The sequence below is a fragment of the Marinomonas profundimaris genome (genome assembly GCF_000508165.1).
GTDB classification, from domain to species: Bacteria; Pseudomonadota; Gammaproteobacteria; order Pseudomonadales; family Marinomonadaceae; genus Marinomonas; species Marinomonas profundimaris.
This window is the reverse complement of the sequence record NZ_AYOZ01000006.1, coordinates 1-111,075: the sequence shown is the minus strand read 5'-3', so window position 1 is coordinate 111,075 and position 111,075 is coordinate 1. Positions and strand designations below refer to the sequence as shown.

Genomic DNA, 111,075 nt, shown 5'->3' with positions numbered 1-111,075 from the left:
GCGGTGGCCAGTTTTACTTGACCACTACAAACCAACCTACCGAATGAGCAGCATCAATCTCCCCTTGATAAAGAGGATTAAGTACAGAGTGACAAAACATTTGCCCCGATAGATCTGACGCTTCGTAAACACCATCAGAAAACACCATCAACCTGTCTCCAGGGACAAAAGACATAGGGTCTATTTGACACTCAAATACATCAGGAGGTAATACTCCCAAAGGGAGATTCTTAGAAGAGAATCGTATCGGTTTATCCTCTGCTTGCGAGAAAAACAATAAATCCGGCAGACCACCATTCCAAACTTCAATACTTTTATTGTTCACTTTAATATCAATAAAAGCGGCACTGCAAAACATATTTGGCGGTAAAATCCCCTTAAGGCGCGCATTTATCTCTGGGATAATCTGTCGCATTAAAAAGCCTTTTTTCGTCCAATCAAAAAAGATATCCGCTAGAGGCAATGCACCAATAGCAGCAGAAAGCCCATGCCCCGTAAAATCACCTAATAATATATGCATTCCACCATTCGGCTTATAGGCGGCCAAGATAACATCGCCATTAAATGTGTGAGTACCATAATGCATGGTGGACAACGCAGGATCTTTTAAACAATTGGAATGGGTTATATTTTCATAAACGATTTTAGCAACATCCTGCTCATGCAAGAGTTTTTCATTGTATAAGGCCATTGCATCACGCTGTTCTTCAAGCGTTTTTTGCATAACCAACAACCTAACAATGGCGTTTAACTTCGTTGTAATAAGCGCAGGACTATAAGGCTTAGATATAAAATCAGTGCCTCCGATGCGAAGACAGTTAGATAGCGCAATAGGGTCCGTAATGCCAGAAAGAAAAATAATAGGAACAAATAATTCACCCGCTCGCTGCTGAATTTCTAATGCGGCTTCCCAGCCGTCTTTGCGTGGCATTTTAATGTCCAAGCAAACTAATTGAATAAGCTGAGGGTCAAACTTATCAATTGCATCTTGCCCATCAACCGCAGATATGACCTTGTGCCCAAATTGGCTAAGAATGGCTTTTAATAAAATACGGTCAGAGGGGTTATCGTCCGCAATCAATATGGTTAAAACTTGTTCCATTAGTGACTACTCAGTAATATAAAAAAGCCGGTGGAAGTTAGCAATCTTGAGAATATCAACAACGGCGCCATTTACATTGACCAAACGAATCGCAGCATTTTCTCCACCAGCATGATCTCTAAGCAGTAACAGCATGCCAAGCGCCGAACTGTCTAAATACGTCACATCCGCCAGATCAACCTCATAAGACTTTACCGAACCAATCTTAGTAAAAGCGTCTTTGAACGTTTTATGGCAGCTGTAATCAAAACGGCCCTTAACTTTAATTGTCAGGCACTCTGTTTTTTTATCAAAAAGGCTTTCAACCACTGCCTACTCCTTGAGTTAAAGCGGCAAGTTTTACAACTCATCCCACTCATCTTTAGATTTTTTCATAGCGCCGTCATCAGACGAAATTTCCGCAACACTCGATGCCGTTTTTGCCTTCAAGCCATGAATTCGCTCAACCATTTCATTAATAGACTCTCTGGCTCTGTCTAAACGAGCCACACCAACACTTCGGTCTGATTCAAGTAAGGACAAAGTTGAAGCGGCCATAGACTTCATTTCATCAATCTGACTTTGAACCTTGCTAATGTCATGCTCCACATCAATAGCAAAACGGTGACGAATCTTTTCACTTTCACCTTCGGTTGCCGCAAGACTAGTCAATACACCAGCCCTCACTTCATTAAGGCAACGATCCACGTCACCTAGTAAAAACACATCCGAAGACAAATCCTTTTCAACCAAGGCCAAGCGCTGCAAAACCAGTTCAAACCCTAAAATCAAAGAGTCTCTAACCTGCTCAGAAAGCCAAACCATATCATTCAGCTCCACTTGGAAACTTTCAAATGGAGGCTCAATCAGAGCAACGACGTCATTTGAATATGATTCATTGTGGTCTGTTTTTTCGTGAATTAGGGATGCTATTTGTTGTAGTTTAGTAATCTTTTCAAGGCTATTTGTTTGCTCAGATGCAGTATTAAGCGAATCAAAAAGACGCACAACTTTTCGACGTACCAACTCCAATGAGTTAGCAAAACCTGCATAGGGCGAGTCCTGCCTTGTGACTCTAATTTGAGTATTCCAGACGTCCTTCTCCAGCAATTTTAAACTGTGATGCAAGACATTAAATTCAGCCATTTCAGACTTAGATTGAATAGCAACAATACACTGAAAACTCTCAGACTCTGATTCAGACGCAAGACGAGTAACATTTAACCAATAAACACCATCAGACAAACTTAACTTCAAAGACTCATCTGACAATAAAATTGAGTCATCAATTCGCTCACCAATTGGATCATCCAAGCCAGAATCAATGCTAAACAAAGATTCAAATAACGCAGTATTTCTAAACCAAAGTCGTTCAGCACCAGCGCTTAACCAAGCAATATCACCCTCGTGATTTGTCACAAAGAAAGGTTCGTCGACTTGAGACAAGGCCATTTCAATCAAACTAAGGTCCACTTTTTGATGCTCAAGATCAAAATCCCTCGACGCTAGTTCATTATCGATCAAATGACTCAAATCGGTAAATTCATCCACCACATTTCGAGGCGCCAACATAGAGGCATGACCATGTTTCCGATGATCAAGGACATAATGCAAACTAGAAATTCCAGACCGTAATCGCCGACTAAAACGAACCGACATCATGATGGCAATAATAGTTATAAGTAAGAAAATCCCGACTGGAACCAAAACCAGCCTTTCAGCAAAAACTTGTCGCTCATAGTCAAGGTTGACACTAATTTGCAAAAGCTCATCATCGAGCGCCTCTAGACCTTCAAATGACGAATAAGCCGCCGTTCGCTCCCCTTCAGTCAGTGACGTAGAATTCAATTCTCTTTGTGACAGGGTATTTAATAAAGCGAGCGAACTTGAAACATCAACAACAGTCATCAACTTAAAGTCATCAATATGACTCTCAATTAAATGGTATTCACTATACAAAAGCTGCTGTAAATGGCTCGCCGAAGCGGGTGAGTCATGTTTACTATAAATCTCTCGGTCACCAATCAATAACCATTCCAGCCAATGCTCTTCAGCACTGTGAACCAGGTCAACAAATTCGCTTAATTTTTCTTGCTGAACATTCTGCCGTTCCAAGTTAATTGTCATTAACATGTACATACCAGAGAAGGCCAGCAGCAGCAAAAACAACAAGGCAACAACACCTTTTTGCAAACTATTGATCAGCTCTTTTCTTGGGGCACCAAAAGGTGAATGCAGTGTATTCATAGTAAATAATCACTTTCAAGCTAATGATGAAGATGGCCAAAAGCCAGCCACAAAGGATAAATAATTTTTTTGATCGACAACAACGTTATTTTGCAAAGAAGCGTAATGCGGCTTATCGTCGCTTTCCTTAGTATTAGGAAGCCAACTAACCACCTCTTCACTCTCTTCTCCCGGAAATGAATCGCACCATTCAAATGAAGCAAAAGGCAAAACGGTTGACTCCCCCATAACATCAAGAATAACAGAGTACACATTCTTGTTATGAGAAACACCAACCTCCTCATCGGACACAGCAGCTACAACCTTATCAAAACATCGCCCATCATAAATAATAAAAGACTCGAAACTCAATTCATCACCATTAATACCAGTAAATGAATAAGGTGAGCGATAAGGTAATATTGCCAACACCAATTCTGCTTGCACCCAAATCATCCTGCCACAGACCTTTCCAAAATAATAACCATTCCGAACAGGGTGTGTCGGTTTATTTCTTCCTGCCCGTTGAAAAGGCAAAGGCAATTCACTGACCGCCAACAGCCAAGGCTCTAACAACGGTTCATTCTGCTGATTCAACCAGATATTTTTAACCCAAGAACGAGGCGCCTGCATATGAGAGCAAACACCTTCCACCTCACGAAGTGAAGAATACGGTAACGCAACACACACACCAGCTTGCTTAATCACCAACACTTGCGTAATAAAATCAGGCAAAACACAATAAACAGAATCACTCAACGAAAACAAAGGCATACTTAACATAACCTTAGCGTTAATACTCTCGCCAGCGCTAAACCATAGATCACCGTCTAGTTCAAACAGGCTTTCATCCGTAATCGTATACGCACCAAGCACTTCCGCTTGATCAAATGCAAAGCGCCCAAACCCTGTATTAACTTCGTACAAAAAATACGATAAAGAATCTTGCCCCAAACAACCCAAATAGGACAAATTCAGCGCTTTTTCAGGCGCAGGCTTAGTACCAACATACATGTCACCGCCGTGCCGTACCGGAAAAGCAACACTTCCATCATCACATTCAAATAACGCGGCATTTTTTGACAACGGAACAAGACGCTCTGGTTCGTAAATACCCGACAAGGTCGCAGGAAAAAGCGTTGAAAAAGATTGATAAAATGATGATTTGAAACATTCTTCATACCGTTCAAGAAGACGATATCGCGAGCTTTTTTCTATTGATGTATTTTGAAAAAGAGGCAAAAAACTCTGCTGACATAATGCCTCTAATGCGGTATTTTTATTTTTAGCGAGAGTTCGCCACTGAAGCTGAGGAAAGCGGGCTTTAAACCAAGAAAGAGACTGCACACTTTCTAATAAAAAGCGCCCTTCTAAAAAGCCATCTTTCTTCGCATCCACCTGAAATGACACCCTTCCCGAGGATGAAAGCACCTCTAAATAAGCATCCACAGTAATCCGGTGGGGGGAAGGCGGCGATGACACAAACAGCGCTTCATAATTAACATAAGTCGGTAAGCGCGCTTTTTCATTAGAAAATGATGCAATGTAAGCCCAACAAGGACGCTCAGAAGACAAAAGAAGGTCTAATTGCTGTCGTCGGTCAATGCCAAACTGACCACCAACCGCCACTTGAAAAAGAGCATCCGATGCGGACAAAAAAGCAGTATGGTATCGCTCTGAATAGGGCGAACCAGATGCTAAAAGCCCATCAAGCGCAAACAGAAAGGAAGTCAGTCTTTGGCTATAATTATCATGAAGAGTATAAGTGTGGGTGATTTTTTGTAACGAAAGCAAAGCAAAACGGAGAGACTCCAAACCACTCTGCGGAGAATAATGGTAATCACGCAGCGCCATTTCAGCCTGAGAAATAGGCAGCGATAAATTCATCCATCCATTATCTAGTTGCGCCATATTTCACCCTAACAATAAGCTAACTTGCTATACAAAATAGCCTCTAAACGCTATCGCATATTGTCCAAAAATCGGCGCATCGCGAACTCATCACTCTGACGTTGCTCTTGCTTTGCCTCAACCATCAATTCTGCTTTATGGTTTTTTTCTTTTAACCAATCCATACTTTTTGTTTTTGATCTCGCTTGCAGCCAACGACGCATACTCATATCCGCTTGCTGTTCGGAACGGCCAACCGCCGCCTCTTGCTGAATAATAGCTTGCTGAACTCGATCAACAAAGTGCTGGTAGTTCGTTGTTAGATACGCACTTAAACCGAGAAGGTTACGCTCTGACTCATATTGCCCAGCGTATTCTCGTAACTCACTCAACTTCTGCAGGTCGTGCTGCACTTTCGATTTATCACGCGCCAATTGTTGAGCAGCCGAGTCCTCTTTACCTTTAGCAAGATCAACTAATATCTGCATTCGACGTGATTTTTTCATGCGTAACCCATTCAGAAGTTAGGTAAATAATAGGCTTTTTTACACACTACCGTCTACTGCCCTGTCGTCATTGCCGTTACCAAGGCCTCTAAACTCTTATCGATAGTAAAACTCTCGGAAAGAGACTGCTGCAGGAATTTTCGAATTTCAGGCATTTGAACAATCGCCTGATCTAAGTCTGGGTCGCTGCCTCTCGCATACGCACCAACCGAAATGAGATCTTGGTTTTGCTGAAATTTAGAATACAGTTGCTTCACTCTCATTGCGCCATACAAATGGTCTTCACTGACAATATGAGGCATGGCTCGAGAAATAGAAGCTTCAATATCGATGGCCGGATAATGACCTTCCTCTGCCAATCGTCGTGACAGCACGATGTGACCATCGAGAATCGCCCTAGACGCATCGGCGATCGGGTCCTGCTGATCATCCCCCTCTGTCAAAACGGTATAAAACGCCGTCACAGAACCACTGCCTTCGCAGCCGTTGCCCGCACGCTCTACTAATTGTGGAAGTTTTGAAAACACAGAAGGCGGATACCCTTTTGTCGCTGGCGGCTCACCTACCGACAAAGCAATCTCTCGTTGCGCTTGAGCATAACGAGTGAGTGAATCCATCAGTAACAAAACGTTTTTACCTTGATCTCGATAATACTCTGCGATACGAGTTGCCAACATCGCAGCCCGCAAACGCATCAATGCAGAATCATCTGCGGGGGAAGCAACTACGACAGAACGAGCAAGGCCTTCTTCTCCCAGTATTTGATCGATAAATTCTTTCACTTCTCGGCCACGTTCGCCAATTAGGCCAACCACCGTAATGTCAGCCTCGGTGAATTTGGTCATCATTCCGAGCAACATACTCTTACCAACACCACTGCCCGCAAAAAGCCCCAAACGCTGGCCTTTGCCAACCGTCAATAGACTATTAATCGCCTTAATCCCAACATCCAGTGGCTCGCTGATTGGCTTACGCTGTAGCGGATTAATAACCTCACCATGAAGCGTGACTGAGTCTTTCGTTTTAATCGGACCTTTGCCATCTAAGGGCTTGCCAAGACCATTCACCACTCGACCAAGCAGCTCAACGCCGACCGGCATTTTACTGTCACCAAGTAATGGACGAACTCGCGCCCCAGGAGAAATACCTTCTATGGCTTCGGTGGGCATCAGATAAGTTAAATCACCAGTAAAGCCAACCACCTCAGACTCAACCCAACGGTCTTTTCGAACTTGAACAGAGCAACGGTCGCCCAACGCAACAACACACCCAACCGCTTCCATGGTTAGACCAACCATACGAGTAACTTTCCCCTCAAGCTGGGGTGGCAATGGTATGGCAGACACGCCAATCAATTTGGCTAAGCGCTCTTCAAGCGTTGGCAAGGCGACTAATCCTGATCTGAGAGAGAAAGGTGGCGAAGTTCAGTGCATACAGCATCAAGTCGCTGCTCAACACGCCCATCGATGTGAAAGGATTTTGAATCGATGACAAAACCACCGCTAATGAGCGTATCGTCCGTTTCGAGCTGTAACGTTAACCGCTCTTTAACACCAAGTTCATCAATAATAGAAACATCGTCAGGGTGAAGGCGCAACTTCACACGCCCTGCATATTCACCCAACTCATCCAGCACCCTAGAAAGCTGATCTTTTAATACCTGATGCCCATCTTGTTCCATTTTCGAAAGACACACATTTTCGATGATTCTCACCATGGATTGGTACAAAATATTTTCCGCTGCTAAGCGACTGCTTTCTAAAGGTTGTGTCATTTCTTGAACAACATTTGTCAACAAAGATTCAAGTGCTTCAAGCTGAGCTTTAGCGCCCGCTCGGGCTTGCGTTTTCCCTTCCTCAACACCTTGCAAACTACCTTCTTCATGTCCTTTTTCAAAGCCATCCACTTCGCCTTTCGCGAAGCCATCCGAATGACCTTTTTTATGACCTTCCTCTTCACCCTGAATGAATCCCTCATCATAAGCTGCAGAGCGTATTTCTTCTAACTGAGCCGCTGTCAAAGGCTCATACACCAATGTATCTTGATCCACCTCTTCCGTGGTAACAACCGTCTCTTTTTGGACGAGAATAGCAGGACCAGAGTTTTCTTTCGGTTTACTACCCTCTAAATGCGGCAGTTCCCAGCGCTCATAAGCGGTTAGCTTACGATCGTCTTTATCTTGTTCTTGATCTGACATACGTTAATTAGACCATCTGCTCGCCACCGCCACCGAGAACGATTTCTCCGTTATCAGCAAGACGTCTAGCAACAGCCAGAATTTCCTTTTGAGCAACTTCAACTTCACTAACACGAACAGGGCCTTTCGCCTCAAGATCATCTTTAAGCATATCAGCGGCTCGTGAAGACATATTTTTGAAGATTTTTTCCTGCATATCTGGATCAGCACCTTTCAATGCAAGAATAAGCGTCTCGGATTCCACCTCACGAAGAATGACCTGAATACCACGATCATCCACCTCAGATAGGTTGTCAAAGACAAACATCAAGTCTTGAATAGTATTCGCCAAATCTTCATCAACATCACGAATAGATTCCATCAACTCAGATTCAACCGAACTGTCAATAAAGTTCATGATATTCGCTGCAGTACGAATACCACCTATGGTGGTTGATTGCGTTGACTGATTACCCGAGAACTGACGCTCTAATATATTATTCAACTCGAGCAATGCCGCGGGCTGAACTGTTTCAAGCGCCGCAACACGCAATACAATATCCAAACGAACTCGTTCATCGAAGTTGGCCAGAATATCCGCTGCCTGATCAGGGTCTAAATAGGAAATAACAATGGCCTGAATCTGAGGATGCTCATATCGAATAACATCGGCCACCGCGCGCGATTCCATCCATTTAAGCGTATCCAACCCTGTGGTATTGCCACCCAGTAAAATCCGATCAATCAAACTGCCGGCTTTTTCTTCGCCAAGTGCTTCTCGAAGCATATTACGAATATACCCATCCGCCCCCAAACCTAACCCAGTTTGATCACCAACCAGCACAAGAAAATCATCAAGCACTTTCTCAACCTGATGGCGCTGTACGTTCGCCAACTGAGCCATTGTAGAGCCGATCCGCTGAACTTCTTTTGGCCCCATATGTTTAAGTATTTGGGCTGCGTCGGATTCACCGAGCGACATAAGAAGCACCGCGGCTTTTTCAACTGAGCTTAATTCTGCACTTTGGCCTAAATCACTCATCTATTTTTCCATCACCCATTGTTTAACCACTTGAGCAACACGCTCTGGCTCTTCTGCAATCAATCCACGAATTGCATTTAACTGTCGATCTATTTTCTCAGGAGAACCAGGCACCAATATATCTTCAGCACTAACAAGCGACACTTGATCATCCGAAATTTCATCCGTTTCATCTGAGAAAATTGCGGCTTCAGTATCATCGGCCACTGCAATTTTATTCTGATCACTAAGCGCTTTCAAAATTGGACGAACGACAACCAATAATAATATTAGTACAAAAATGCCCACTAACGTTGGCTGTAACAAGCTTAAGAACCAAGCCTGTTGATAAAACGGAATTTCTTCGACAGGCTCCGCTGGATCAGGTATCGCAAACGGTGAATTAATAACACTAACACTGTCACCACGTGACGGATCATAACCAACCGCATCACGCACCAATAACGTTAAACGCCCCAACTCATCGTCATTCCACGGCGTACGTACGATCGCTGACGTTTCAGGGTTAAGGCTAACCAAATCATCTACAACCACGGCAACCGACAAGCGTCTTACGGTGCCCTGTTGACGTTTCGTATAACTAATACTTCGATCCAATTCAAAGTTACGTGTGGTTTCTTCACGCGACTGACCATTGGCCGAGTTTGAACTTCCGCCAATTGCGGCGCCATTTTCATCGACCGCTTCAGGAATAGTAACAGCACCTGGCGGCTGATTCGTCAAGGCGCCCGGAATGCCTCCAGCACCTGCACCGGCGCCTTTATTTTCTTTTAGGGTTTGCTCGCTACGTAAAGCCAATAAGTCTGGATTGTATTGCTCAGCGGTTTTTTCAATGGCAGTAAAATCCACATCAGCAGACACTTCCGCTTTGAAACGCCCTTCTCCAATCACCGGCCCAAGAATATTATTTACACGCTGAAGTAACACTTCCTCTACTTTACGAGCGTAATCAAACTGTTTTCCCGCCACAGATAACTCAGAATCCGAGTCTTTCTCCGTCAATAAAGTGCCGCGCTGATCAACAACGGTGACATCTTTATCGCTTAACTGAGAAATACTAGAGGCAACAAGATTAACAATCGCCTCTACTTGGCTCTTATCTAAACGTCGCCCAGGATACAACTCTAAAAATACAGACGCGGAAGGTTTTCGTGTATCACGCACAAAAACAGATTCTTTCGGTATCGCTAAATGAACTCGAGCGCTTTTGATACTCTGTAAGCTGGTGATCGTTCGACTGAGCTCACCTTCGAGCCCACGACGGTAACGTGTCGTTTCGACAAATTGAGAAGTACCAAGCCCTTGCTCTTGATCCATTATTTCCATACCAACAATGTTGTCGGAAACAATGCCAGAGCCAGCCAGCTTAAGGCGAGCTTGATGATAAAAGTCAGACTCAACAAGCAAGGCGCCTGTATTTTGATCTAGCTTAAAAGGAATGTTATTAACACTAAGAATTTCGACTATTTGATCCGCATTATAGTCTGTAATACTACTTAATACTGGTTTGTAGTCAGGACCGTTACTCCACAATACAGCCGCTAAACCTATTGCAATAGATGCGGCCAAACCGACCATTAATGCAAGCTGACGTATCACCGTCAACTTATTAAAGCCGGTAACTAACTCTAGATAGAGCTTTTGCTCCGATTGTTCTGCAGGGACATTATCCATTAAAAAGCGCCAAGCGGTTTATTATGCCTAAATCGGCATATTCATGATTTTTTCATACGCGTCTACAAGTTTATTACGCACCTGAGTCATTGCTTCAAATGACACACTCGATTTTTGCAAACCAATCATAACTTGAGGTAAATCCACCCCTTCGTCACCGCGTTCATAAGATTGAGCTAGCTGCGTAGCATCCTTTTGTAAGGTGTTTACGTTATTGACCGCATTCTTTAACATTTCCGCGAAATCTGCACGTTCAACAGTTTGACTCCCTTCGCTTTCACCGCCAATTTTGGCGACATTAGGCATAGGAGAACTGGGCGCTCGAACCTGCGACTGCATATCCCTCATTTGGGACAACACTTGATTAATGTCTGGTCGACCAGAAATCATGCTACTCACCTAAAAAAACACATATATACAGCTTAGCATAAAGCTAATTAAAACAAGATACAAAAATCAATCGACGTCGATACCGCTTTCGCGCATTTTGGCGATTTTATAACGTAATGTTCTCGGACTTATTCCTAATTTGTCCGCTACCGCTTTGCGCTTTCCGTTTGAGTCAACCAATGCCTGAGCAATAATTCGAAACTCATGCTGTTGAACACCTTTACCAAGAATGGAAGCCGCACTGTCTTCCGCTTCTGCTGGCTCAGCTATTGACGGTGATAAGCTCATCATATCGAATGCAATGTGGTCTTCATTGATTTGCGCATTTGGGCTCAGAATCAACGCACGCTGAATCACGTTATCAAGCTCTCGAACATTCCCAGGCCAAGGGTGAGATTCCAACTTACTCTGAGCGGATGGCTTTAATATCGCTCCAGATATACGCATTTTTGCAGCGTGTTTTGCAAGTAAGTGCTGAGCAATAGGGAGAATATCCCCTTTACGCTCTCGAATTGGGGCCCATCGCAATGGAAACACATTCAAGCGGTAATACAAATCTTCTCTAAAGCCGCCTTCACGAACATATTCTGCAAGATCTCGGTTTGTGGTGGCAATTACTCGAACATCCAATGGAATGGACTTTTTACCCCCCAGACGCTCAACCTCTTGCTCTTGCAGTACTCGCAACAGTTTGGCCTGCAACCCCACATCCATTTCGGTAATTTCGTCCAATAATAAGGTACCGCCATTGGCTTGCTCAAATTTACCCGCTTGAGAAGAAACCGCCCCAGTATAAGCGCCTTTTTCATACCCAAAAAGAATGGCTTCTAACATGTTTTCAGGAATGGCTGCACAGTTAATGGCAACGAACGGAGCATTAGGTCGACTGGAGTTCTGGTGTATATAGTGAGCAAGCACCTCTTTACCCGTACCACTTTCACCACAAACCAACACAGTTGAATCCGTTACCGCAACACGCTTTGCCAAATCCAACAACGCAATACTGGCTGGGTCTTTTGCGATAGGCTGAGCATTTGCAGAAGGCGTAACTTTAACCGTGTATTTGGCAATCGCGCTCAACAACTCTTCTTCTTGGAAAGGCTTCAGCAAATAATCCACCGCGCCATCACGCATGGCTTCTACGGCATGCGCAATATCACCATATGCCGTCATTAACATAATCGGCAACTCTGGATAAGTATCGATAACATGGTGTAACAACCCATAACCATCCATGCCCGGCAGGTTCACATCTGACACTACCATATCAAATTGGTTATGCTTCAAAGCAATGACCGCTTCTTCAGCACTGTAAACCATTTTGCATTGGTAACTTGCTAGCATCAGCGTATCTTCTAGCGCCTCAGCAAGCCCTTTATCGTCTTCTACAATTAATAACTTAACATCAGACATGTCATACCCTTACAAGAGGAAGTGATAAACTGGCGGTCGTACCTGCTCCCTCTATACTGTCTATTTCAAATTGCCCATGATGCGCTCTTGCGATGGCTTTCACCACCATCAAGCCCAAACCGGTTCCATTCTGTTTCGTTGTTACAAAGCCTTCTTGAACGTGCTCTAAATGCTCTTTAGACATCCCGACACCGCGATCTTTAAAGGTCAGTGTCACATACCCATCTTTACTGCGCCAATCAAGCCGAACCAAGCCGCCTTCTGATTGAGCATCCACCGCATTATTTAAGAGATTGAGTAATGCACCTAATAATGTTTCTTTATTACATTGAATACAATCTGAGTCCGAAAAATCAACACCAGAAGCCTCAAACTGCATGCTTTTTTGTTCGCAAATTTCTTCGCAATGCGCCGTCAATTCATCGATAAAAACACCGGCACCGACTATTTCATCAAGCTTTATTTCACTGCGAGAGAAAATCAGCATATCGCGAATTTGTTTTTCAATATTCGCTAACCTTATAACCAACTTATTCGCAAAATTTTGTCGCATCACAGGCGCTAGATCTTGCTTTTGCAGATGCCCAGCATACAGTGTCGCGGAGGAAAGAGGCGTTCTGATTTGATGAGCCAATGCCGCGACCATTTTCCCCATATTAGACAATCGCTCATGATGAGACAGTTTTGTCTGTAAATGGTATGCCTCCGTCAAATCAACCAAAATAACCAGTTGGCCCGGCACATTACCTAATGATGCTGTTTCAACTCGCACTCTGCGGCCAGACACCATACTGACATCATGACCATCGTCTTTTTGAGGTCGGAAGCTTAATGGCACAATAGCACCCCAAGACTGACCAACAAGCGGCAAATTAAATAAACGATCCGCTACGGGATTGGCCATGACGACCAAGCCTTCATCATTCAATAACAGCACCCCAACAGGCATAGACTCAAAAAGCTGTTGGAACTGCAGCACCAAAACACGGTTCTTATCCTGCTCTTGACGCTTATCTTGCTCTGATTTTTCCAATTGCTCGTACAGCCGAACCACTTCTTGCTGGAGGTCTAAATACGATTTTGCCAATATGTCTGACGATTCGGAGAAAGCTTTAAACGCGGTTTTCAGCTCCGCTATTTCTTCATCTTTTGTCACTAAAACTCCGATTTATCAATATTGTAACGGCGCATTTTTTCAATGAGCGTCGTACGCTGTATCTGTAGACTCAGTGCTGCTTTGGAGACCACTCCTTGAGTTGACACTAAAGCCTGACGAATGAGGAGCGCTTCAAGGTGGCGGACATGTAAATTTAAATTCACGCCAGATGCTTGGGGAAAAGTATGTAACCGTTGGATTTCTTTCAATACAGAAGAAAGAGGTTGAGAACGCCAAGGCAAAGGGCAAAACCAGACATTGCCATCCGCCAGAACATCCATGGAATCGCTAAGTGAAATAACAGGAATTATTTCATCCAATTCAAAAGTCTGCACCGCACTGCCTAACACAACAAATTCGGGCAAATGAAACGCCGTCAGTGATGTTCCATGCTCTATCCCAATAAAGGTCAAGATACTGGAAACACTCGAAATTTCTTCGTCATCTAAACCACACAACCAAGCTTTCACACCACCACCCCAACCTCAAAAATAAGCAACTCTTACAACACCCTATTATAATGCGTTGTTAGCGCTTACTTTCAAGTATTAACACAGAATTTTACAACGCCGACAGTATAGCGTCGAACGCCTGCTGTGACTCCTGTTCATTTTCACACCAGGGTAGGGTACCCAATAAAGGGGCGGACAACATAGACACCAGCGTCGCAAGATTCTCATCGTAACAAGGCATTTTTTCTGGCGTACCATTATTCGCCACCCAACCTGCTACCGCTAAACCATCTCGAGCTATCGCTTCGGCGGTTAAGATTGCATGATTCAAACAGCCTAACTTCATATTCACAACCAGAATAACCGGAAAACCAAGAGACTTTGCCACATCAGACAATAGCTCCCGATCATTTAACGGAACCCGCCAGCCACCAGCACCTTCAACTAACGCAAACTCATTAGGAGTAAGCAACGCCCCTTTAATAAAACCTTCTAAGCGGGAGGCCGTAATAAGTCGCCCTTCCTTCATAGCCGCAATATGAGGTGCAATTGCCTCTTCTAACACAACAGGATTCACCTGCTCATAGGGCAATTGAACACTGCTCGCATTTTGAATAAGTAAGGCATCATCATTACGTAAACCACCTTCCATTTGGATAGAACCCGCCGCAATCGGTTTAAGGCCAAGCGACTTTAGACCAGCTCTTTTAGCCGCGGCTAACAAACCAACCGTGACATAGGTTTTACCCGCATCGGTATCAATACCCGTCACAAAAAAACGTTTTCTCACCCATCACTCCTGAACATACATTGGTTTTTGAGCCACAACAAAAGCAACCTGATAGCTCAATGGAATACCCTGTTCACTACGCTGCTTTTCATACTCACGCAGAAAATGTTTCCACGCACTCGGAGGTAGAGTTTTACTCTCATCGGATGAGATTAAACTCGCCCCCACTTTTTTCAGAGAGTGAATCGCCTTTTCTGGCGAGTCAAACCACATAGGCACATTCGCGCATTCAGAAGATAAAAGACGTAGTCGCCCATTTTCAACACAATCAAACAAGGATTTCGCCTTCATATACTGATGCACGTGCGCTTTATCGTCTATGGAAGACCACGCCTGACTAATTTCTGGCATCGACCCTTCCAACAACGTAGAAAAAACCACACAACCACCAGGCTTGAGCACATGATAAAGCTGATCAAATAAGCGCTCTGGAGACAAACACCACTGAATGGCGAGACTTGAGAAAATCAAATCAAAAGACGCCACCTGAAAAGGCAACTGCTCTGCATCCGCACACACGTAATGGGTATTTTGCAAAGACGAGAAACGGTCGCTCGCTACCGCCAACATCTGCTGAGACAAATCGAGTGCGACGCAATTTTTCGGCGTCAGCCTTCCAGACAAATAGCCCAACGCCTGCCCTGTCCCCGTTCCAAGATCCAACACGGTATCTGCAGTCTCTACAGGCAATTTAGCCAAAAGGCGCTCTAGCACAATCTTCTGAAAACCGGCATAAGCATCATAAGAATGGGAAGCTCGATCAAAACGTTTAGCTAGCTGTCGTTTATAACCAAGCGAAGGCGTGTCATGTGTTATTAGCATCGATAAAATTTTCTATATGACGGACACAAACCTCTTCGTCTTCAAGAAAAGGTTGATGTGCACAGTTTGACAATACAACACATTGTTGCAAAGGGTTTACATCTGTCTGTTGCTCTAAAGCATTACTAGAAACCAATGCATCCTTGCCACCTAAAAGGTGTAAATTCGGAACATCTAAAAGAGACCACTCACGACGAATATCAAGCGACCTTAATAATCGCAACCCACCAATTAATGCCGCGCGATTTAACGTTTTAATAGGTAAAAATGACTGCAGTTGCTTAACAAGAGCACGTTCATTATTCGCCCCCTTTGCTTGCAACATAACAAATCGCTGCAACCCTTGCTCTGGGTTACTTTCGACCAAATTGGCAAACGTATCAAAGTCATCCGTCGCCATCGCACTCTCCCAACCTTCTCTTTTCACAAAGCTCGGAGAAGCCGATAAGGTAATCAACCCCAATACACAACTAGAACGACGTGCAGCAACATACGCAGACACCATGCCACCTAACGACCAACCAATCCACCAAGCCTCTTTGGGCGCGGCATCGATCAACTGCTCTGACAAGGCATCAATATCATAATTAGGGCCGATACGGGATCGTGAAATCCAATGTTCATCAAGCGAAATACTAGGCAAGTTGGCTAAAACAACATAAAAACGTTTACTCAGACACAAGGCAAAAGAATGCATTACCTCTTTTGGCATTGCCCAACCAGACACCATAAAAATGGCTTGATTAGTTGAGTCCCCAAAGGCTTCTGTTTCAATACGTGCTCGCATGCTGTCCCTCTATTACTTTGGATTTAAACGTTTTGCGTTTAAAAATTCGCTGTTAAAACGTGTTCAAGTGAATCGCATAGTAACACTAAATCTGCCTTAGAGTGGGACGCGCTTAGGGTGATTCTTAAACGCGAACTGCCGATTGGCACTGTCGGCGGACGAATCGCCGTACACCAAACACCCAATAATTTGAGCTGCTCACTAATCCTCAGCGCTGCCTTGCTGTCACCAACAATAATTGGCTGAATAGCGGTATCTGATTCCATTAAAGTGACCGGTAAAGATTGTATCCGCTGTCGAAAGTACACAATATGCTGCGCCAATCGCTCACGCCTTTCTTGACCTTCAGCGGACTGAATCATTCGCAGCGACGCCAAGGTTGCTCCCGCCATCGCGGGAGACATTGCGGTAGTGTAAATATACGGTCGAGCAAATTGCGTTAAATAATCGGCATAATCATGGGACGTTGCCACAAAAGCGCCCGCCGTACCAAAGGCCTTCCCAAAAGTACCGACTAATATAGGTAATGTTGCCGCATCCAAACCAGCCAAAGACAAGCAGCCTTTTCCCTCTTCACCGAGACAACCTAAGCCATGAGCGTCATCGACCATAAACATCCAATCGTGCTCAATAGCCAGTTTAGAGAGTTCAGCCAATGGCGCAACATCGCCATCCATACTAAAAACGCCATCGGTGATGAGCAACCCTGGAATAGTGGATCGAACGAGTAATTTTTCGGCACTTTGCACATTGCCATGCAAATAGCGACGCAGTGGCGCCTGGGCTAATAATGCACCATCAATCAAAGAAGCGTGATTCAGCTTATCTTGCACCACAGGACGATGCTTTCCTGCTAATGCAGAAATCACCCCAAGATTTGCCATATAACCCGTACTGAACAACATAACTCGTTCGTAGCCGAGCCAGTCCGCAAGGGCTTCTTCTAATTGTTGATGAGGAGAAAGATGACCACAAACCAAATGCGAAGAACCACCACCAACACCATACTGCTGAGCAGTATCGTGCATCGCTTTAATCAACTTAGGGTGATTGGCCAAACCGAGGTAATCGTTAGAACAAAAAGCGGTATAGCCCTGAGCATTAATGTTAGTGTGCGGAATTTGAGGACTATCTAAAGTCACCGTTTGGCGCATCAAATCTTGCTGTTTACGCTCTTCGAGCGCAGACAGCATCCAATTCGGCGATTTAGGCACTGGCTTCATAAAACAGTTTTGCTTCTTCTTGCTTAACCGCTTGTGCTGCAATAGCTTCGGCAACCGCTTCATCAGAATGTTCTTCACGTTTCTCAGGGTTAATACCCAAATTAGCGAACAACGCCATGTCTTTATCGGCTTCAGGGTTACCCGTTGTAAGCAGTTTTTCACCGTAGAAAATAGAGTTCGCGCCCGCCATAAAACACAAGGCTTGAGTCTGTTCATTCATGCCATGACGACCCGCCGATAAACGAACATGAGACGTTGGCATAATAATTCTAGCAACCGCGATGGTGCGAATAAATTCAAACGTATCAAGATCGTCAACATTTTCCAGCGGCGTTCCTTCAACTTTGACCAACATATTAATTGGCACACTTTCTGGGTGAGGTTCCATCAAAGAAAGCTGACGCAATAAACCTACTCGGTCTTTTTGTTCTTCGCCCATCCCCATAATGCCACCGCAACAAAGCTTAATCCCAGAGTCGCGCACGCGAGACAAGGTATCCAAACGGTCTTGGTAGGTGCGAGTTGTAATAATGCTGTCGTAATATTCGGCAGAGGTATCCAAGTTATGATTGTAATAATCAAGACCAGCATCGGACAAGCGCGCCGCTTGATCATCATTTAATGTCCCCAAGGTAACACAGGACTCTAAACCCAAAGACTTAACACCTTTGATCATCTCTAGTACATAAGGGAAATCTTTCTCTGAAGGGTGCTTCCAAGCCGCCCCCATACAAAAACGGCTGGCGCCTTTTTCTTTGGCCAACGCCGCTTCTTCCAACACTTTTTTTACTTCCATCAATTTTTCTTTTTCAAGCTCAGTATTGTAATGGCCACTTTGCGGACAATACTTGCAATCTTCAGGGCAAGCCCCAGTTTTGATCGATAAAAGCGTACTTACCTGAACTTCATTTGGCGTAAAATTGTCTCTATGAACCGTCTGTGCGCGAAACATCAAATCCATAAATGGAAGGTCAAAAAGTGCCTTCACTTCAGCGTGAGTCCAGTCAAAACGTGGCTCATTCGTTAGTGCGGAAGGCGTGTTTACAAGCGTGCTAAAAGACATGGTATCCTCGATCAAAGAAATTCAATGGAGCAATACTAATGGACTGGAAAAAACTGTCAACCACAAAAATAACCGAGGTTTACAACAGGTTATTTTTAAGTCGATGCTATTTATGCCGTGCCAAAAGCAGAAACGCACTTTGCTCCTACTGCCAAGAAGGCCTACCAACCAATACAAATAGCTGCCATCACTGTAAACTTCCACTACTAACAACCAGTATTCTTTGCGGACAATGCCAAACATCCCCACCAGCCTATCAAACTTGCATCGCACCCTATCGATTCGAAGGCATCATAAAAACCCTTATCCATAGCATTAAATTCAATCAGGGCAATCACTACATTCGCCCACTCACACACCTACTAAGTGAGAAACTCATTCACGCCTATGAACAGGACAGCTGGCCAGAACAATTACTTTATGTTCCCAGCCACCCTAGCCGAATCAAAGAGCGCGGATTTTGCCAAACAAAAACACTGTCTTCGCATTTGATCCGTCATTTACAACAAAAAATTGGTAAGAAGTGCCCGATCTACACAAAAAACAACCCCATAAAGAAAGTCAAAAACGCCCAAACGCAGCATTCATTAAGCCGAAAGGAACGCCTTAAAAACCCTAAAAATAACTACACAGTAGACAACTCAACAGCCAAGCACGTCGCCCTGCTCGATGATGTAATGACCACGGGAAGCACGATCGAAACCTGCACCAAGCTTTTATTAAACGCGGGAGCTGAACGTGTCGACATATGGGTTATCGCCAGAACACCAGAGAAGGACAACCCCCATCTAGCCATCACACAGACCTTTCGTTAGTATGCTCGCAACAAAACAATGGTCAACGTCATGAAAACTTCACAAGAATACCTAGAATTAGACAAACAACTGCTTTGGCACCCTTACACCTCCATGAGCAACCCCAGCCCACATTTTCTTGTCGAGAAAGCTTCGGGCTGCGAAATAACCTTAAGCGACGGACGCACACTGATTGATGGAATGTCTTCATGGTGGAGTGTGATTCATGGCTACAATCATCCACGAATAAACGCCGCTATTCAGCAACAACTGTCTCAATTTTCCCACGTCATGTTTGGTGGTCTAACTCACAAACCCGCCATTGAGCTCGCAGAAAAATTAATCGCTATTACACCGGCTGAACTGCAACGTGTTTTCTTCTCCGACTCTGGTTCTGTTTCCGTTGAAGTGGCATTGAAAATGGCCATTCAATATTGGAACACTCAAGGCAAACCTAATAAGCAGTTTTTTGTCACACCAAAAAGCGGCTATCACGGCGACACATTCGCAGCCATGTCTGTGTGCGATCCTGAAAATGGTATGCACAATTTATTCAACGCCACATTGACCCAGCAGTTTTTTGTCTCGCCGCCACCCACTGGTATTCACCAACCGGTGAAGACAGAATATTTAGACGAAATACGAAAAACCTTCAAAGCAAACCACCAACAGATTGCCGGCTTTATCATAGAACCCGTTGTACAAAACGCCGGAGGCATGCGCTTCTATAATCCTGAATACCTCAACCAAATCAGAGCGCTTTGCGATGAATTCGATATACTTTTAATTTTCGATGAAATCGCCACAGGCTTTGGGCGAACCGGAAAAATGTTCGCGACAAATCACACCAATATCTGTCCAGACATTATGTGTGTCGGCAAAGCGTTAACAGGGGGTTATATGACGCTGGCCGCAACATTAACAACCGATAAAGTCGCACTTGGAATCAGCGCCAACGACGGCGTCTTTATGCACGGCCCTACGTTCATGGGAAACCCTCTTGCCTGCGCCGCCGCAAACGCCAGCCTATCACTACTTGGTGAGTACGACATTCCTGAAAAAATCACTCAACTAGAACGTTGGATGAAAGACGCTCTTATACCGTGCACCCAACTTGAGCAAGTAAAAGAAATACGCTGCCTTGGCGGCATAGGCGTTGTCGAATTAAAAAATGCCGTTAATCTACACGATATTCAACCTAAATTCGTTGAACTTGGTGTCTGGGTTCGCCCATTCGGAAAACTCATTTATCTAATGCCTCCATATATAATTAGCCAAGCGCAAATCCAAACGCTTGCCAATGCCATTTACCACATCATCAGCGAAGAGCGCCATTAAGCCTAAACAAAAAAAAACCTTTGAGAGCACTCTCAAAGGTTTTTAAAAACACACCAAAACAAGCCTAATTTACTGCTTCATACGCTCAGCAAGATTACCCTGTTCATACGCCTCTTCTTCGATATGACTGATGTTGATCACGATATTTTCAGCACGCTCGATACTATTAATGCTAAGTGCATCCACTTCTCGCATCTTCTCATTAAGATCACGCGCAACGCTCGCCTGTTCTTCTGAAGACACATTAATTTGCGCGGTCATTTCGACGATTTGCTTGATAGCCGCTTCGATATCACCCATTTTTTGAGCGACTTTATTCACGCTATCAACACCTTCTTGCGCCACAGCCGTTCCTTTATCGATCGTATTCGACACATCTGCAGTATTTTTCTTTAACTCTTCTGTCATGTCATTAATGCTTTGCGTCGCATTCTGTGTACGTATTGCTAGCGCTCGCACCTCATCCGCAACCACCGCAAAACCTCTCCCTGCCTCACCAGCACGGGCAGATTCAATCGCGGCATTTAAGGCAAGTAAATTCGTCTGCTCAGCAATGTCACTGATGGAATTAACCACACTATTAATGCTGTCACTGCGCTCAGCCAAAATATCGACCACTTTTTTTGCATCCGATATATCCTGATAAACTTGACGCATCGTTTCGCCAGTTTGTTGAGACAATACGCGACTTTCACGAGACAGAGCACCAACCGATTCCGTTGCCTCAACGGCCACATGAACATTGTCCGCCACGAGCGTCACACTAGAAAGTAACTGAGAGCTCGCCGCAACAACTTCCTGGAATGTATTTCGTTGTTTATTAAAGTTTGCAAGGTTCGTTGATACACTTGCTTTTGCTTCGGAGGCTCTATGCTGAAGCTGCTGCGCACCTTCTTTTAGACGGTACCGGAATGTATTACCTGCGGCTTCTTGATGAATCTTAGCAAATTTAATGGCGGCCTTAGAACCTATTGTCTTGCAATACAGATACTGTCCAATCGGATTTTTAGCTTCAGGCGATAAACCTGAAACGACTGACTTCAACGATCGGCATTGGCGATAATTCAACCAAGCACCTAACACAGCCAAAACAGGTCCAGCAATTTGCAACGCCATCACGTCTGACAACAACCCAACCAAGGCCAATAAGACAAAACACGCCATCAAAGGCCAAGCCGCGTTATCTAAATACGCTGACGTTTTAGTTAATGATGGCACCAACGCCTTACCTGAATTAATACGATCATAAACGGACTGAGCATGTTGAATCTCGTCACGGGTAGCCTTGCGTCGAACCGACTCATAACCAACCACCTGACGCCCATCCAACAATGGACTAACATGCGCACTCACCCAATAATGATCACCATTTTCACAACGGTTTTTCACTAACCCCATCCAGCTATTACCCTGCTTAAGGTTTGCCCACATATCAGCAAACACAGCAGAAGGCACATCGGGATGGCGAATAAGATTATGCGGAGCGCCAATCAGCACGTCTCGCCCATAACCCGCCACATCACAAAAAGCATCATTAACAAACGTAATACGCCCTTTTACATCCGTGCTAGAAACCAAAGTAGAACTTTCGGGAAAGTCATTTTCTTTATTTGTTACTGGCATTTTGCGCATAGATAAATCTCAATTCCATATTAGTTATTTTTATAACGGTTTTCGCTATTTGTCATTATTTGTAAGTAATACAAAATACAACATATAGACCTTATTCGTCATCAAAATCTCGATAAGCATCCGGTGCTAAGTCTTCAAAACGCGTATATTTACCCACAAAGGCCAATCGACACGTCCCTATTGGACCGTTACGCTGCTTACCGATAATAATTTCAGCAATCCCTTTATGAGGCGTGTCTTCGTGATAAACCTCATCACGATAAACAAAAGAGATCACATCCGCGTCTTGCTCGATTGCACCAGACTCACGCAAATCCGAGTTTACTGGACGTTTATTCGGACGGTTCTCCAAACTACGGTTAAGCTGAGATAAGGCAACAACCGGACACTCCATCTCTTTAGCAATGGCCTTGAGTGAGCGAGAGATCTCAGAAATTTCATTGGTACGGCCTTCGGTATAGCCAGGAATTTGCATGAGCTGAAGGTAATCGATCATGATCATTGCCACACCACCATCGCCATGCTCACGTGCGATACGACGCACACGAGAGCGCATTTCTGTAGGACTAATACCTGCCGTATCATCAATAAACAGTTTTCGATCTTTTAGCATTTTCACGGCAGACATTAACTTATCCCAGTCCTCCTGCACCAATTGACCGGAACGCATTCGAGTTTGGTCAATTCGACCAAGTGATGAAAGCATACGCATCATTAACTGCTCAGAAGGCATCTCCAAACTGAATACAATGACAGGCTTATCGGTGATCATGGTGGCATTTTCAACCAAGTTCATTGCAAACGTCGTTTTACCCATAGAGGGACGACCTGCAACAATAATGAGATCCGACTTTTGCATGCCTGCCGTCATCTCATCCAAATCCGTAAACCCTGTACTCAAGCCTGTAATGGCACCCTCTTGATGATAAAGCTCATCAATTTTATCCACTGTGGCGCTCAGGATATCAGCCACAATTCTTGGGCCGCCTTTCTTCTCACCACCTTCGGCAATCTGAAAAATTTTCCTTTCGGCTTCATCCAGCACTTCTGCCGCTGTCATACCTTCTGGATGAAAAGCGCGCGCAGAAATATCGTTGGTGGTGGAAATCAATCGACGCAGAATGGATCGCTCGCGCACGATATCAGCATAAGAGGCAATGTTAGACGAGCTTGGCGTGGCCTCCGCGACCTCGATTAGATACGCCATACCACCAATGGATTCTAAATCACCACGCTTATCTAGACGCTCACCAATAGTAACCACATCGATAGGTTCAGACTCATCCGCAAGACGCGCAATGACTGTGAAAATAAGCTTATGCTCTGGGCGATAAAAATCGTCCGCTATAACCAACTCCGACACTTTTTCCCAGGCATCTGGATCAAGCATCAAGCCACCAACAACAGACCGCTCAGCCTCAATAGAATAAGGGGGTAATTTAATAGAAGCGACTTCAGAATCATTTAGTTGCACGCAAAACACCTACACAAAAACGGAAAAAATAGAGAAAGATCAGCTTATCACGCCCATAAAAAAAGGGCATCTTGCAATAAACAAGATGCCCTTTTTTAAACAAGTAATTTGTAAAACAAATTACTCTGCGATTACCGCCAAAGTAACAGTAACAATCACTTCAGAATGAAGTTGAATGTCTACTTCGAAAGAACCAGTGTGACGAATCGCGCCTTCAGGAAGACGGACTTCAGCTTTTTCTACCGCTACTTGCGTAGAGATAGCTTCAGCGATATCACGAGTACCGATTGAACCGAAAAGCTTACCTTCATCACCAGCATTTGCAGCGATAGTGAAAGTTTTGCCTTCTAGTGTTTGAGCACGAGTTTCTGCTTCTGCTTTACGCTCAGCTGCTTTCGCTTCAAGTTCAACACGACGCTCTTCAAAGCTAGCCAAGTTAGCTTTAGTAGCCATTACAGCTTTTTTGTTCGGAATCAAAAAGTTACGAGCATAACCAGGTTTAACGACTGCAACGTCACCAATACCGCCTAGCTTGTTTACTTTGTCGAGTAGAATAACTTCCATCTCGATCACCTCTAATTAATCATTAGCTATCACTTGAGTTGGACGCTTTACCCTGGATTCTAGAACGAATATTCACAAAACTATCAATCACACAAAGTGCGACCAAAACGTTTGCAAAATAGACATTTAGAACAAAAAATCCCACAAGATAAAATGCGATCAGTCCAACAACCCCAATTTCTTTTTTTGCTAAAACACCATGTACTAGGGCAAGCCCCGGCAACACTAAAGCAGGTATAGCCGCTTGAGATAAAACAATAAAGGATCCGCCTAAGCTCTCACCTATTAAAATCATTCCACCTAATGCTAAGCTGATTGCCACAGGCAATCTCAACTGATGAAACTCAGTACGCAAACCGCCTGGATTATAGAGCCCTGCCTGCCATTTTCTTGCCAAAAACAATGAAACAACAGCGATTACCACTTGGAAGATGGACACAGCCACCACCGCCTGGCTAAAAATTAAATTTTTATCAGGAGCTTCAACACCCTCAGAAACCAACACTTTCTGAACCAAAGCAACAGCCAAGTTCAAAACATCGGTCATTAAAAGCGGTTGAAGCAGCGTACTAATAACAGCCAGAATACTGCCAGCTAATAGCACCCAACTCCATGACATGGTTGATCTAAGTAAATAGCCCAACAACATCACATCAACAAACACCATAAGTGCCGTTGCATCACCTTGAAGTACCCATAGCACAAGTGCTGGCAGGCAACCCCAAACTAATACAGATATTCCTTCTTTTACACCTTTTCGAAGAACCACCAATCCTAAGATAGCGGCCGCCAGCCAAAACATCATCGGTATCAAACCAAACGCCATCACGCCGATAATGGCATTCAAACGTTTTTTCATTACCCATTTAGCTAAACCACTCATAAAAGCGCTTCTTTAAGCCTATTAATTAAAATGGCTATCAGTGTAAGGAAGCAAAGCAATATAGCGAGCGCGTTTGATAGCAGTCGCTAATTGACGCTGGTAACGTGCCTTTGTGCCAGTAATACGGCTAGGTACGATTTTACCAGTTTCAGTAACATAACCTTTCAGTGTGTCTAGATCTTTGTAATCGATCTCTTTAACGCCTTCTGCAGTGAAACGGCAGAACTTACGACGACGGAAAAAACGAGCCATGAGTGTCTCCTAATAAAAAATATTGATTAATCTTCAGATTCTTCAGCTACTTCGTCAGTATTATCGTTGCTACGCTCTTCACGTTGAGGAGCAGAACGACGATCTTCACGACCTTCAGAAGCTTTAATAGGAGAAACGTCAGTTACCGCGCCTTTACGACGAATCACCAAGTTACGGATGATGGCATCGTTGTAGCGGAAAGTGTCGTTCAATTCAGACAAAACACCTTCAGAACACTCAACGTTCATAAGAACGTAATGTGCTTTGTGAATTTTGTTGATTGGGTAAGCTAGTTGACGACGGCCCCAATCTTCTAGACGGTGTACTTGGCCACCATCTTCAGTGATTAAGTTAGTGTAACGCTCAACCATTGCTGGTACTTGTTCACTTTGATCTGGGTGAACCAGAAAAACGATTTCATAATGACGCATTTAAGCTCTCCTTATGGGTTCTAGTCTCCACGCTTCCCCTGTTATAAAGCCTTGAGACAAGGAGTATTGATTTACAGGGACGCGCATTATATAGCACTTATGGACAATAAGTAAACGAATTCAAACGCCGATAGGAAAAGCTTTCATTGTGAGAAGGCTTAATGCGCTACATCGATATAACCGAAGCTCGCTATTCGTACAAAACATTCATATTTAATATGAATGTTTTACAGGCAAGGTTGAAGACAATAGAATCATGTGAATTCTACTATATTTATGAGTATTGGCATCATGAAGAAAGCTTTTCTGGCACTGCTTTTGTTTACCTCTTTTTCTGCTCAGGCTGGCGGCAGCCTAGGCGTCATAGGCGTTCTATCCGAATCCATCTACAAAGACACTGATGCTCGTTCACTCGCTCTGCCAAATATTTCTTATACTGGAGAACGCTTCTATTTTCGCCTACCTGAAATAGGCTATCAATTATTACCTAAAACCCCGCTACAAAGCTTTGCTGTTGGGCTCTCTTATGAAGGATCGAAATTTGATCCAGATAACTCTGATGACGCTAACGTGAGACTACTCGACGACAGAGATGCCAGCGTCATGGCCTTCGCAAGCTATCGATTGGGCCCAATTACAACCAAATTGGCGCAAGACATTAGTGGCCAGCATGATGGCTTTTACGCTCAAATTTCAGCAGGATACCCAATTCAACTGGCGGCCTGGAGGATTATTCCATCCATTAGTTATCGATATATAGACAGTAAAATGAGCAATCATCTGTTTGGTGTCTCCCAAAGTGAGTCGACCAAAACAAGCGGGGGCATTACGGCCTATGATTCCCCGTCCGTTTCTCATACTAGCTATGGCATTAGAGGCATTTATCCATTAACGCAAAGCGTCAAAGTCATGCTAGGAATCAATCACACAAAATACGACAGCGCGGTTTTAAAAAGCCCTATTGTTGAAGATGATTCAATCACATCAGTATTAGCAGGTGTTATTTTTTCTTTTTGATGCGATCCACAAAACACACATCCGCTAAGCGGACTTTGACGCCACGGAATAGGATGCCATGAACAACTTTTCAAAGGACAATCAAGCGATCATCTTCGGTCTGGGTGCCGTATTACTTTGGTCCACGGTTGCGACCGCATTTTCAATTTCTCTGAAGTACTTATCTCCGACCCAGCTTCTTCTTATCGCAAATATAGTATCTTTGATTTTTCTCATCGCCCTTCTTACCATGAAAGGAGAGCTTAAACTCTTCTTTTCATACGCAAAGCAGTCTTGGAAAGCGTCTCTTTTTTTTGGCACAATCAATCCTTTTTTATATTACTTAATACTGCTGCAAGCCTATAAATTGCTGCCCGCACAAGAGGCTCAGGCCATAAACTACACATGGGCGATCATGCTGAGTTTCATGGCGGTGCCTCTTCTAAAACAACGCCTAAAGATGGCAGATTATATTGCTGCTGGCGCGTGCTACTTTGGCGTACTCTACATTTCTACTCGAGGGCAAATTGACACGCTGGCGTTTACAAACATAACAGGTGTCGCGTTCGCATTGTTCAGTACCATTATCTGGGCCTTCTATTGGCTTATGAACACGAAAGACACACGCCCCAGTTTGATAGGGCTCACACTCAATTTTGCATTTTCCTTGCCGCTTATTTTTTTGTTTGCTGGCATAACAGGCGAATTGAGTCATTGGAATACGGGGGGGTTATGGGGCGCCGTTTACATCGGCTTGTTTGAAATGGGCCTTAGCTTCGTCTTATGGAATAAAGCTCTAAAGCTAACATCACACGCAAGCCGCATTGCTAATTTAATATTTCTTGCGCCGCTATTATCCATTGTGTGGCTATCTCAGTTTGCAGGCGAGCCTATTTTAACGTCTACATTGGTTGGCTTAGGCTGTATTCTTGTCGGCCTATTTATCCAAAACTGGGCAAAAAGAAATAAACAATAATTATAATAAGGACTAAAAATGCCAGCGTTTATCTATCTACTGCTTCCCATTTTATTTTGGTCAGGCAATTACACCCTAGGGCGCCTAACAGTTACCGAGGGCATCGACCCATTCTCCATTTCTTTCTTACGCTGGAGCCTTGCCTGCCTCATTATTTTACCTTTCGCGTATAAAAAACTGTGGCGAGAACGAAAAATTATCGCTAAAAATTGGCCGTTACTCGTTCTTTTTGGCTGGCTAGGTATTTGTAACTACAACCTCTTTTTGTACATAGGACTCACATCGACCACGGTAACCAACGCCGTATTACTCAATTCAATCATGCCTGTGATGATCCTGATCACCGCACGATTATTGCTTGGTAATAAAACATCTTGGCTACAGAATACAGGCATACTCATTTCGACGGTGGGCGCGATCGCCATCGTGAGTCGTGGCAGTCTGGACACACTATTGCACCTCAGCATTTCACAAGGGGATCTATGGATTATCGCGGCGGCAGTGAGCTGGGCTATTTATTCTGTCATGATAGCCAGACGCCCAAAAGAAATGTCATTAATCGGGTTCTTTGCCTGCACTGCTTTAATTGGCACCTTGTTTCAAGCCCCGCTATTTTTCCTTTTTGGACACAGCCAACTCAGTAGTTTTACAGTAGGAAATTGGGGAACCATTCTTTACATGGGCGTCTTTGCATCGGTCGGTGCTTTCTTATGCTGGAATATAGGCATTCAAAAACTCGGCGCGGCGACAGCGGGGCATTTCATTCACCTTCTTCCCGTATTCAGTATCGGATTGTCCGTGCTCTTTTTAGGGGAAACTTTGTTCAGTTTCCACTATGTTGGTATCGCGTTGATTTTTTCAGGAATTTTTGTCGCTACTTTATTAAACAAGAAACTTAACCCTAGTAATTAGCCGAGTTTTTTCGCCATTCGAGTGCTGATCAAGATGCTTGAAAAGATAAACAACATCCCTAGGATGGCGAAAATATCTGGCACATGACCCCAAACCACCAGCCCCCAGAAACCACTGAATACAACCCCTACATAACTGACTGGCGACACAATACTCGCCGGCGCGTAGGTATACGCCTTGTTATAAAGATACATACCAACGTAAAGCGTAATCGACACCACAGCAACAAGCGGCCAAACCTCAGTCGGCAACAATAAGGAATCCCCTTGGATGAACACCAGAGGAAGCGACAACAGGGTCGACACCAAAAAATACACGAATAAGGTCTCTTGCCCCGACACCTGATGAGACAACATTCGCGTCGTCACCATAGAAAGCGCCAAGCCGATAGCGGATACAAAACCGACCAAATGCCAAGGATTCAAATGACTTGGCGTTGGCTGAATAATGAAAGCGACACCAATAAAGCCAACAACCAAAGGCAGCCAGCGCGCTCTCGGAATCCGAATGCCATGCAATACTAGAACAACAAAAGGCACACAAAGCGGCGCGCAAGTACGCAACAAAGACGCTTCCACTAAAGGAATGTGATTCAGCGCCCAGTAATAAAACAAAAAGCCAACAAAACCACCAAAACTGCGTAAAAAATGAATTTTCCAAACTGAAAAAGGCCGTTTTTGCCAACGGCCGCGCATTTGCGGTAACAAGACCAAAACGCAAAATAGACTTTGCCAGAAAACCAACGTCGACACCGCAATCATGGTCTGAGCTTGTTTCGCCGCCAATGCGGTAACCGACATAACGAATGCATAAGCAATCGTCATCACAATGCCTTTCTTTATCAGTACCTTATCATCCATCATATCGAATTTTTTCTGGCCTTAACTGTCCATATTGATGCTGATATTTAACCTAATAAAACGCCGATGTCGAGCCCTTAGACACTTCGACTCGACATACCAAGATAATTCGAAAACAGCGGATGGGGCTTCTCTTGCGCCAAAACAGAAGCTGGCTCATGTGCCACCACTCGCCCACCTTCCACCAAGATGACACGCCCACCAACAAGGCTCGCTTCATGAGGCAAATGGGATACCAACAAAGTCGTCAAACCAAACTCTTGAGTAACGTCATTAACCAAATACAACATTTCCTCCCGTAAAGCGGGATCCAATGCACTAAACGGTTCATCCAATAACAAAATCGGTTTTTTACGCACCAGCGCTCGAGCAATCGCCACTCGCTGAGCCTGACCACCAGACAAAGCCTGTGGAAAACGCGTTTTTTTATCACCAAGCTGCGTTTTTTCTAATGCCCAATCAACTTTTTCTCGTTGCTCAACACTTAAAGACAACGAAGGAGACAAACCAATCGCGACATTTTGCCAAACCGTCAACTGAGGAAAGAGGTTATCACTCTGAAACAAGGTTGAAATCGGTCGCTCATAAGCAGGCAAAGCGAGCAGCGAACCATCATTAAAAAACAGCTCACCTCGCCCTTCTAAAAAACCACCCAAGAGATGCAATAAAGTACTTTTACCCTCACCGCTTCCCCCAAGTAAGGTTGTCATTCCAGGTGAGATACTTACCTGATAATCGGCATAAAAGGCTTCCCAATTGTATTGAAGATTAATGTTTAGCACGCGGCTTGCCTCCTGCCATTTTTCTAGTCACTATTTTTCCGCCAATCAATTTCCCACCAACCGCCTTTCCACCAATGAAACGAGAAGCGCCATAAAACAAAATCAAACAAAGGGAAATCAGCACCACAGCCACACTCGCCCCTTCTTCTAAACGATACGAGCCAATCAATTGAAAAAGATATAAAGGCAAAGACACCAATCCCTGACTGCCAAACAACGCAATCACCCCCATATCACCAAGCGAAAGCAAAAGCGCATATCCAAAGGCTTGCGCGACACTGGCACGGATCAAAGGCCATTCTAAACGCCACCGCGACCAAGATCGAACCCCCAAACTGACATACAAATTACGATAACGTCGCTCTTGTTGATATAAAATAGGCATCAGAGCGCGTAGCACAAAAGGAAGCGCCATCACGGCATTTACCCACACCACAATCCAATAGCTGGATTGAAAGCCCCAACCTAGGTCACGCAACCATAAAAACAACCCTGTCGCGATAACCAACCCCGGCACCAGTAAAATCATATTTCCGAGATGCTCAAGCTTATTGGGCAAAAAAGACAAATATTGTCGCGCCATACAAAAACGCGCAAGCACGCCAAAACAGACACCTAGCAACAAACTGATCACGGCGGCAGGAAAGGCAATTTTCAACGAAGTAAAGACCGCCAACCAAAGACCCGATGACAATAACGTCGTTAAGAACGTGGCGGAAAAAATCGGATCAAAAATAGCCAAGAAAGGCGGCACAATCAAAATAAACACACTCAGCAACGCAGCCCCGTCCGCGGCTCTCGACCAAATAGAATCCCTAACGGGATAGCTTTGTATCGATAACAAACTCGCATCCTGTCGGTTCACTGGCGTAATACGATAGACAATCACCGCAAACAGCGTACAAATACTCACTTGCAACAAAGACAAAAAGCTCGCCTTGTTAAGGTCAAAGTCAAAACGAAGCGCCTGATAAATGGCCACTTCCAACGTACTGGATTTTGGCCCACCCCCTAAACTAAGCACCACCGCAAAGCTCGAAAAACACAACATGAAAATCAGCACAAACGCGCCCGGCAGCACCTTTTTCATATAATGCCATTCAATCAAACGAAAGGCAGTCCAACGGGAAAAACCCAACTGGGACGCTTGACGCCATTGACCAGAAGGAATCAGCCCATAACCCTGCAATAGAAGTCGCACCGCCAACGGCATATTAAAAAACACATGTGCCAATAAGATTCCGACCAAACCATACAAAGGAATTTGTACGCCAAAAATTTGACTCAACCAGCCACTACGACCATACACTACGACCAAGCCCAAAATCGCCACAATGGTGGGCACCACCATGGACACTGCAAAAAACTGTAACAAAATAGCTCGACCACGGAACTGGCGATGAATAAGGCAAGAGGCAACAGGAATGGCAATCAACAAGCTAATGACACTGCTTAGCAACGCTTGCCATAATGAGAAGCGCACCACTCGCCAAAGATACGGCTCGTAGAAATAGTCGACCCAACCACTGATGTCGCTATAACGCAAAAGAGCCGCCAAACTGGCCGCTCCCATTAATAAGAAAAAGCCCACACCCAGCAGCGCTGGGAGTAAGCTTTTTACAGTACGAAAAAAAAACAAATACACCCTACTTATCGTGTCGTGGCCTCTAGCCACTCGTTCACCCAAGCTTTGCGATTTTTAGCCACATCCGCCGCTGGTAAGGTCAACACCTTAGTCGGTTGTAATGCACTATCAAACGCCGCAGGCAATGCGTCTTTCAATGGAATAACCGGTAACATCCAATTGCCCGTCGCGACTGTCGATTGAAAACCAGGTTCTAAAATAAAGTGCATAAAGCGTTTAGCCAATGCCGGATTAGGCGCATCTTTCATCATGGCTGCCACTTCAATTTGAGGGTAAAGACCTTCACTGGCTTGAGCCGCTTTATATTTATTCACTCCTTCTGCCACAATATGGTACGCCGGAGAGGTGGTGTAACTTAATACCACATCCGCTTCGCCTTTTAAGAACAAACCGTAGGCGTCTGACCAGCTTTTTGTGACCGTTACTGTATGGCTTGCCAATCGGCTCCACGCGTCTGCGGCGTCATTACCGTACACAGATTTCACCCACAACAACATCCCCAAACCTGGTGTACTGGTTCTTGGGTCTTGATAAATCACTCGTAAGTTATGATTGTCGATAACGTCTTTCAAAGACGTTGGCGGTGTTTTAAGCGTGTCCGCATTATAAATAAACGCGAAGTTACCCTGATCGAATGGCACAAACGTGCGATCTTTCCAGCCGCCGGCAATCGTTACTGCTGACGTATTAACGTCATGTTCAGCCAGCAAGCCACTTTTTCTTGCTGCTTCCATTAGATTCAAGTCAAGTCCTAAAAGCACATCAGCCTGAGATGACTTACCTTCTAATTGCGCGCGCGACAAGATGCCAACAGAAGAGTCCAAGGCAACAAAATTTAGCTCGCAGTCGCACTCTTTTTCAAAGTTTTCTTTTATTTTTGGCCCCGGCCCCCAATCAGAAGCAAACGCATCATAGGTATAAACATTTAGCGTGTCTTTCGCGCTTGCCACAGGAGACAAGGTCATAATTAAGCTCGCACTCAAGGTAAATAGAGAGGCTTTAAATAGAGAGGCTTTAAATAGAGTGAAAGTCGAAGGTTTTTTCAAGGTGTCGCTCCTAACAATAAGTGAGCGGCGTACAGGGGAAATGGCAAGGTACTGTCTTAAAGTACGGTTTCAAGCTACCGTTTTGTGGTAATGAAACTTGCTATCTCGATTCCTACGCCAGCATAATCTGGATCAGGTTCGGTGGGTTAGCGATCAATTCGCTTCTCAGCTCCAGTCTTTTAAAAAAAGGCCAAAGCACCCCATGAGATAATGAGCGCTTATTGTAAAGAGTCCCTCAACGGAAGTCTATTTCCGAGAGCACTCGCGTTACCGCGCCTTGGTTCTTCTCAGCAAAACGCAATGCCGTTTGCCCCAGTCGATAACGTTGTGAGGATTGCCCAGCCAGCGTCATGACAACGTCTTCTAATTGAGCTTCATCCTGACACCGAACCGCACCATTCACTTGCAGCAACTGATCTGTGATGTCTAAAAAATTAAACGTATAAGGCCCGACTAGAATAGCCTTACCAAGTAAGGCTGGCTCAATAGGATTGTGGCCACCACGTTTGATCAAACTGCCACCAACAAAAGCAACATCAGACGCTTGATAATAATTCATCATTTCACCCATCGAGTCGCCAATCACCACATCAAAGCTTGACCACTCATCTAATGGGGTGTTGCTACGCAAGGCCACTCTATCGAACGATTGTTTTGCCAAAGCACACACTGCGTCAAATCGTTCAGGATGACGAGGCACCAGAATCAACAAGGCGTCTGGGTATTTTTTCAACAATGTTTGATGTGTACGCAATAGCATCTCATCTTCGCCTTGATGCGTGCTGCCACCCACCCAGACGAAACGCGAACCTAACTGCTTGCGCCAATTGTTTTGGAAAACCTCTTGCGGCACAGCAAGATCAAATTTAATACTTCCGGTGACCAGCACTTTTTTCGCACCCAACGCTTCGAATCGCTCGGCATCCGCTTGCGCATGCGCTAGAAATCGATCAGGAAGCAGAAACAATGGGCGAGAAAGAATGGAAAGTTTTTGGTAACGTTGAAAAGAACGAGCACTCAGGCGCGCATTAACCACATCGATTCGTAAACCTTGGCGCTTCGCCAACTGCAATAGATTAGGCCAAAGCTCGGTTTCAACCACCAGCAAGTGTTTACAGGTCAGCTTACCTAACGCCCTTTTGACACCGCAACGCCAATCCATTGGTAAATATCGGTGTTCTGCAAAAGGAAAAGCTTTCTCTACTTGCTCCGCACCTGTTGGCGTCATAGTCGTCATCAAAAGGCGACGTGTTGGAAATTTTTCTCGCCACTGTAGCACCAACGGCCGAACCGCAAGCACTTCACCGACAGACGCACAGTGAATCCACAAATCCGCCTCGACATTTGGCCAAAAACCAAGCGCCTCTTTTGCACGATAGTGTTTATAGCTTTTACTGAATCGACGGATTTTTAATAAAATCACGGGGGACAATAAGACCAACAGAGTTCGGTACAACCACATAATTACACCGGCATCTCACTGAACTGTTGATTATGAAGCTGCGCATACGCGCCATTCATCGCCAACAACTCGCTATGAGAACCTTGCTCAATGATCTCTCCATGATCAACAACCGCAATGATGTCGGCGTTTTCAATCGTTGATAATCTATGAGCGATGGCAATGGTGGTTCGGTTTTCCATCAAACTATCTAAGGCAAGCTGAATGGCTCTTTCGGACTCAGTATCCAGCGCGGAGGTTGCTTCATCCAAAATCAAAATCGGCGCATTTTTCAAAATGGCTCTCGCGATGGCGATACGCTGTCGCTGCCCACCAGATAAAAGCACACCATTTTCACCCACCATGGTATCTAAACCCTGATCAAGCTCTTGAATAAAGTCCCATGCGTTTGCCGCTTTTGCGGCTTCGACCACCTCAGCATCATCGGTCTCACGTAAATAACCATAAGCAATGTTGTCACGAATCGTGCCGTTAAAAAGCACAACCTGTTGGTTTACTAAAGCAATATTGGAGCGTAAGTCTGTCAATTTATAGTCATTGATCGACACACCATCAATATTAATCTCCCCTTCGTCAAAATCATAAAATCGGGGAATCAAGTTCGCCATGGTTGACTTGCCACTACCAGACCGTCCCACCAAAGCCAGTGTTTTTCCAGCGGGCAAAGACAAGTTAACGCTATTCAAAGCGGATTTATCTGCGCCGGGATACTTAAATGACATAGCACGCCATTCGATCTCGCCTTTTAATCGATCAACAGAAACGGCACCTTTATCAACTTCTTCTTCCATATCAAGAAATTCGAAAATGCTATGAGACGCGGCAATCCCTTTTTGCAATACACTGTTCACATCAGTCAGTTGTCGAATTGGTTTTCCCAACATGCCAGCTGCGGTAATGAAAGCAATAAAATCGCCAGGAGTCATGTTTGAACTGATCGATGGACTTAAAGCAAACCAAATCAAAATAGCCATCGCAGACGCAAGAATAAACTGCACAATTGGGACGTTTAACGATTTCGTTTTTTCCATTTTTAATTGTGAACGTTTATTTTCACTGGCCGCTTGTCGAAAACGCTCTATTTCATATTCGCTACCACCAAATATTTTGACCACCTCGTGACCTTTGATGGCTTCTGACGCAACATCGGTCACACCGCCCATCGCATTTTGAATTCGAGTACTTAACTTACGAAAACGTTTAGACGCATAAGACACGACCAAACCAATAAGAGGGACAACCAGTAAAAAAAGTAACGTTAAACGCCAGTTCATGTAGATCATATACCCAAATAAGCCAACAACCGTCAGGCCTTCTCGTAATACAACTCGTATAGCTTGAGTAATGGAACCAATGACTTGCTCCGTATCATAAGTCAGCTTAGCCAATAAGCGCCCAGTGGGAATGGAGTGGTAATAGCTAGATGGCAAAAGGACTAATTTATTAAACATGTTAGTGCGCAAATCAAACACAACACTATTTGCTACTTGGGCCATAAAGTAACCACCAAGAAACGTCCCTATCCCCCGTACTATAAATATTCCTAATATTGCACCCGGTATAAGCAAACGACTTTCTGTGATTTTTCCTTCAGAAACCACATCTACCATATGCTTCAGCAATGCCGCTAAAGCGGGCTCCATTGCAGCATAAAGAACATAGCCAAATACGCTTAGTATCAAATACCCCCACGACGATCGAACATAGCTGAGTAAGCGCAAGTATGTTTTCATACCTGAAACGGGAATCTTTTTAGTATCCACTTCCATCTCTGACCTTTCTTTATCTGACATTTACAAATTCGCTTTTTCGATAATAGAAGTTGTCGAATAACCATCGACAAAAGACAGCACTTTCACTTCGCCACCATGAGCAAGCACATGATCCGCTCCCACAATAGTATCAATGGTGTAATCACCTCCTTTAACCAAAACATCTGGTGATAACCATTCTATTATTTCTTTTGGCGTATCTTCATCAAACCACGTCACCCAATCAATTGCGCCGACCCCCTCTAATACAGCCATACGATGTACAAGATTATTAATCGGGCGCTTATCCCCTTTGAGGCGTTTTACAGATGCATCTGTATTCACCGCTACAATGAGTCGATCTCCTAGTCCTTTAGCCTGTTTCATATAAGCAATATGACCAGGATGAAGAATATCAAAACAGCCATTAGTAAAGACGACTTTTTCGCCATTCACTTGAGCAAGTTTAATTTGCTCCAATAAATCTGAAGGAGATAACACACCAAAATTTGTAGAATGAGAACGCTGATACATAATGGCCGCCAACTGATCAGCGGTAATTGAAGCGGTTCCTAGCTTTCCAACCACAAAACCGGCCGCCTGATTTGCATATTCAACTGCATCAGTGAATCGCTTACTGGTAATAAAAACAGCGGTAAGCACAGCGATAACCGTATCTCCAGCACCAGTGACGTCGTACACTTCTTTGGCTGATGTTGCTAATGCGAAAGGTGTCTTATGATTTTCGAAAAGAACCAAACCATCTTCACCGCGAGTAACAAGTAAAGCATCCCAACCAAATTTTTCTCTAAGCTGCTCACCTTTAGTTTGGATTTCAGTATCAGAAGCACATTTACCAACAATAGTCTCAAACTCAACGAAATTAGGCTTTACCAGTGTCGCCCCTTGATAAATAGAAAAGTCATCGCCTTTAGGATCAACGAAACTAGGAACATTCGCCTCGTTCGAGAGTTTTATTAAAGACTGAACATCAGCAAGGCAGCCTTTTCGATAATCGGAAAATATAACGGCATTTGAATGAGGAAGAGATTCCTTCACCATGTCAGCAACCGCTTCATTTTGAGTTAAGCTGTACTCTTGCTCTTCAAAATCCAAGCGAATGAGCTGTTGATGACGACTCATTACGCGCAACTTAGTAATAGTGGGTAGCGACTCAGAACGAACAAAACGACAAGCCACACCAGAACCTTCAAGACTACGCTCTAACGCAGTGGCATTATCATCATCACCGACCACGCCAATGAGCGTCACAGGCACACCTAGCTTTGCTAATCCCAAAGCCACATTGGCAGCACCACCTGGACGATCTTCTATATTAGACACTTTCACTACTTGAACAGGCGCTTCTGGAGAAATACGAGAAGTGCCGCCATGCCAATAGCGATCCAGCATCACATCCCCTACAACGAGAATATGTTTATCATTAAAATTCAAATATGAAGAGTTCATAGCCACATAATAATCGATTTTTGAAAGCCGCCATCTTATCATACTCCCCTATCAAGTTGGACATACCCAATATCACATGAAATAAGGCTATTTACCTCATGTTGAAGTCAATACTTTCTACCTGCCAATCTTTTGTCTATGAGCAACTTCTTAAGAATTGGGCACTTCATGGCATCAATAAAGAGTACGGCTACAGTTATGAAAGCATGACACATGAATGGGTGGAGAATCCTGTTGGACGACTTCGACTGTTAACTCAATGCCGTCAGCTCTATACTTTTAGTCATGCCGACCAGGTGCAAAATTCAGACGAATGGCATGCTCTGTTAAGGCCGCTCTTCGACTTTATTACGACAAACTATTATTTTGAAGATCGCTGGTTTTTTTCCCTGAACGACGATCTGACCATAAAAGACACTCAATCGGATGCATATACACTTGCTTTTGTCTTACTTGCTTTTAGCCATTACTACAGAGCAACAAAAGACGACCGTGCATTGCATTATATGAAAAAAACCCACCTATTTTTACTAGATAAAATGCAAGCAAAATCCGGTGGCTTCTACGAATCCTACCCTATTGATACCCACCAGACTCGGCGACAAAATCCTCACATGCACTTGCTCGAAGGCTACATTGCCGCCTTTGAAGCCACTCAGGATGAAGACTATAAAAAAATCATTGCGTCGCTCTTGTCTCTTTCTCTTGAATATTTTTACGACAAAAAAACCAAAACATTAAGAGAGTTTTTCACACAAGATTGGCACCTAGATCCAGCAACAGGTCATCAAATAGAACCTGGGCACCATTTTGAATGGGTGTGGTTACTCTATCAAGCCAATAAAATACAACCTAACCCAGACTACACAGATTTGGCTCAGCAATTATGGCGCACAGCAACCCGCTACGGTTTTTCAGAAAAGGGTGGTATTTACAATCAAATAGACGGCGATACATATCGACCTATAGATAAAGAAAAGCGCATTTGGCCGATAACAGAATACCTGAAAGCCATCACTGTGATGCCAATTGGAAGAGAAGAAAAAATAGACCGCTTAGAAAAAGCACTTCGTTTCATGCAGGAACATTACCTTTTAGATGAAGGTTGCTGGAATGAATACTTGAATGAAGATAACTCGGCAAAAAACTACCCCCTTCCAGGCACAAGTAGTTATCATATTTTTCTCGGTCTTACAGAGGTGTTAAGATGGTCAAAAAATATAGACAAATATCGCGATTAAAAATCATTATCAACACTGCAGTTTGCAGTGCATAACCGTAAGACCAAAACACAAGATTAGGCAAACCGATGAAAACAAGCATTGTCTTTACAACCTATAATTCGCCCGCTTGGTTAGAAAAAGTCCTATGGGGATTTTTTGAACAAACCGCCAAGGATTTTGAAATAATCATAGCTGATGATGGTTCACGAGAAGAAACTCGCGAATTGATCGAAAAGATGAAAGGGGAAACCAACATCCCTATCAAGCACGTTTGGCAAGAAGATGACGGTTTTCAGAAATGCCGCATTTTAAACAAGGCAATTCTTGCATCCGAAGGTGAATACCTTATTTTTACGGACGGTGACTGCATTCCAAGAAAAGATTTTGTGGCGCAACATTTAAAGCACTCCGAGCCAAATACTTATTTATCTGGCGGTTACTTCAAGTTACCTATGAATATTAGCCAAGACATCACACGAGATGATGTTATCAACCAAAATGCATTTGATGTGGACTGGCTAATAAGTAAAGGATTAAAAAAGACCCACAAGACAATGAAGCTCACGGCCTCTGGATCTTGGGCCGCGTTTTTAAACAAAATTAGTCCTGCTCGACCAACCTGGAACGGCCACAGCGCCTCTTGCTATAAAGAACATATCTTAGCGGTCAATGGCTTTGAAGAAACTATGCAATATGGCGGTCAAGACTGTGAATTTGGTGATCGTCTTGTGAATTATGGCCTAAAAGCTAAGCGAATCAGGTACTCAGCAGTCTGCGTGCATTTAGATCACAAACGCGGTTACATCACGCCAGAAATGCTTGAAAACAGCAGATCTATAAGAAAAGACACGAAGCAAAACAAGGTGATAAAGGCAAGAGTTGGGATAGCACAAACCAATACTAAGAGAGAGTCCTTGTGAAATTAAAAGAATACATCCCGGCACTCAAAACGGCCTACAAGTTGAAACAACTTCCACTTGATGGGTTAAACGCGAAAGGCGAGAATCAAATACCTCTCATAGTCACACTAACTTCTATTCCCTCTCGACTTGAAAAAATAGATTTGACTATCAGAAGTATTTTAAATCAATCTCACAAGCCAGAAAAAATAATCCTTTGGCTTAACAGAGCGTTAGAGAATCACATCCCTAAAAAATTAAGTGACCTTCAAGGTGAGATTTTTAAAATCGAATATGAAGAACTCACCTGCTCACATCGAAAGCTTATCTATTCACTGACAAGTTTCCCTGAAAAACCCCTAGTGACATGCGATGATGACCTAATCTACCCATCCAACTGGCTAAAATCTTTATATGATGATCACCTCCGCTTCCCAAAAAGCATCATTGCAAATGAATGCAGAATGATATCTTACAATGAAGACGGGGAGCTTCAGCCTTATAAAATGTGGAAAACAGTAAAAGACAAGGGGATTTCTAACCCAAAATTACTCCCCATTGGCTATGGCGGCGTATTATACCCTGAGAAAACACTGCATTCAGATACAATCAATAAAGAGATATTTCTAAAACTCACACCGAAAGCAGATGACCTTTGGTTCAAAATGATGTCATTTCTCAATGGAACAGAAGTAAGAAGGTCAACTAATCCTCCTTTAAAACCCACCCCCATTATAGGCTCCCAAAAAATATCATTAAAGAAAACCAATGTGAGGGAAGATGGTAACAGAGCACAGTGGGCAGCCTTGTGTGAACACTATTTAATCACGGCAAATTCGTTCAAATAAAAATAGGCTCTTCATAAATAAGAGCCTATTTTATAATCTGACATGTAAACGTCAGATTTTTTCTAAGATTTCTCTCAATTTAGTACTTGAAGTGTGCGCGGTATATGAAAAATAGTGAATCTCAACATTGAGTTTTTTAAAGTCTTCCTCAATTTTGTTCCACTTATCCGTCCCTTTCCAGTCATCACCAACAAACATCTTGTCAAATTTTAGGTTATTCCAAGCCTCTTCTTTGTCATAATTTACTTGTGGCACAACCTCATCAACAAACTTAATAGCCTCAACAATCTCCATACGTTCCTGAAAAGGAATTATTGGTTTTTTGTTCTTAGCTTCCATACAGAGTTCATCAGTAGAGACGCCAACAATCAAATAATCACACTCGAGTTTTGCCCGTTTTAGAACATTCAAATGTCCGATATGAAATAAGTCAAAAACGCCTGTGGTATAGCCTATTTTCTTCATAAAAAAACCTAAAATTTGTTATACATTTTCCATCAAGTAATCAACAATTCGCTTGCTAGAAAAGCCATCTAGCTTTCCTGCTAGCTTTTCAGAGAGTTCAAGTCTAATCGCTTCTAGGTCATCAGGCCTTTGAAGCTGATCTTTCACCAACCCTATAAGCTCTTTGTATTTTGTTGCATGAACTGCGATATTGGCATAATCACCATAATCCTGATCCATACGTCGCTTAAATTTATACGAAAATATTCCACGATAATTCCATCGTAACTTAAGAAAGTCACACCAAATAACCGGCTTATTCAATAAAGCAAACTCAAAAAGAGCCGAAGACGCATCGCTGATAAGTACATCTGCAACTTCCAAAAAAGGCAAAAGAGAATAATCTTCTGTTGTGGCTAAATAGACATTATCAAACTGAGCCCAGTGATTAAGAAGCGCCAACTGCTTCCGATATAACTTCTTACTAATTGAAAAATAATGGGGTTTAATAATGACATTATAACCACCAAAGTCAGCGGGCCAGTCTTTAGGAAAGCGCTCAATACTACTGGGGTAGAAGGTCGGTGCATATAGAATTGTAGGGGTATTTTTTTCTAATCCATATTGTTCAAGCAATGCCTCTTTGCACAGTTCACCGTTTAGAATAGGATCCATTTTACAAAAACCAACATCAACAAACACATCGCTGGGGAACATTCCCTCTAAGCGCTTAGTGCGATAATCACCCTCAACAAAACGAACACTCATAGAGTGACGAGATTTACTATAGTAGCTTGCCTTAGGCCCGATTCCATGACCTAACTGAGCGGATTTAGACACTTGATGAACACGGTCTAAGTAAGGAAAAGAATTAGCAAAAAAAACCCAGTCTGCTCGCTCCTTTTCATAAAAAACAGTCGCAGCTTCTTCATCTGCAACCCAAATAGAAGCCAGATTTTCATCACTCGCTATTTTCTTAATTATGTCATCATGAATACCTTCATAGAACACAAAAGTACTTTTAATACCTAATTTAGCCAACTCATTATGAACAGGTAAATATTGAGGTAAATAATATAAACTCTTAGTATCAAATATTACTTTCATAAAATTCTCGTAAAAACATAATCACATAGTTTATTTCGTCTTAAACCGACTAAGATGCTCCAAAACATCTTTTAAATGACGAAAATCAGGCTCTTCAGATTTAACCATTTGGTTTTTTAAGTCTAAATATTGATACTGTCCACTTGCACCAACCTCCAGAATTCTGCTTCTTGTAATCATTGCGTAAGCAGAGTAACTAGAGCTGATTAACCAATCTCGCTCTTTATTATGTAAACTGAGTAAATCGGCTCCTGTTGAAAAGTCATTTGATGACGTCTTGAGCCCTAAATACTTTCTCATTAGCGTCGGAACTACATCTTCATGACTAGATAAGTTTTGCGAAGAGGTAGAATTATTAGGTAAAAATCCTGGCCCGATAATGACAAACGGAACTTTAGTTTGAGTGGGAGTAAAATTACCATTATGGCCCCAGAAATTCTGCTTATTGTCATTAAACTCCTGTCCATGGTCACCTGTAATAACCACGACAGTATTTTCTGTTTCTCCTGTTTCATCTAAGGCATCAAACACTTTTTTGGAAAGATCATCTACAAAACGGACACTGGTTCTATAACGATTAAAGAATGGGACAGGGTCCATTTCATTATTAAGCGCCAGATAATTAATATCATCTAACATAGGCTCATATGTATTTTGATAGTTTATTGGGAAGTCATAGCCATGGGGTGCATCATAAAAGAGAAAGGAGAAAGTGGGCCGAGAAGTGTCTCGAGACTTATACCATTTTAACCAATCATTCGTTAAATTTTCATCCCTTTGAGAGGGGGAGCCGCCCTTAGACTTAAGCCTTAAGTCTGGAATATTAGAAAATACTGTACGATTAAATTCTGGGTCCATCAATGATGCAGAAGCAAATGCTCCAATTTGATAATTTAACCCTTGCAGGCGATCTATGAATACAGGAGATCGCTGATTCGTCAGCATATTCTGCCAATACGTCCCGGGCATGCCATAAAACAAACCAAATATCCCTGTTCTCGTTGAGTTGCCAGTAGAGAAGTGGTGATTGAAAGTCACACCTTTCTGAGCAGCCTCCCATAGGTTAGGTGTATTTTCTGCATTAAAAGTATCAAATCGCCAAGAGTCGATAACTAAAAACATAATATTTATTGGCTTATCAACACTGGAATAGCCGATTTCAGACAAAGGATAATTTAGGTCGCTATTTACCTTTATAGACATTGCCCTTTGCTTAGCTAGCGCCTCCTCATCTATCCAGCCATTTCTTTGCATTAAACCATTCGCTGTAGCAGGCTGAAATAAGGGCAAATAATTTTTAACAATCATTACTGGCTGATAGGCATTCGCAGCAGCCCAAATATGAATAGAGTTACAAATTAAAAATGAAAAAACAAAAAAAGATACAATACCCTTTTTATTAATTATTTTATTTTTATTTGCCAGCCTTCCTAGGTAAATGACGATTAAAAGTTCAAAGAGAAACAGCCCAAAAAAAGTTATAATCGCCGTCAACCAAGTAACAACGGAAAAATCAACCACATCGCCTGACAAAATTAGCTTAAGAACAACTTCATTAATATGGAAACGATACTGGGCAAAAACAAATGTATCTATCACTAAAACAGATAATGTTATCGCCGCTAAAATGCTCACAAAAAAATAAAAAGAACGCTTAGGTAATAGCGTTACAATCAATCCAAAAATACCTGCAACCCCTCCCAACAGAGCCATTTGACCTATAAGGCTAGAAACAATAAAACTAGGCCCTAACAGACCACTTGGAATTTCTGGCATAAAAAAGAAGTAGCGACTTGCAATAACGATTGAAAATAAGATATTAACAACCAAAAAACCCGCATATATAGACAGTTTGTTTTTATATTTCATCTAATAACCTTATCAGCGCTTAATATAGAGATCAGGAATCCACACCAAATAAATCACGCGTATAAACCTTACCCTTCACATCCTCCATATCGTCCGTCATTCTATTTGCGACGATAACATCCGACATGGCTTTAAATTCTTCCAAATTTTTAATTACTTTCGAATTGAAGAAATTATCGTCTGAAAGCGCGGGTTCATAGACAACCACCTCAACCCCTTTGGCTTTAATACGCTTCATCACGCCTTGAATCGCGGATGCTCGGAAGTTATCTGAACCCACTTTCATTACCAGGCGGTAAATCCCCACAACTTTAGGGTTGTTTTTCAATATAGACGTGGCAACAAAGTCCTTCCGAGTCACATTGGCATCAACAATTGCCCGCACTAAGTTGTTCGGTACTTTGTCATAGTTAGCAAGTAGTTGCTTGGTGTCTTTCGGCAAACAGTAACCGCCATAACCAAAAGAAGGATTGTTATAATGACTTCCGATACGAGGGTCCAAGCCCACACCCTGAATAATTTGACGACTATCTAAATGATGAGATTCTGCATAGCTGTCAAGTTCATTAAAAAATGCCACGCGCATGGCTAAATATGTATTAGCGAACAGTTTGATGGCTTCCGCCTCAGTAGAACCCGTTAGCAATACATCGATGTCGTTTTTTTCCGCCCCCTGAACAAGAAGATCAGCGAACACTTGAGCACGCTTGGATTCTTCGCCCACAATAATACGAGACGGGTACAAGTTATCATGTAATGCTTTGCCCTCACGCAAAAACTCAGGCGAAAACAATAGATTATTTGTCGAAAAACGCTGACTGGCAGATTTTGTAAAGCCCACAGGAACCGTGGACTTCACCACCATTATGGCGTTTGGATTGATGCGTATTACGTCTTGAATGACGGACTCAACATGACTGGTATTGAAATAGTTGGTTTCAGGGTCGTAATCTGTTGGTGTCGCAATGATCACATAATCTGCACCAACATAAGCCTCTTCTTTATCCAGTGTGGCAACAAAGTTAAGGTCTTCTTCTGTCAGATAGCGCTCTATATCATGATCCTCAATCGGAGATTGCTTCTTATTGAGCATCTCCACTTTAGCCGCAATAATATCTAATGCGACCACTTGATTGTGCTTTGCTAATAACAGAGCATTAGAAATCCCAACATAGCCTGTACCTGCCACTGCTATTTTCATTCACTTTTACCCTTTGCTTAAAAGATAGAATTCGTATTCAAGAGGCGCTATTTTACAGCTTGCATCATAATTAAAAATGCCAAATTACACTTTTTTGAAATTTTACAGTAAGAAACACAGCAAATCGTGAACACCTCAACTAATCTTAATTAAAAACAAGGAGTTCCATATGAAGTTTGAACTGGTAGATCGTCAAGGCTATATCCCTGATCTTAACTATGGCGCCTCAGGGCATGAGCTTTCCTGCTTTATTCCGGGTGATTACCCCTTCCAACAAGTAAGCTACAATAATGGTGAAGGCGAAGCCGTCATAGATAAACACACGTGGCGCTTTTTCTTTACTCAAGAAGGAATTGGCATTCAATTAATGGATGGCATTGTCATGTTAAAAGAAGCTGAGCATTTTTTAAACGCTATTAAGGCTCATATTTGGGGGAAAACACACCAAGAAGTACAAATTTTCATGGCTGGGGTTACCCCAAAATAAGGTGTCATAGCCCTTCTTAAAAAAGAAGGGCTATATTTATATTCTACTGCTCAGCAGACACTCGCAACATTCGCTTGGCCCATTGACTCCAAGATCCGACATAGACCTGTTTCGCTTCTATTCCAGCATAATTCAGCGCCAAAACATTGTGACACGCGGTGATACCAGAACCACAGTAGTACACATAATCATCACCATCGCCCGATAACCAATCTTGCCATTCAACATGCAACTGCTCTGCTGGCTTAAAACGACCTTCACTGTCTAAATTATCGTTAAAAGGTCGATTAATAGCACCTGGAATATGCCCTGCAACTGGGTCAATTGTTTCATTCTCGCCATTAAATCGATCTACTGCTCTGGCATCCACTAGCTGAAGTTGGTTGGTTTCAAAGTTTTCAACAATCGCCTGCTCGGTAATCCCCCATGGAAAAGACACCTCAATTTGAACGGTTGAGGTTTTCGCTTTTTCAGGCGTTAATGATACAGCGCCACCTTCTTTCAACCAATCAGGGTAACCACCATTTAAAACCTGTACGTCTATATTTTGCTGGCTGAGCATCCACCATGCGCGAGCAGCAATAGCGCCACCCATATCGTCATATACAACGACCTTACTGGATGAATCAATCCCCCAGCGCTGTAATTGCTTTGAAAAATCCGCCTCAGCAGGCAAAGGGTGTCTACCCGTTAACTCACTTTCTATGCCAGAAAGTTCACAATGCACGTCCACAAAAATAGCCCCTGGAATATGCCCTTTATCGTATTCTGACCGCCCCTTGCTTAGATCAGTTAAATAAAATCGACAATCCAATACAACCACATTCGACTGGCCAAGCAACTTGACCAGTTCATTTGTGTTTATTAACGTTTTTAATAGCACAGGCATTCCTTAGACAATCGTTGACGATCATAAAATAGACTTTTCTTCTTTCTTTAAATCTACTTTGCTTATTCGTTTTTTGCTAATATTCGCGATAATTATCTTATTACCGAGTTTTCTATGTTGCGTATTGATCTTATCCTTACAGAGCAAGGCCTTGCCAAGTCTCGCTCTCAAGCACAATCCTTTATCAACGAAGGACGAGTATCATACAAACAAAACACGCAATGGATAAACATCACCAAGCCCAGTTTGAAACTGCCTTCTGACATTGAACTCAACATTTTATCAAACGACGCAGATCGGTATGTGTCACGCGGCGCTTTAAAGCTCGAAGGCGCCTTATTACATACAAAACTGAATATTAAAGGGTTTCATGTACTAGATATCGGCCAATCTACCGGTGGCTTTAGCGATTGCGTCATTCAACATGGCGCGGCAAAAGTAATCGGGGTTGAAGTCGGGCATGGACAACTCGACCCCAGCCTACGCAAAAATCAAGACATCGTCTGTTTAGAAGGTGTTAACGCACGCAACCTATCTGCTGATGACCTGAAAGGACACGTTCCTGAAAATGGCTTTGATCTTGTCGTGATGGATGTCTCTTTCATCTCTCAAACGAAAATTTTGCCACAACTGCCGAATCTTATAACGAAAGCGGGACACTTAATTACACTCGTAAAACCTCAGTTTGAAGTGGGAAAAGAGTTCATTGGGAAAGGCGGTATTGTAAAAGACAAGCAGCGCGTTAATCAGCTCGCAAGTGACATTCAGGGCTTTGTTAAAACATTAGGCTTTGATGTGAAATGCTATATTGAAAGCCCTATAAAAGGAGGGGATGGCAATCAGGAGTTCTTACTCTGGGCAACTCGTTCAGAAGAATAAAATACGAGGTTAAAGAATTTCTTCGTAGCGATGATGATTACTAGACACAATGTCTCTTGCTTCCTTTTCTTCCAGCTCTGTAATGTAGTTTCTTGCCGTATAAAAGCCCAAACAGCCGAATATGACCGAACCAACCGCCTGACCAAACAGTATTCCTTCCGCCCCCATAAACAACGAAAAAAGAGTAATCAAAGGCCAAGTACCAATGGTCGCACGACCAAAATTCAACAAAGTACTGTTAAACGGTTTTCCTAAGTTATTAAAAACGGCAATGGCAATGAATAACAAGCTTTGAAAGAAAAAACTGAAAGAAACAAAGGTCGCAAAAAAACGAATGAGTTCCGCACTTCCCTGCGTGGCATGAAACACAGAAACTAGCCAATCCTGCATCTGATAAAGACAAAAGCACAGCAGCAAGCAATAACCAAAAGCATAAATCACCGCACTAGTGATAACGCTGTGCATACGGTCAAAACGACCGGCGCCATAGTTCTGCCCCAATATCGGCCCAACCGCTCCAGACAGCGCAAATATTCCACCAAACACAACAGGAATAACACGACCAATCACCGCAACCGCAGCCACCGCATCATCGCCAAACGAAGCGGTATGCTCCATCACAATCGCATTCGCCAAAGGCGAAGACATGTTAGTCAGCATGGCCGGAACAGAAATCCAAGCGATAGGTTTGACGTCTTGAAAAAAATCCATCAAATCAAACTCTCCCAGCATTTTGTGGATGTGTACGACGCCATAATAAGACACAGCAACCATCGAAAAACGGGCAATCAACGACGCAATCGCAGCGCCCTGAACCCCCAAGCCGAAAGCAAAAATGAAAATTGGGTCTAATACCGCATTCACCAAACCACCAACTAAGGTAGCGTACATGGCACGGCGCGCATCCCCTAAGGCTCGCATAATGCCAGAGCCAATCATCCCGATCATCACGGCAGGCATGCCGAGCACTAAAATTTGCAAATAGCCTGTTGCTAAATCAAGCGTTCGACCTGTCGCACCAATAGACAAAAGAATATGGGGGATTTTTGGCCACAATAACCAAACAACCGCAGAAGAAAATAAAATCCCGAACGCCAATACATTCACCGCGCGTCGTTTCGCCAGCTCAATGCTGCCCTCACCCACGGCTTTTGACACCAATGCGGTAGCGGCAATCGAAACCGCAATACTCAAGGAAATGGTAAAAAACATGATGGTACTGGCAAAACCCACCGCCGCCACGGCTTCTTTTTCACCCAGCATAGAAAGAAAAAGCATATCGACAAGATCGACCAAGAACATGCACATCAAACCAAACGCACCCGTTGCAGACATATAAACAACATGCTTCAACGTTGAACCTTGCGTTAACTTGGCCGGACCTGGCATTCGTTTCCCCTAAAATGACGTAATAACGGTGCAACAGACAATAAAAAACCGGACAAGTAAGACAAGCCCGGCTCTGTATTTTCTCATGTATGACGTGTAGAGAAAATGCTTACTTTAAGGATAACCTAATGAAGAGGACTATTCGCTCGATTAAACACAATTTTCTCCACGTCCGTAAAACGCTCAGCAAAATGAACCGTCATATCTTCTTTCACAGATTCAGGAAGCTCCTCAAAGTCGCGTCGATTTGGCTCTGGTAGAATGATTTCATTAATTTTACTGCGTTTTGCAGCAATAATTTTCTCACGAATACCACCAACAGCAAGCACTTGTCCCGTTAATGTAAGTTCACCTGTCATCGCTAATCCTCTGCGAACCGGCTCATTTCGCGCTAACGATAATAACGCGGTCGCCATGGTAATACCCGCGCTTGGTCCGTCTTTCGGCGTTGCCCCTTCAGGCACATGCAAATGGACAAGGCTTTTATCGAAAAATTCAGGCGACTTCTGATAACTCTTGGTATGAGAAAACACATAAGAATAAGCGATCTCAGCGGACTCTTTCATCACATCACCCAGCTTACCAGTGAGTTTTAATCCGCGCGTTAATTCATGCACTCTATTCGCCTCAATGGGTAACGTTGCGCCACCCATGGAAGTCCATGCCAAACCGGTTACCACACCAACCCCTTGTAGGTTTTTTTCTGGACGGAAATACGGCATACCCAACAAGGCTTCAACGTCTTTAACGCCGACATTGATGTGGTCCTTTTCGCCTGTCATCAATTCAACCACGCTTTTCCGTAAGATTTTTTGCAACAGTTTGTCCAATCCCCGAACACCGGCTTCACGTGCATAATGCTCAATAATATGACGCAATGCTGCGTCAGTAATATTTAACTGCTTCTTGAGTAACTTATTTTTCTTCAGCAGCTTTGGCCATAAATGTTGCTTCGCAATTGCCAGTTTTTCATCACCGATGTAGCCAGAAAGTCGAATGACATCCATACGATCCAACAAAGGCGACGGAATAGTATCCAACTGATTCGCGGTACAAATAAACAAAGCTTTCGACAAATCGATACGCATGTCCAAATAATGGTCTAAAAATTCATTATTTTGCTCAGGGTCTAATGCTTCAAGCAAAGACGACGCGGGATCACCTTGAAAGGAAGAACCGATCTTATCGATTTCATCTAACATGATAACGGGATTTTCCACTTCTACGTCTTTTAGCGCTTGAACAAACTTACCGGGCAACGCGCCAATATACGTCCGACGATGACCTTTGATTTCTGCTTCATCGCGCATACCACCTAGGCTGAAACGATAAAACTTACGATTCAATGATTCCGCAATGGACTTACCAATCGAGGTTTTCCCGACGCCGGGAGGCCCAACCAGAAGTAAGATACTGCCGCCCATTTCACCGCGATGCGCACCTAATGCCAAAAACTCAACAATACGATCTTTTATGTCACCAAGACCGGCGTGATGTGATTCAAGGACATCTCGCGCCAATTTGATGTCTAAATTGTCATTCGAATGCACACCCCAAGGCAACGACGTCGCCCAATCCAAGTAATTACGAGTCACACCATATTCTGGCGAACCGGTTTCCAAAATACTCAGTTTATGCAGTTCATCTTGGATTTTGTCATTAACCGATTTAGTTAACACTTTTTCATTCAAACGCGCTTCGAACATTTCTACATCGGCGGTGCGATCGTCTTTCGAAATACCCAACTCTTTCTGAATAATTTTCAACTGTTCTTTTAAGAAGAAATCTCGCTGATGTTTACTGATTTTATCATTTACTTCTGCACTTATTTCATTCTGTAATCTTGCTATTTCGAGCTCTTTTCTTAATAAGGTGAGCGCCAAATGCATGCGATCTTGGACAGGGATTGTTGCAAGCACGTCGTATAAATCATCAGCATCAGCAGACGTAATAGACGCAGCAAAATCGGCTAACAAACCCGACTCATGGAACGAAAAGCGCCCCAGATACTGCCTTAAATCTTCACTGAATAGCGGGTTCAAACGAATCAACTCCTTGATCGCATCCAAAATCGCAATCGAATACGCTTTTGATTCATCATCGCTTGTTTTCAAATCGCTTAAATAACGAACTCTCGCCAAATAAGGGGCTGTCTCACTTAGCCATTCAACCACTTCAAAACGCTTCACCCCTTGTGCTAAAAAGGTCAATTTGTCGTTTTTCTTCTCAGCTTTGTGCACTCTTGCCACACAACCAATCGAGCGAAAGTCTTCTACCAGTGGAGATTTCGCACCTTCTTTATCCGCATAAACTAAGCCAACAACGGCCTGCGAATGCTCAGCAATACGCTCCAACGTATCTTCCCATTGATCCGCATCCACCATCACTGGCTGGACTTGAGCCGGAAAAAATGGACGACTAGAAAGAGGCAAAATAAACAACGTGTCAGGCAAAACATCGTCGGGTAAAGCCAGCCCTTTCGGATCACTGATTACCACACTCTCCTCTTCGTCCATTACGCTATCGTCTTCTTTAAAATCTGGGTATTGTTCGTCATCATTCATAATTAGTTATCTCGATAAATCTGTGTGTGCACTTCAAAACAAGCTCTAAAATATCTATCGCTATTTTTCCTTGATTACTTCCTATGTAATGGCGATATTCTCGAAAACAACGTCGCACCTCATTTTTCAAAATCCTTACTCACTTCAAAAAACCAACCATAAGGACAGGATTAGTTATTTGGCCAATTCTCACTTAGTGCTATGATAGAAATCACAATTAAGTAACAACTCGCTGATTTTTACACTCCCCCAAATACAGTAAAAGGAAAGGCCAATGACTCGCGACGAACTCCTCAAGGCTTACAACGATATTTTTGTGATCAAGCACCCTTTTGTGAAACACAAACTCACCAGTCTTCGAGATAAAAACACCAGTACACGTGAATTTCGTATGCTCGTTGAAGAGCTAGGAACACTCATTGGTTATGAAGCGACGCGAGATTTGGAAACGCATGACATTGAGATTGAAACGCCATTAGAAAAAGCTATGTGCCCTGTTCTAAAAGGCAAGAAGCTTTGTATCGTTACCATCATGCGCGCGGGTAATGGTCTAGCGGAAGGTGTTCTTAAACTGTCGCCCTCCGCACGAGTAGGGCACGTTGGTTTGTATCGCGATCCTGAAACAAAACAACCGGTTGAGTATTATCTAAAAATGCCTCATTCCGTAAATGAGCGCACGATTATCGTTGTCGACCCCATGCTGGCAACCGGTAACTCCGCTATTATGGCGATAGATAAAATGAAAGAAATGGGCGCATCTGACATTCGATTCATCTGCCTATTTGCCGCACCTGAAGGCATTGAAGCATTCAAAAAAGCGCATCCAGATGTCGCAATGTACATTGGTTCAATCGACCGTGGGCTTGATGAAAACGCCTATATTCGTCCAGGTGTTGGCGATGCTGGTGACCGTATTTACGGCACTCGCTAAACGCTTTAAATCATTCTTCATTTAGCAAAAAGCCTCTCTTTTCATTTGAAAAGAGAGGCTTTTTTATACAACAAACTATCAAATTAATGCATTAATATCGCTAGCCCTTTAAAGCAAGAAAAGCCCCCGCACTTGCCATGATACCACCCGATGTACGGTTTAATGTTTTCATTGAACGCTCCGACTTCATCAGACGTCTCGCTTGTGAAGCACACACAGAAATAAGATTAATGCCTAACATGAGTGCAGTAAAAGCAAGAATAGACGCAATCACGATATCAAAACCACTCAATATCGTTAAATCCATAAAGGTTGGCAGAAAAGCGACATAGAAAAGAATGACCTTAGGGTTTGATGCTGAAATCATAAAACCCTGTATAAAACTCGCCATTTCGCTTTTCGATTCAAGCTGTGAAAAATCTGTTGTGGATGTTGATACTGGCGACACCCACATTTTCCACCCCAAATAGATAAGATACGCCGCGCCAACATAACGAATCACCAAGAAAACACCTTCCCAAGTAGACGCTATTGCAGCCAACCCAAAACACGCCATGACCAAATAAACAATGTCACTCATTACCATACCAACACAAAGAGAAACACTGGCGCGAGCGCCTTTCGTCATGCTTTTCGCAATAACAGCAAAGACACCAGGACCTGGTGTCACAGCAAAAATTAAAATTGCAAATAAAAAAGTAATACCGCTTTCTAATGTCATACCTCAACCTCCTTTACTCGACAGCCAGCCAAGACCATACGCGTAATAAATTGCTTGGCCTCTTCGTAATCGTCTTCTAATAATTGATCTTTTTGTAGCATGATCTTCACTTGCGCATCAAAGTCCGCATAGGTTTGCGTCATCGCCCAAATACTAATAAAAAGATGCTCCGTTGGAACCGAATCCATTAGCCCTTTATCCACCCAAACCTGAATGGTCGCTTTCTCTCGACTAAGCTCAGTCACAAACAAATTTCGAAGATACTCTAAAACAAAGCTTTCTTCACCAATAAGCGCCATCGCAAAAATTTTAGAAGCATTTTTATTGATACGAGATTGATCGATTTTTTCACTGATGTAGCGGGTAAGGTTACGAGTCGGGCCTTCTTCCACATTGAATTCACTAACAGAGTCCAACCAAAGACGTAAAATTCGCTCCAATACCGCTTCGAGTAAATCTTTTTTTGAGCGGTAATAATAATGCACATTGGCTTTAGGTAATCCAGCTTCATCCGCGATCATTTGTGTCGTCGTTTTAGCCAATCCTTGACGCGCAAAAACACGCTCCGATGTTTCTAAAATAAGGGTTTGGTTCTGCGCTCGAATATGCGCTTTCAATTGATCTTTTGGTCGTTTCACTTCGGTCAAGGGTTGTCCTCGCTGAAAATAGCTATAAAGGGGGAGGTGTTTATGTATCGTCTTACCATCCTGCGCAATACAGAGAAAGAATAACATTCTTTAGAATTGGCACGAAGCGATAAGAAAATTTTGTATAAAAAAAGGGAGCCGAAGCTCCCCATTTCCCCTCGTAGCAGAGACGTTAATGACTATAGGCATTCGTCATTAGGCTAACTGCTACACCACGTTGGCTCTGTGATTGATAAACGGGCTAATACGCCACTTATCAATGTTCTTGACCGATGGAGAATTCCATCGCCGGTTACTGGAACCGAAAATGACTGTGTGGAGGTTTAAAAAACACCTCAAACACAATCACTTATAAAATCTAAGAACAATTATAAACAGCTAAATTTGCAGTGCAATAGATCAGAGCAAAAAAATTGACCGATCGATCAACTTTATCACCGAATTAGATATTTTTTGGCGTTGGAGACTTAGAAACTCGGTTTCGGCCCTTTTTCTTAGATTGATATAAGGCTTCGTCTGCGCGCTTTAAAACCGATTCCGGAGACTCACCGAGCGCAGCAAACGCAACGCCAAGGCTTGCAGTGACATTTACGTCAATGTCTTGTTTCTTTTTGGGATCAAATACTTCAACCAAAGCGTGCTCAATGCTTTCTCGAACCAACTCTAGCGTTTCTTCGACGTCCGCAAGACCCTTGCCTCGAAAAACAATAGTAAACTCTTCCCCGCCAAAACGAAACGCACGTCCGGGATTCGAAAAATGCTTTAGCTGCGCGGCAACACTTTTCAGCACTTTATCGCCCATATCGTGACCATAAGTGTCATTGAACTTTTTAAAGTGATCCACATCCACCATAGCGATTGCATACCGTTTAGACAAACCAACCAATTGTTCGTTTAAAGCACGCCTTCCTGGCAACTTTGTCATATCATCCAAATACGCCATACGATGGCTTTCCATGAGCAAAAACCAGATCCAGAGCAAAAACTGCGCCGACAACAACGCATCAAACTGTGTATCAGATGACGCAAATTGGTTAATGATTAACAAGCTAACGATACTAATCAACCCACTTGCTCGAAAAGCATCCCCACTCAGCCACCAAGCAGCACCAATTGCGACCGTGCTAATCAACAAAACACACCAAAGCAAAATAGCAGACCAACTCACCGAGGTGTTTAGAAACGCAGAGTCCAGAAATGCAAAAGAGACCCAACTGCGTTCAATGGCATAACACCAGCTCACCAGCATCATGACAAAGAGAATTCGGTTAACCGCAAAGCGATTAAAAAATCCCCTTTCAGGCACAAAACCCAATAAAGCAATACAGAAGCAGGAAACAACCAAATACGCCGTTAACGACGCATCCTGATTGGAGTCGCCATACAACTTCGGAATAAGAAGTAAAAGAACAAGGATTAACACTCGGCCTTTATTAAAATGCCAAGCCAATAGAATCGCGACACCTGCAAAGATCAGGGGTAACAACGGTAATATACTGAACCACAACGGTGGCAACTGACCAACATACAAACTAGCATAAACACTGACTAGTAAAATGAAGCACGGAACTAACAATGAACCTAAACGTTCGGACATAGAAAAATCAAACCCATCGAATCATTCGATTAAATACGACCAATATATTGCCCCGAAAACGATTCATTTTCATTAATAATAATACGAATTATAAATTAAAGGACAGAACGATGGGATTACTTGTAAATGGCGAATGGGTTGATCAGTGGTACGACACAAAAGCAAACCAAGGAAAATTCATTCGGAGCGATTCTGAATTCAGAAACTGGATATACAATGATCGTGAATACGACACCAGCAATCCAAACCACTTTCCAGCAGAGGCAGGACGCTATCATCTATACATTTCTCTTGCTTGTCCCTGGGCTCACCGCACCTTGGTATTCAGCAAGCTAAAGCAATTAGAAGAAATTATCAGTATTAGCTGCGTTCATCCTGACATGCTAGAAAATGGCTGGGAGTTCAAACAAGACAAGCATTTCATTGACCCAGCTATTGCCATAGGCGATCCGTTACACCATTTTGACTTTGCCCACCAGCTTTATACAAAAGCCAAGCCTGATTACAGCGGACGCGTAACTGTGCCTATTTTATGGGATAAAAAACGCAACACGATCGTCTCGAATGAGTCGTCGGAGATCATTCGCATTTTTAACACCGCTTTTAATGAATTAACGGGGAACCACCTTGATTTCTATCCCGCTGACAAAGCCAATGAAATAGACAAACTAAACGAGCGTATTTACAACACGGTTAATAATGGCGTTTATAAATGTGGCTTTGCCACGACTCAAGCGGCCTATGAAGAAGCTCTTACACCACTTTTTGATACCTTGATGTTCCTAGAGGACACTCTCTCAAAAAGCACGTATTTACTTGGCAGTGAACAAACGGAAGCCGATTGGCGCCTTTTTACCACTCTAATTCGTTTTGACGCGGTGTACTTCGGTCATTTCAAGTGCAACATCAATCGAATCTTAGACTATCCTAACCTTAATCAATATATGAAACGCCTTTATGATACGCCGAATATTGCGAAGACAGTGAACTTACAACACATAAAGCGTCACTACTACTTTAGTCACAAAACGATCAATCCCACTCAAGTAGTTCCAGTCGGTCCAGCCAAACTGTTTCGTTAATCGCCAAGGACAAATAAAGGAAATGAGGCAAATTCAAGAAGCCTAGGTTAAAATCTGTTAAAGTAAGCTTTTTAAGGATAAAAAGTTTACTTTTTTATTCGTTTTTCCTTAGCTTTAGCAGGCCATTACCGACTCAGTAAAGCCAACTAAAAAATATAAATATTTGAGACTCGTGGTTCTTTATGGAAAAAAAAATACTTTGGATAATCTCTTTTGCACTCATATTTATTTTGTGGATAAAAGCAGGCCCATTTAATAGCGACCAACGTGATATAGAACAAGATGACTCATCTGATGTAAGCGCGCTACAACAAGAATCTGAAGATGCGACATCAGAAGAAAAGAGCTATTTCAGATCTCATCCAATTAAAGTAAAAAGTCCTGATTTCGCAGCAATAACAGACGTCAAAGAACGTAAAAAGGCGTTTTTTAGCTACCTAACCCCTTTTGTTAATGAAAAAAACAATCTTATTTTAAAAGATCGTGAACGCTTAAATGTGTTGTTAAACAGCAACACTAAGATGTCCAAGAAAAACAAAAAATGGGTTTCTGCACTGCGTAAAAACCACAAACTAAAAACACTTGATAACTATTCAAAAGACGATTTGAACGCACTCCTTAATCGCTTAGACATCATTCCTGTTTCTCTTGTGCTGGCCCAAGCTGCCAATGAGTCTGCGTGGGGCACGTCTCGATTTGCAACAAAAGGCAATAACTTCTTCGGCCAATGGTGCTTTAGAAAAGGGTGTGGATTAGTCCCTGAATCAAGGGACAATGATGCCGACCACGAAGTGAGGAAATTCAAAGACGCTCGCGAATCTGTTTTCGCCTACATCGACAATTTGAATTCAAATGCGGCCTATAAAAAACTTAGAGCCGCACGATTGAAGCTGCGCCAAGAAAAAGAAGACATTACTGGCTTATACCTTGTACATGGCTTAGAACATTATTCTCAGCGCGGACAAGCTTACGTAAAAGAAATAGAAGGTCTAATTAACTACAATAAACTTTGGCGCTTTAACCGCTATCAACCGAAGCCAGAGCTGCAGTAATTTTCCAATCTTCTTTTCCATGTAATTAAATGCAACTTATTGTTACGAAATTACTTTATGTGGGGTGGCTAAGAGCCACCCCCTTCATTACAATACCGTAATATTTTACTCACTTATCAAACGAGGAAATTCAATTGGCCCGTTTACCTGTTATTGTTGGCTTTGGCGGAATCAATTCGGCTGGTCGTACCTCTTCACATCAAGCATATCGCCGAATTGTTTTTGATCTTCTTCCAAGTTCAATCCAACAGGATGTTTTACTTGATCTTGCCACTATTACCAACATGGCCGAACACAAAAATGGCCTTTGGTACACAGATGGCGAAGAAGCCCTAGACGCTGCAGCATTGATTGACAGCATTGGCGAATCTCTTCTCGCACGCACTTTAATTCGTCGTATTCACCCTAGCTTGTTTGACGTTGATAATGTGGTTTTACACAAATCAACGACGCTTCATTCAAGCCATGAAGATGAAAAACTCAGTTTCACCATAAAGACACGCTCACTTCCAAATGACCGCCCTACCAACTGGCAGGTTACAGAGCTTCCAAATAATCTAAGTGAAGTCGTTGTTGACGGTAATTTAGAGGCCTTTATTAAAGACACAAGACCTCTTTCTGTTAAAGCGGCAGGACAACTTCCGACAGGCTTTGATCCCTCCAAATTGTACCAAAGTCGCAATCACCCACGTGGCTTGCAAATGACGGTATATGGCGCGTCAGATGCGGTGAAAAGCAGCGGTATTGATTGGGAAGTTATTCGCAGCAAGGTCGCTCCCGACCAGATGGCCGTGTATGCCGCTAACTCGATTGGTCAAATGGACGATCTTGGTTTTGGTGGCATGCTTAAATCTGCTTTAATGGGCAAACGTACGACATCAAAGCATCTACCTCTTGGTTACGCTCAAATGCCGGCGGATTTTGTTAACGCTTATATCTTAGGCAGTGTCGGCAATGTAGGTACTGCGATTGGTGCTTGCGCTACTTATTTTTTCAACTTGGAAAAAGCCATCGAAGGCATCAAATCTGGAAAGTTTCGAGTCGCTATGGTGGGGGGCAGCGATGCACCTATTACACCAGAAATCATTGAAGGCTTTAGAACCATGGGCGCCTTGGCCGAAGATACGGCTTTGCTTGCTCTTGACCAAATAAGCAATCAGCAAGAGCCAGATCACACTCGCAGTTGCCGCCCTTTTGCCCAAAACTGTGGCTTTACCATTGGCGAATCTAGCCAATGGACACTTTTGATGGATGACGAACTTGCTATTGAGTTAGGCGCACAAATATTTGGCGCTATTCCAGCGGTATTTTCTTACGCTGATGGCCATAAAAAATCCATCTCTGCACCTGGAATTGGTAACTATTTAACCATGAGCAAAGCCATGGCTTACCTACAAAACATCATAGGTAACGATGGATTGACACAACGAACGTTTATTCAAGCTCACGGCACTAGCACTCCACAAAACCGTATTACTGAATCACATGTACTAAGTAAAGCCGCAATCAGTTTTGGCGCCAGCGCCATGCCTGTTGTCGCCATGAAAGCATTTCTTGGGCATTCCCAAGGAACCGCGGGCGGAGATCAACTGCATCTTTCTTTAGGTGTTTGGAAAGACGGTATTTTGCCTGGTATAACAACCTCTCACGCCATCGCCGATGATGTTTATCAAGAGGGTTTAAAATTCCAGCTTAAACATGAAGTGTATGGGAAAGACTATTTTGATGCCGCACTGCTTAATTCAAAAGGTTTTGGGGGAAACAACGCAACCGCTGTTTTACTCTCCCCAAACCAAACCATGAAAATGCTGAAAAAACGCTATAGCGCAGAACAAATCAGCGACTACCAAGCCAAAAATGCTAACGTTGTCGCTACTGCCGAAGAGTACAATCAATCCATGATTCGTGGCGAAAGCCTTCCTATCTATAAGTTTGGCTTTAATGTTTTAGGTGGCGAAGAGCTCGTTATAACCGACAAAGAAATACAATTGCCTGGTTATGACATCCCTGTCAGCCTAAATGTAGACAATGAGTTTAGCGATTTAAAATAATGTAAACCAAGATTAGCCAACACATTAATCAAATGTTGTGTTGGCTAATTTTTCTTGTAAAAAATCGAGTAACAAACGTGTCTTTCTTGGCATCAGCTTTCTCTGTGGGTAAATGGCATAGAAGCAGATTTCATAACCCTTATAGTTCGGCAACAAATCCACCAACTCTCCCGACTCAATATATTTAGCCACCAAAAAATCAGGCTGATAAATCACCCCCAAACCCGACAAAGCAAATCGAGTTAGGGCTCCTCCATTATTTGCACTAAAACCACCTGCAACCGTCACACTATGGGAAACACCATTTTCATCAGATAATGACCAACGGTTCGGCGTCACCGCATTGTTATAAAGAAGGCATGAATGATTCACTAAGTCCTCTACCCTCTTCAGTTCATCATGGGCTGAGATATAATCAGGCGATGCACAGACATACCCTTTGGAGTAGCACAATGGACGCGCCACAAATTGATCGCCTCCCAAATCACCACCCCGAATAGCGATGTCTATTCCAGATTCAGTCATATCAACGCGCTTATCACTGAAATCTATTTCTAATTCAATTTGAGGATAAAGACGACTAAAATGGTCCAACAAAGGCACCAAGTGCGTTAGGCCAAAATCCATTGGTACACTCACTTTTAAAAGCCCTTTGGGCTTTTGAGTCAACTCTCCTATTTCACCTTCGGCCTCATCGATGGCGTCCAATATCGCAATACAATGTTGGTAATATTTTCGCCCCGCATGCGTAATACTGATGTTACGAGTATTACGCTGCAGTAGCTTTGTGCCTAACTCTTCTTCTATAGAGTTAACATAACGCGTTACCATTGGACGAGAAATCCCCAGCGAGTCGCTGGCCATTTTGAAACTCTCCGCCTCATACACACGGCAAAATACCTTCATTGCTTGAAGCTTATCCATTCATTCCTCCAAAAAATAAAAAGTTCCCTTATTATCATTTCTTTTAAAGAAACATTGAATTGTTTTTAATGCTAATTATTTATCAAATAAAACGAATTACACTGTGCACATCTTTGAATCGAATAGAGGAACATTAGAATGAAAATAATGACCATCAGTGCATTGGCTCTCGTATCAAGCATGACCATGGCAGCCGATTACAAAATTGATCCTGCCCATTCAGCTGTGATATTTAAGATCGGCCATTTAGGTGTGAGCACGACGGTTGGCCGCTTCAACGAATTTGAAGGTACCTTTTCATACCCCGAAGGTAGTCATTCAGGCAGCGCCTCTCTTACCGTAAAAGCGGACAGTGTCGATACCAACCACGAAGCTCGTGATAAACACCTTCGCAGCCCTGATTTCTTGGATGTAAAACAATTCCCTTCTTTGACATTCAAAAGTACTAAATTTGATGGCAGCACACTCACTGGCGATTTAACGCTTCATGGCGTAACTAAAGCCGTCAGCTTTGATGTTAAAAAGGTAGGCGAAGGGAAAGACCCATGGGGTGGCTACCGCGCTGGTTTTGAAGCAAAAACCACCATCCAACGCAGCGATTTTGGTGTTACTTACTTCATTCCTGGTGTTACTGACACAACAGAAATTGAAGTTAACGTAGAAGGCATTCGCCAGTAACTTATTAAGGAAAGCGACCATGTACGAAGAAGCCAGCAATGCAACGATTTTAATGCTACTACATACGGCAGTTTACCCCTTTCTCGCCGCCATCATTGTCAGCATTGTTGCTGGTAAATTATTACGTGGATCGTCTTACTTAGGTTACCTTGGCGGTTTTATTGTTGGACTCAGCCTGATTCATTCAGGCTTGAGTTTCCCGCCAAATCAGGCAATCGATTATTACAGCATCTCCATTATTATCGGCATTATCGCCTTGCTCTGCTCAACCCTGATTAACAAAGCCATTCCTCATAATGGAATCAACTTTGTTCTATTTAGTTTGTCGTTTTACCTCTTACTGAATCCGGTTCTAAAACACTCAGGACCGATTACAAGCTTGAGTTGGGCTATTGTCAGCGCTCTTATTATGTTGTGTTACCAATTTCTTGCAGAAAAAACACACAATACAGAACAAGACCAAGCAAAAAACGAACGAGGTATTTCTCCCCTGCTTTTATTAATAGGCTTGATGATTGTTGCAGGCAGCGCCGCGCCTGTTATTTCAATTGGGGGAAGTTTATTGATAGGACAATTACTAGGTGCTTTTGGGGCCGCTCTTTTTGGCTACGCCCTTATGGCTTATGTAACAAAAGAAAAACAAAGCCACACCAGCATTCCCGCTTTGTTAATTCTTGCCGGCCTCATAACGCAAAGTCACGTATTGGCTGACATACCTCTCTCTGTCATGTTAATGCTGGCAGCAAGCTGCTTCGTGACGCCCATCGCGCTCCTGTTAAGCAACCAGCAGAGCAACAAGAAAAGCGTCATCATCATTATTAGCCAACTCATCATCAGCGGCTTAATCAGTGGATTAAGCCTATGGTTAGTATGGCCAGAAAGCAGTCTATATTAAGTTTTAAAAATAGATCGAGAAGATCGCCATAGCGGTAATATTATTGCGGCTATGGCGCAATTTATTGCACTATAAGACAGTAAATAAAACACATCTACTTCACTAAAGTTTAGCTGCATACTCACGAATATATAGTTTGGTAAGACGATAAAAAACCAAATGGCTATCACTAAAAAAAATCGCTCAGGCCCTGACATTCCTTTTATTCTGACCAACAACCAAGCCGTAAAGAGCAAATACACCAACACTGAAAGCACAAACAACACCGCCATAATAATAGAGGGCTGTTCTGACGCGTCTTCCAATATTGAGCGCCCTAACAATGCGGTAGGGGTCGAAGCATACCAAATTCCTCCCACAACAAGCTGGAGGAAAAAAACCAATACTACTGCCTTTTGATTTATCTTGTACACATCCACTCCCAGTCTTCAATTTATCCACAAGCAACGCTGATTGATTGCTAGTTTACTTGATACAATTCCTTTACCAGATTCCGCAGCTTTGATCGCCAAGGACGCTGTTTAATACCAAAATGATTAAATACTTTTCGACACGATAACGACTGTCGCTTCATTGCCGTAACTTCCTGAGTCTCTGGAAACGAATCCCCAATAGCCTCCACTTCCACTTGTGCCTTAGGATCAAATTGACCCGACGTCGCCACAATGGCTTCAACCAATCGAATCCAACTTATTTCTTCCGCACAACAATAATGATAAACGCCTTTATTTTGCGCGCCATAATGCCCTTGATTAACCATAGACAAAATCACCCGAACCAAATCGGACACTGGCGTTGGACTGCCAATTAAATCATCTTTGTACGCAAGATTTACGCCATCTTGTATTAGGCCAAGCGTCCTACAAACAAAATCATCACCTTGTCCGCTGAACAACCAACCGGTGCGCAATACAATATTGTTAGGATTACTCAGTACTACGGACTCAGCCTCAATCAAAGCCAGTGCATACGGGTCTGTGCTGTCAGGCTCATCCACTTCGGCATAGGGAACATCTTTACTGCCTGAGAACACTCTCGCACTACTAATCATAATAAGAGGGGCACCACCTTGCTCACTTAAATAGCGCAAAGTCGATTGGAATTTTCCATAATCAGTCTGTAATGCATAACGCAGACTTAACACATCAATGATGACATCAAACTGCATGGCGTCGAGCTCTGCTCGATTATCCGCATTGAGCAACAAGGACTCATCTGGGCACAACCACTCAAACTCTTGCTTTTCCTTAGAAAGTTGCAACAACGACGAACCAACTTCTGTCGCACTCCCTAAAAGAAGAATACGAATCGGAGCGTTAATATCTTTTGTAATGTTCAAAGTCATTCCTCATGCCACCTAGGGAAAATTCTAAGTAGATTATTATACGTCTGCGTTGCGACCTGCTCGATATCTTCCCCTCTAATTGTAGCAACATGGTGCGCAACGATAGGAATTGAAAGCGGGGTATTATATTGTCCCTGAAAGCCATTCAACGGCATATCTGGTGAATCCGTTTCTAAAACAAACGCGCTAGTGCCTAAAGCAGATAATACTCGCCGAGCCTTGTTGGCTCTTGGGTAAGTAATTGTGCCTCCAACCCCAAGCACAAACCCAAAATCTAAAAAACGTTTGGCTTGCTCAAGACTACCATTAAAAGCATGCACTACTCCGCCAGCTTTAAAATCGATTTCTCGCAAACACTTCAACACCAGATCATAGCTTTTTCTAGCGTGTAAAATAACAGGGAGATCTAACGATTTCGCCACACTTAACTGGCGCTTAAAAAAGTCAATCTGGGTCTTTAAATCGACCGCATTAGGCCAGCAGTCCAAACCAATCTCGCCGACGGCAACCACTCGCTGTGTTGCACATTGCTCACCCAGTAAATCAATTTGATCCAGCGAGGCATCCTTCAAAAAATAAGGATGCAAACCATAAGCGGCACGCCACTGCGGATAACGCCCAATAAACTGCTCTAATCTTGACCAGCTAACATGAGTTGTCGCAGGCACTAAAAAACCCGACACGCCATGATTTAAGCAACGAGCCATCAAAATGTCACGCTGATCATCGAACACATCAAAATCAAAATGACAATGGCTATCAATAAACATACACAAAAGATTACATTATTTAAGGTAGGAAGTACCAGCTTAATTCAAATGACGAAAAACAAAAAAAGCCGTGCGAATGCACGGCTTTTGTAAAACACAGTATAACAAGCTTAAAGAGAAGGGCCAGCCTTAACAATTGCGTCAGATACCGTGTCGAATTTCTTAAAGTTCGCAACAAACTGAGAAATAAGGTTTTTCGCTTGCGCTTCATAAGACGCTTGATCTGACCAAGTCTTACGAGGGTTCAACAGAACACTGTCGACACCCGGAACGCGTGTTGGCACGTCAAGGTTCACATCGGCCAAATGTTCTGTTTCTACATCGGCTAATGCGCCAGATTGAATCGCTGAAATAACCGCACGAGTCACTGGAATACTGAAGCGCTTGCCGCCTTGGCCATGCGCTCCGCCAGTCCAACCCGTATTAACAAGGTAAACTTTACTACCAAATTCTTCGATACGCTTAATCAAAAGATCCGCATACACATCCGCAGAACGAGGGAAGAAAGGCGCACCAAAACAAGTCGAGAAGGTAGATTTAATACCGGTACCCGCGCCCATTTCAGTTGACCCAACCAAAGCCGTGTAACCACTCAAAAAGTGATACGCCGCCGCTTCTTTCGTCAGGATAGAAACAGGAGGAAGAACACCCGTCAAATCGCATGTCAAAAAGATAATCGCATTTGGTTCACCAGCACGATTGCCTGCAGCACGTTTTTCAATGTGTTCGCGAGGGTAACCAGCGCGACCGTTTTGAGTCAAAGACGTATCTGCGTAATCAGCAACACGTGTTTCAGAATCCAAAACAACGTTTTCTACAATGGTACCGAACTTAATCGCATCCCAAATAATTGGCTCATTTTTCTGAGAAAGATCGATGGTTTTTGCGTAACAGCCACCTTCAATATTGAAAACTGTGTCTTTTCCCCAACCGTGCTCATCATCACCGATTAAGAAACGCTCAGGATCAGCAGACAAGGTCGTCTTACCCGTTCCTGACAAACCAAAGAATAAAGTAACATCTTCTTCTGTTCCCACGTTTGCCGCACAATGCATTGGTAATACGTCGTATGCAGGTAATAAGTAGTTCTGTACTGAGAACATGGCTTTTTTCATTTCACCGGCATAACGCATGCCCGCGATCAACACCTTGCGCTCAGCAAAATTTAAAATCACGCAGCCATCAGAGTTGGTGCCATCACGCTCAGGCTCACACACAAAGTTTGGCGCATTCAGAATCTGCCACTCACCTTTGCTTGTTGGGTTGTAAACCTCTGGACGGATAAATAAGTTACGACCAAATAACTGATGCCATGCTGTTTCCGTTCGCATAATAACTGGCAAATAATATTCATCGCCCGCACCAACATGAATATTAGACACAAACGATTCTTGGCCATTTAGATAAGCCGTAACGCGATCCCACAATGGCGCAAATTTATCTTCTGGAAATGGACGGTTAACAGGTCCCCAATGAATACTGTCTTTACTGGATGCTTCTTCCACAATGAAGCGATCCATAGGAGAACGACCTGTACGAGCACCTGTTTCAACGACGAGTGCGCCGTTATCAGCAAGAACCCCTTCGCCATTCAGTAAAGCTTTTTCAACCAACTGCGGCGTCGTTAAGTTTTTATGCATAGTAGTTACGTCTGATGCGGAATTCATGTTGCTAAATCCTCTGAACTATAAAAGGTTGTCTGGTCATTTTTATTATTATGCGAATGTTTTTCTGTGAAAACGATAGTAACAAAACAATCTAAAAAAAAATATTGTTATAACAATATGTTATTTTATTACCATTTTGAAACTTTCCAAAAAGAACTAAGTCATTGATAAAAATGAATTTTATGTGTTTTGTAAGAGGTGAAATTCATTTTTTAGCTTGCAGAGCAATGAGGAAGCGCTTTTTTTTGTAGTTTTCTTTCGTTTTGGTTGTCTTTCTACAAATTGAAGCCTATTCCAGTGACACAAAACAACAAAAAATAACCAACATAATCTTGCCTTTTTCTAAGGGAAAACCACCTAAAATGTAAGGTTTATATTAAAAAACATCAAAAAAACACAATTATTTGAGTTTTTCTTCCCTCTACTATGTCCTGAATCCTCTTTCTTCATGGTAAGATTCTTACCTCAATTCCCCCCCTAATTGCTAAAAAAGGTTGATCGATATTTATGTTAAAAACGAATCAGAATTGCAATATTGGATTTGTCGGCCTGGGCGTCATGGGTAAAAACTTGGCCTTGAATTTAGCCGACCACGGCTACCGAGTTGCAGGTTTTGATCTTGACACGCATAAAATACAAGACGTCCTCGATACAGAAGCAGCAGAACGCCCTGATACCTCAACACAAGCACGAATCATCGGCTGTTCAAGCATGGAAGAAATGCTTTCAAACTTAGTAAAGCCTCGTGTCATTGTGGTTTTGGTGCCTGCAGGCAGCCCTGTCGATGCCGTTTGCAATAGCTTAATTGACGCTGGTCTAGAAGCAGACGATATCGTTGTAGACTGTGGTAACAGCCAATGGACAGACACCATTCGACGCGAATCAGAATACAAAGAAAAGTTCAAATTCTTTGGTACGGCCGTGTCTGGCGGTGAAGTCGGCGCTCGCTTCGGGCCATCTCTTATGCCGGGTGGCGATGCCGATTCTTGGAAATACCTACAACCAATGTGGGAAGCCGTTGCAGCAAAAGTAGACAAAGATGGCAAGCCTATAGAGAGCAACACACCGGGTAAGCCAGTAACGGAAGGAGAACCTTGTACAGCGTACTTAGGGCCAAATGGCGCAGGTCATTATGTCAAAATGGTTCACAACGGTATTGAATACGCTGACATGCAACTTATTTGCGAGGCCTACCATTTACTGCGTTCTCTGCTCGGTTACGAACCAGAAGAAATTGGTAAATTGTTTGAAAAATGGAACCAAGGTGTTCTAAACAGTTACCTTGTCGAAATTTCAGCTGACATTTTACAACAATACGACCATAAAACTGGCGCGCCTTTAGTCGATATGATTCTAGACAGCGCTGGACAAAAAGGCACCGGTCGCTGGACATCCATTAGCGCGACTCAAATGGGCGTTCCAGCTGGCATTATCAGTGAATCCGTTTATGCTCGAGCACTTAGCACGCTAACTGGCGAACGAGAACTTGCAGCGAGCAAACTGGTCGCCGAAGTAGAAAGCGGTGAGATAGAAGCCGAGGTGGTTGAAAAAGCCATTGAAGAAGCGCTTTACTGCGCAAAAATCTGTGCTTACGCTCAAGGCTTCCAATTGATGCGCGCTGCCCAAAAAGAATACGACTGGACGTTAAACTTCAGTGATATTGCTAAGATCTGGCGTGGCGGCTGTATTATCCGCGCTTCTTTCTTACAAAAAATTGCGGACGCGTTTGATGAAAACCACGAACTTGAAAATCTATTGTTAAGCGATTACTTCGCGGACGCAATGGCGAGCAAACAAGCAGGTTTACGTAAAACGGTTGTTCTGGCAGCACAGTCAGGCATTCCAGCGCCGTCTATTTTCTCGGCATTAGCGTATTTTGATGGCTACCGCTCTGAAGTACTTCCCGCTAACTTGTTGCAAGCTCAGCGCGATTATTTCGGTGCCCACACGTATGAACGAGTAGATGCAGAATCAGGTCAAAAATTTCATACTTTTTGGCAAGAAGAAGGTCGTCCTGAGCGTAAAGCTTAAGACCGACGCCTAGCTCAAAAAAAACGCTGACTTATTGCTAAGTCAGCGTTTTTTTATGTCCACTTAAGCAAGCTGAATCCCATTGAAGTCATTTGCCTTTTTAGAATAACGTTTCGAGCTCAGTTGTTATTCTTTTATCTGTTTTTCCATCGAAGTAAGCATCCCTCTCAGCATACCGACCTCTTGTTGATCCAAACGTGAACGCTGGAACAATCGACGAAAACGCGTCATCACTTGCATCGGCATATTGGGATCAAGAAACTCCGTTTTCACCAATACTTTTTCAAGGTGTTCAAGCAAGTAATCAATTTGCTCTACGTTTGCCGCAGGCACATCCCATTTACTCGCCACAACCGGCGTGTCTTTCATCAACAACGACTTCATGCGCAATTCATAGGCGATAACCTGCACAGCGGCGCCTAAATTTAAGGAACTAAAGGTCTCAACCGAAGGGATATGTACATGGTAATTACAACGCTGTAATTCTTCATTGGTCAAACCTCGGTCTTCACGACCAAATACAAACGCAGTAACCAAACCTTCGTCGAACACTAAATCTGCCGCTTCCCTTGGGTCGACCAATGGCCACGGAATATTACGTTCACGCGCACTGGTACCAATCACAAGCTGACAATCTGCAAGCGCTTCTTCTAGCGTATCGACTACTACGGCATTTTCTAAAATATCCGTTGCACCAGCTGCGCGGCTTACCGCCTCATCACTGGGATACAACTTAGGGGCAACAAGATAAAGATCTGCCAACCCCATGTTTTTCATTGCTCGAGCAGCCCCACCAATATTGCCAGGATGAGATGTATTAACTAGGACAATTCTTACTTTATTTTGCATTTTATGAGCTACCAATTATTACGGTCAGACAATGCCGCGTATCTTAACAGATATTTAGAGCAATGCCTTAATTGATCAGTTTTTCACCAAAACTTCACTGGTAAAACCAACTCTATTAAGCTAGAATTCGCGCTCTTATTTAGGCGCTCTGTCTATATCGCTCTTATTTAAGGAACCCTCCTGACGTACTTTAGGAATGTTCCTAGTAAGTTTTGAACAGACAGGTCGCACGCTCTTTAACACTTTATTTGGCAACTTACCGTCTCATTGACGGTATGTGCATTTTAATGACGGAATAATTGACGGTAAATTATGCAACCTAGAATCAATATTGCACTTAAAGCAGCTCGTGCCGCTGCAGAATACATAGTTCATTCACAAGAAAAACTGCTTTTTGACAAAGAACAAGGCCAGTCCGCTGAGCAAGTTTATGAAACAGTTTGTTCTGGTGCAGAGCGCAGCATTGTTTACCATCTAGAAAAAGCCTACCCAGCTGACACGATTACTACTCGCCTTCAAGGCACAGTACAGAAAGGCGAAGAAGGCGAATGGATCATTGATGCGATCCAAGGACAGCATTTATTTTCACGCGGCCTAACAGGCAACGTCATTACCATGAGCTACCTAGTTGCCGGTAAAGTAGAGCACGCGCTTGTGTTAAACCCTCACACCAAAGACGAGTTTTACGCAAGTAAAGGCCGTGGTGCTTACCTGAACAATTCACGAATTCGCAGCAGTTCTGCTCGTACGTTAGAAAACGTTACTATTGCAGCTCAATTCCCTGCAACCGATCGCCTTATGCCTTCTCTTTCTGGCCAGTTTGCTGTACTAACAGAAATCGCAGAACAGGGCGCGCGCGCCGTTATGCAAGACTCACCAGCATTGATGCTTACTAACGTTGCTGCAGGTCGCCTTGACGCCGCTTGGGGCATTAAACTTCAAGAGTGGGAAATGCAAGCTCCGCTATTCATTGCGAAAGAAGCAGGCTGCCTATTTGCAGGGTTTGACGGCTCACCAAGCCTAGAAAAAGGCGACGTATTATGCGCTTCGCCGCGTTTATTCAAAGTGTTATTGCCAATTTTGAACAAACACCTTAACTAAGTGCTTGCTCAATACTGAGTGCCTAAGGCGCTCGGATTCAGCGCAATGACAGCAAATAAAAAAGCCACTTTCACGCCGAAAGTGGCTTTTTTTATGGTCCGCTATTTACCCGTAATTATTAATGCTTATGGTGGCTGTGTTCATGATGATGGTGATGTACTTCTTCTTCATCGTGATGGTGTTCACCTGGATAAGATAATCCGATGTCGTGGCGTATTTCATCTAATGTTGCAATCAATTCAAGACTGTTTTGCCAACTGTGATTGGGGCTTTGAATAAGACCTTCTTCAAGGCAGCGGTTCACTTCATCTGCTTCAAATTGATAACCGTTACCAGGAAAATCAAATTCGACCGCCCTCTCGGCACCATCTGAACCAACAACACGGCAAGATTTTGCTTTAAACCATTCAGAGTCGATTTCAATGTACCCTTTAGAACCAGATAAAATCGCTCGATTGGGGTTGCACGAAATCAACGATGCATCCAATGACGCCAACTGACCACTTTCCCAACCCAATAGAATTTGCTCAAAAAGATCGACTTCAGTATCACCAATGACCGCTTGGTTTTGCACAAAATCCGGTTTACCAAAAAACAACTGCGCTAAGAAAACAGGGTAAATACCAATATCGAGTAATGCCCCACCACCAAGTTCAACGTTCATCAAACGATGATTAGGGTCCGTCGGAGCAAGGAAGTTAAAACTCGCTTGAATACTATTCAAATCACCAATTTCACCTTCTTCAACCCATTCAATCACTTGTTCTATAACAGGGTTAAAGCGTGTCCACATGGCCTCCATAACAAATACATTGTGCTCCAAGGCAAGATCATAAAGCGCTTTGGATTGAGTTTCATTTATGGTGAATGGCTTTTCACACAATACGGCTTTACCCGCTAAAATACAGGCTTTCGCCAAATCATAATGATACACATGCGGCGTCGCGATATAGATCACATCCACTTCATTGCTATTGATGAGTGAAAAATAGTCAACAAACGCCAATTCAATATCAAACTCAGCGGAAAACGTATCTGCTGTCGCTTTATCGCGGGAAGCAACCGCACGAAGTTCACCCGCTTTGACATGACAGAAATCGCGAGCAAATGAATGCGCAATTTGACCTGTACCAATAATACCCCAGCGTACCTTCTTCATAGGATTCTCCCCATAGACATAATCAAAAGCGATAGCGCCAAAATCTGTTAAAGGTTAGGTATCGGCGCTAAAAAAACGCACTAAGTTTGACGTCAAAGAAGATTATAGTCCACTAGCTTTTTCAAGCACTTGGATTTGTTCACTTAATTCAACCACACGCGCCTCTAACTCAAGTACTCGCGTCTCAAGTTGCTGGGTATACGCATCGCTAGACTTAGTAGAGGAAGCAGGTTCATTCCAATAAGAATCGGGCCGTTCTGACTCTGAACAAAAACATTCCTGATAACGCTGCTCTCGCTTACCCGGTTCTCGCGGTAGCTGGCACACATAAGGGCCACCCGTTTTGTCGTGCAAGGATTGAAGAGCCAATTCCACCTCATCGCGAGATTGAAAACTGTGTAAACGACCACTGCGAGAACGTAATTCACCCGGTGTTTGAGCGCCACGGACAAACATCAGACAGACGATTGCCGTTTCTGCTGGCGATAACTGTAAGTCAGAAAACTCCGTATTACAGAACCTGTGTTGGTATTTGCTTACTCGACTGTGAGACGCATTTATTTCCGTCACCAACCCACGAGCCAATAAGGCATCTACAGCATCTTGAACCTCTAATTCGGACAACTGCGTTACAGGCTCTCGATTAGACTTTTGATTACAGGCATTCACAAGGGCATTTAAGCTGAGCGGATATTGATCTGGCGTCGTAATCTCTTTTTCCATGAGACAACCAATAACACGCATTTCAATGAAATTTACGTCGTAATAACTCATAACTTCCTCTAACGTCAGTTGATCTTTTCGTTTTTAGCGAGATTTTTTAAACGACTTAAAAGGCAATGCCAACACCGCTTTAAACGAAGCGGGTTGATACGACCGAGTTTCTGGCAAACCTATAGTTAAGTTTTCATCCCCATTCAACGCGTGGTTTCTTTTGCTTCTAAAAAGCGTGTCCCAGATACTCAGAAAAAAACCATAGTTACTGTTTGCTTCAAGGCTAACTCTTGAATGATGTATACGATGCATATCGGGCGTAACCAGTATTTTTTTCACCCAAACCTCAACCTTTTCAGGCAATCTAGCATTCGTATGATTAAACATGGCAGACGCATTTAACAAAATATCAAACGCCAAAACCGCTTCGATGGGAATACCCAACAACCAAATAGCAAAGACCTTAATGCCTAGCGACATCAAAATTTCGATGGGGTGAAAGCGTACGGCTGAACTGACATCCAGTTCAGGATCTGAATGATGAACACGATGGAAACGCCACAAAAAAGGCACACGGTGAAACAGGCGATGCTGCCAATAAATCAAGCCATCTAACACTACAATACTGAGTAGAAAGGCAACGGTAAAAGGCAGGTTTAGCGCGTTGAATAAACCAAATTCTTGGCTAAAGAAAGCCATGACGGATAAGAGCAGAGGTTGGAACAAGCGAACACACAGCGCACCAATCAACAATAAAGAGAGATTGTGGCGCCAACGCTGTTTCCATTGCAATAGTGGCGCTCTAGGCCAATACCACTGCCACATTACCAAAGCGCCAAATACTAGAAGAAACACACTGATACGAACGGTGAAATCTATCATTTAGCCCACAGCCTAGGAGAACCTCAAAAAGAAAAGCCACTAGACTATTGAATAAGCGCTAGAGACTCTCGGTGTTTCAGTAAAAAGTGGACTTTTATTTGGCCAAAGAGTTCCGCAAGTACATTGATATTAATGTCATCTAATCGATGAATAATAAGACAATCATCACCAAATTGGACATGAGGCAAACGACTCGCAAACGGATAAAGCACACTTAAATCAGAAAAGTACACACACAAATGGTCAGATCGCGCGGCAACGCCATACAACCAACTGGCATTTTGCTGAAAATATGGAATGCCTAAATTACTGACCAACTCAGCCTCTGGTGCGATTAATTCCATCATTTCAATCACTTCCAACAAATCTGCTCGCATCGCTGGAGCAGAGTGCTGAACATAACACTTTACAAAATCACTCGATGCTAACGTCAACATAAATACTGCTCCTGTAGGACAACTTCAACTAGAGCCCGAACATGCTGACTTGAGCGATTAAAGAGTTAAATAAATCACATTAAATGATGTTTTATTAAGGCTTCTTCGATACGGGTCAACGCTTGGTCGAGAATGGATTGGGGACAACCGAAGTTTAGGCGAACATAGTTAGGATTGCCAAAATCTTTACCATTAGATACACCCACCCCTGCATCTAGAAAGAATTGAAAAGGATCCTCTATTTCCAAAGCAGAGACATCAATCCAAGCCAGATACGTCGCCTCTAGATTTGCCATTTTAAGTGGCGTTTTTGCAATTCTGTCGACAATAAGATCTCGATTACCTTTTAAGTACACTAATAATGCACGATGCCATGTCTGACCGTCCTCATAAGCCGCTGTTGCTGCGGCTAATCCGAGCATATTTGGTGACGGTATCAAACCTGCCTTTTCTTGCTTAAAAGTCTGTCGTAACGCAGTGTTTTCAATCACTGCAAACGCATAACCCAAGCCCGCTATATTGAAGGTTTTACTCGGTGCCATTAAGGTAATGGTACGATCCGCTGCATCTTGGTTCAAACTCGCAAATGGCACGTGTGGCAAATCATCCAAAATCAAATCACAGTGAATTTCATCACTAACAACAATCAGGTCATATTGCTTGGCCAGCGCGTGAAAACGCAATAATTCTGCTTTGGTATATACTGTTCCACCTGGGTTATGTGGATTACATAAGAGCATCATCTTGCTATTTGATTGCGCGCAAGCAGCTTCAAATTGAGCCATATCAGGTAACCAGCGACCATCCTGAATAACCATATCCACACCAATTAATTCTCGGCCTGATACTAATGGCGCTTTGGTTAAATGGTAATACACAGGCCCAGGAACAACGATACCCTCTCCTTCTTTAGAGAAAACCCTAACGCTTAAATGCAAAGCACAAACAAGCCCCGGAAGATGCACCAAATCGGCGGCTGAAACCGTCCAACCATAGCATTTTATAAGATGCGCTCGGATTGCTTCAATCAAGGCTTTAGGCGTGTGTGTGTAACCGTATACGCCATCATCAACTCGTTGATTTAAAGCACTTTTAATACAGCCTGGCGAATCAAAATCCATGTCTGCAACCCACATAGGAATCACGGATTCAGGGTATTTAGACCACTTATCACTGCTCATATTCGATCTGTCTATTAGGGTATCAAACACGGAAGAAGACACATCCATTTCACTACTCTCCAATCAATAATTTGACTTTATAATTAACACAATCACCACAGATAACTCCAGCCATAATAGCGCCAAGACAAGCAAAAAGCCTTCCTACCCCTAAGACCAAAAACCTTCTTTACTAGGAGTAAATCCGCAGCAAAATCCTTATTTCTTATCTTAAACCGACACAATAGCTCCTGAAAAAGACCAAAAAAACTTTAAACTCGTGTTTTTCACTTAAAAATCAAACACTTAAATTAGTTAGAGAACTAAGTTTTTGAATTGTCAAGGGTTGACCTAAATTGCACAATCAGCCTAATATAGTTTTCATTAAACGACTGTTTAATAAAAAAGGATCCATGATGCCAAAAGTTGGAATGCCTGAAATACGAAAACCTCAGCTCATCGAAGCAGCAATAAAAGCCATAGATAAATACGGTTTTGCGGGGACAACAGTCAGTGTTATTGGGAAAAAGGCCGGCGTTTCTCCAGCCATCATTAACCACTATTTTGGCGGCAAAGATGGCTTATACGAAGCCACGATGAAAAGCCTAATCCGTGAGTTTTTTGACATATTATCCAAAGAAGTCATAAAAACGAAAAACAAATCAGCTAAACATAAAGTGATGGCCATTGTAAAAGCCAGTTTTAGCCAGTCCCAAACACACCCTCAAGTCATTAAGGCTTGGATGGGATTTTGGGCCTCAGCCATGCACACACCATCTTTATACCGACTACAAAACGTCTATTCGAAGCGACTAAAAACAGCGCTCGTGTGTGTGCTGAAAGAAGATTTTGAAATCACAAAGGCTCGTAGCACTGCTTTTACCGTTGCAGCATTGATTGACGGAATGTGGTTACGGGGCTCATTAGCTGGCGGTATTAATAAGAAAGAAGCCGCACAGCTAATACAAGATTATTTGGATTTGGTGTTTCAAGATCGCACCTAAACACCACCATTTAGGATTAATGTCATATATTTACTGCAGCGATCATATTGCGCTGCGCTATGTTTTTGGAATTCACATCCAGTGTTGATACTAAACACTGAATTCGCTCATTGATTTTGAGTTCAATAGAAAGAGGGTAAGGATATGTTAAATAAAGCAAAGAAGACCGCTCTAGTGGTCGGTTTAGCAAGTGTTTCTGGTTTAACTATGGCAGCAGAATGTTCAACAGTACGTTTTTCTGACGTAGGTTGGACTGATATTACGGCGACAACGGCTGTCGTTAGTGAAATCAGCGAAGGTCTAGGCTATAAAACAAAAACACAACTACTATCGGTTCCTGTTACTTACACTTCGCTAGCCAATGGCGACATCGATGTTTTTCTAGGTAACTGGATGCCAACGATGCAAGCGGATATCGAACCTTACCTAAAAGCAGGTACTGTTGAAGACCTTGGTCCAAACCTAATCGGTGCGAAGTACACGCTTGCCGTTAGCCAAGCCGCTTACGACGCTGGTGTGACAGATTTTGCTGACATCGCAAAGCACCGTAAAGAGTTTTCTGGCCGCATTTACGGCATTGAGCCAGGCAACGATGGTAACCGCATCATTCAAGACATGATTGACTCAAACGCATTCGACCTTGGCAACTTCCAATTGGTTGAATCAAGCGAAGCTGGCATGTTGTCACAAGTGAGCCGTAATGCTCGCCGTGATAAATGGATTGCCTTCCTTGGTTGGGCTCCACACCCAATGAACGCGAACTTTAAAATGGAATACCTATCTGGCGGAGATGATTTCTTCGGCCCAGACTTTGGTGGCGCCAACGTTCACACAAACATCCGTAAAGGTTACGTTCAAGAATGTCCGAATGTTGGCAAACTCTTGACCAACCTAACGTTTTCTCTGCCTATGGAAAACGAAATCATGGGCGCGATTCTTGACGACGGTAAAAAGCCTAACCTTGCTGCAAAAGCATGGTTGAAAGCGAACCCAGCCGTTCTTGATGCGTGGCTAGATGGCGTTACCACTAAATCAGGTGGAAACGGCCTTAGCGCAGTGAAATCGCACCTAGGTCTGTAATTAGTAATCTGCAATACCATCACGCCCTAGGCGGCTCATTTCGCTTAGGGCGTATCATCGAATTATCGGGAGAACACACATATGAATTGGCTGACGGATAATAAAATTCCTCTTGGCGCTTGGATGGAAAACTTTGTCGACTGGCTGGTTACTGCGGCTTCCGGATTTTTTGATCTAGTCTCCATTACCTTAGAAACCATGATTATTACCATGGTTGACGCAATTGATGCCCTTCACCCTTTTGCGGTTATCGCCATTATTTTAGTCGGCGTTTGGTTCCTCCATCGTAGCCTTGGCTTGCTCGTCTTTATTACAGCGGCTTTATTACTAATTATTAATATGGGTTATTGGGTTGAAACCATCCAGACCTTAGTGCTTGTTGTCTCAGCGACCGCGATCAGCGTATTGATTGGCGTACCGATTGGTATTGCCGCCGCTCACCGACCTTGGCTGTACACTATATTGCGTCCTATTTTGGATTTGATGCAGACCATTCCAACGTTTGTGTATCTCATCCCTACTCTCATTTTATTCGGTTTAGGCTACGTGCCAGGCCTAATCTCTACCATCATTTTTGCCATTGCGGCCCCAATACGTTTGACCTACTTGGGCGTCAGCAAAGTACCGAGCGAATTAATTGAAGCCGGTCTAGCATTTGGTTGTACAAAATCTAAATTATTGTACAAAGTTGAACTTCCAGCCGCGATGCCAAACATCATGGCTGGCGTAACTCAATGTATCATGCTGTCATTATCCATGGTGGTTATCGCCGCATTGGTTGGTGCTGACGGCTTAGGAAAACCGGTTGTCAGAGCATTGAACACAGTGAACATTTCCCAAGGGTTTGAAGCCGGTATCGCCATTGTATTGGTCGCGATCATGCTGGACCGTATTTGCAAATCACCATCCGCGAAGAAAGAGGGGTAATTTATGGCTGTTGTAACAATTGAAAACGTTGACATTGTCTTTGGTGACAATTTGGCGCAAACGCTCCCTCTTATGGACAAAGGCCATACTCGTGATGACATCATCGGCATGACTGGTGACGTTGTTGGCGTTCAGAATGCCAACATCGAAGTCAACGAAGGTGAGATTTGTGTATTAATGGGCTTATCGGGATCAGGTAAATCCACCTTACTGCGCGCCATTAATGGTTTGAACAAAATTGCTCGTGGTCGTTGTCTTGTTAGAGACGGTGACACCATGGTGGACATCGCGGAATGCGACGAAACCAAACTGCGCCACATGCGAACACACCGTGTATCCATGGTATTTCAAAGCTTCGCATTGATGCCTTGGTTAACCGTTTTGGAAAACGTGGCGTTTGGTTTAGAAATGCAAGGCATGCCAAAAACAGAACGACTGATTAAAGCACGTGAGCAATTAAAAATGGTGAGCCTAGATCAATGGGCGGATAAAAAACCAGATGAGCTATCGGGCGGTATGCGTCAGCGTGTTGGCTTGGCCCGCGCTTTTGCCATGGACACCGATGTGTTGCTAATGGATGAACCTTTCTCGGCACTTGATCCGCTGATTCGCTCTCAATTGCAAGACGAACTCATTGAATTACAGAAGCGCCTTAACAAAACCATCATTTTTGTAAGCCATGATTTGGATGAAGCGCTGAAAATCGGCACTAAAATCGCCATCATGGAATCGGCCAAAATCATTCAGGAAGACGCTCCTGAGCAGATCGTGCTAAACCCTGCTACTGAATACGTTGAGAAGTTTGTTGCACACACCAACCCTCTGAACGTCTTACGTGGCAACTCTTTAATGACTCACATCAAAGAATTGGCGAGCACAGACGATAAAGTCGTCATTGATGACAGTACGTGGCTTGAAATAAAAGAAGGAAAACTGATCTCCGTACAAGGAGCACAAGGCGAGTTGCCTGTCGTACGTTGGACATCAGACACTGTCATTGAAGACGTCGCGGAAAACACCGTCTTTATTGCGCCATCGTCTATTGCCATGCGCGATGCGGTAGAAATTCGTTACCACTCCAACCACGTAATCGTGCTGGAGAAAAACGAACAATGCGTCGGAATCCTAACCGACCACAACTTCTACCATGCCTTGTTAGGCAAGCACTTCGGTCGAGACACTGAAGCCGCTTAATCTGCGTTATGCAATGATCCAGAAAATAGTAAAAAGGCGAACCCCTTAGGATTCGCCTTTTTTATTACGCCTTTAGGCAACACATTAAGCGGAGAGTGGGTTACTCGAATCAAGCCCGCTTATATTCAAACTCAATTTTATCAACGTTTTTTTTAAGCCATTTACTTCAGGCTTTTTGTTTCAAGAAAGTGGCAATGCCATTCATCAGCTGAGAAGAATGAATGTCTTTCTCTTTTAAGGATTCACGGGCCGTTTTGGCCTGTTGCTCTGTTAATTGTTGTCCATCGTACAAATCAATCAAGGCGGTTTCATAAACTTTTGAAAATTCAGGATGGCCCTGATACGTCAAAATATGATTTTCATACTGTAAGCCTGCATTTTCACAAAAATCCGAGCGTAAAATCACACGTGCGCGCGCTGGCTTCTCCACCACTTGATCCTGATGAAAAGCACACAAGGTAATTTCTTGGGCATTCGCCAACAAAAGCAAAGCGTCACAGACGTTGTAATGATGCGCACCAACGCCCCAACCGCCTTCAAACTTCTCAACTCGGCCACCTAATGCGCGCGCAATCACTTGATGACCAAAACAGATGCCCACAAGCGGCTGTTTTAATTGGTCAATGTCTTTAATTAAATCGCATAACCGTAAGATCCACGGTTCATCGGAATAAGCGTCCGCTTTCGAGCCTGTAATCAACCAAGCATCGCAATCTTGCGCTTGGTCTGGAAATTCGTCCAATCGCACATCATATGTTTCAAAGGTAAACTGCTTATCAAACGCGACCAACTGTTCAGCAAACATATTTGCGTAAGTTGGATACTCAGACAGCAGCACATCAGGCGTGATGCCCGCTGCTAAAATACCTATTTTCATTCATGCATCCTTAAGACGTTTTTCAACCATAATGTAAACAACAAACGTGATAATTTCACACTTTTATAGGGTCTGTATAGAGGTGTAAAGTCACGCTGAAAAACGTATTTTTATCGACGTGTTTTTAAGTCTTTATTAGTGATTGCATTCACAAATTCAATCGGTATAGTCTGCCGAAATAATGAACAGCCTAAACCATTAGAGATTTCATCTTTTATCAGATAACCTCGTTTATATGACATCGGTCGCCCACAAGCGCAAAAAGGACATTGAATGTTAAAGCAAACCCTATTTCCTATCTGGAGTCTGCTCTTTGGTATTGCCATTTTAACCATGGCCAGTGCTTTGCAAAGCTCGTTGATCGGTATTCGTGCCTCGCTTGAAGCATTTAATACCACGGCAACGGGTTTAATCATGTCCGCCTATTACCTCGGCTTTATTATTGGTTCCCTCTTGGTGCCAAACTGGGTCAAGAATGTGGGTCATATTCGAGTCTTCGCGGCGGTGGCGTCGCTGGCGTCCATCACTATTTTGATGCAATCCGTTGTGGTGAACCCATGGTTTTGGATGTTGATGCGGATGGGCACCGGCTTGTGTTACGCCGGTCTGTTTATTGTGACCGAAAGTTGGTTAAACGACATCGCGACCAATAAAACCCGCGGCCGTTTGTTTTCTATTTATATCATTGAAATTTGGGCCAGTCAGACGCTTGGTCAGTTCTTACTGAACCTCTCGCCTCCGAGTGGTTACGGTTTGTTTATTTTGACGTCTGTCTTGATCTCGTTGGCCTTGGTGCCTTTGCTGTTAGTGCGCACGCCTTCGCCGACGATCAACGTACCTGAAAAACTCAACATTCTTGGTTTGATAAAAACCGCACCGCTTGGTGTCACGGGGGTCACCATCGCAGGCGCCACGTCGGGCGCCTTACTCGGCCTTGGGGCGCTTTACGCCCAAAGCATCGGAATGAACATCGCCGAAATTTCCCTCTTTATTGGTGCCAGTTATGTGGGAGGCATGTTACTACAATGGCCAATAGGGAAACTGTCTGATCGACAAGATCGCCGAGTGACCATTCTTTGGGTGGGCATTGTTGGCGCGATAGCGGCGTTTATCGTGCCGTTAGGCAGCAGTATGCACAGCCAAATATTGATGATGATTGGGATGTTCTGTGTCGGAGCGTTCACCTTCCCGATGTATTCGTTGGCGTCATCGCATATGAATGATCAGCTGCGACCTGAGCAAATTCTCTCCGCCAGTAGCGGCATGATTTTGCTTAACGGTGTGGGCGGCATGATTGGTCCGCTTGTCGCCGCTGCGCTAATGGATACAATCCGCATCGAAGCCTTATTCTGGTTTGTGGCGTCCCTTAATGCGAGTGTGGCCTTGGTGGCATTGTACCGAATCAACTACCAACCAGCGATGATCATCGAAGACCAAGGCGATCAGATCCCTGTCGCATTGACGGTGTCTTCCGTGGCCACCGCCGAAATGCTTGTCGAGGCCGACTCTTCTACCACGGTGGAAGAGAGTCCGCATGAAGTAGAAATCAAACTCTAGCTTGCAAACCTCAATAATGACAACACAACCCTTATTTCATTAGGACAAGGGTTGTGTTGCAATTTTCAGCGCGATACTCCAAATCAGAATCGCATTAATACGATTAAACCAACGCCAAAACACAGCTTTTTCTAACCATTTCGCGCACAACTTTCCAACCAACGCCAGTGTCAAAAACCACACCACAGACGCCGTTATGCCACCAAATACAAACGCCCATTTTTCGCCTTGCCATTGGTTTGCCAAACTGCCCATTAAAATCATGGTGTCCAGATAAAAATGTGGGTTCAGCCACGTCACAGCGAACCCCATCATAAACAGTGGCCAGATAGCGAGTCGCTTACTGAATTGCGCCAGAATCAAATGCTCTTCTTGAAAAGACGCTCGCCACTTTCCGTAAGCGAACCACACCAAAAATGCCACGCCCGCCCAACGAGAAAAAGACAAAAGCCATTCATGGCTCTGTAAGATTAAGCCCAAACCAAACGCCCCCAGCGCAATCGATAATGCATCACTCACAATGAACAATAATGCGATCGGAAACGCGTAATGACGCTTCAATGCTTGCTCTAATAAAAAACTGTTCTGCGCGCCAACCGCAACGATTAAACCGCCGCCTGTGATCACACCACTCATAAATGCCAACATACCTTGTCTCTACTCTGTCTTTTAAATAGAGCTTGATCTTACGGAAACCAGGCTATAAATTAAAATTAATAAAACTAAAATTACATTAGAAAAAATTATATATGAGTTTTTTTAAACAACGCCACGAACACAGTAATCGTAAATTCTTATGATGGATTATAAAGCGCTCAGCAGCTTACACGCCGTATTGAAGTTTCAAAGCTTCGACAAAGCCGCGCAATATTTAAACCTCACTCAATCGGCCGTGTCACAAAATATTAAACGTCTCGAGCAAGAATGCGGACAACCGTTATTAATTCGTGCAAGACCCGTTGTAGCCACAGCGTTAGGCGAACAATTACTGGCGCATTTCAACAAGGTAACGATGCTAGAAGAAGGCCTAAGAGAATCCATCGAAGGGAATCAGGCACACCAACCCATCAGTATCGCCGTTAATAACGACTCATTGGCCACTTGGTTCACGCAAGTCGTCAGCGATTTTTCGTCATTGGATGACACCAAGCTTCACATTAAAGCCGCCGATCAAAACCAAACTCGAGCCTTATTGCAAACAGGGCAAGTCGTTGCATGCCTGAGTCAAATAGGCACACCTGTCGCGGGAGGCGATTCCATATTTTTGGGTTATATGAATTATGAGCTAGTGGCGACACCACGTTTTATCGAAGACTATTTGAAGGGAGATCTAAGTACAGAATCCATCCTACAGTCACCGGCTTTGATTTATGACGAACATGACGAACTTTGGCCTCGTTACCAAAATGAATGCTTGGAAACGAGTGCTAATTTTAATAACAGCCACTGGTATCCTTCTTCTCACGGCTTTGTTGAACTGGTAATGGGTGGCACAGTCTGTGCTTTGGTTCCTAGTGTTCAAATTAAAGAGAAAATAAAAAGTAAGAAACTGGTATCCTTGCTGCCAAACAAGCGCCTAGCCTTGCCACTTTATTGGCATTGGTACAAACTTAACTCCCCTGTATTGGACCGGTTAACGAAGGTGATAATAACTGTCACACGAGATGTTTTATAATAGAATCATCTCCAGAAAAAGGCTGACTACGTCATATGTTTGGACAGCCATTTAACAACGCCATTTTTAAGGAAAAATTATGATTCGCAAATGTCTATTCCCCGTTGCTGGTTATGGCACACGTTTTTTACCTGCTACTAAATCCATGCCTAAAGAAATGCTTCCTATTGTAAACAAGCCTTTGGTTCAATACGGCGTAGAAGAGGCGGAAGCGGCTGGCCTAAACAACGTAACCTTCGTAACAGGACGCGGGAAACGTGCCATAGCGGACCATTTCGACATCAGCTATGAACTAGAACATCAAATTTCCGGCACCAGCAAAGAAAAATACCTAGACGGAATCCGTCACCTCATCGACAACGTCAACTTTTCTTTTACACGTCAAAACAACATGTTAGGCCTAGGACACGCCATCCTTACCGGCGAGCCCTTGATCGGCGACGAAGCGTTCGGCGTCGTGCTTGCGGATGACCTGTGTTTTGGCGAAAGTGACGATGAAGACGGCGTTATGGCGCAAATGGTAAAACTCTACAACCAATTCCGTTGCACTATTGTTGCCATTGAAGAAGTGCCTGAAGACGAAGTGCACAAGTACGGCGTCATAAAAGGCGAATCCATGATGGACGGCCTTTACCGTGTCACCGACATGGTCGAAAAACCCTCAAAAGAAGAAGCACCGTCGAACCTTGCCATTATCGGACGATACATATTAACCCCTGATATCTTTGATAAAATTCGCAACACACCGCCAGGTCGTAACGGCGAAGTTCAAATCACCGACGCCATTTTGCAACAAGCAAAAGAGGGCTGTGTGTTGGCGTACAAATTCAAAGGCAAACGCTTTGACTGTGGCAGCGTAGACGGCTTTGTTGAAGCCACCAACTACTGCTACCAGAATATCTACAAAGACCCAACTGAAGCGTAAACCATCGCCATCAGGTAAAACGCACCACCATAGAGCAAAAAACCAGTGCCAAAAGCACTGGTTTTTTTATGTTTGCGAATACAAAAAAAGCAATAATTAGCCCGCAGCGCGCTTTTTCACCCACACAACAATGCCTTTTTGTAGCAAGATAAAAAACAACAGCAACCCACCGACCGCCAATTTCGTCCACCAGCTGTTCAGCGAGCCATCAAAAGTGATCAACGTTTGAATGATGCCTTGAATCATCGCACCTAAAAACGTACCAAAGACATACCCCACACCACCTGTTAGCAAGGTTCCGCCTATTACCACGGCTGCAATCGCATCCAGTTCAACCCCAACCGCCGCCAAGGGATACGCCGATCCGGTATAGATCGCAAAAATCACCCCAGACATGGCACTGTAGAACCCGCTCAACGCGTAAATTTTAATAATGGTTTTTCCCACTGGCACGCCTAGTAACGCTGCTGAATGACTGTCTCCACCCAAGGCGTACACACTCATGCCAAAACGCGTTCGACGAGCCACCAAAATGCCGATGACCAACAGCACCAGCATCGCCATGGCAATAAAGGTCAAACCTCCTCGTCCTGGCAATGGCACATAAATATCCGATAACGCCATAATAAAAGGGTGACTGATTGGCACCGCGTCCAAATTGATCAGATACGCCAATCCTCGGAACAAAAACATCCCAGCCAAGGTCACGATAAAAGCCTGTATTTCGAAAAAAGCGATGATCACGCCCATGATCGTTCCAAAAAACACGCCAACCAGCAATGCGATGCCAATGGCGAACGCAGGGTGCAATCCCATGCTAGAAATCATATACGCCATCAATACGCCGATAAACGCGATCATCGAACCGACCGACAAGTCGATGCCTCCAGACAGAATCACAAAGGTCATACCAATCGCAGTAATGATCAAAAAGGCGTTATCGGTTAATAAATTCGTAAACACTAAGGTATCGCGAAAGCCTCGGTATTCGTACACACCAAAACCATACAGCAGAATAAACACCAGCAAGGTCGCCAATATCGGCAAATTACGTTCATTAATCATGGTGTTGTACTCCCTTTCTTATCACCTTCTTTTTTAGGAAACAAACCCGATAACCATTGCCGAGTTTTAGGCGATTGGATCAGTAAAACCGCCAGTATAATGGTTGCTTTCACCACCAAATTGTATTGAACGGGTAAACCACTGGTGAGAATCGCCGTCGTCAGAGTCTGAATAATTAACACTCCAACCACTGTCAGCAGTAAATAAATCCGCCCACCCGCTAACGATGCCCCCGCTAACACCACAGCTAAAATGGCGTCCAACTCAAGCCATAAACCCGCGTTATTCGCATCGGCACCACGAATGTCGGCGGCAAGAATAATGCCGCTGAGCCCGGCGCAGAAGCCGGAAAAAACATACGCGGACATCACCAACAATCGTGCTTCGATACCAACTAAACGACTGGCTCGAACATTCGCCCCAACCGATTCGATAAACAGTCCCAACGCGGTTTTTCGCATCACAATAACGGTCAGTAGAATCAGTCCAATTGCGATCCAAACCCGAATTGGAAACGCCAGAAAATAGCCATTACCAATGGCATCCAATACTTCTGAATGGAACGTGACAATTTGGCCTTCGGTAATCATTTGCGCAATGCCACGGCCAGCCACCATCAAAATCAAGGTCGCAACAATCGGCTGAATATTAAACACTGACACCAAAATACCATTCCACAAACCGCATAAAGCCCCTGTGCCTAACGCGCATAAGATCACTATCCACACGGGCCAATCCGTATTCACTGTCAATACAGCGGTCACCGCACCGCAAATGGCAATCACGGCCCCGACCGACAAATCAATGCCACGTGTCGCAATCACCACCGCCATTCCCAATGCCACCAACGCCGTTGGCGTACCACGGTGCAAAATATCCACCAAACTGCCAAAGAGGTGACCATCGACAAATGTGATTTTGAGAAAGCCCGGTGTGACAGACGCGGTGACCAAAATAATCAGCACAAGCGACAATAAAGGCGCGAGCGTTTTCTGATGTTTATGTAGGAAATCATTCTTCTTCATAGGAACCGCTACTTGAATGGTTTGCTGATCAAACCACTGAGATTAAAAGAGTGTAAGTGCATGCTTACCCATAAAAATCAGCTCGCAATCGTACGTAAAATCGCTTGCTCAGAGATGTCTTCTCCTAGAAGTTCCGACACTTTATGATGGTCTTTCATAACCACCACACGATGAGCAAACATCACCAATTCTTCCAATTCAGATGACGCGACGAGCAAGCCCATGCCTTGCTCACACAGCTCTTTGATAATCTGAATAATGTCATGATGCGCTCCGATATCAATGCCTCGGGTTGGCTCATCCAAAATCAACAACGCAGGATGAGTAATCAGCCATCGAGCTAAAATGACTTTTTGCTGGTTGCCGCCACTCAACTCACCAATCGGCTTGTCCATGTCCGGTGTTTTGATGGCTAAACGTTGGATCATATCCTCAACCAAACCTTGTTGATCGGAGAGTGAAATAGGCGACCACCAGCCTCTACTCGCCTGCAACGCAAGAATCATATTTTCTCTTACGCTCAATTCCGCCACGATGCCATCTTGTTTTCGGTCTTCTGGGCAATAACCCATGCCCACTTGAATAGCGCGGCGCAAAGAAAACTTAGTGAGGGAATGCTTACCCAGCCTTATCTCGCCTTGATCTGGCTTCACCGACCCATAAGCCAATTCACAAAGCTCGGTACGACCAGAACCCAACAATCCGGCAACGCCGACAATATCTCCTGCCGCGATACTCAAATTCAATGGCTGTAAATAGCGCTGCTTGCCGACGTTGTTTAATGCTAAAAGCGCTTTTCTTTCACGCTGAATAGAATGGTCATGGGCACTTGGCGCGAGCTCTTCTAAGGATTTCCCCACCATGTGACTCACCAGATCCGAGCGCGTAAGCTCCGCCGTATTGAACGTACCGATGCACTCACCGTTTCGTAACACGGTAATGCTGTCAGTGATGCTATAAACCTGATCCAAAAAGTGCGTGACAAAAATAATGCCCATGCCTTCTGCTTTAAGGCGTCGCATCAAATCAAACAATTGCTTGATTTCATCGCTGTCCAAACTGGCCGTCGGCTCATCGAGAATCAACATTTTGGCTTGTGTACTCAAGGCCCGTGCTATCGCCACCAACTGCTGTATCGCAATCGAATAGGTATCTAGCTGGCGTAATGGATCAATGTCCAAACCCACCTGCGCCAATAATGCTTTGGCACGTATTTCAGCCTTTTTCCAACTGATCAGACCGAAGACTTTTTCTTGATGCTGCAATGTCAGGTTTTCCATCACAGACAGGGTAGGTATTAAATTCACTTCTTGATAAACCGTGCTGATGCCTAAGCGTTGCGCATGACCGCTGTCAGCCGCATTAATCGCGTTACCGTCTAGTAAAATATCTCCACCATCACGAGGGTAAACGCCGGTAAGCACTTTAATGAGAGTGGATTTTCCCGCACCATTTTCGCCAAGCAAAGCACGAATTTCGCCTGATTTAATCTGCAAAGACACACCACTAAGGGCTTGAACACCAGTAAAGGATTTGGATAGGTTATCGATTTTTAGCAAAGGACGAGTGACGACTTGCGCCCCTTCGACGAAATTTGACATGATACGATCTCCGTTCGCTTAACAGACAGAACAGCACATACCTAGGGTTCAATAAACCCCAGGTATGTCGTTCAGTTACTTGCGTTTAGCGTATTCGACCGCCGCGGTATCAGGAAGGTACAGTGGGCCATTTGCTTTGACCCACTTGTCGACTTTAGCGCCTTTTTGAGACGCTAGAATTGCGTCAAAGGCAGGGCCGCCAAGATGAGGATTCAACTCGATCGTCGCATTGGCTTCGCCATCGGCCATGGCTTTGAAGATATCAGGAACCGCATCAATGGACACCACTAAAATGTCTTTCGTTGGTCTGATACCCGCTTCTTTCATCGCCAAAATAGCGCCCAATGCCATGTCATCATTGTGAGCAAACAGCGCACAAATATTCTTCGCACCGCCTTCGGCTTTTAAGAAACTTTCCATGACTTCTTTACCGCCAGCACGAGTAAACGAGCCAGACTGAGAACGGATAATCGTCATGTTCGGAAAGTTACTAATCAAAGAGTCAAACCCTGCTTTACGATCAATCGCCGCAGACGACCCCACGGATCCTTGCAGCTCAACGATATTACAACGCCCATTGGTTTTTGCGGCCAACCACGATGCGGCCAAAGCACCCTCTTCTTTAAAATCCGATGCAATCTTCGTTAGATACAAACTGGGATCCGCAGCGACACCTCGGTCAATCAACACAACGGGGATTCGAGCGCGTTTCGCTTCTTTTAAAACTTGGTCCCAGCCGGTTTCCACCACTGGCGCCAAAAGAATGCCATCCACACCTTGAGCGATATACGAACGTACCGCCTTGATTTGATTTTCTTGCTTTTGCTGAGCATCAGAGAACTTCAGGTTGTAACCGCGACGCTCTGCTTCTGCTTTAATAGAAGCGGTTTCAGAGGTTCGCCAACCACTTTCAGAACCGATTTGCGAGAAACCTATCGTCAAATCTGCCGCCATGGCAGAGCCAGATAGAACAGGAAGTAACACAGAAAAAGTCGTCAACATCGCTTTGCGTTTGAACGCACCGAGCCACGGTAACGAAGGTCGAATTGAGAGAGTTTGCATACTAGATTCCTTTTATTTTTGTTGTGATCTGTACTGAGTGCAGTACATCAGTTGAGACTGATCACCACATACTCTGCGATCCAGAATATAGCCCACTCCCTGACCTTTCAAATGCAAGTTACAGCAAACTGCATATCAATATTGCTATGCAGTCGAGCGCTAACATGCCGTATTCGTATTGTTTTAAGACGCGTATAACATAAATTCCTTTACCCCAAATACAACTGGCTCAACCAAATACAGAGCGGCAATGTCATGACCGACAGCAAGGTTTGCATCGTAATATACGCCGCCATTCGGTCTGCATCACCGCCCAATTGACGGGCCAGCGCGTACGCCGACGTCGCCGTTGGCACCACACCAAATAACACGGCCACCAACGCTGGCAAGCCTCGAACGTCCAACCACCAGCACATCACACCAATCACTAAAGGAAAAACGATAAAACGCGCCATACTAGACATCACAAACGTCATGCCAACAGAACGAATCGCTTCCAAACGTACACTGGCTCCCACCGCCAGCAAAACCAAAGGCAACGCCGCCTGAGACAACATCCCCACCACATCCGACACCAAAATAATCGGTGTTAAACCAAGCAGGTTCAAACCACTACCAAGAAGAATCGACACAATCAAAGGATTACGAATCAATGCGCCACTGACCAAACGCGGTAACGAAACCGTAGACGAACCATCCGCAGAAGACGGCCCATGCATCAGCACCATAGACACCACCAAAAACACATTCACAGCAGGAATCAGTACCGACGCCCCCAACGCGGCTAACACCAAGCCATCATTGCCGTACACACTGCCAGCCAACGCCAACACAATAAAAGTATTAAAGCGCACACCAGCCTGCAACATCGACGATGCCGTTGGTGCCGCCACCTTCATCAACCAAGTGGTGAGAAACACAAACAGTGCGGTCACCAATAAAGCAAACAACAAAATAAAAGCGTATTTCGGCAACATTGGGTTCGTAAAATCAATTTGCGACGTTTTGTTAAACAGCAATGCAGGAAACAAAACCCAATACGATAACTTATCGACACCAGACCAAAAGCCTTCCATCGGAAAGCGCCAACGCTGACAAACCGCGCCCGCGACCAAAAGTAAAAAAACAGGCAACACAGAAAGAGAGAGAGAAAACACAAACACCCCTTACATCACGAAGTAAAAACAGTCAAACCGGAATCAGTTGCCAATCTTGCTTAGCCAGTTGCTCTACAAACCACGACAAACCACGTCCCGGATTGTCTTTACGCCATGCTAAATAGGTTATTAAGTTTGGCCTTGGAAATTCACATTGGCGCACAACCAAACGGGCTGAATTTAACTGATCAACAATACGATGCTTAGGCAAATAACCAACGCCCAACCCCAAACATTGCGCCTGAATTTTGCTTCGCATGGTATCGACTCTCAGTACTTGACGGCTTTCAAAAATACCAATGTTACGAGCCGGCAAATTTTTTGAACTGTCAGCTACCACAATAGCGGGATATTGACGCAATTGAGCGGCAGTGATTGCCCCTTCAACCAAGGCCAAAGGGTGAGTTGGCGCAATGGCAAACACAAATTCGATCGCGCCTAGTGCTTGAATATGCACCTTTCCTTTCGGCAACTCCCCCGTGACACCAATCACTAAATCGGCACGACCGTCTTGCAACGCATCCCAACCACCACCAACGGCTTCTTCAGAAAGCGTGATTTCTACCGGCCTATTTTGAGATAAAAAGTCGCCAACCACCGTCATTAATGGCGACTCCAATAAAACCGTATCCCTTGCAATTCTTAGCTTTGGTTCCCAGCCTGAGTCAAACTGCTTAATCGAGTCTTCTAACCGCATCGCCGCTTCTAGAATCGCTTGGCCCTGCTCCAACACCAAATGACCCGCCGATGTTAATACGGCTTTTTGGCGTGAACGGTCAAATAAGGCAACGCCTAAATCTTCTTCGAGTTTTTTTACTGTGTAGGTCAAAGCCGAAGGGACTTTAAAGAGTGCTTCCGCCGCGGCCGCAAAACTGCCCAACTGATGGATTGCTTCCAACACGCGTAATGCTTCTAATGTTACTGCGTACGCCATACATCACCTTTGTTCAATTTTTTTGAAATACTAGCTCAAAAGCTTCCGATTTTCTTTCTTTTTCTGGCCCTCTACACTTGCCTTATTCACCGTAAGCCAACCTGACTTTCGGCCATTATTTGGAGAAACAACATGATCACCATTCGCAACGCACAAGACCGTGGACATGCCAACTTTGGTTGGTTAAACAGCAACCATACTTTTTCCTTTGGTAGCTATTACGACCCTCAACACATGGGTTTCTCACATCTACGCGTTATCAACGACGACACAGTGACGCCAGGCGCGGGCTTTGAAACACATGGTCACAAAGACATGGAAATTCTAAGCTTGGTTCTGGAAGGTAAAATCGCCCACAAAGACAGCGCTGGCAACATAAAAGAATTGCCCGCAGGCGAATATCAATTAATGTCTGCCGGCAAAGGCATTTACCACAGCGAATTTAATGCCTCTAAAAAAGACATGCTGAAGTTTTTACAAATCTGGATCCAACCTAACCAACTGGGTGGCGAACCGGGCTACCAACAAAAAGCCTTTAGCCAGCAACAAGGCTTCACCACCATTATTACGCCGAAGGGTGACAATGGCACACTGCACATTAAACAAAACATGCAGCTCATCCAATTAATCTTAGAAGATGACCAAGAAGCAACATGGCAAGCCGACCGCAATCGTCATTACTATGTGCACGTGATCGAAGGAGAACTGTCTCTAGGCGATAGCATCACAGTCCGCCCAGGTGACGGCGCAAAAATTGAAAACGTGTCTGACATTCACTTCGAAAGACTCAGCGAACAACGCGTCAAAGCGCTACTCTTTGACTTGATTTAATCACATTGATCAGGAGACACACAGGCGCTTTCTGGATTGAGGATTTCACTCTCGCCTAAAGCGCCTTTTTCAGTTTCAATGTGTGTTTATTTCTATGAACAAGCAAGCCTCCCCATGTTGCGTTCGCGACCAAAAACGTAAATTAAGTACTATAAATCCAACTTAAAATACGGTCACAAACGCCTCCAAGCAATCGGAAAAACACGGTGTCTTATTTTCTTTACAGTATGAAGAAAAATTCCCTCATACTTGCATTGTATTTTGTTCTAAAAACGGCAAAATGAAGAAGCTGTTCAAGCCCCTATATTTTCTACAGTGATTTCGCTGTGCCGTACAACAAGGACCTTATAACTATCATGTTCAAGCATCTTAAAGCCGTTTCTGGTGACCCTCTTTTAGCCCTCATCATGGCCCATAAACAAGACACCAACCCAAAGAAAGTTGATTTGGGTGTGGGCGTTTATAAAGACGATAACGGCCACACGCCTATTTTAAATAGCGTGAAAAAAGCGGAAGCTATTTTGCTTGAACAAGAAGATTCTAAAAGCTATTTAGGCATTTATGGTGCGACGGAATTCGAAGCGATTATCAAGGATCTTATTCTTGGTGAGGGCAACCCTCTTATTACTTCTGGCCGTATTCGCTCGACACAAACACCGGGTGGCACTGGCGCATTAAAAGTGGCAGCGGACTTTATTAGCGCTAATTTAAAAGACGCACGCCTGTGGGTAAGTGATCCGACGTGGGGGAACCACAAGTCTATTTTTGACTCTGCGGGTGTCGAAGTGAAAGACTACCCTTACTACGATCCTGCAACGAACGGCCTGCGTTTTGATGACATGATGGCAACACTCGAAGCCGAAGTTCAAGAAGGTGATGTGTTGTTACTGCACGCTTGCTGTCACAACCCAACAGGCATCGACTTACAGCTTGATCACTGGAAAACACTAACGGACTTCGTCAACAAGCGCGGTCTTTTACCTTTGGTCGATGCAGCTTATCAAGGTTTCGGGGATGGTTTGGATGAAGATCTTGCAGGCCTTCGTCACATGGCGGCAAACGTGAAAGACATGCTAATCGCCAATTCTTTCTCGAAAAACTTCGGTATTTACCGTGAGCGTTGCGGTGGTTTGAGCGTGATTGCTGAGTCTGCCGATGAAGCAAACGCCGCGTTTTCAATTATTGGTCAAGCTATTCGTGCCAACTATTCTATGCCTCCTGCTCACGGTGCTGCGGTGGTTTACACCATCATGAGCAACCCTGAACTGAAAGCAGAATGGGAATTAGAAGTAACGGCGATGCGTGATCGCATCAATGGCTTGCGTGCTAAGTTGGTTAAAAAGCTGGCCGCTTCTGGCGTAAGCAAAGACTTCAGCTTCATCCAAGACCAACGCGGTATGTTTTCTTACTCTGGCTTAACCCTAGAACAAGTCCGAACTCTGCGCAGCGAATACGCAATTTACATTGCAGACACTGGTCGTATGAGCATCGCAGGGGTTAGCGATCAAAACATTGATTACCTATGTGAAAGCATTAAAAAAGTGGTTGGCTAGTCAAATCTGACCGCCAAATAACACGCATAAAAAAAAACGTGATCGAATAAGGTCACGTTTTTTTTCATTTATTCTTTCTCGCTATATATCCGTCTAAAAAACTTCGCGTTTTCAAACAGAACAAATATCACGCTTTAGTGAAGGACTCGCGTTTCAGTATTTTTAATGCCGGTTTGCATTTCAGGGTGATAATGCTTCACTAAGCGCAGTACCGATGGTTCTAGCGTTTCACGCCAGAAGGTTTTTTCGGCGTCGACCATACTTTCTAGTTTATCCCAGCCCGCTTCCGTACCGAATAAGCGCACAGGCGCCAGCACTTCATCAAAAAACTCTCGATCGCCACCCAGCCCCATGCCGATCAATTTTGCGCCTCGAACAAAACCTACACACCATTCTTCAACCAGTATGCTGTATTCGCCATCCACTTCTTGTTCCAAGTAAACAGGGTAAAAGTCGCCGAACAATAAGCTGTTCATGGTTTCCATGTACATAATCAAAACGAGGCTTAAAAACTCATCTTCTTGTTCTGTATTTTCCCATACTGGCTGATCTTCGTCCGCTCCCCAAATGGCATTCAGCCAGAGGTCTGGCTCCAGTTCTTTCACCGAACACCCCAGTGCGGTTAAGAAACCATCTAGCTCCGACACACACATCAGTGAACGATCCGTTCCGAACGTCAATAAATAGTGATCTATTTTTTCGTAAAGTACTTCTTCACTGATAACATCGTCGTCTATTTCTTCAGACATTCATTCGTTTCCATCTTGTTGAGCTATACATACATTTTAGCTTGCCTTGGTAAAAGTGGATTGATATTTAATCCACGATCGCCAAATTACCATAGGTTTCTAGCCAGCTTTTACGATCTCCTGCCCGCTTTTTAGACAGCAATTTATCAAGCAACTCGTCAGTATCTGGCTTATCTTCCATCGTAAGCTGTATTAAACGGCGCGTATCGGGCGCCATGGTAGTTTCCCGCAGTTGAGAGGGGTTCATCTCACCCAAACCTTTGAATCGCTGTACATTTGGCGTACCGCGTTTATTTTCAGACGCTAGCTTATGCAATGTGATGTCTTTCTCTTCATCATCAAGTGCGTAATACACTTCTTTCCCTAAATCGATTCGGTACAAAGGCGGCATCGCAACAAAGACATGACCATTATTCACCAATGCCGGAAAGTGTTTTACAAACAACGCACAAATTAGGGTGGCGATGTGCAGTCCATCTGAATCGGCATCGGCCAGAATACAAATTTTCCCGTAACGAAGACCGCTTAAATCGTCTTCACCTGGGTCAACGCCAATCGCGACTGACATGTCATGGATCTCTTGCGAAGCAAGAACCTGGTTGGAATCCACTTCCCACGTGTTTAAGATTTTTCCTCGTAGCGGCAATATTGCTTGGAAGTCTTTTTCACGAGCTTGTTTCGCCGACCCACCCGCGGAGTCCCCTTCCACCAAAAACAGCTCGCTTCGGGTCGAGTCTTGTCCTGAACAATCGGCTAACTTACCGGGTAAAGCGGGGCCTTGCGTGACTTTTTTACGCACGACTTTTTTACTGGCTTTGAGACGTTTTTGCGCGCTATTAATCACGATGTCGGCGATTTTTTTGCCGTCTTCTACGTGTTTGTTCAACCATAGACTAAAGCTGTCTTTTACCGTCGCAGAAATAAACGCCACGATCTGGCGAGACGACAAACGCTCTTTGGTTTGGCCAGAAAATTGAGGCTCTTGGATTTTGGCAGACAATACATAACTACAACGGTCCCAAACGTCTTCTGCTGTCAGTTTTATGCCACGCGGCAGCAAGTTATGGAAATCACAGAACTCTCGGATTGCTTCTAATAAACCTGTACGCAGCCCATTAACGTGAGTACCGCCTTGCGCCGTTGGGATCAAGTTCACATAACTTTCTGTGACCAATTCACCACCTTCAGGCAACCACTGAACCGCCCAATCTACACCTTGTGTTTTTTCTGTTAAACCGCCAATGAATGGCGCTTCTGGTAGCAAGACAAAACCTTCATTTGCCAGTGCGAGGTAATCTTTCAAGCCGTCTTGGTAAAACCATTCTTCGCGAACGTCTTCACTGCCACTTTGGTCGATAAAGACAACATGAAGGCCGGAACACAATACCGCTTTGGCTTTTAATAAATGCTTGAGACGAGAAAGTGAGAATTTTGGGCTATCGAAATATTTGCCATCTGCAGTGAATTTTACTTTTGTGCCAGTATTTTTCTTGCCGACCGTGCCGACTTCTTTTAAGTCAGACGTTTTAAAGCCGTTTTCAAAACCAATGTGATACTGAATACCATTACGTCTAACCAATACCTCTAACGAGGTGGATAACGCATTTACCACAGAAACACCAACCCCATGCAAACCACCGGAGAATTGGTAATTGTCACCTGAGAACTTACCACCCGCATGCAACTTGGTGAGGATCAATTCAACGCCAGACACCCCTTCTTCTGGGTGAATATCGACCGGCATGCCTCGACCGTTGTCTTCCACGCTCAATGAACCATCTTTATATAAGATAACTTCGATACGATCTGCATGGCCTGCTAAAGCTTCATCCACTGAGTTGTCGATGACTTCTTGACCCAAATGGTTTGGCCGTGAAGTATCCGTGTACATTCCTGGACGTTTTTGAACAGGTTCTAAGCCACTAAGAACCTCTATCGATCCGGCGTTATATTCTTTTGCAGACATGCGTGTTTTTACTTCCAAGTTGATCGTGCATTGCAGTGTCAAAACACCACAACGCGTACGAGTGTAAATTCGATTGGCTAGAGTCTATCACTGGTTTGCACAGTGTGAAATAGTCCAACAAAAGCAGTAGCTTACTCGGTTAATATTTGTGCATAGCGTAGAATTTCTTCGCTATAACGTTCAAAATTTCTAAAACTGTGGTCGCCCTTTTCTTCGTGGGTCAATCGAACCACCTTTGGAAACGCCTTAAGAGCGTCTCGATAATCTAAAACCTCGTCGCCTTCTTGTAACATCAACCAATACAAAGCGTCTGTCGGTTTCGCCACCACCAATTGTTCCAGCTCCAACATATGCGCTTGGGTCAGCTCGTATGCTTCATTGGTATATGGATTCGTTTGGTGACCAAGGTAGTCTTTTAACAAAACTGGCGCTTGCATGGCGGGGTTCACTAAAATGGTCTTTAAGCGGTATTTTTCAGCAAGATACGCCGCGTAAAATCCCCCCAACGAGCTGCCGATGAGCGTAATGCCTTGTTGCTGATTGGCTTCGATAATGTCTTCTAATTGCTGGATAGCTTTGGCCGGCTGCCAAGACAAACGAGGCGAAAGCACTGCGTTCTGCTTATTTAACTGTCTGGCCGCCTCACCAAGCACCGTCGCTTTATGAGACCGCTCTGAACTGTTAAAACCGTGGATATACAATAAAGTGGCCAATGTAATTCTCGCTCAGTGGTTCCATTCATTTCATGTTCTTAATGTAAGCGTCTTCATTCAAACACCTAAACTTAAACACCTAAATTCAAACGCTAAGCAAACTGAAACGTTAAGGCGCTATCAAGTCGATGACCATGCTTCAGACACAGCTCCAATAAATCCGCTAACTGCTGATTAAGTCGGAACTTTTCATCACGATGCAACATGGCATCATTCGGGTAAGGGTAAGTGCCACTGTATTGGCGATGCCCATCTGTAATTTCTGCAATACCAACATCATGATACAAACGCACCGTCATGGATAACGTGGTTTTAAACAACAATTTTTTCGGAATTTCAGGACCGAACTCTAATTTGATTTCAGAGGTGAAGCGGCTTTCTTTGCCCAATGTTAATTGCAAACGGCTTTCTTGATCACCCACACTGTGAATGGAAAAATGCCACGCGTCCATTTCTTCATGGCCGCGCATGAGTTTGCCCAAGCGTCGATAATTCAGCTCACCAAGCATTTGCAAGCTGACTAAGTCTGGTACGTATTGTTTGGCTTTTTTCTTGATCATGTCTGTCTTCTTTGTATCCGTCATTCTTGTGACGCACTTCCTTCTGAAAATTCTGAAACCAAACCGATGGTAGGAGACTCCCTCAACGCGTCTAGTTGGTGACTCATTCGCGTGTCTTTATCGTGCCAGTATAGATTAAACCAGGTAAAAAAGTGTTCTCTGTCTTGGTCTGCTGCACGGTATTCTGCCGATAACAACGTCGCTGGCAATGCCACTTCGCGCACCACAACGCTTGCCGATTCAATACGACCGCACAGTAAATCCCAACCTGAAATACTCGATTGATGATACAACACAGTAATGTCGGTGATGTTTTGAATCTTCTGCGGCATGGTTTGTAATATGAATCCCACACCACCCGCTTTCGGCTTCAGCAAACAACGATAAGGCGACGCTTGCTGCTGGTGTTTTAGATCGGTGAAACGCGTCCCTTCAACAAAGCTCATAATAGAATTTGGTCGATTCAAAAGGCGAACGCACGATCGTCTGGTGGTTTCTAAGTCTTTTCCCACCAAATGAGGGTGTTTCTTCAACCTGTCCTTGCTGTAACGCTTCATGTAAGGAAAGCCCATAATATAAGTGGCGGTTCCAACCAAAGGCATCCAAAACAAAGCCTGTTTCATAAAAACACGAGGCAAAGGGCGTCGTCCTTTTAATTGCGCAAAAAGCACAAACACATCCACCCAAGAACGATGATTAGAAATAATCAGATTCCAGCTATCGAAGTCGGTTTTCATCGTTTCATCCAGCTCCCAATGTACACCAAGAACCTGCTGAAACCACCATTCATTTGAGGCCACCCAACCTGTATACAGGCGACTAAAAGACTGTTCAACAAAGGCTTCATACTCGCTTTTTCGAATCAATAACAAAGGCGAGATAAGATGCACCAACAAGGTCCAAAAGAAGACATTGGCACACATGAACAAAAAGGACACAACACCAATAACAGGTTGCAACAAGGGCTCTTTTCTAACATAAAAAAGCAATGATGTTTCTGACTTCATAAACCTAATCACACCAACGCGATACAAGATCGTTCTTATTCAACGCAAACCACTGCAACCCCATGATCGTACTGGCGTTTTCAACATCGTGTTTCAGCAGTGCAATAGCATCGGCAGCGCTCACTAGATGCAGCTTTATGTCTTCGTTCTCGTCGTCTAAGCCATGTGTTTTTTCAACATCGACAAGACTTGAATCAAATTCACCCGCGTACATGCGTAAATATTCCACCAACCCGCCCGGAGAAGGCACAAATTTGAACATGTATTCGAGGCGTTTTACGGTCACGCCAGCCTCTTCAAACGCCTCTCGTCGTGCAACATCTTCATCCGATTCTCCTTCTTCCACCATGCCAGCCACCAACTCAAGCAACCAAGGTGATTCACTTCTCAACACGGTAGGCCGAAACTGCTCAATCAGTAAGACTTTATCCGCCGCAGGGTCAAACAACAGCACGCAAACCGCATCGTGACGAACCATCATTTCGCGGGTCATCGGCTGGCTCCACTCGCCATTAAACTTTTTATGTTTTAAGGTCAGTTTACGCATTTCGAAAAAACCTTTGTAAAGACATTCGTCTTCTAATACTTCAACGTCTTTTCGGCTGTACGTTGGTTTAAACTTCATATTATCTCGTCCTAAGCAGACCGCTATCTAGAGCTATGTCTGATATGATTGATTCACAAGGGCTAATTTCGGAGTATCGTTCATGGAAAATAAACGTTGTACTTGGTGTTTAGGATCGCCCGAATACATTCATTACCACGATACAGAATGGGGCGTCCCTATTTATGACGACCAAAAGCTATTTGAATGCATTGTACTCGAAAGCGCTCAAGCAGGTCTAAGCTGGATTACCATTTTACGAAAACGCGAAGGCTATCGCACATTGTTTCACGATTTTGATGTGGAAAAGGTCGCCAAGATGAACGAAGCAGACGTAGAACGGTTACTGTTAGACGAGCGAATCGTACGCCATCGCGCCAAAATAGAAGCCACCATCAACAACGCCTGCGCCTTTCTGAACATTGCAGCGGAATTTGGCTCGTTCAGTCAGTATTACTGGGCGTTTAGTGACCATAAAATCATCGACAACCGCATCAACGACCATTCCGACGTGCCGGCGATCACCGAGCTCTCGACCCGTTTTGCAAAAGACTTAAAAAAGCGAGGTTTTAAGTTTCTTGGCGCCACCACCTGTTATGCCTTTATGCAGGCAACCGGTATGGTCGATGATCACATAGTAAACTGTCTTGCTAAAACACCGAGATAAAACAACAGAGTAAATCGCAGTAAATAAGAACAGCCTTTTGATTTCGTTAATGTTTCGTCTAAAGTGGTCGATATAATATTAAGATTCTTTGTACAATAATCTTGCTCATCAAGAACCCTGTTCATCGAGCGCTCGAACTCCATTATTTAGTTTGGTATTTAATATGTTTAACAACAAAAGTATTCTTATTACTGGCGGAACCGGCTCCTTTGGCCGCGAGTATGTCAAAACACTATTGGCCAATTACCAACCTAAACGACTCGTAATTTACTCTCGAGATGAGTTAAAACAATATGAGATGCAGCAGGATTTTGATGCGCCTTGTATGCGATATTTCATTGGAGACGTGCGTGACAAAGACCGCATGACTCAAGCCATGCGCGATGTGGATTTTGTAATTCACGCCGCTGCACTTAAGCAAGTACCTGCTGCAGAATACAATCCGATGGAGTGCATCAAAACCAACATCCATGGCGCCGAAAACGTCATTGCCGCTGCCATTGCAAATAACGTCGAAAAAGTCATCGCGTTATCCACGGACAAAGCGGCCGCGCCGATCAATCTATACGGCGCAACAAAACTTGCTTCCGACAAACTCTTCGTGGCCGCCAACAATATGGTTGGACAAGGTCGTACACGATTTTCTGTCGTACGCTATGGCAATGTGGTGGGGTCTCGCGGCTCTGTTGTGCCCTTCTTTCAAAAATTGGTCTCCGATGGCGCTGAGTCCATTCCTATTACGCATCCAGAAATGACGCGTTTTTGGATCACCTTGCCAATGGGCGTGGATTTTGTTCTTAAGAATTTCCAACGTATGCACGGCGGTGAAATCTTCATTCCGAAAATTCCCTCAGTGAGAATCATGGACTTAGCCGCGGCGTACGCACCACACTTGCCGACCAAAGATGTTGGAATTCGACCAGGCGAAAAACTCCACGAAGTCATGTGCCCTGCGGATGATTCGTTCCATACCTATGAATTTAAAGATCATTATGTGATTTCGCCAAGCATAAAATTTTATCAAGACGATATGGACTTTGCTCACAGCCGTTTAGGCGAAAAAGGCGAATTGGTTGAACCCGGTTACGAATACCAATCAGGCAGCAATCCGCACTTTTTAAGTATTGAAGAGATTTTGACCTTCGATGACGCACACTGATTTTATTCCTTACGGTCGCCAATCGATTAGCGAAGACGACATCGCTGCAGTCGTTACCGCACTGAAGTCGGACCACCTCACACAAGGCCCAAGCGTTACAGCCTTTGAGCAAACGCTCGCACAAAAAGTGAACGCCAAATTCGCCGTATCCGCTAATAGCGCAACCTCCGCGTTGCATCTTGCCTGTTTAGCATTAGGAGTCGAAGAAGGTGACACCGTTTGGACATCGCCAAATACCTTTATTGCTTCAGCGAATTGCGCCCGCTATTGCGGCGCAACCGTTGATTTCGTCGATATCGATCCACACAGCTACAACCTGTGCTCGGTCAAATTGGCGGAAAAACTGCATCACGCGAAGCTAAATAATACCTTGCCCAAAGTGGTGATTCCGGTGCATTTTGCTGGTCAATCTTGTGATATGGCCGCGATTCATACGCTGTCACAAGAATACGGTTTTCGCATTATCGAAGACGCTTCTCATGCCATCGGCGCAAAATACCAAGGCGATTACGTTGGTAATGGGAAATACAGCGACATTTGTGTTTTTAGCTTTCACCCCGTAAAAATTATCACGTCTGCCGAAGGCGGAATGGCGATGACCAATGACGAACATCTCGCGAAACACATGCGAACGCATGCTCAGCAAGGCACGACGAAATCGCCAGATGAATTAACTCAAATGCCTGGCGATTGGTATTACGAGCAGCACACATTAGGCTTTAATTATCGCATGACAGAATTGCAGGCAGCGCTCGGCGTCTCTCAACTGTCTCGACTGGACGATTTTATCGTTGAACGTCATCATCAGTTCGAACGCTACCATGACCTTTTAAAAGATCTGCCGATTACCTTGCCCTTTCAAAGCGACGACGTTTATTCATCCCTGCACCTTTATCCAATTCTGTTACCAGAACAACATAAAGAAAAGCGCAGAGCGATTTTCGATGCCTTACGTCAAGCGGGTATTGGCTCGCAAATTCACTATATTCCGGTGCATACTCAACCCTACTATCAAGCGCTCGGTTTCAGCGTGGGCGACTTTCCCATCACGGAAAATTACTACCAACGCACGCTAAGCTTACCGCTGTTTGTCGGCTTAACAATCGAACAACAGCAGCGCGTGGTTGAGACGCTTAGCCAAGCACTGACTGATAACGGCATCGTGGCATGACATCAAAAACAGAATCAAAACCCTATCGTGTTGCTGTTATTCCTGCACGAGGCGGATCCCAACGTATTCCCCGTAAAAACATCCGCTTGTTAGACGGTAAACCTTTAATGGCGTATTCCATCGAAACTGCCATTCATTCAGGACTATTTGATCGAATAATTGTCTCGACCGATGACAATGACATTGCGCAGATTGCTCGGGGCTTTGGCGCTGAAACGCCCTTTTTACGCCCCGCAGACTTGGCCGACCATATGACGGGCACCACCCCCGTTATGCAGCACGCATTGCGCTATTTAATAGACAATGGGCAACGCCCAGATCAAGCCTGCTTAATTTACGCCACCTGTCCTTTACTCACGAAAGAAGACCTTCAAAATGGGCTAGATCAATTGCCCAACGCGACATTTTGCTTTTCTGCCACCACCTTTGACTTCCCTATACAGCGCGCGCTATACATTCAAGATGACGGAAAGCTGGCCCCCATGTTTCCTGAGCACATTGGCAAGCGTTCACAAGATTTGGTTGAAGCGATTCACGATGCGGGGCAGTTTTATTGGGCAAGCACGCAAGATTGGTTTGATGAAGAAATATTTGGCCCTAAATCCACGCCGCTACTCTTGCCGAGATACAGAATTCAAGATTTGGATACAGAAGAAGACTGGTTGCGTTTAACGCAAATCATGGCACTGAAAAATATGAATTAATGGTTTTTGCGACACGATTCGCACCGTCTCCATCTACCAAGCTGCGAGCCATTATGCTCGCCTTTTTTTGCCATTCAATATCGAACCAACGACCGTTAACCTCTTCTACCAACAGCTCAACACGCTGCTGTCGAACGTCTTCCGGCACATTATCAAAACGAACCGAACGACACCAATCCAGTGGAACATGCTGCTCCAGAGAACGAGTCTGATTGTCCACAACTTGTGCAAATACCGTTGGCACGCCCATACAAGCTAATTCAAACAATGTGCCGCCTGCCGCAGAAATCGCCATTTTGGCTTGTGCCATTAACGGCGTCACATCGGATAATCCTTGCGCTACGGCGATGCTATTTTCTTCACAAAATGACAACACCTTTTCTGCCTGCTTCGCTCCACCCCCCAAAAGAACCTGTATGCTTTCTGTTGGAAATTTAGAAATGAGCAGCGCCTGTAGAATCGGCAAGGTAAGCGCAAGAGGGTCTGTGCCACCTAAGGTGATTAAGAGTTTTTCAGGAAGAGTGTGAATGGTTTTTTGTTGCGTGAAGACAGGTCTTAATAACGCAAATTGGCTGCCTGTTAATTGCGACTCGATGCTATCTGAATAATGTTCATCCAAGGGATTAAGCAGCCATTTTGCAGGAAAATCGCCTCGGTCATTCATGTCATCCAACACCAACAAATTCGGTTGATGCTGATAAAGTGCAGCAATGTCATCAGCGTTGTAGTCATAATGGTCCAAGACAACCAAATCGACCGTTGCAGCCAACCACCAAAACGCCTCTTCGGTTTCGACGAGGCAATCTTCCGGCGCGGAGAAGGCATGATATCGACGATCGACGGCAAACTGACATTGCCAACCTAATGCGGTAAACACATGCATCAATGCTTGGCAGCGAACTCTATGCCCCATGCCGATGTCGACAGACGCATCCGCTCGCACCAGTAATCTCACGCCATCATATCCCAAGCAAGCGGTTGGCCTTTTTTCGCATCGACCGCTAACGCCTTACCCAATACTTTTGGCCAATGCTTAGGCGCAAGACCAAACGAAGGACGAATAATTTTAAGATGCTCTTCGGTCAGTATGGTTCCAGCCGGTAAATCCACGGCAACGTAAATAGAGCGTCGGTATTTTTTCGCGGCTTGCTCGGCGTCTGAGCCGCCATAAGTGATGGTGCCTAACGCGGCTTTTGCCGCTCGACAAGCCGTCACCAACGCTTTCATTTCCTCTGGTTCCATGGAAAATTCAGCATCAACACCACCAGCACTGCGATCCAAAACAAAGTGTTTTTCAATCACTGCGGCACCCAACGCCGTGGCCGCCACGGCAGCCCCTAAACCTTGAGTATGATCCGACAAACCAACAAGACAGCCTGTGTGGTTGGCCAAATCGGCCATTGTCACAAGGTTCGTGTCTTCTATTTTTGCGGGATAGGTACTGGTGCATTTGAGCAGCGTTAATGGATTGTCACCAATGGCTCGAATGGTCTCGACGGCTTCATCGATTTCTTCCTTTGTCGCCATGCCTGTCGACATGATGATTGGCTTGCCCGTTCGAGCCACGGCTTGAATCAGTGGAATATCGGTCATTTCAAATGAGGCAATTTTGTACAAAGGCACGTCGATGGATTCTAAAAACGCCACCGCACTCAGATCAAAAGGCGAACTGAACGCAACCAAGCCTAAAGACTCCGCCAGCTCAAACAATGGCTTATGCCACTCCCAAGGTGTCGAGGCTTTTTTATAAAGGTCATAGAGGTTGGAGCCGCGCCACAAACTGTCATCTTCAGACACCATAAATTCACCATGACGAACATCGAGCGTCATGGTGTCTGGCGTGTAAGTTTGAAGTTTAATAGCGTCCACACCGGCGTCGGCCGCGGCGTGGATCATAGCTCTTGCAAGTTCAAAATCTTGGTCATGGTTGCCCGATAACTCAGCAATAATAAAAGGCGATTGTTCGAACATAATTAACCATTGTAAAAAGTGATTAGGTGGTCATTACCTTGGTCAACGTACTCGGATGCTTGCTGAAGCATGCTCGGCATTTCTTCAAGGAATTCGCACCAAGGAATAAATAAATGATGAGCACGCGCAACGGTTTCCGCCTCGTCCTGATACTTAAACAAGAACTGAACAATTAAGAAGGCGGAATACGTAAAGGAGCCAATCAATAAATCGTATATGTGGCGATGAATACTGCCCTTCAGAAAGTAAATCTGACGATGATGAGACCAAAGTAAATCACACACTTGTTCTCGCGTGGTGATCGTCTCATCCCAACCTTGCTGGAGCGTTCGACTGATTTTTTGAAAATCATCGACTGAAATAAGCGCATTCGCCGATTGGTCCAATAATGAAGCAGGCGCATCGGTAAAAAAGACGTTTTCTAAAATATCGATCACTTTACCCTGATCAATTTTAGGGTCCATGATCAATACGTCTTCAATCCTTAACGGCGTTACGCCTTCAATTTTTGCGCCATCGGATAAATTAAAACTGGCGTAACCGCGGCGTTTATTAAGCTGACGCGTCAGCGCTTCAAGCTGCACGCGAGACGTATCCATAATGCCAGTCGCGTGTATTTTGCCGCCAAAGTTTCCTTCTCGCTCAACGAGCTTGGCTTCTTTAAACGTCTGGAAGCCCGACTCTTTACCGTCTTTATAGTAGCCGCTGTGTACAGAATGATGACTGCCTTTGTCTTTAAAGCCGTTGTCTACGCCAAGGTAATACACGTTATTAAAACCAAAGAGGTGGACATAAGACAACGCCAAATTAGCCACCACGGGGTTACAATAATTTAATTGCACGTATTCTTTATCATCACCATGAGAGCGAGCTTGATTTAACATTAAAGAGGTGATGGCTTCGCCTGGTTTCATTGCCATACCTGAGCGCTTGAAGCAGTCAAACAATCCTGGATGCATGACATTGACAGACAACCCCCAAATTTTGTCTAGGTAGTCTTGATCCAAGAACAAGAACTTATCAACCGTCTGTTTTAATCGCTCAATATCCACATGAATGTCTGGTGTCACACCCAATTTTTTTAAGGTGTTAATGGTTGAGCCGCAACAAATTAACAACACCTGATCACGTACTTCTTTTATTAACTCAATACCTTGGTCAAGTGAAGGCCCATTTCCTAAAATGAAAACAGGCACATTCGTAACCCATTTAGGTAACGCGTCACGCCCCTGAAAATGCGCCACTTTTGTTTTCGATAATGACTTTAAACCTTGCGCAATACCAATTAACGCATCATCAAAGAAGCCCCAACCCATGACCTGTCGAGCATAATGTTTCTTAAAATATTCAACCGCAAGATCATTTTCAGGGCTGCCGTACGCGACATGCAAATAGGTTTCTGGCGCTAAGAAATAGCCATTTTCCTCTAATTGACGCAGATATTTTTCAGTGAACTCTTCAGGGCTAACCCCTAAGAAGAAATGAATAGTACGACCATCTTGGTTGTATTTTTCTAAAATGGACTGCCATTCAATGGCGAAGAGAGAGTAGTAAAAAAAATCCAGATCGCACTCATATAAATACAAATGCTTTATGTCACGCTGAGCAAGAATCATTTCAAGCTGATAGCCAAACTCAATTCCAAACAAAATGGTAGAGCCGACAAATTCTGGCCAGCCTTCTTGTGGCACCAAGCCTTTCGACTGCTGCGCAACTTGATCTAGCATTTTATTACTGTAATACACATGGCGACTTGGATGATTATCCGTGCGTTCTAAATTCAACACGGTTTTATTCGGCGCAGTCAGTGCACGGGTCACCTTTTTTGCTGCTTGCTGTTTTGGGGTATCAGAAAAAAGAGGCACGCCAACGTCTTCACGATAGAGGTTGAGCTCTCCGCTCTCTTCCATATAAATATGACGTTTTTTTGGTTGGTAGTGCTGGAAAGATTCGTAAATGTGAGGCATGACTTCAGAAAAAAGAGCCATATTTCTAAGGTATCGATCTGTTAACTCTTGATCATGCTCTCTGAGGCGTGCAGCACCCCTTTCAAACAAAGAAGCGAAAGCTTCAGCTTGATCAAGAGAGGATAAGTTTTCCTCATTCTGCATTTTTTACGCCTTTGTACTTACTGACACCCTTACGGGTTTTATTAGTTTGATAAAGTTGTTTTTGCATTTCTGCATGCACATCCCGAATAAGCTGGGTTGCGGCTTGATGTAATAAGATAAAACGCTTTACCTTCCCATTATCCACTGGATTTTCAAGTGGTTGAATAGTAAGAATAAAACGATCATTTTCTTCACATAACAGCTGTATTTTTTCTATGTCTTTCTCAATAACGCTTTGTTCTAATGTGGCACTCAACTCAGTCAAGTGAGACATATCAAACATTAAATTGCTCCCATTCGGGCTTCGCCTTGATCTTCATAGGCTGCTTGTTTGTCGGCGGCAGATATCTGATCCCAAGCACCTTTAATTTGCAAAATAAGCCCCATGACCTGATCAAGAATAGTAATATCTTTACTGACGCTCGCCTCAGTAATCCGAACCATCATATATTCATAAAGCGATTCTAAATTATCGACTAGCTCAGGATTAACATCGCGGTCTAATGCGTCTCTTAATGCATTGATAATTTCAATCGCGCGAGTTAATGCCGCCGCTTTTCCTTCCCAGTCGGAACGTTCAATACAGCCTTTGCCCAAAGCAAGTTTTTCAAGCGCGCCTTGCATTAAGAGCTGAATGACGCGATGAGGATCAGCCGATGCTAAATCGGACTTTACGGAGTCCTTTCTGTAGGCCTGAATCCCTTTACTCTTGTACATAAAACAACCCCATTGATTCGAGTATTACAGTTAAAACCGTTTACATTTTTGCTAATACAGAGTTCAAATAACCACCCTGCGCATTCATATTTGCTAAACGGGAATCCAAGCTTGTGAACTTAGAACGCAGAGATTCTTCGTACTTCACCATACGATCTTCATACGCCTCTAACGTCCCTTCTGTACTATCTATCGACTGACGAACGGATTCCTTTAATGAATTTGTCATTCCACCTGAACCTGTGTAGTTATCCAACAGAGATTCCAGTGATTGAGCTAAGCCATTTTCACCTGATATTAAAGGCGCGATCTCGCTGTAGCCTCGCTTCATTGCATTGTCGAATTTGGTGTTATTGAGTTCTAACTGACCTCTATTATCCATTTTAACACCTAAGTCAAAAATGGAAGTAAACGTCTTAGAATCACCGTGGCTGCTCATTAATTGCGTCGACAATGAAGACTGAAGGTTTCTGATCATGCTGTTGCCATTTAAAACAGCACCTTTATCGCTGCTCGCTTGAAGCATTCCAACAACATCATTATAGGACGCTATAAACTCTTTGATCGTTTCTTGTACTGTTTTTTGATCGAAACTGATGTCTACTTTGGTCGTTTTATCTGTTTGAGCCAATGCTTCAATTGATAAACCCGCTACGGCTTCATCAAATGTATTGGTCTGATTTCGAATTTGAATACCATCAACGGTAATAATCGCGTCACGAGCTTGCTCACCCAGAGGCGTATACATACCTGCTGACATCCCTTCGGTAGAAAGACTGTCCAAACTAAGCGCTGCTTGAGCGACTGGCAAACTGTCACCCTGCTCTAGATCTTCTTCATCTACTGCAGCGATATCCGCCTCTACTGGCGTCTCAATTTTATCTTCAATGTCTTTTTCTTCATCCGCTGGAATCGGGCCATCATTCGCGAAATCAACGTCGTCGCCCTCTAAATCCAGTTCGTCCGTTTCTTCTTCTGGTGGAGTAACAGCCTCCTCTTCAACAGGAACGTCTTCTACTTCCACATCGTTTACTGTGTCATCAATGGGTTTATTCGTATTATCAATGACGTTGCCATCCGCATCTTTTTGAATCGCCGTATTGCTGATTTTTAGCGTATTTCCTGCGCCTTGAATAACAGAAGTCGCCGTGAAGAATAAATTGCCGTTACCATCATCAACTAAATTGGCAGATACACCAAAGTTGTCTTCTGAGGTATTAATTTGATTACGTAATTCGGAGAGGGTTGTACCGGCAACGACAGAAATAGAAAACTCACTGTCGCCCGCTTTAAATTTTAATTCGGCGTCTTGCTTGGTGATCACATCATCGGCAGAAGAAAAAAGACCAGGAGCTGACATGACACGGCTGCCTTTTGCCAACTGATTGACATCAATAGCATAAGAACCGTTTGACGCAGTATTATCTGTGGTGATGGAAATGACTTCCTCACCTTCTACTTGAGCAATTTTTGCATCGCGTCCAGTAAAAAGCTCATCGTCATTGAGAGCGTTGACGGATGATTTAAAACTATCAATGGCGGAGCCAACCTTACCTAATGCAGATAGTTCTGCCTCATATCCATCTATTTTATCTTGATAAAGTTTGACCTTTGCGTCTTTTTGGGCGCTCACCATTTGCTTTACAAGGGATTCCAGATCTATACCAGACCCTGCACCTAATGAGCCTACCGACATAACTTTATCTCCTAACGCTTCACATTATCTAAATCAAACCTCACTGTTTACCAAGGTTCCCTTGATATCACTCAGTTGGCTCATAATAGCATCTATTCTATCAGACATTTTAAGAAACTCTTCCGTTGGAATCTGGCGAACCACATCCCCAGTTGTCTGATCCAATACTTTTACTATATTTTGCTCTCGGTCTTCTGTCATTTCAAAGGTTAAATGCACGTTTAACTGAGACATTTTTTGATTCATTGTCTCGACATCTCGCGGCTCAACCTTTGCAGATGAGCTATGTTGCTGAGCATCTGCATTCTCTTTACCTGCTTTGCTTGTATCGGCCGTATTTTGTACGACTTTAGCATTCGCTTGACGCAATGCGGCAAAATCTTGAGCAGCTCGCTGCTCCGGTTTTAAAGAATACCCGAGGCCCTGCTTAGAAAAATCACTGGCATTAATGGACATATCAGAGTTCCTCCAAATAGACAAAAGCCGGGGCGACGCCCCAGCTTTCCGCTATCACATACTAACTTAGCCTAAAAGAGACAAAGCTGTTTGTGGACGTTGATTCGCTTGAGCCAAGATAGACGAACTTGCTTGTTGAAGAATTTGGGAGCTTGTTAGCTTCGCCGTTTCTTCTGCAAAATCGGCATCACGAACACGAGATCGTGCAGCAGATACGTTTTCAGAAATGTTACTCAAGTTACTGATTGTAGAGCCAAAACGGTTTTGAATGGCACCCAAATCGGCACGTTTTGAGTCAACAGAAGCGATCATAGTATCAAGAATATCGATCATACTTTGCGCATTGGCAACAGAAGATACAGAAGCACTTGTCATATTTACCTGAGCAGTAGAAGCACTGCTAGATAGACCGGACATAGTGAAACCACCGTTACCCGCTAGATCGATCGAGTTAGTAATACCACCCGAAGTCAAAGTAAAGCTGATTGTTTGGTTAGAATCCGCACCTACTTGGAAAACACCTTCATAAGTACCATTCAACAAGTTCTCGCCACCGAACGTTGTATCAGAAGCGATTCGGTTAATTTCTGTAGAAAGCTGACTTACTTCTTGCTGTAGAGCCGCGCGGTCTTTATCAGAGTTTGAACCGTTTGCAGATTGGATAGATAACGTACGCATACGCTGCAACATGTTTGTTGTTTCATCCAAAGCACCTTCCGCAGTTTGAGACAAAGAGATGCCGTCATTCGCGTTACGTACAGACTGGTTCAAACCATTTACCTGAGAAGTCAAACGGTTAGAAACAAGTAGACCTGCTGCGTCATCCGCTGCGCTGTTAATACGCAAACCAGAAGACAAACGTTGGAACGATGTATCCAAAGATTTACTAGAGCCCATTAGCTGGCGTTGTGCACTTAGAGATGAAGTATTCGTATTTACGTAAAGAGCCATAACAGCCTCCTAGAGTTTTATTAAATCCTGCAAAAAAGCAGATCGTATAAGGTTTTCGACAAAACTTTGAAAAGCTTTAGTCAATTTAGGAAACTTTTTTCCGCATACCGGTAAAAAACATCCCACAACACGGCAAATTAATGCCTAAGTAATTGTTTTTAATATATTTAAAAACAATTAAATTTTTTTACACTTTTTTATTAAATCTTTCGTTTTCTGCACTAAACCGTCTAAAAAACGATCAAAAAACACTTTCTTAATTCATGCAGTCGTCGTAATTTAACAAAATAGCCACTAACCACTCATTTCTCATAAACAGCAAACGCCACAAGTAAGAAACAACAACAAATCGAACCAATGCCACCCGATTAAAAGCGGCAAAAAATAACCCCTACCGCCATAGCGCTCTACAAAAACGACCATGAATGTCCATCCGCCCACTTTCATCTAAACACACTATGGCGAAGCGATTTCACTCCATGATTGGGCACCACTTATTCCATTAGAGGCAATAAATTCATACAACGATGATCCGCTGCCAGCCCAAATATTTCGTCCCTATAAAAAAGATCCAGCGGCGCTGTATAAAAATCATCACAACGCCCCTTTCTACTTTTCATTTAATGCTTTTCATAAAATGAAATGGCATTCAAATACTCAAAAAAACCCGCTTCAATGGCGACATTCACTCACCCTTTCTATCGAGATGTTTCATTCATCCTGCTCGAAAAAAAAAGACCCAGCTGTGCCGTGTAAGCAATGTAAAAAACATCGACGCCTCCCCTACTTTTTCCATCGGGAAAAACGCACCTCTACACACATTTTTTCGGCGCACACTTTGCTCACCGCCATACCAAAATCACTCTTCTGAAAATGCGTTCGAGTACTCAAAAAAATCCGCTTTAGTGGCGACATTCATTCACCCTTTCTATCGAGATGCTTCATTCATTCGGAT

General features: G+C 43.8%; 105 protein-coding genes and 1 riboswitch. Of the genes, 32 read left to right on the top strand and 73 right to left on the bottom strand.

Annotation, left to right across the window (positions count from 1 at the left end; all coding sequences use genetic code 11):
* Window positions 1-13: 13 nt before the first annotated feature.
* From D104_RS24225 to bioB, 18 genes are all read right to left on the bottom strand, one after another.
* Window positions 14-1,102 (bottom strand): fused response regulator/phosphatase, encoded by a 1,089-nt coding sequence (locus tag D104_RS24225; protein ID WP_024023239.1) that lies wholly within the window; start codon window positions 1,100-1,102, stop codon window positions 14-16.
* 6 nt (window positions 1,103-1,108) lie between these two features.
* Window positions 1,109-1,411: an STAS domain-containing protein gene (locus D104_RS24220; RefSeq protein WP_024023238.1), complete on the bottom strand. Its 303-nt coding sequence runs from the start codon at window positions 1,409-1,411 to the stop codon at window positions 1,109-1,111.
* Between the two features lie 30 nt (window positions 1,412-1,441).
* On the bottom strand, window positions 1,442-3,328 hold the full coding sequence (locus tag D104_RS24215; RefSeq protein WP_024023237.1) for a hypothetical protein: 1,887 nt from the start codon (window positions 3,326-3,328) through the stop codon (window positions 1,442-1,444).
* Between the two features lie 15 nt (window positions 3,329-3,343).
* Window positions 3,344-5,218, bottom strand: coding sequence for a hypothetical protein (locus D104_RS24210; RefSeq protein ID WP_024023236.1), 1,875 nt, complete (start codon window positions 5,216-5,218; stop codon window positions 3,344-3,346).
* 50 nt (window positions 5,219-5,268) lie between these two features.
* Complete coding sequence (gene fliJ, locus D104_RS24205; RefSeq protein WP_024023235.1) at window positions 5,269-5,703, bottom strand: flagellar export protein FliJ; 435 nt, start codon at window positions 5,701-5,703, stop codon at window positions 5,269-5,271.
* A 53-nt stretch (window positions 5,704-5,756) separates the two neighbouring features.
* The gene (gene fliI, locus D104_RS24200) at window positions 5,757-7,088 is read right to left on the bottom strand and encodes a flagellar protein export ATPase FliI (protein WP_024023234.1); all 1,332 of its coding nucleotides are present in this window, start codon (window positions 7,086-7,088) and stop codon (window positions 5,757-5,759) included.
* 5 nt (window positions 7,089-7,093) lie between these two features.
* A complete protein-coding gene (locus D104_RS24195) occupies window positions 7,094-7,900 on the bottom strand; it encodes a FliH/SctL family protein (RefSeq protein WP_024023233.1) in 807 nt (268 codons plus the stop codon).
* A 7-nt stretch (window positions 7,901-7,907) separates the two neighbouring features.
* Entirely contained in the window at window positions 7,908-8,921 is a 1,014-nt protein-coding gene (fliG, locus tag D104_RS24190; RefSeq protein WP_024023232.1) for a flagellar motor switch protein FliG, read from the bottom strand.
* Window positions 8,922-10,595: a flagellar basal-body MS-ring/collar protein FliF gene (gene fliF / locus D104_RS24185; protein ID WP_024023231.1), complete on the bottom strand. Its 1,674-nt coding sequence runs from the start codon at window positions 10,593-10,595 to the stop codon at window positions 8,922-8,924.
* Between the two features lie 27 nt (window positions 10,596-10,622).
* Entirely contained in the window at window positions 10,623-10,985 is a 363-nt protein-coding gene (gene fliE, locus D104_RS24180; protein WP_024023230.1) for a flagellar hook-basal body complex protein FliE, read from the bottom strand.
* A gap of 66 nt (window positions 10,986-11,051) precedes the next feature.
* Window positions 11,052-12,398, bottom strand: a complete 1,347-nt coding sequence (locus D104_RS24175; protein WP_024023229.1) for a sigma-54-dependent transcriptional regulator — start codon at window positions 12,396-12,398, stop codon at window positions 11,052-11,054.
* A 1-nt stretch (window position 12,399) separates the two neighbouring features.
* A complete protein-coding gene (locus tag D104_RS24170) occupies window positions 12,400-13,554 on the bottom strand; it encodes a sensor histidine kinase (protein WP_024023228.1) in 1,155 nt (384 codons plus the stop codon).
* Window positions 13,554-14,024 (bottom strand): helix-turn-helix domain-containing protein, encoded by a 471-nt coding sequence (locus tag D104_RS24165; RefSeq protein WP_024023227.1) that lies wholly within the window; start codon window positions 14,022-14,024, stop codon window positions 13,554-13,556. Before D104_RS24165 ends, D104_RS24170 begins: the two co-directional genes overlap by 1 nt.
* 91 nt (window positions 14,025-14,115) lie before the next feature.
* Window positions 14,116-14,796 carry a dethiobiotin synthase gene (gene bioD, locus D104_RS24160; protein WP_024023226.1) on the bottom strand — a complete coding sequence of 227 codons (681 nt, stop codon included), beginning with the start codon at window positions 14,794-14,796 and terminating at the stop codon, window positions 14,116-14,118.
* 3 nt (window positions 14,797-14,799) lie between these two features.
* Complete coding sequence (gene bioC / locus D104_RS24155) at window positions 14,800-15,618, bottom strand: malonyl-ACP O-methyltransferase BioC (RefSeq protein WP_024023225.1); 819 nt, start codon at window positions 15,616-15,618, stop codon at window positions 14,800-14,802.
* Window positions 15,602-16,405 (bottom strand): alpha/beta fold hydrolase, encoded by an 804-nt coding sequence (locus D104_RS24150; RefSeq protein WP_024023224.1) that lies wholly within the window; start codon window positions 16,403-16,405, stop codon window positions 15,602-15,604. The genes bioC and D104_RS24150 overlap by 17 nt, the downstream gene beginning before the upstream one ends.
* A 38-nt stretch (window positions 16,406-16,443) precedes the next feature.
* Entirely contained in the window at window positions 16,444-17,628 is a 1,185-nt protein-coding gene (gene bioF / locus D104_RS24145; protein ID WP_024023223.1) for an 8-amino-7-oxononanoate synthase, read from the bottom strand.
* The gene (bioB, locus tag D104_RS24140) at window positions 17,612-18,691 is read right to left on the bottom strand and encodes a biotin synthase BioB (RefSeq protein WP_024023222.1); all 1,080 of its coding nucleotides are present in this window, start codon (window positions 18,689-18,691) and stop codon (window positions 17,612-17,614) included. The genes bioF and bioB overlap by 17 nt, the downstream gene beginning before the upstream one ends.
* A gap of 38 nt (window positions 18,692-18,729) precedes the next feature.
* Between bioB and D104_RS24135 the strand changes: the two genes are divergently transcribed.
* Both D104_RS24135 and bioA read left to right on the top strand, forming a co-directional pair.
* Window positions 18,730-19,506, top strand: coding sequence for a ComF family protein (locus tag D104_RS24135; protein ID WP_024023221.1), 777 nt, complete (start codon window positions 18,730-18,732; stop codon window positions 19,504-19,506).
* Window positions 19,507-19,536: 30 nt separating this feature from the next.
* Entirely contained in the window at window positions 19,537-20,823 is a 1,287-nt protein-coding gene (gene bioA / locus D104_RS24130) for an adenosylmethionine--8-amino-7-oxononanoate transaminase (RefSeq protein ID WP_024023220.1), read from the top strand.
* A 69-nt stretch (window positions 20,824-20,892) separates the two neighbouring features.
* Here bioA and D104_RS24125 read toward each other — a convergent pair whose 3' ends face one another.
* The 6 genes from D104_RS24125 to rpsF form a co-directional block, all read right to left on the bottom strand.
* Window positions 20,893-22,446, bottom strand: coding sequence for a methyl-accepting chemotaxis protein (locus tag D104_RS24125; protein ID WP_235075897.1), 1,554 nt, complete (start codon window positions 22,444-22,446; stop codon window positions 20,893-20,895).
* A gap of 100 nt (window positions 22,447-22,546) precedes the next feature.
* On the bottom strand, window positions 22,547-23,929 hold the full coding sequence (dnaB, locus tag D104_RS24120) for a replicative DNA helicase (protein WP_024023218.1): 1,383 nt from the start codon (window positions 23,927-23,929) through the stop codon (window positions 22,547-22,549).
* Between the two features lie 120 nt (window positions 23,930-24,049).
* A complete protein-coding gene (rplI, locus tag D104_RS24115) occupies window positions 24,050-24,493 on the bottom strand; it encodes a 50S ribosomal protein L9 (protein ID WP_024023217.1) in 444 nt (147 codons plus the stop codon).
* A 22-nt stretch (window positions 24,494-24,515) separates the two neighbouring features.
* Complete coding sequence (locus D104_RS24110) at window positions 24,516-25,352, bottom strand: hypothetical protein (RefSeq protein WP_235075896.1); 837 nt, start codon at window positions 25,350-25,352, stop codon at window positions 24,516-24,518.
* Window positions 25,353-25,397: 45 nt separating this feature from the next.
* Window positions 25,398-25,628: a 30S ribosomal protein S18 gene (gene rpsR, locus D104_RS24105; protein ID WP_024023215.1), complete on the bottom strand. Its 231-nt coding sequence runs from the start codon at window positions 25,626-25,628 to the stop codon at window positions 25,398-25,400.
* Between the two features lie 26 nt (window positions 25,629-25,654).
* Window positions 25,655-26,059, bottom strand: a complete 405-nt coding sequence (gene rpsF, locus D104_RS24100; RefSeq protein WP_024023214.1) for a 30S ribosomal protein S6 — start codon at window positions 26,057-26,059, stop codon at window positions 25,655-25,657.
* A gap of 291 nt (window positions 26,060-26,350) precedes the next feature.
* Here rpsF and D104_RS24095 point away from each other — a divergent pair, with 291 nt between their 5' ends.
* Genes D104_RS24095 through D104_RS24085 form a run of 3 tightly spaced genes read left to right on the top strand, consistent with a single transcriptional unit; the run spans window position 26,351 to window position 28,943 of the window.
* Window positions 26,351-27,076, top strand: coding sequence for a MipA/OmpV family protein (locus tag D104_RS24095; RefSeq protein WP_235075895.1), 726 nt, complete (start codon window positions 26,351-26,353; stop codon window positions 27,074-27,076).
* Between the two features lie 58 nt (window positions 27,077-27,134).
* Window positions 27,135-28,031, top strand: a complete 897-nt coding sequence (locus D104_RS24090; protein ID WP_024023212.1) for a DMT family transporter — start codon at window positions 27,135-27,137, stop codon at window positions 28,029-28,031.
* Window positions 28,032-28,049: 18 nt separating this feature from the next.
* Window positions 28,050-28,943, top strand: a complete 894-nt coding sequence (locus tag D104_RS24085) for a DMT family transporter (RefSeq protein WP_024023211.1) — start codon at window positions 28,050-28,052, stop codon at window positions 28,941-28,943.
* On the opposite strand, the gene D104_RS24080 is transcribed toward D104_RS24085, so the two are convergent.
* The 7 genes from D104_RS24080 to hldE all read right to left on the bottom strand — a co-directional run bounded on the left by D104_RS24080 (window position 28,940) and on the right by hldE (window position 37,959).
* Entirely contained in the window at window positions 28,940-29,806 is an 867-nt protein-coding gene (locus tag D104_RS24080) for a DMT family transporter (RefSeq protein WP_031214569.1), read from the bottom strand. The genes D104_RS24085 and D104_RS24080 overlap by 4 nt on opposite strands.
* A 74-nt stretch (window positions 29,807-29,880) precedes the next feature.
* On the bottom strand, window positions 29,881-30,585 hold the full coding sequence (locus D104_RS24075) for a thiamine ABC transporter ATP-binding protein (protein ID WP_024023209.1): 705 nt from the start codon (window positions 30,583-30,585) through the stop codon (window positions 29,881-29,883).
* Window positions 30,572-32,260, bottom strand: a complete 1,689-nt coding sequence (gene thiP, locus D104_RS24070; RefSeq protein ID WP_235075894.1) for a thiamine/thiamine pyrophosphate ABC transporter permease — start codon at window positions 32,258-32,260, stop codon at window positions 30,572-30,574. The genes D104_RS24075 and thiP overlap by 14 nt, the downstream gene beginning before the upstream one ends.
* Window positions 32,236-33,276, bottom strand: coding sequence for a thiamine ABC transporter substrate binding subunit (gene thiB / locus D104_RS24065; protein ID WP_024023207.1), 1,041 nt, complete (start codon window positions 33,274-33,276; stop codon window positions 32,236-32,238). Before thiB ends, thiP begins: the two co-directional genes overlap by 25 nt.
* A gap of 91 nt (window positions 33,277-33,367) precedes the next feature.
* A riboswitch (TPP riboswitch) is annotated at window positions 33,368-33,489 on the bottom strand.
* A gap of 22 nt (window positions 33,490-33,511) precedes the next feature.
* Complete coding sequence (locus tag D104_RS24060; RefSeq protein WP_024023206.1) at window positions 33,512-34,738, bottom strand: 3-deoxy-D-manno-octulosonic acid transferase; 1,227 nt, start codon at window positions 34,736-34,738, stop codon at window positions 33,512-33,514.
* Window positions 34,739-34,740: 2 nt separating this feature from the next.
* Window positions 34,741-36,531, bottom strand: coding sequence for a lipid A export permease/ATP-binding protein MsbA (gene msbA / locus D104_RS24055; RefSeq protein ID WP_024023240.1), 1,791 nt, complete (start codon window positions 36,529-36,531; stop codon window positions 34,741-34,743).
* Entirely contained in the window at window positions 36,532-37,959 is a 1,428-nt protein-coding gene (gene hldE, locus D104_RS0118690) for a bifunctional D-glycero-beta-D-manno-heptose-7-phosphate kinase/D-glycero-beta-D-manno-heptose 1-phosphate adenylyltransferase HldE (protein WP_031214560.1), read from the bottom strand.
* A 98-nt stretch (window positions 37,960-38,057) separates the two neighbouring features.
* Between hldE and D104_RS24050 the strand changes: the two genes are divergently transcribed.
* The 3 genes from D104_RS24050 to D104_RS24040 all read left to right on the top strand — a co-directional run bounded on the left by D104_RS24050 (window position 38,058) and on the right by D104_RS24040 (window position 40,929).
* On the top strand, window positions 38,058-39,200 hold the full coding sequence (locus D104_RS24050; protein ID WP_024023205.1) for an AGE family epimerase/isomerase: 1,143 nt from the start codon (window positions 38,058-38,060) through the stop codon (window positions 39,198-39,200).
* A 68-nt stretch (window positions 39,201-39,268) separates the two neighbouring features.
* Entirely contained in the window at window positions 39,269-40,102 is an 834-nt protein-coding gene (locus D104_RS24045; RefSeq protein WP_024023204.1) for a glycosyltransferase family 2 protein, read from the top strand.
* Window positions 40,099-40,929 carry a hypothetical protein gene (locus D104_RS24040; protein WP_024023203.1) on the top strand — a complete coding sequence of 277 codons (831 nt, stop codon included), beginning with the start codon at window positions 40,099-40,101 and terminating at the stop codon, window positions 40,927-40,929. Before D104_RS24045 ends, D104_RS24040 begins: the two co-directional genes overlap by 4 nt.
* A 51-nt stretch (window positions 40,930-40,980) precedes the next feature.
* Here D104_RS24040 and D104_RS24035 read toward each other — a convergent pair whose 3' ends face one another.
* The 4 genes from D104_RS24035 to D104_RS24020 are packed head-to-tail and all read right to left on the bottom strand — an operon-like array spanning window position 40,981 to window position 45,550.
* Window positions 40,981-41,394, bottom strand: coding sequence for an adenylyltransferase/cytidyltransferase family protein (locus D104_RS24035; protein WP_024023202.1), 414 nt, complete (start codon window positions 41,392-41,394; stop codon window positions 40,981-40,983).
* 18 nt (window positions 41,395-41,412) lie between these two features.
* Window positions 41,413-42,480: a CDP-glycerol glycerophosphotransferase family protein gene (locus D104_RS24030; RefSeq protein ID WP_024023201.1), complete on the bottom strand. Its 1,068-nt coding sequence runs from the start codon at window positions 42,478-42,480 to the stop codon at window positions 41,413-41,415.
* 30 nt (window positions 42,481-42,510) lie between these two features.
* Window positions 42,511-44,349 carry a DUF3413 domain-containing protein gene (locus tag D104_RS24025; RefSeq protein WP_024023200.1) on the bottom strand — a complete coding sequence of 613 codons (1,839 nt, stop codon included), beginning with the start codon at window positions 44,347-44,349 and terminating at the stop codon, window positions 42,511-42,513.
* Window positions 44,350-44,380: 31 nt separating this feature from the next.
* Complete coding sequence (locus tag D104_RS24020; protein WP_024023199.1) at window positions 44,381-45,550, bottom strand: nucleotide sugar dehydrogenase; 1,170 nt, start codon at window positions 45,548-45,550, stop codon at window positions 44,381-44,383.
* 169 nt (window positions 45,551-45,719) lie between these two features.
* On the opposite strand from D104_RS24020, the gene D104_RS24015 reads away from it, so the two are divergent.
* A complete protein-coding gene (locus D104_RS24015; protein ID WP_024023198.1) occupies window positions 45,720-46,037 on the top strand; it encodes a hypothetical protein in 318 nt (105 codons plus the stop codon).
* A 43-nt stretch (window positions 46,038-46,080) separates the two neighbouring features.
* On the opposite strand, the gene D104_RS24010 is transcribed toward D104_RS24015, so the two are convergent.
* Window positions 46,081-46,926, bottom strand: coding sequence for a sulfurtransferase (locus tag D104_RS24010; RefSeq protein WP_031214557.1), 846 nt, complete (start codon window positions 46,924-46,926; stop codon window positions 46,081-46,083).
* 114 nt (window positions 46,927-47,040) lie between these two features.
* Here D104_RS24010 and D104_RS24005 point away from each other — a divergent pair, with 114 nt between their 5' ends.
* Complete coding sequence (locus D104_RS24005; protein WP_024023196.1) at window positions 47,041-47,805, top strand: TlyA family RNA methyltransferase; 765 nt, start codon at window positions 47,041-47,043, stop codon at window positions 47,803-47,805.
* Window positions 47,806-47,814: 9 nt separating this feature from the next.
* On the opposite strand, the gene D104_RS24000 is transcribed toward D104_RS24005, so the two are convergent.
* Together D104_RS24000 and lon are read right to left on the bottom strand one after the other, a co-directional pair.
* Entirely contained in the window at window positions 47,815-49,194 is a 1,380-nt protein-coding gene (locus tag D104_RS24000) for an MATE family efflux transporter (RefSeq protein ID WP_024023195.1), read from the bottom strand.
* Between the two features lie 125 nt (window positions 49,195-49,319).
* A complete protein-coding gene (gene lon, locus D104_RS23995; RefSeq protein WP_024023194.1) occupies window positions 49,320-51,758 on the bottom strand; it encodes an endopeptidase La in 2,439 nt (812 codons plus the stop codon).
* A 274-nt stretch (window positions 51,759-52,032) separates the two neighbouring features.
* On the opposite strand from lon, the gene upp reads away from it, so the two are divergent.
* Window positions 52,033-52,689, top strand: coding sequence for a uracil phosphoribosyltransferase (gene upp / locus D104_RS23990; RefSeq protein ID WP_024023193.1), 657 nt, complete (start codon window positions 52,033-52,035; stop codon window positions 52,687-52,689).
* Window positions 52,690-52,789: 100 nt separating this feature from the next.
* Here the strand turns inward: upp and D104_RS23985 are convergent, their stop codons facing one another.
* The 3 genes from D104_RS23985 to D104_RS23975 form a co-directional block, all read right to left on the bottom strand.
* Entirely contained in the window at window positions 52,790-53,410 is a 621-nt protein-coding gene (locus D104_RS23985) for a LysE family translocator (RefSeq protein ID WP_024023192.1), read from the bottom strand.
* The gene (locus tag D104_RS23980) at window positions 53,407-54,048 is read right to left on the bottom strand and encodes a TetR/AcrR family transcriptional regulator (protein WP_235075898.1); all 642 of its coding nucleotides are present in this window, start codon (window positions 54,046-54,048) and stop codon (window positions 53,407-53,409) included. Before D104_RS23980 ends, D104_RS23985 begins: the two co-directional genes overlap by 4 nt.
* A gap of 451 nt (window positions 54,049-54,499) precedes the next feature.
* On the bottom strand, window positions 54,500-55,654 hold the full coding sequence (locus D104_RS23975) for a GGDEF domain-containing protein (RefSeq protein WP_024023190.1): 1,155 nt from the start codon (window positions 55,652-55,654) through the stop codon (window positions 54,500-54,502).
* A 110-nt stretch (window positions 55,655-55,764) separates the two neighbouring features.
* Here D104_RS23975 and D104_RS23970 point away from each other — a divergent pair, with 110 nt between their 5' ends.
* The 3 genes from D104_RS23970 (at window position 55,765) to D104_RS23960 (ending at window position 59,839) form a co-directional block, all read left to right on the top strand.
* Complete coding sequence (locus D104_RS23970; protein ID WP_024023189.1) at window positions 55,765-56,736, top strand: glutathione S-transferase family protein; 972 nt, start codon at window positions 55,765-55,767, stop codon at window positions 56,734-56,736.
* 182 nt (window positions 56,737-56,918) lie between these two features.
* Entirely contained in the window at window positions 56,919-57,788 is an 870-nt protein-coding gene (locus D104_RS23965; protein ID WP_024023188.1) for a glucosaminidase domain-containing protein, read from the top strand.
* Window positions 57,789-57,922: 134 nt separating this feature from the next.
* Window positions 57,923-59,839: a beta-ketoacyl synthase gene (locus D104_RS23960; RefSeq protein WP_024023187.1), complete on the top strand. Its 1,917-nt coding sequence runs from the start codon at window positions 57,923-57,925 to the stop codon at window positions 59,837-59,839.
* 24 nt (window positions 59,840-59,863) lie between these two features.
* Here D104_RS23960 and D104_RS23955 read toward each other — a convergent pair whose 3' ends face one another.
* The gene (locus tag D104_RS23955) at window positions 59,864-60,763 is read right to left on the bottom strand and encodes a LysR family transcriptional regulator (RefSeq protein WP_024023186.1); all 900 of its coding nucleotides are present in this window, start codon (window positions 60,761-60,763) and stop codon (window positions 59,864-59,866) included.
* Window positions 60,764-60,901: 138 nt separating this feature from the next.
* On the opposite strand from D104_RS23955, the gene D104_RS23950 reads away from it, so the two are divergent.
* From D104_RS23950 to D104_RS37390, 3 genes are all read left to right on the top strand, one after another.
* A complete protein-coding gene (locus D104_RS23950) occupies window positions 60,902-61,441 on the top strand; it encodes a YceI family protein (protein ID WP_024023185.1) in 540 nt (179 codons plus the stop codon).
* A 19-nt stretch (window positions 61,442-61,460) separates the two neighbouring features.
* Window positions 61,461-62,336 (top strand): hypothetical protein, encoded by an 876-nt coding sequence (locus D104_RS23945; protein WP_024023184.1) that lies wholly within the window; start codon window positions 61,461-61,463, stop codon window positions 62,334-62,336.
* 159 nt (window positions 62,337-62,495) lie between these two features.
* Window positions 62,496-62,735 carry a hypothetical protein gene (locus D104_RS37390; RefSeq protein ID WP_160168772.1) on the top strand — a complete coding sequence of 80 codons (240 nt, stop codon included), beginning with the start codon at window positions 62,496-62,498 and terminating at the stop codon, window positions 62,733-62,735.
* A gap of 61 nt (window positions 62,736-62,796) precedes the next feature.
* On the opposite strand, the gene D104_RS23935 is transcribed toward D104_RS37390, so the two are convergent.
* From D104_RS23935 to D104_RS23925, 3 genes are all read right to left on the bottom strand, one after another.
* Window positions 62,797-63,681, bottom strand: coding sequence for an SDR family oxidoreductase (locus tag D104_RS23935; protein ID WP_024023182.1), 885 nt, complete (start codon window positions 63,679-63,681; stop codon window positions 62,797-62,799).
* Window positions 63,678-64,451, bottom strand: a complete 774-nt coding sequence (locus D104_RS23930) for a TatD family hydrolase (RefSeq protein WP_024023181.1) — start codon at window positions 64,449-64,451, stop codon at window positions 63,678-63,680. The genes D104_RS23935 and D104_RS23930 overlap by 4 nt, the downstream gene beginning before the upstream one ends.
* Before the next feature lie 110 nt (window positions 64,452-64,561).
* Window positions 64,562-66,118, bottom strand: a complete 1,557-nt coding sequence (locus D104_RS23925; RefSeq protein WP_024023180.1) for a phosphoenolpyruvate carboxykinase — start codon at window positions 66,116-66,118, stop codon at window positions 64,562-64,564.
* A 507-nt stretch (window positions 66,119-66,625) separates the two neighbouring features.
* Here D104_RS23925 and gndA point away from each other — a divergent pair.
* Window positions 66,626-68,149 carry an NADP-dependent phosphogluconate dehydrogenase gene (gene gndA, locus D104_RS23920; protein ID WP_024023179.1) on the top strand — a complete coding sequence of 508 codons (1,524 nt, stop codon included), beginning with the start codon at window positions 66,626-66,628 and terminating at the stop codon, window positions 68,147-68,149.
* 126 nt (window positions 68,150-68,275) lie between these two features.
* Here the strand turns inward: gndA and D104_RS23915 are convergent, their stop codons facing one another.
* Window positions 68,276-68,998 (bottom strand): RNA methyltransferase, encoded by a 723-nt coding sequence (locus D104_RS23915; protein ID WP_024023178.1) that lies wholly within the window; start codon window positions 68,996-68,998, stop codon window positions 68,276-68,278.
* A 312-nt stretch (window positions 68,999-69,310) separates the two neighbouring features.
* Here D104_RS23915 and D104_RS23910 point away from each other — a divergent pair, with 312 nt between their 5' ends.
* Window positions 69,311-70,099, top strand: coding sequence for an inositol monophosphatase family protein (locus D104_RS23910; protein WP_024023177.1), 789 nt, complete (start codon window positions 69,311-69,313; stop codon window positions 70,097-70,099).
* A gap of 118 nt (window positions 70,100-70,217) precedes the next feature.
* Here the strand turns inward: D104_RS23910 and D104_RS23905 are convergent, their stop codons facing one another.
* The 5 genes from D104_RS23905 to D104_RS23885 form a co-directional block, all read right to left on the bottom strand.
* The gene (locus D104_RS23905) at window positions 70,218-71,258 is read right to left on the bottom strand and encodes a Gfo/Idh/MocA family protein (protein WP_024023176.1); all 1,041 of its coding nucleotides are present in this window, start codon (window positions 71,256-71,258) and stop codon (window positions 70,218-70,220) included.
* A gap of 102 nt (window positions 71,259-71,360) precedes the next feature.
* The gene (locus D104_RS23900) at window positions 71,361-72,032 is read right to left on the bottom strand and encodes a YceH family protein (protein ID WP_024023175.1); all 672 of its coding nucleotides are present in this window, start codon (window positions 72,030-72,032) and stop codon (window positions 71,361-71,363) included.
* Window positions 72,033-72,065: 33 nt separating this feature from the next.
* Window positions 72,066-72,854 carry a sterol desaturase family protein gene (locus D104_RS23895; RefSeq protein WP_024023174.1) on the bottom strand — a complete coding sequence of 263 codons (789 nt, stop codon included), beginning with the start codon at window positions 72,852-72,854 and terminating at the stop codon, window positions 72,066-72,068.
* A gap of 44 nt (window positions 72,855-72,898) precedes the next feature.
* A complete protein-coding gene (locus tag D104_RS23890; RefSeq protein ID WP_024023173.1) occupies window positions 72,899-73,291 on the bottom strand; it encodes a DUF1801 domain-containing protein in 393 nt (130 codons plus the stop codon).
* A 74-nt stretch (window positions 73,292-73,365) separates the two neighbouring features.
* Window positions 73,366-74,520 (bottom strand): MalY/PatB family protein, encoded by a 1,155-nt coding sequence (locus D104_RS23885; RefSeq protein WP_024023172.1) that lies wholly within the window; start codon window positions 74,518-74,520, stop codon window positions 73,366-73,368.
* 344 nt (window positions 74,521-74,864) lie between these two features.
* Between D104_RS23885 and betI the strand changes: the two genes are divergently transcribed.
* The 4 genes from betI (at window position 74,865) to choV (ending at window position 78,656) form a co-directional block, all read left to right on the top strand.
* The gene (gene betI / locus D104_RS23880) at window positions 74,865-75,455 is read left to right on the top strand and encodes a transcriptional regulator BetI (RefSeq protein WP_235075893.1); all 591 of its coding nucleotides are present in this window, start codon (window positions 74,865-74,867) and stop codon (window positions 75,453-75,455) included.
* Window positions 75,456-75,599: 144 nt separating this feature from the next.
* Complete coding sequence (locus D104_RS23875) at window positions 75,600-76,535, top strand: choline ABC transporter substrate-binding protein (RefSeq protein WP_024023170.1); 936 nt, start codon at window positions 75,600-75,602, stop codon at window positions 76,533-76,535.
* Window positions 76,536-76,616: 81 nt separating this feature from the next.
* Complete coding sequence (gene choW / locus D104_RS23870; RefSeq protein ID WP_024023169.1) at window positions 76,617-77,462, top strand: choline ABC transporter permease subunit; 846 nt, start codon at window positions 76,617-76,619, stop codon at window positions 77,460-77,462.
* A gap of 3 nt (window positions 77,463-77,465) precedes the next feature.
* Window positions 77,466-78,656 carry a choline ABC transporter ATP-binding protein gene (gene choV / locus D104_RS23865; RefSeq protein WP_024023168.1) on the top strand — a complete coding sequence of 397 codons (1,191 nt, stop codon included), beginning with the start codon at window positions 77,466-77,468 and terminating at the stop codon, window positions 78,654-78,656.
* A gap of 166 nt (window positions 78,657-78,822) precedes the next feature.
* Here the strand turns inward: choV and D104_RS23860 are convergent, their stop codons facing one another.
* Entirely contained in the window at window positions 78,823-79,533 is a 711-nt protein-coding gene (locus tag D104_RS23860; RefSeq protein ID WP_024023167.1) for a glutamine amidotransferase-related protein, read from the bottom strand.
* A gap of 273 nt (window positions 79,534-79,806) precedes the next feature.
* On the opposite strand from D104_RS23860, the gene D104_RS23855 reads away from it, so the two are divergent.
* Complete coding sequence (locus tag D104_RS23855; RefSeq protein WP_024023166.1) at window positions 79,807-81,090, top strand: MFS transporter; 1,284 nt, start codon at window positions 79,807-79,809, stop codon at window positions 81,088-81,090.
* A 39-nt stretch (window positions 81,091-81,129) separates the two neighbouring features.
* Here the strand turns inward: D104_RS23855 and D104_RS23850 are convergent, their stop codons facing one another.
* On the bottom strand, window positions 81,130-81,738 hold the full coding sequence (locus D104_RS23850) for a LysE/ArgO family amino acid transporter (protein ID WP_024023165.1): 609 nt from the start codon (window positions 81,736-81,738) through the stop codon (window positions 81,130-81,132).
* 148 nt (window positions 81,739-81,886) lie between these two features.
* Between D104_RS23850 and D104_RS23845 the strand changes: the two genes are divergently transcribed.
* On the top strand, window positions 81,887-82,765 hold the full coding sequence (locus D104_RS23845) for an ArgP/LysG family DNA-binding transcriptional regulator (RefSeq protein WP_024023164.1): 879 nt from the start codon (window positions 81,887-81,889) through the stop codon (window positions 82,763-82,765).
* 79 nt (window positions 82,766-82,844) lie between these two features.
* The gene (gene galU / locus D104_RS23840; protein WP_024023163.1) at window positions 82,845-83,690 is read left to right on the top strand and encodes a UTP--glucose-1-phosphate uridylyltransferase GalU; all 846 of its coding nucleotides are present in this window, start codon (window positions 82,845-82,847) and stop codon (window positions 83,688-83,690) included.
* A gap of 96 nt (window positions 83,691-83,786) precedes the next feature.
* Here the strand turns inward: galU and yjfF are convergent, their stop codons facing one another.
* The 6 genes from yjfF to D104_RS23810 all read right to left on the bottom strand — a co-directional run bounded on the left by yjfF (window position 83,787) and on the right by D104_RS23810 (window position 90,534).
* A complete protein-coding gene (gene yjfF / locus D104_RS23835) occupies window positions 83,787-84,755 on the bottom strand; it encodes a galactofuranose ABC transporter, permease protein YjfF (protein ID WP_024023162.1) in 969 nt (322 codons plus the stop codon).
* Entirely contained in the window at window positions 84,752-85,780 is a 1,029-nt protein-coding gene (locus tag D104_RS23830) for an ABC transporter permease (protein WP_024023161.1), read from the bottom strand. Before D104_RS23830 ends, yjfF begins: the two co-directional genes overlap by 4 nt.
* Window positions 85,781-85,857: 77 nt before the next feature.
* On the bottom strand, window positions 85,858-87,381 hold the full coding sequence (locus tag D104_RS23825; RefSeq protein ID WP_024023160.1) for a sugar ABC transporter ATP-binding protein: 1,524 nt from the start codon (window positions 87,379-87,381) through the stop codon (window positions 85,858-85,860).
* Between the two features lie 75 nt (window positions 87,382-87,456).
* Entirely contained in the window at window positions 87,457-88,443 is a 987-nt protein-coding gene (locus D104_RS23820) for an ABC transporter substrate-binding protein (protein WP_024023159.1), read from the bottom strand.
* A gap of 209 nt (window positions 88,444-88,652) precedes the next feature.
* On the bottom strand, window positions 88,653-89,600 hold the full coding sequence (locus D104_RS23815; RefSeq protein ID WP_024023158.1) for an AEC family transporter: 948 nt from the start codon (window positions 89,598-89,600) through the stop codon (window positions 88,653-88,655).
* A 31-nt stretch (window positions 89,601-89,631) separates the two neighbouring features.
* Window positions 89,632-90,534, bottom strand: a complete 903-nt coding sequence (locus D104_RS23810; protein WP_024023157.1) for a LysR substrate-binding domain-containing protein — start codon at window positions 90,532-90,534, stop codon at window positions 89,632-89,634.
* Window positions 90,535-90,666: 132 nt separating this feature from the next.
* Between D104_RS23810 and D104_RS23805 the strand changes: the two genes are divergently transcribed.
* Both D104_RS23805 and D104_RS23800 read left to right on the top strand, forming a co-directional pair.
* Window positions 90,667-91,365 (top strand): pirin family protein, encoded by a 699-nt coding sequence (locus D104_RS23805; protein ID WP_024023156.1) that lies wholly within the window; start codon window positions 90,667-90,669, stop codon window positions 91,363-91,365.
* A 356-nt stretch (window positions 91,366-91,721) separates the two neighbouring features.
* Window positions 91,722-92,918, top strand: coding sequence for an amino acid aminotransferase (locus D104_RS23800; RefSeq protein ID WP_024023155.1), 1,197 nt, complete (start codon window positions 91,722-91,724; stop codon window positions 92,916-92,918).
* A gap of 134 nt (window positions 92,919-93,052) precedes the next feature.
* Here D104_RS23800 and D104_RS23795 read toward each other — a convergent pair whose 3' ends face one another.
* The 6 genes from D104_RS23795 to D104_RS23770 form a co-directional block, all read right to left on the bottom strand.
* Entirely contained in the window at window positions 93,053-93,667 is a 615-nt protein-coding gene (locus tag D104_RS23795) for a UPF0149 family protein (protein WP_024023154.1), read from the bottom strand.
* Window positions 93,668-93,734: 67 nt separating this feature from the next.
* On the bottom strand, window positions 93,735-95,633 hold the full coding sequence (gene parE / locus D104_RS23790; RefSeq protein ID WP_024023153.1) for a DNA topoisomerase IV subunit B: 1,899 nt from the start codon (window positions 95,631-95,633) through the stop codon (window positions 93,735-93,737).
* Between the two features lie 131 nt (window positions 95,634-95,764).
* The gene (locus D104_RS23785) at window positions 95,765-96,346 is read right to left on the bottom strand and encodes a YqiA/YcfP family alpha/beta fold hydrolase (RefSeq protein WP_024023152.1); all 582 of its coding nucleotides are present in this window, start codon (window positions 96,344-96,346) and stop codon (window positions 95,765-95,767) included.
* 92 nt (window positions 96,347-96,438) lie between these two features.
* Window positions 96,439-96,930, bottom strand: coding sequence for a DUF1249 domain-containing protein (locus D104_RS23780; RefSeq protein ID WP_024023151.1), 492 nt, complete (start codon window positions 96,928-96,930; stop codon window positions 96,439-96,441).
* Entirely contained in the window at window positions 96,927-97,913 is a 987-nt protein-coding gene (locus D104_RS23775; RefSeq protein WP_024023150.1) for an acetyltransferase, read from the bottom strand. Before D104_RS23775 ends, D104_RS23780 begins: the two co-directional genes overlap by 4 nt.
* 4 nt (window positions 97,914-97,917) lie before the next feature.
* Entirely contained in the window at window positions 97,918-98,538 is a 621-nt protein-coding gene (locus tag D104_RS23770; protein ID WP_024023149.1) for an NUDIX domain-containing protein, read from the bottom strand.
* Window positions 98,539-98,620: 82 nt separating this feature from the next.
* On the opposite strand from D104_RS23770, the gene D104_RS23765 reads away from it, so the two are divergent.
* The 4 genes from D104_RS23765 (at window position 98,621) to pseF (ending at window position 102,218) form a co-directional block, all read left to right on the top strand.
* A complete protein-coding gene (locus D104_RS23765) occupies window positions 98,621-99,184 on the top strand; it encodes a DNA-3-methyladenine glycosylase I (protein ID WP_024023148.1) in 564 nt (187 codons plus the stop codon).
* 163 nt (window positions 99,185-99,347) lie between these two features.
* Window positions 99,348-100,343, top strand: coding sequence for a UDP-N-acetylglucosamine 4,6-dehydratase (inverting) (gene pseB / locus D104_RS23760; protein ID WP_024023147.1), 996 nt, complete (start codon window positions 99,348-99,350; stop codon window positions 100,341-100,343).
* Complete coding sequence (gene pseC / locus D104_RS23755) at window positions 100,330-101,514, top strand: UDP-4-amino-4,6-dideoxy-N-acetyl-beta-L-altrosamine transaminase (RefSeq protein WP_024023146.1); 1,185 nt, start codon at window positions 100,330-100,332, stop codon at window positions 101,512-101,514. Before pseB ends, pseC begins: the two co-directional genes overlap by 14 nt.
* Window positions 101,511-102,218, top strand: coding sequence for a pseudaminic acid cytidylyltransferase (gene pseF, locus D104_RS23750; RefSeq protein WP_024023145.1), 708 nt, complete (start codon window positions 101,511-101,513; stop codon window positions 102,216-102,218). The genes pseC and pseF overlap by 4 nt, the downstream gene beginning before the upstream one ends.
* On the opposite strand, the gene D104_RS23745 is transcribed toward pseF, so the two are convergent.
* The 8 genes from D104_RS23745 to D104_RS23710 all read right to left on the bottom strand — a co-directional run bounded on the left by D104_RS23745 (window position 102,193) and on the right by D104_RS23710 (window position 110,120).
* Window positions 102,193-103,173 carry a PseG/SpsG family protein gene (locus D104_RS23745; protein ID WP_024023144.1) on the bottom strand — a complete coding sequence of 327 codons (981 nt, stop codon included), beginning with the start codon at window positions 103,171-103,173 and terminating at the stop codon, window positions 102,193-102,195. The genes pseF and D104_RS23745 overlap by 26 nt on opposite strands.
* A complete protein-coding gene (gene pseI / locus D104_RS23740) occupies window positions 103,170-104,189 on the bottom strand; it encodes a pseudaminic acid synthase (protein WP_024023143.1) in 1,020 nt (339 codons plus the stop codon). Before pseI ends, D104_RS23745 begins: the two co-directional genes overlap by 4 nt.
* A 2-nt stretch (window positions 104,190-104,191) precedes the next feature.
* Window positions 104,192-106,300, bottom strand: coding sequence for a motility associated factor glycosyltransferase family protein (locus tag D104_RS23735; RefSeq protein WP_024023142.1), 2,109 nt, complete (start codon window positions 106,298-106,300; stop codon window positions 104,192-104,194).
* The gene (locus D104_RS23730; RefSeq protein WP_024023141.1) at window positions 106,290-106,583 is read right to left on the bottom strand and encodes a hypothetical protein; all 294 of its coding nucleotides are present in this window, start codon (window positions 106,581-106,583) and stop codon (window positions 106,290-106,292) included. The genes D104_RS23735 and D104_RS23730 overlap by 11 nt, the downstream gene beginning before the upstream one ends.
* Window positions 106,583-107,017, bottom strand: a complete 435-nt coding sequence (gene fliS / locus D104_RS23725; protein WP_024023140.1) for a flagellar export chaperone FliS — start codon at window positions 107,015-107,017, stop codon at window positions 106,583-106,585. Before fliS ends, D104_RS23730 begins: the two co-directional genes overlap by 1 nt.
* A 40-nt stretch (window positions 107,018-107,057) precedes the next feature.
* Window positions 107,058-108,713 carry a flagellar filament capping protein FliD gene (fliD, locus tag D104_RS23720; protein ID WP_024023139.1) on the bottom strand — a complete coding sequence of 552 codons (1,656 nt, stop codon included), beginning with the start codon at window positions 108,711-108,713 and terminating at the stop codon, window positions 107,058-107,060.
* A 33-nt stretch (window positions 108,714-108,746) separates the two neighbouring features.
* On the bottom strand, window positions 108,747-109,169 hold the full coding sequence (locus D104_RS23715) for a flagellar protein FlaG (protein ID WP_024023138.1): 423 nt from the start codon (window positions 109,167-109,169) through the stop codon (window positions 108,747-108,749).
* Window positions 109,170-109,235: 66 nt separating this feature from the next.
* Window positions 109,236-110,120: a flagellin N-terminal helical domain-containing protein gene (locus tag D104_RS23710; RefSeq protein ID WP_024023137.1), complete on the bottom strand. Its 885-nt coding sequence runs from the start codon at window positions 110,118-110,120 to the stop codon at window positions 109,236-109,238.
* Window positions 110,121-111,075 lie beyond the last annotated feature (955 nt).

Bases quoted from the DNA above. Each gene is read 5' to 3' on its own strand.
- D104_RS23775 (WP_024023150.1), bottom strand. From the start codon at position 97,913: ATGAAGTCAGAAACATCATTGCTTTTTTATGTTAGAAAAGAGCCCTTG.
- fliJ (WP_024023235.1), bottom strand. From the start codon at position 5,703: ATGAAAAAATCACGTCGAATGCAGATATTAGTTGATCTTGCTAAAGGT.
- fliS (WP_024023140.1), bottom strand. From the start codon at position 107,017: ATGTACAAGAGTAAAGGGATTCAGGCCTACAGAAAGGACTCCGTAAAG.
- D104_RS24010 (WP_031214557.1), bottom strand. From the start codon at position 46,926: ATGCCTGTGCTATTAAAAACGTTAATAAACACAAATGAACTGGTCAAG.
- D104_RS23895 (WP_024023174.1), bottom strand. From the start codon at position 72,854: ATGATAGATTTCACCGTTCGTATCAGTGTGTTTCTTCTAGTATTTGGC.
- D104_RS24095 (WP_235075895.1), top strand. From the start codon at position 26,351: ATGAAGAAAGCTTTTCTGGCACTGCTTTTGTTTACCTCTTTTTCTGCT.
- D104_RS23860 (WP_024023167.1), bottom strand. From the start codon at position 79,533: ATGAAAATAGGTATTTTAGCAGCGGGCATCACGCCTGATGTGCTGCTG.
- D104_RS23795 (WP_024023154.1), bottom strand. From the start codon at position 93,667: ATGTCTGAAGAAATAGACGACGATGTTATCAGTGAAGAAGTACTTTAC.
- D104_RS24210 (WP_024023236.1), bottom strand. From the start codon at position 5,218: ATGGCGCAACTAGATAATGGATGGATGAATTTATCGCTGCCTATTTCT.
- D104_RS23875 (WP_024023170.1), top strand. From the start codon at position 75,600: ATGTTAAATAAAGCAAAGAAGACCGCTCTAGTGGTCGGTTTAGCAAGT.
- D104_RS24110 (WP_235075896.1), bottom strand. From the start codon at position 25,352: ATGAAAAAACGTTTGAATGCCATTATCGGCGTGATGGCGTTTGGTTTG.
- gndA (WP_024023179.1), top strand. From the start codon at position 66,626: ATGTTAAAAACGAATCAGAATTGCAATATTGGATTTGTCGGCCTGGGC.
- D104_RS23975 (WP_024023190.1), bottom strand. From the start codon at position 55,654: ATGTCCGAACGTTTAGGTTCATTGTTAGTTCCGTGCTTCATTTTACTA.
- D104_RS24020 (WP_024023199.1), bottom strand. From the start codon at position 45,550: ATGAAAATAGCAGTGGCAGGTACAGGCTATGTTGGGATTTCTAATGCT.
- msbA (WP_024023240.1), bottom strand. From the start codon at position 36,531: ATGTCAGATAAAGAAAGGTCAGAGATGGAAGTGGATACTAAAAAGATT.
- D104_RS23765 (WP_024023148.1), top strand. From the start codon at position 98,621: ATGGAAAATAAACGTTGTACTTGGTGTTTAGGATCGCCCGAATACATT.
- D104_RS23945 (WP_024023184.1), top strand. From the start codon at position 61,461: ATGTACGAAGAAGCCAGCAATGCAACGATTTTAATGCTACTACATACG.
- fliE (WP_024023230.1), bottom strand. From the start codon at position 10,985: ATGATTTCTGGTCGACCAGACATTAATCAAGTGTTGTCCCAAATGAGG.
- D104_RS23800 (WP_024023155.1), top strand. From the start codon at position 91,722: ATGTTCAAGCATCTTAAAGCCGTTTCTGGTGACCCTCTTTTAGCCCTC.
- yjfF (WP_024023162.1), bottom strand. From the start codon at position 84,755: ATGATTAATGAACGTAATTTGCCGATATTGGCGACCTTGCTGGTGTTT.
- D104_RS24215 (WP_024023237.1), bottom strand. From the start codon at position 3,328: ATGAATACACTGCATTCACCTTTTGGTGCCCCAAGAAAAGAGCTGATC.
- D104_RS24090 (WP_024023212.1), top strand. From the start codon at position 27,135: ATGAACAACTTTTCAAAGGACAATCAAGCGATCATCTTCGGTCTGGGT.
- D104_RS24045 (WP_024023204.1), top strand. From the start codon at position 39,269: ATGAAAACAAGCATTGTCTTTACAACCTATAATTCGCCCGCTTGGTTA.
- fliF (WP_024023231.1), bottom strand. From the start codon at position 10,595: ATGGATAATGTCCCTGCAGAACAATCGGAGCAAAAGCTCTATCTAGAG.
- D104_RS24005 (WP_024023196.1), top strand. From the start codon at position 47,041: ATGTTGCGTATTGATCTTATCCTTACAGAGCAAGGCCTTGCCAAGTCT.
- D104_RS23845 (WP_024023164.1), top strand. From the start codon at position 81,887: ATGATGGATTATAAAGCGCTCAGCAGCTTACACGCCGTATTGAAGTTT.
- D104_RS24175 (WP_024023229.1), bottom strand. From the start codon at position 12,398: ATGTCTGATGTTAAGTTATTAATTGTAGAAGACGATAAAGGGCTTGCT.
- D104_RS23850 (WP_024023165.1), bottom strand. From the start codon at position 81,738: ATGTTGGCATTTATGAGTGGTGTGATCACAGGCGGCGGTTTAATCGTT.
- parE (WP_024023153.1), bottom strand. From the start codon at position 95,633: ATGTCTGCAAAAGAATATAACGCCGGATCGATAGAGGTTCTTAGTGGC.
- D104_RS24195 (WP_024023233.1), bottom strand. From the start codon at position 7,900: ATGTCAGATCAAGAACAAGATAAAGACGATCGTAAGCTAACCGCTTAT.
- bioB (WP_024023222.1), bottom strand. From the start codon at position 18,691: ATGTCTTTTAGCACGCTTGTAAACACGCCTTCCGCACTAACGAATGAG.
- D104_RS24015 (WP_024023198.1), top strand. From the start codon at position 45,720: ATGAAGTTTGAACTGGTAGATCGTCAAGGCTATATCCCTGATCTTAAC.
- D104_RS24025 (WP_024023200.1), bottom strand. From the start codon at position 44,349: ATGAAATATAAAAACAAACTGTCTATATATGCGGGTTTTTTGGTTGTT.
- fliG (WP_024023232.1), bottom strand. From the start codon at position 8,921: ATGAGTGATTTAGGCCAAAGTGCAGAATTAAGCTCAGTTGAAAAAGCC.
- D104_RS23730 (WP_024023141.1), bottom strand. From the start codon at position 106,583: ATGTTTGATATGTCTCACTTGACTGAGTTGAGTGCCACATTAGAACAA.
- D104_RS23770 (WP_024023149.1), bottom strand. From the start codon at position 98,538: ATGAAGTTTAAACCAACGTACAGCCGAAAAGACGTTGAAGTATTAGAA.
- galU (WP_024023163.1), top strand. From the start codon at position 82,845: ATGATTCGCAAATGTCTATTCCCCGTTGCTGGTTATGGCACACGTTTT.
- choV (WP_024023168.1), top strand. From the start codon at position 77,466: ATGGCTGTTGTAACAATTGAAAACGTTGACATTGTCTTTGGTGACAAT.
- D104_RS23735 (WP_024023142.1), bottom strand. From the start codon at position 106,300: ATGCAGAATGAGGAAAACTTATCCTCTCTTGATCAAGCTGAAGCTTTC.
- D104_RS23810 (WP_024023157.1), bottom strand. From the start codon at position 90,534: ATGGCGTACGCAGTAACATTAGAAGCATTACGCGTGTTGGAAGCAATC.
- D104_RS23970 (WP_024023189.1), top strand. From the start codon at position 55,765: ATGGGATTACTTGTAAATGGCGAATGGGTTGATCAGTGGTACGACACA.
- D104_RS23925 (WP_024023180.1), bottom strand. From the start codon at position 66,118: ATGAATTCCGCATCAGACGTAACTACTATGCATAAAAACTTAACGACG.
- D104_RS24135 (WP_024023221.1), top strand. From the start codon at position 18,730: ATGGACTGGAAAAAACTGTCAACCACAAAAATAACCGAGGTTTACAAC.
- D104_RS23985 (WP_024023192.1), bottom strand. From the start codon at position 53,410: ATGACATTAGAAAGCGGTATTACTTTTTTATTTGCAATTTTAATTTTT.
- rplI (WP_024023217.1), bottom strand. From the start codon at position 24,493: ATGGAAGTTATTCTACTCGACAAAGTAAACAAGCTAGGCGGTATTGGT.
- D104_RS24035 (WP_024023202.1), bottom strand. From the start codon at position 41,394: ATGAAGAAAATAGGCTATACCACAGGCGTTTTTGACTTATTTCATATC.
- D104_RS23825 (WP_024023160.1), bottom strand. From the start codon at position 87,381: ATGTCAAATTTCGTCGAAGGGGCGCAAGTCGTCACTCGTCCTTTGCTA.
- D104_RS23955 (WP_024023186.1), bottom strand. From the start codon at position 60,763: ATGGATAAGCTTCAAGCAATGAAGGTATTTTGCCGTGTGTATGAGGCG.
- D104_RS24080 (WP_031214569.1), bottom strand. From the start codon at position 29,806: ATGATGGATGATAAGGTACTGATAAAGAAAGGCATTGTGATGACGATT.
- D104_RS23830 (WP_024023161.1), bottom strand. From the start codon at position 85,780: ATGAAGAAGAATGATTTCCTACATAAACATCAGAAAACGCTCGCGCCT.
- D104_RS23905 (WP_024023176.1), bottom strand. From the start codon at position 71,258: ATGAAGAAGGTACGCTGGGGTATTATTGGTACAGGTCAAATTGCGCAT.
- D104_RS23890 (WP_024023173.1), bottom strand. From the start codon at position 73,291: ATGTTGACGTTAGCATCGAGTGATTTTGTAAAGTGTTATGTTCAGCAC.
- D104_RS24125 (WP_235075897.1), bottom strand. From the start codon at position 22,446: ATGCCAGTAACAAATAAAGAAAATGACTTTCCCGAAAGTTCTACTTTG.
- bioF (WP_024023223.1), bottom strand. From the start codon at position 17,628: ATGAAGCCAGTGCCTAAATCGCCGAATTGGATGCTGTCTGCGCTCGAA.
- pseI (WP_024023143.1), bottom strand. From the start codon at position 104,189: ATGTTCGAACAATCGCCTTTTATTATTGCTGAGTTATCGGGCAACCAT.
- pseC (WP_024023146.1), top strand. From the start codon at position 100,330: ATGACGCACACTGATTTTATTCCTTACGGTCGCCAATCGATTAGCGAA.
- hldE (WP_031214560.1), bottom strand. From the start codon at position 37,959: ATGAACTCTTCATATTTGAATTTTAATGATAAACATATTCTCGTTGTA.
- D104_RS23965 (WP_024023188.1), top strand. From the start codon at position 56,919: ATGGAAAAAAAAATACTTTGGATAATCTCTTTTGCACTCATATTTATT.
- pseF (WP_024023145.1), top strand. From the start codon at position 101,511: ATGACATCAAAAACAGAATCAAAACCCTATCGTGTTGCTGTTATTCCT.
- D104_RS24050 (WP_024023205.1), top strand. From the start codon at position 38,058: ATGTTGAAGTCAATACTTTCTACCTGCCAATCTTTTGTCTATGAGCAA.
- D104_RS37390 (WP_160168772.1), top strand. From the start codon at position 62,496: ATGGCTATCACTAAAAAAAATCGCTCAGGCCCTGACATTCCTTTTATT.
- D104_RS23930 (WP_024023181.1), bottom strand. From the start codon at position 64,451: ATGTTTATTGATAGCCATTGTCATTTTGATTTTGATGTGTTCGATGAT.
- D104_RS23900 (WP_024023175.1), bottom strand. From the start codon at position 72,032: ATGAGTTATTACGACGTAAATTTCATTGAAATGCGTGTTATTGGTTGT.
- D104_RS23855 (WP_024023166.1), top strand. From the start codon at position 79,807: ATGTTAAAGCAAACCCTATTTCCTATCTGGAGTCTGCTCTTTGGTATT.
- D104_RS23935 (WP_024023182.1), bottom strand. From the start codon at position 63,681: ATGACTTTGAACATTACAAAAGATATTAACGCTCCGATTCGTATTCTT.
- D104_RS23805 (WP_024023156.1), top strand. From the start codon at position 90,667: ATGATCACCATTCGCAACGCACAAGACCGTGGACATGCCAACTTTGGT.
- D104_RS23820 (WP_024023159.1), bottom strand. From the start codon at position 88,443: ATGCAAACTCTCTCAATTCGACCTTCGTTACCGTGGCTCGGTGCGTTC.
- D104_RS23710 (WP_024023137.1), bottom strand. From the start codon at position 110,120: ATGGCTCTTTACGTAAATACGAATACTTCATCTCTAAGTGCACAACGC.
- fliD (WP_024023139.1), bottom strand. From the start codon at position 108,713: ATGTCGGTAGGCTCATTAGGTGCAGGGTCTGGTATAGATCTGGAATCC.
- D104_RS23885 (WP_024023172.1), bottom strand. From the start codon at position 74,520: ATGGATGTGTCTTCTTCCGTGTTTGATACCCTAATAGACAGATCGAAT.
- betI (WP_235075893.1), top strand. From the start codon at position 74,865: ATGATGCCAAAAGTTGGAATGCCTGAAATACGAAAACCTCAGCTCATC.
- D104_RS24225 (WP_024023239.1), bottom strand. From the start codon at position 1,102: ATGGAACAAGTTTTAACCATATTGATTGCGGACGATAACCCCTCTGAC.
- D104_RS24030 (WP_024023201.1), bottom strand. From the start codon at position 42,480: ATGAAAGTAATATTTGATACTAAGAGTTTATATTATTTACCTCAATAT.
- D104_RS24085 (WP_024023211.1), top strand. From the start codon at position 28,050: ATGCCAGCGTTTATCTATCTACTGCTTCCCATTTTATTTTGGTCAGGC.
- D104_RS23715 (WP_024023138.1), bottom strand. From the start codon at position 109,169: ATGTCCATTAATGCCAGTGATTTTTCTAAGCAGGGCCTCGGGTATTCT.
- lon (WP_024023194.1), bottom strand. From the start codon at position 51,758: ATGAATGATGACGAACAATACCCAGATTTTAAAGAAGACGATAGCGTA.
- D104_RS24000 (WP_024023195.1), bottom strand. From the start codon at position 49,194: ATGCCAGGTCCGGCCAAGTTAACGCAAGGTTCAACGTTGAAGCATGTT.
- rpsR (WP_024023215.1), bottom strand. From the start codon at position 25,628: ATGGCTCGTTTTTTCCGTCGTCGTAAGTTCTGCCGTTTCACTGCAGAA.
- pseB (WP_024023147.1), top strand. From the start codon at position 99,348: ATGTTTAACAACAAAAGTATTCTTATTACTGGCGGAACCGGCTCCTTT.
- upp (WP_024023193.1), top strand. From the start codon at position 52,033: ATGACTCGCGACGAACTCCTCAAGGCTTACAACGATATTTTTGTGATC.
- choW (WP_024023169.1), top strand. From the start codon at position 76,617: ATGAATTGGCTGACGGATAATAAAATTCCTCTTGGCGCTTGGATGGAA.
- bioC (WP_024023225.1), bottom strand. From the start codon at position 15,618: ATGCTAATAACACATGACACGCCTTCGCTTGGTTATAAACGACAGCTA.
- bioA (WP_024023220.1), top strand. From the start codon at position 19,537: ATGAAAACTTCACAAGAATACCTAGAATTAGACAAACAACTGCTTTGG.
- D104_RS23780 (WP_024023151.1), bottom strand. From the start codon at position 96,930: ATGACGGATACAAAGAAGACAGACATGATCAAGAAAAAAGCCAAACAA.
- rpsF (WP_024023214.1), bottom strand. From the start codon at position 26,059: ATGCGTCATTATGAAATCGTTTTTCTGGTTCACCCAGATCAAAGTGAA.
- D104_RS23915 (WP_024023178.1), bottom strand. From the start codon at position 68,998: ATGCAAAATAAAGTAAGAATTGTCCTAGTTAATACATCTCATCCTGGC.
- D104_RS24060 (WP_024023206.1), bottom strand. From the start codon at position 34,738: ATGTGGTTGTACCGAACTCTGTTGGTCTTATTGTCCCCCGTGATTTTA.
- D104_RS23910 (WP_024023177.1), top strand. From the start codon at position 69,311: ATGCAACCTAGAATCAATATTGCACTTAAAGCAGCTCGTGCCGCTGCA.
- D104_RS23950 (WP_024023185.1), top strand. From the start codon at position 60,902: ATGAAAATAATGACCATCAGTGCATTGGCTCTCGTATCAAGCATGACC.
- D104_RS24150 (WP_024023224.1), bottom strand. From the start codon at position 16,405: ATGCGAGCACGTATTGAAACAGAAGCCTTTGGGGACTCAACTAATCAA.